The sequence below is a fragment of the Amycolatopsis sp. NPDC005003 genome, assembly GCF_053600695.1.
On the sequence record NZ_JBSGAI010000001.1, the window covers coordinates 113,426 to 226,543 of the forward strand.

Sequence of the window (113,118 nt, forward strand, 5' to 3'; positions counted from 1 at the left end):
ACTTCTGGTGGCCGAAGGCCCGCAAGGTCACCCTCGACCCGAAGACCGGAGCCGTCGTCCACAGCTGAGGCAGTGCGGCGGGCCCGGCACGGTCCGGGCCCGTCCGCACGCTCTCCGGCCTCAGGAAGCCGGCAGTTGGTCCAGCTCGCGCAACGCCGCCCGCACCTTGTCGGCGGTCTTGGCTGCTTCGGGCCCCGCGCCGATCAGGTCGGCCAGGAGCTCCTGGTATTCGGCGGCCGCGGCACCGGGAGCCGGCCCCAGTTTCGCCCGGCACATGATGATGCGCCGCCGCGTCCGCAGGATCTCCAGGTGCTTGGCGTCTTCGAAGGTGGCCCGCTCCGCCGCGTGACACGCCTCCAGTACGACCAGTGCTTCCTCGAAGCGCTCCTGGTCCATCAGGAAGAGCGCCAGGTGCCAGGACATCGACCGGCTCGCGAAGTCCTCGGGCACCCGGCGTTCGCGGCAGATCCCGACCAGTTCACGTAGCTCGTCTTCGGCGCGGTCGACGTCACCGAGCTTGCCGCGCAGCCGGGCGATGCGCCGCCGGAGCTGCAGCACGGCATCCGCGAACGGCCCGAACTCGCCGCGGTACCCCGCCAGCAGGCCTTCGTACCGCCGCAGTCCTTCCTCGTCGGAGATCGCCCCGAGTTCCAGCAGGAGAGTCACCACACGTCGGTCGGCGTACAGTTCGCTGTTCGCCTTGCGCTTCGGGAGAGCCGACAGCAGGTCACGGTACTCACGGCACTTGGCGAGCGCTTCCGCCGGCCGGTCCAGATCTTCCAGAAGCAGCGTCTGGTCCCACAACAACTGGCGCAACGAATTCGCGTCGGCCGTTTCCTCTTCGCGGTAGCGGGCTTCGAGTTCGCCGAGACAGCGGACGGCCGCCTCGGGATCGCCGAAGCGCTTGCGCGCGCCGGCGACCACCAGCCGCCGGTACTCGGTTTCGCGCGACGTGGCCTTGTCTCCCCACGGCAGCGCGGAAAACTCGGCCAACGCCGGTTCGATATCGGTTTGGCCCAGCTGGACCCGTAACCTGATGATCTTCGCCCGGGTTTGGAGCAGGCTGAGGTGGTCTTCGGGAAGCACCTGCACTTCGGCGCGAAGGCAGTTGCGGTAACCGGCGAGAGCCGCCTCGGGACGGTTCACCAGCTCCAGGCAACGCGCGTGCTGCCAGAGATCACTCCGGGTGAGCCGGTGCACCGGCCCGAGCACACGTTCGCTTTTCTCGACGGCGATCCGCGCTTCCCGCTCCGCCTCGACGTCCCGGTCGAGATCCGACAACAGGGAAGCGAGCGTCCGGTGAACCCGAGGCTCCCACTCGGGGTCGGCGACGGTCCCGTCGGCGATCTCCGCCAGCAGCGTGCGGAAGCCGTGCTCGGCTTCGTCCCACCGCTTGGTGTTCCGCTGCAGGACGGCGTGATCGAAGCGCAGGGCGAACCCGAAGTCGTCGACATCGGCACGACCTCCGGACGACGCCACGGCTTCCGCGTGCATCCCGAGGGCTTCTCCCGTCCGGTCCTGTTCGATCAGATTCTTGGCGAGTGATCGCAGCGTTTCGCGGTAGCGGTAGGTGTGCTGCAGTTCCGAGGCCTGGAGCCGGGCGAGGATCTCCCGGTATTCGCGCTCCGCTTCGGGGAGACGCCCCAGCAAACCCAGCACATGGGCGACCTCGACCCGGGCGGCCAGCGGCGTGGCCCGGCGGTCGTACCCCTGGAGCACCTGCTCCAGGGCGACGTCTGTCGCGCCGCGCCGGATCTGCGCCCGTGCCAGCCTGGCCGACCACATGATCGTGTAGTGATCGGTTTCGCCGAGCAGCCGCCGGCAGTCGTCCACCACCGCACGCAGCAGTTCCTCGGCTTCGTCCGCTCGCCCGAGGCCGAAGAGGATCGCGACGACTTCGCCCTGCGACACGAGGGTGTAGGGATCCGCCGGACCCAGCAACACGGATCGCCGGGCCGCCACCCGGCGCATCTCCCGAAGCCCGAGCAACTTGTCCCGGCCATCCGAAAGCACCTGCGCCAGCTGGTGATCCGTGATGAGGGTGTCGGGATCGTCCGGACCGAGCACTTCCACCTGCCGCGCCAGGATGTCCGAGTACTCCCGCAGCTTCAGATCGTTCGAGGCCGATCCGCTGAGCAGGGCGCGATGGCGTGCCGCGAGCCGGACCGGGTGGTTCTCCGGCAGTACGCGTGCCCGCTTCAGAACGAGCTCGCAGTAGGCGGTGTCGCCGTCGAAGGTGCTGGAAAAGGACATGTACGCATACCCGCGGATCCCGGCCCGCAGGACCTCGACGAGCAGGTCCTCCTCCGTGTCGGGCACGGCGGCCACCAGCGCGGCCACGTGCGGCAGGATCAGCCGCCACCAGCTCCAGTTCACCGGTGCCTCGGGAGCGGGCTCGGCCGCCGCGGTGATCAGCCGCGCCGCCGCGCGCCACGTGCTCCGCTGCTCCGCCGACGGCAGTTCACAGAGCCGGCTCCGGGTCGCTTCCAGCACCAGCCGATGCCCGACCACGCAACTGGTGGCGACGAAGTCCGTTTCCGCTCCCTGGCTCCGCGGCACCGTGAGCAGCTCGAGGTCCACGAGGGCCTCCAGCGCCCGGTCGAGGTCGTCCACCGACGGCGCGCCCGGACCGTCCTGGACCAGCAGTTCAGCGGGCAGCGGCGCCGGCGCCAAGCAGGAGATCAACCGCATCAGGGGACGCGCCTGCGCGATTCCCTGGCTCTCGAGAAGGTCGAAACTCATTTCCCAGGTGCGGCCGACCAGTCCCCGGTGCAGGCGTTCGAGCCGGTCGCTTTCGTTCAGCCGCGGCAGGCCTTCGTCGAGCAGGTCCGTGCCGATGTCGCCGAGTGCCTGGCGGTAGGCGGCGAACGTGGCGATCCGCGCGGGCCGGCGCAGCAGGCCCGCCCCGCGGGCGGTGCGGCCGAGGTAGCTCCCCGCCGAGCGCAGCGCGAGCGGCAGGCCGCCGAGCCGCTCGGCGAGGGCCGTCGCCTGCGCCTGGTCGCCGGCGTGACCAGCGAGATCGACGAGGACGTCGGCGGCATCCTTGTCGGCCAGCACACCGATCTGGTGCCGCTCGGCCTGGCTGCCCCAGACGTCGGGGCTGCCCACTCTGGACGTCAGCAGCGTGGTCCCGGACCGGCTCGGCCGGACCCAGCCGGTGCCGTCACCGGGACTCGCCCCGGGAGCGGCCAGGATCTCGGGATCGTCCGCGTTGTCGACCACCAGCAGCCACGGCCGGCTCGCGGCATCGAGGTGGCGCCACAGCAGGTCGATCACGCTGGCCTGTCCGGTCCAGGCCTGCTCGAGCTCGTCGGCCGAGACACCCAGTTCGCGGGCGATCTCCCGCATGCCCGCCGTGAACCCGCCTCGTTCGGCGGCCGACACCCAGTACACCGGGCAGCCGGACTCCTGGGCCAGCCGGGCGGTCTCCAGCGCGATGGTCGTCTTGCCGCAGCCACCCAGGCCGTGCAGGACCTGCAGCATCGGCTTCGGCTCGGCCAGCAGGCCGGTCAGGTGGGAGAGCACCGCTTCCCGGCCCCGTACCCGGGCGGGGAGGTTGCCCGTGGGCGGTCTGATCGAGAACAACCCGGGCTGCCGCGGGATGACGGCGTCGCGCTCCAGGTCGGGTTCGTCACCGGCCGAAGAGCCGTCCAATGCCTGTTCGGCGTCCTTCGCGGCTTCCCACACCTTGCGCCACTGGACATCGGGCGTGACACCGCAGGTCTGCAGCAGGAACTGCGTCGTGCGCCAGGACGGGACGCTCTTTCCGCTCAGTGCGTTGGACACGGTCGACGCGGCCAGCTGGGCGTCTTCGGCAAGCACCCGCAGCACCGTGTAGTCGGCATCGGCCATGGCGCGGCGCAGTCCGTGCGCGAGCTCCCGCATCGCCGGCGGGGCGTTCCCGTCCACCGGATCGAGTCTGTTGCCCTTCACCGATCCCTCCCCCACGTGTTCACCGTCGAACGCCGAACGAACACCGGACACGCTCGTGAGCGCGCCGCGTTCGGCGAACGTTCGGCGACCGCCCCGAACAGTGCCACCCGCCCGTACTCCGGATACATCGCAACCCGGAGGAAGGATGTGACCGGCATGGGAATCCGTGACCACCTCGAGATCGCGGTGCAGGTGCTCACCTGCCTGGACGTCGCCGTGCAGCTCGGCTCGGCGAGCGCCAGGCTGTGGCGGGCGCGCCGCCGGAAACGGGCTCGACGGCGGCGCTGAAGGCGGGACCGGCCGGTGGCCCGCGGGCCACGGGCCGGTCCACGTTCACCGCGCGTCGGGCACCGGGTCGAGGTCCCAGGTCAGGGTGACCACCGTGCCCGCATCGCCGGACGAGATGTCCGCGCGGTCGGCGCTCGCGCGCAGCAGCAGCAAACCCCGGCCCCGCAGCGAAACCGGGCGGGTGTCCGGGACCGGGGTCCGCCACTGGCCGTGGTCGGTGATCACCACCTCGAGCCGGCCGGGGGTCACCGAGGCGTCGACGTCCACGAGCCCGTCGCCCGAAGCGCCGTAGGCGTGGTCGGCGACGTTCGCCAGCGCCTCGTAGCTGGCCAGCACGATGTCGCCGGCCCGGTCTTCGTCGACGCCGGCCGCCAGCACCCACGCCATCAGGTCGTGGCGCAGGCTGCGGAGGGCGCCGGGGGCCGCGGGAACGCCGTGGCAGCGGAACGGTGCCGGCCTCATGCGAGTGCTTCGTCGACGGTCGGGTGGACGCCGATCCACGTGTCGAGCCCGGTCGTCTTCAGCGGGCCCGCTGTCACCGGGGAATCGCTCACCACGCACAACGCGCGCTCGGCCAGCCTGCGGTGGGCCGCCGCGAGCACCTGCAGCCCCGCCGAGCAGAAGAACGTCACCTCGCGCAGATCGACCACCAGCTTCTCCGGCCCGCGGGCCAGCACCACGTCGACGACTTCCCCGAACTCCGGCGCGCTGACCAGGTCGATCTCCCCCGCCACGGCCAGCACCGCGGCCCGGCCCCGCCAATCGAGCGTCACCGCCAGTTCGGTGGCGGGCAGATCCGGCGTCGAAGGGGTCACGGCCACCCATCGTGCCGCACTCCCCGCCAAACGGCTACCGGTGCGGGAGCTTCACCACGGTGACCCAGAAGTCGTCGATCTTCCGGACCACTTCGACGAACTTCTCGAAGTCGACCGGCTTGGTGACGTAGGCGTTGGCGTGCAGCTCGTAGCTGCGCAGGATGTCTTCCTCCGCTTCCGACGTGGTCAGCACGACCACCGGGATCGTCCGCAGCTCCGGGTCCCGCTTGATCTCGCCGAGCAGCTCCCGGCCGTCCTTGCGGGGCAGGTTGAGGTCGAGCAGGATCAGCCCCGGCCGCGGCGCGGTCCCGAACGGCCCTTCGCGCTTGAGGAACCGCAGCGCTTCGACGCCGTCCTCCGCCACGTGCAGCGGGTTGCGGATCTTGTGGTGCGCGAACGCTTCCCGGGTCATCAGCACGTCACCGGGGTCGTCCTCGACGAGCAGGATGTCGATCGGGGTCGGCGCCTGTGTCATGCGGTCCCCTCCTCCTCGCGGGCCGGAGCTTCGAGAGCGGGCTCCTCGCGGGCCGGCAGGGTGAAGCGGAACGTGGTGTCCGCGGCCTCGGTGTCGAGCCAGATCCGGCCGCCGTGATACTCGACGATCCGGCGGCACAGGGCCAGGCCGATCCCGGTGCCCGGGTACGCGGACCGCGTGTGCAGCCGCTGGAAGAGCGCGAACACGCGTTCGGCGTACTCCGCGTCGATACCGATCCCGTTGTCCACCACGGAGAACACCCAGTCGCCGCCGTCGCGTTCGGCGGTGACCCGGACCTCCGGCGGTGTCTCGCCCTTGAACTTCAGCGCGTTGCCGATGAGGTTCTGGAACACCGCCGTCATCAGCGCCGGCTCGACGCGCACCTCGGGCAGGTCGCCGCGGCTGACCTTGCCGCCGCTCAGCGAGAGGGCGACCTCCAGGTTCGCGATCGCGTCGTCCACCAGCGCGCCGGCGTCGGCCACGACGTGCTCGCCCGGCTTCCGGCCGACCCGCGAGAAGGCCAGCAGGTCGTTGATCAGCACCTGCATCCGCTTCGCGCCGTCGACGGCGTACTCGATGTACTGCTCGCCGCGCTCGTCGAGCAGGCCCTGGTACCGCCGCTGGAGGAGCTGGCAGAAGCTGGCCACCTTCCGCAGCGGCTCCTGCAGGTCGTGCGAAGCGACGTAGGCGAACTGCTCCAGGTCGGCGTTGGACCGCTCCAGCTCCCGCGTGCGCCGGTCCAGCAGGGCGTTGGACCGCTCGGCCTCCTGCGTGCGCCGGTCCAGCAGGGCGTGTGCCTGCTCCAGCTCGGCGACCTCGTCGAGGATGCGCTGCCGCATCGCCTCGACGTCGGCGCCGAGCTGGGCGATCTCGCGGGGCCCGGTCCCGTGCACGGGGCTGTGGATGTCGGCGTCGGCGACCCGGCGGACCGCGCCGGCCAGCCGCAGGATCGGCCGGGTGACGACCTGCCGGAGGCCCAGGAAGAGCATCGCGAACAACACCAGGACGAGCACGGCGACGACGACGAACATCGCGTTCAGGAAGCGCGCCGCCGCGTCCAGGTCGGCGCGGCCGGTGTCGCGGATCGCGCCCAGGTGGTCGAGCTGCGCGTCGAGCGCTCTGCGCACGTCGACGAACAGCGTCCGGCCGCGCTCGACCTGGTCCGCGGTGACCGGCGGCGCGTCGGCGGCGATGGTGGGCGCGGCGGCGTCCTGCCAGGCGGTGGCCGCCCGCACCACGGCGTCGAGGTCGTCGCCGATCTGCGTGCCCGGGGCCGCGCCGAGCTGCCGCAGCTGCGCGACCGCGGCGGACTGCGCCTGCATCCCGTCGGTGTAGGGCACCAGGAAGGCGGGCTGACGGCCGAGCTGGTAGCCGCGGACGCCGCTTTCCTGGTTCAGCAAAGCCGTGGACAGCTGGGTCGCGGCCAGGCGCTGCGGGGCGATCACGTCGAGCAGGCGCGTGCGCGCCTCGGTGAGGTTGTGCAGCGCGACGCCGGCGGCGATCAGGGCGGCGACCAGCAGCACGGTCTCGACGGCGGCGAGCAGCGCCAGGCGGCGGCGGATGGGCCAGCCGCGTGCGTCAACGCTCATCGGCGGCGTCTCCCGGGTCGTGGCTGAGCAGGGCGAGGGCGACGTCGTCGTCGAGGGGGCCGGAGTTGAGCCGTTCGGCGCGGGCGATCAGCTCGTCGAGCAGGGCGTGGCCGGTCAGCTCGGTGCCGCGCTCGATGTCCAGTACCAGTGCGGCCATCCGCTCGTGGCCCAGCCGTTCGGGTCCGGCGCCGACCCGGCCCTCGAACACGCCGTCGGTGTAGAGCAGCAGCGACCACCCCGGCTCCAGCGGCACTTCCAGCGCGTCCCACTTGGCGCCCTCGACGACGCCGAGCGGGACGCCCAGGCGCTCGCCGGAGAGCAGGTGACCGTCGCCGGGGGTGAGCAGCAGCGGTGGCAGGTGCCCGGCGAGCGACAGGCGCAGGGATCTTCGGTCCGGCGCGACGACGACCATGCAGACGGTGGCGAACAGCGGCTCGATCCGCTCGTGCACCAGCACCCGCTCGACCATGCTCAGCACGTCGGGCATCGGCAGGCCGGCCATCACCAGCGAGCGCCATGCGATCCGCAACGCGACGCCGAGCGCGGCTTCGTCCGGGCCGTGGCCGCAGACGTCGCCGATCATCATGTGGACCGTGCCGTCGTCGAGCTCGATCGCGTCGTAGAAGTCGCCGCCGAGCAGGGAACCGTTGCGGCCGGGCCGGTAGCGGGCGGCCAGGTCGAGGTGCGGGTCGCGCAGCAGCGGGCTGGGCAGCAGGCCGCGTTCGAGGCGCGCGTTCTCGCGCGCGAGCAGCTGCTGCTGGAGGAACTGCTGCTCGACCTGCTCGGCGCGCTTGCGTTCGCGGGCGAAGCGCAGGGCCTTCACCAGCAGCGGGCCGTCGACCTGGTCCTTGACGAGGTAGTCCTGCGCGCCGGCGGCGACCGCGGCGACGCCGGTGGCCTGGTCGTGCTGCCCGGTCAGGACGACCACCGCGACACCCGGCGCGTGCTGCCCGAGCTTGGTCAGCCCGCTGAGGCCCATCGCGTCGGGCAGCTGGAGGTCGAGCACGACGCAGTCGGCGGTGAGCGGGCCGCTCAGCGCGGCGGCCAGGGTTTCGACACGTTCGAGTGAATACGGCACGTCCGTATCCGCCAGCATTTCCTCGACCAGCAGCGCGTCGCCGTCGTCGTCCTCGATCAGCAGCACCCGCAGGCGCGTGCGGGGATCCCACGATGCGTCGAGCGCGGCGGTCACCGGCGTCTCCCGTTCGGCTGCTCTTGAGCCAGCACATCCAGACGATCAACCCTAGCGGCACCGGCGGCGGCGAAACCGGTCCCATCGGGGTAGCGTTTTATAGCACCCCGATGTGACACCGGGTCGATAACGGTTCGGCCGCCGACCGTGCCGGGGCCGGGCGGATCGCGCCTACGCTGCGCGGATGGCCCAGTCCGCGGCGCTCGCCTGGTGGGGTGCGACGGCGTGCTGGTTCCTCGGGACGCTCGCCGGCCGCCTGACCGGCCGCCACACCGAACTCACCGGAGCCGTCCCGCTGCCGGTCGCCGTGCTGGTGTTCGCCGGCTGCGCCGGGCTCTTCGCGCTGCTCGTCCACGCCGCCCACCGCGGCCGGACGGGCGCCCGGCCGGCGCTCGCGGTCGTCGGTGGGCTCGGCGTGGTGAACCTCGCGGTGCAGCTCGTCGGGGACGTCGCCGCGCGCGACTTCGTGCACGGCGGGTGGTTCCTGGCCGCGCTGGTGCTCTCGGTGGCCGGGCTCCGGCTGATGTTCCGGTCCGGCTGAGCCGTCAGAAGAGCGGCCGTCCGCTGTTCTTCGCGGTGACGTAGGCCTGCCAGTCCCGGGTGACCTGGTCGGCGTAGCTCGTCGCGAAGGCCCGTGTCTCGGCCTGCAACCCGGAGACCGACGTGATCGCGCCGTCGATCGCCGCGTCCGCCGAGTAGGCGAGCCCGGTGCCGGGGATGTCCTGGTCGGCACGGGCGTGCGCGGCGGCCAGCAGGCGTCCGACGTCGCGGACGGTGTCGTCCCAGATGGCCGACGTCGTCAGGTCCCCGATCTTCAGGTCCTCGGCGAACGGCGACTTCTCCTTCACCAGCACCGGGGTGGTCCCGACGCTCGCCCAGCCGGCCAGCGGGTCCGACTGGTTGACCAGCCAGCGCAGGGCCGAGGCCGGACGCTGCCCGCCGGTGAGCGTGGTGGCGGCCGGCGCGAGCGGCTTCGGCGCCGGGTCGACCTCCTGCTTGAGCTCGAGGATCCGGTCGTCCGACGCCGCGGGCGTTTCGCCCTCGACGAGCACGTACCAGCGGAAGCGGCCGAGGCTGCCGGTGCCCGCGCCGGTCCGCCGCCGCACGTCCTTCACGGCGGCTTCGGCGGCCTTCAGCGGCTTGCCCGCGGTGGTGCGGTACGCCGCGATCGCGTCGACGAGCTGGGTGCGGGTCGCCGCGGACACCGTCTGCAGCTGCGGATCGCTCTTGAAGTGGCCGCCGGTGGTCCACTTCGCGAGCAGGTCGGCCCGCTTGTCCCCCGCGGCTTCGTCGATCAGGTCCCCGACGAGGCCGGAGGTGTTGCCCGACGTCAGCCGCCAGCTCGCCTCGTCGTCGGTGCCGTGGAACTTCGCGATCCACTGCGCGTACTCGGCGACGAACGTGTCGACGTCGGCCGCGATCCGGGTCGCGCTGCGGCCGCCGGCCCGGCCGGCGAGAACGATCGACACGGCTTCGCGGCGCAGCTCCCACGTCCACGACCCGCGCCAGGCGTCGTCGGTGTCGGTGAGCGCGAACTGCGCTTCGTCGTCGGCTCCGCGGTCGGCGCCGGTGTTCTCCAGGTGCGCGTCACCGGTCAGCCACACGTCACCGCCCGCGGTGGCGTACTGCGACGGCGGCAGTTCGCCCAGGTCGCGGTAGTAGAGCGGCGAAGTGCCGCGGAAGAACGTCCACGCGCTCGACGCCAGCGCCTGCGTCCGCAGCGTCAGCTCGTCGTCGGTCGCGCCGCCGTTGAGGACGTGCAACGCGTGGTCCCGGTCGTAGATGATCGAAACCGGGTCCCGGCTCAGGCCGGCCGCCTCCCCGGGCGCGGCGGTGGCGAGCAGTGCGGCAACGACCAGGATCCCCACAGCGGTTCGGCGCATTCCCCCACGTATACCCGTGGAAGGTGAGCGGCGGTCAGCGTGCGGTCAACGTCAGGGCGAACGTGTTCCCGGGCCCCTGGACCAGCGAACTCAGGTACCCGGTGAAGGCACCGCAGCCGGTCAGCGGCGGGATCGTGTACGTGCCGGTGACCGGGCCGCCGGTCGCCAGGGCGAAGCCGTCGCCGGTGCGCAGGTCGACCGGGACGGCCGCGCTCGCCCGGCAGCCCGCGTCGGCGACCGGCAGCCCGAAGAGCGTCACCTGTGGCAGGGCCAGCGCGAACGCCGAGTGCGCGACGAAGCCGGCACCGGTGAGCTCGCCGGTCTGCGGGCCGTCCGGGGTGAACTGCAGGTCCGCGCGACCGGGGACGAACCCGAAGGCCTTGAAGTCCGCGCTGGTCCGGTCGAACGCCGTCGCGAACTCCGGGCCGGCCGCGAGTGTGCCGGTGAGCGGCGAGGTCGCGGCCGGTGTCTTCAGTGCCGTCGACCCCGCCACGGCGTAGCGGTGCTGGGTCTGCGCACTGCCGAGGTCGAAGCTCAGCAGCACCGGGTCCTGGCCGGGGTCGAGCGTGCAGTCCGAGGTGAACGAGCCGAGCCCGGTGTACGAGCCGTCCGCCTTCTTCGGCGTCAGCCGGGTGCTGAAGTCCCCGATGGCGACTGTCGTTTTGCCCGCGTTCGGCAGCCGCACCGGCGGCACCGAGCCGGACGCCCGCGTGGTGAACGGCCCCGACGGCGGCACCGCGGTCTTCGCCACCGTGAGAGGCAGGGCGAGCGGCAGCGTCAGCGGGCCGTTGGTCAGCGTCACCCCTGCGGACGCCGTCCCTTCGATGCTCGCCGCGCCGACCAGGGCCAGGCCGCGGGCGGACTTGTCCGGCACGGTCACCGACACCGCGAGGTCGCCCGTCGTGAACGTGCCGCCCGGCGCGGACGGCACCTCGAACGACGCCTTGACCTCGACGTCCAGCTTCTGCAGCCCGATCAACGGGAACGGGCACGTGAAACCCAGCTCCCGGTCGACCGGGGTCGACGCCGAAGCGGGCGCGGCGACGGCCAGCGTGAGCACGCAGGCGGCGAGCAACGACCGGGCGATCCGCACGGGCATCCCTTTCTCGGACGTGGCACCGGCCCCCGCCGCGGCGCGGCGGGGGCCGGCAGTTCGGTTCACTTCTTGGTGAGGTTCAGGTCCAGCGAGTTGCCGTCGCTCTTGGCGAAGGCGCTGATGATGTCGTTGAACGAACCGCAGTTCTGCAACGCGGACAGCGAGTACGTGCCCGCCAGCTTGCCGCCCTTGAGCAGGTCGAAGCCGGGACCGGTGGTCATCTCGCTGGTCGACGGGCTGACCGTGCCGCACTTCGGGTCGGTGCTGATCGGGATGCCGAACAGGTTGACCGTGGTGAGGAACGTGTCGAACTTGATGTGCGCCTTGAAGCCGGTGCCCACCAGCTCACCGGTCTGCGGGCCGTTCTGCACGACCTTGACGTCCGAGCTGCCCTGCAGGAAGCCGAACAGCTTGAAGTCGGTGTGCGTCGGGTTCAGCTGCAGGGTGCCGGTGAACGTCTTGGCCGCCAGGTTGACGTCGGCGTCGAACGAGCCGCTGATCGGCGCGGTGCTGCCGAGCGACTTCAGCGCGGTCTGCCCGGTGATGCCGAAGGAGTACTTGATGCCCCCGCCCGGCGGGGTGGTGGGCGGGGTCGTCACCGGCGGCGTGGTCGTCGGCGGCGTGGTGACCGGCGGGGTCGTGGCAGGCGGGGTCGTGGTCCCGCCACCGCCGTTGATGGTGATCGTGGCGAGGGTGTTGTTCTGCCCGCTGTCCTGCGTGCAGGGCGCGTCGATCGTGCCGTCCGGCGTGATGCCGGTGACCGAGCCGTCGGCCTTGCGCGGGGTGACCTTGAGGTTCAGGTCGCCCACGGTGATCTTCGCCTGGCCGGCCTGGGTGAACGTCAGCGACGGCGTCTTGCCGGCGGCGTTGATGGTCATCTCGCCCGAAGCCGGGATGTTCGTCTTGTCCAGCGTGATCGGCACGCTGACCGGCAGGTTGAGGCTCGGCGCGGCGACGGTCGCGCTCGCGGTCGCGGTGCCTTCCAGGGTGGTGGCGCCGATCAGGCTGAGGCCGCTGACGGTGTCCGCGTTGATGGTGGACACGGCTTTGATGTCGAACGCGCCGGTCGGCTGGCCGGTGTTCACCGTGGTCGGCAGGTCGGTGTTGATCACCACCTTCAGCGACTGCGACCCCACCAGCGGGAAGGTGCAGTGGTAGTTCAGCGTCAGCGAGATCGGGTCGGCGGCGCTGGCCTGCGCCCCGACGACGAGCGCGGTGGCGATGAGCCCGGCCGCACCCGCGGCCGCGGCGGCCGCGACCGTCTTCTTCTTGCCTCTTGGGTGACTCACGATGGTCCTTCCGTGTATCAACAGTGATACGAAACGGCTCGCTATTCGAGAATCGCGACCTGACGTAAGCTAACGAGCACGACTGGCGGCAATCAAGGACTTTCGGCAAAAACCCCACACGGGCACCGCAAATTGTCACACCGGCACGCCACCCGGCTCGGGTTCCTAGCAGGCCGCGGAAGGTTTTCCCAGTACAGAAGCCCCGGCGAAGCGCTGACGCGCGTGACAAAATCGCGCCACGCAATGTTGACGCAGGTGCCAACCGGCCATTCTCTTCTTGCTCGCGCACAACCGCGCCGCGTAGCTTCGAAACCCATGAAAAGAATGCACAGCGGCGTGCTCGCAATGGCGGCGGCCGCCCTTCTGTCGTACGCCGCGTGCACTGCGTGCGCTTCGGACACCCCGCCCGACCCGGGACGGCACGCCGATCCCGCGGCGCTCGCCTGGGTCGACAAGGTGTGCACCGGCGTGGCCGCGGGCTCGGCGAAGCTCTCCCAGCCGCCCGCCGTCGACGACGCCGACCCGGCGAAAACCCGGGACGCCATGGTGGACTTCCTGGGCCGCCTCGGTTCCGCGCTCGAGGACATGGCAGGCGGCCTGCGCACGGCCGGTGTTCCGCCCGTCCCGGATGGACAGTCTGCTGTGGACAAAGCGGCGGGCAACCTGACCGAGACGCGGAACAAGCTGGCGGAGACGAAGACCCGGATGGAACGGGCGAAGGTGACCGATCAGCCCAGCCTGCGCCAGGTCATCTCCGAGGCCGACTCGACCATGGGGCAGCTGGCCGACCCCGAAGGCCCGATCAAGGACCTCAAGGCGAACCCCGAGCTGGACCTGGCCTTCAGCGAGTCCGCGACCTGCAAGCGCGTCTACGGGACCGGCGCGTGACCGCCCGCCGCGTGTTCGCCACGCTGGTGGCACTGGTCCTGACCACGGCTTTCGCGCCCGCGGCCGCCGCCGAACCCGCCCCTCCCGGCGACGCCTTCTACGTGCCACCGTCCCCGCTGCCGGCGGGCAAGCCGGGTGACGTGCTGCGGTGGCGGCCGTCGAAGGCGGGTCCGCGTTCGGCGTCGGTCGACGCGTGGCAGGTCATGTACCTGTCGACGAACGCGCTCGGGCAGCCCGACGCCGTCACCGGCACGGTGCTGGTGCCGAAGAGCGCCGACCGCGCCACGGCGCCGATCGTCGCGTTCGCCCCGGGGACGCACGGGCCCGCGTTCGCCTGCACGCCGTCGGCGATGATCGACATCGGCGCCTTCTACGAGCAGCCGGGCCTCGACGACCTGCTCGACGCGGGGTACGCGGTCGCCGTCCCCGACTACGAGGGGTACCAGCCGGAGCCGAAGACGACGTACGTCGTGGGCCGGTCCGAAGGCCCCGCGGTGATCGACGCGGTCCGCGCGGCGCAGCGGCTTCCCGCGGCCGGGCTGTCGACGTCGGCGAAGGTCGTCTTCCGCGGGTACTCGCAGGGCGGCGGCGCCGCGGCGTGGGCGGGTGAGCTGCAGCCGTCGTACGCGCCGGAACTGAACCTCGTCGGCGTCGCGGCCGGCGGGGTGCCGGCCGACCTGGTGCAGGTGACGCTGCAGCTCGACGGCAAGTTCGGCTTCGGCGTGTTCGCCTACGCGCTGCTGGGCCTCGACCAGGCGTACCCCGAGCTGCAGCTCGACTCGTTCCTCAGCGAAAACGGCCGCGCGAAGCTGGCGGCGATGAAGCAGAGCGCGTGCACGTTCGAGCTGCTCACGACGTACGCGAACCAGAAGATCGCGGACTACACGACCGGCCCGGGCTACATCAAGCCCGCGTGGGTGGCGCGGCTCAACGAGAACAAGCTCGGCGGGACCCCGCCGCGGGTGCCGGTGTTCCTCTACCACGCGACCGGCGACCAGCTGGTGCAGTTCGCGCAGGCCGACGGCCTGCACAAGACGTACTGCGCGGCCGGCGTCCAGGAGACGTGGAAGACCTACGACACCGACCACATCACGCTGGTCTACACCGGCAACGCCGACGTCCTGGCCTTCGTGAAGGACCGGATCGCCGGGAAGCCGGCGACGTCGAGCTGCTGATCAGCGGTTCCGGCCGCCGCGGGGGTGCTGCTGCCACGAGCTGATCATCGAGCTGACGTACTCGCGCCACTGGTCTTCCGGCGACAACGAAGTCGGGGTCGGCGTCGGCTCGGCCTGCGCGGGCTTGCGCCCCGCACCGGCCGGTGCGCTCGTGGTCTCGGCCGTGGTGTGCCGGACCTGCGCGGTGAGCGGCGGCGCGGAGGCGGAGGCGCTCATGGTCTCCACGGCTTCGCTGGAGCTCGGCGGCGGCACGACCGGGGCGGGCGCGCCGGGCGGCGGCACGGCCGTCCCGCCCACCTGGTGCGGCTGGAGCAGCACGACGGCGGCGAGCCCGAGCCCGACGGCCGCGCCCGCGGCGAGGACGTACGGCTTCGCGCGGCGGGTCCGGTCGGCGGGCGGCGCGTCCTGCGGGCGGGCGTCGCCTTCCGGTTCGCCGGCGGCCAGCTCGGCGTCGAGCACGGCCAGCGGATCGTGGACGGGTTCGGGCTCGGTGGCCGCGGCCTCTTCGGCGAGTTTCGCGTCGAGTTCGCCGCGGATCATCAGCGGCTTCGTCTGCGAAAGGTTCACCAGCTCGGCGACCGAGGGGAGTTCGCCCTCACCGCCTGTGCGTGCCATCGAAAACCTCCACCCGTTCGGCGTCACCCGGAGGAACCATGCCCGAGCCGCGAGAGCTGCTCCGCTTTGCCGTCGTCGGCCTGGCCGCGTACGGGGTCACCCTACTGGGCGACTACAGCCTGAAGCTCACCGTGTTCCGTGAGAAGCCGGTGACGGCCCTCGCGATCGCCACGGTCGCCTCGACGGCGTTCGCGTACCTGCTGTCCCGCCGCTGGTCGTTCGCGGGGCGGGGCGGGCTCGGCCGGGTCCGCGAGGCGACGCTGTTCTTCGCGGTCAACGCGGGCGCGGTGGCGGTGAACCTGGTGCCGGCGCTGGTGTCGCGGTACGCGCTGCACCTGTCGGTGCCGCACGTGGCCTACCTGACGCAGGAAATCGCGGACTTCGTCGCCGGGATGCTGCTGGGCACCCTGGCGGGCACGGCGTTCCGCTGGTTCGGGTACCGGCGGTGGGTGTTCCCGTCAGCGCCACCAGTTGGCGTCGCCGAGGGTGGCGAAGCCGAGCTTCTCGTAGAGCGGCCGCCCGGACCGCGAGGCGGTCAGCGTGACGGGCAGGTCGTCGAAGTGCCGTAGGACGGCGTGCATCAGCGCGCGCCCGACGCCCTTCGAGCGGTGCTCGGGCAGGGTGGTCACCCAGTAGACGCCGCCGACGCCGCCGTGGGCCATGGTGAGGCAGGCGCCCTGGGCACCTTTGCGGAAGAACGCGGTGGCCTGGCGGAGGAGTTCTTCCGGGAAGACGCTGCCGGCGCGGTACGGCTGGTACTCCTCGAGCGGAAAGCCGTGCACCACGAGGTCCTCGGCCGCTGCCAGCTCGGCGGCGGTTCCGATCCGCTCGACACCTTCGGCCGCCGGGACGGGACCCGGCTCGCGGGCCATCACGGGCAACTGCCCGGCGGTCATCCCGAGCCGGCTCAGATCGAGCACCCGGAACGGATCCTCGACGACGACCTGCCGCGTTTCCCGGCGCGCCCGGGCGAGCTCGGTCAGCTCGCCCACGGCGTCTTCGCCGGGGGCGGCGGTCCGCAGCATGATCCGGAACCGGCGCCCGTCGATGGCGGTGAAGGCGGGACGCTCGAGGACGTGGTCGCCGCGCGCCCGGGCCAGGGTGGCCCACATGGCGACAGCGTTGTCGGAGGCCTGCCGCAGGCGCTCGGTGAGCAATCCGGTCATGCCGGGCAGCTTAGAGCCGAACCGGCCCCCTGCCCCGGGCCAATCCAGCGCAAGTGGACCAGGCCATTCACCCAGCCCCCGCCAACCGACCGTCCAAGCACGCGAGTCGTCCGCCCAGGTACGCGAACCGACCCTCCAGGCACGCCAACCGCCCCCAGGTACGCGTGTCGTCCGCCCAGGTACGCGAGCCGGCCCTCAGCCGCGGTCCGGCAGCGTTCGCTCCGCCAGCAACGCCAGCTCCAGCCGCAACCGCTCGGCCGGGTCGTCCAGTTTCTCGCCGAACAGCTCGGCCAGCTTCTTGAGCCGGGCCCGGATCGTCTGCGGGTGCAGGTCGAGCAGCCTGCCCAGCTCCGGCGCGCTGCCGCGGGTCCGGACCAGCGCCAGCAGCGTCTCCGCCAGCTGCTCGCGGCGGCGTCCGGTCAACCCGGCCAGCGGCGCCAGCGTCGTCGAGGCCAGCTGGCCGACCAGGAACTCGTCCGCGAGCAGCAGCAACGTCGTCACGTGGTCGCGGCACCAGATCACCGGGCCCGGCGCGTCCAGCAACCCCCGTGCGGCCAGGTCGACCGCGCGGCGGGCGACGCGGAACGATTCCGGCGCCGCCGACGGCGGGACCAGCGGGCCGACCGCCGCCGTCCAGCCCGGGGGCAGGCCCGTCAGGCCGATCAGGTCCACGTCCGGGGCCGGGGTCAGCGCGGCAGGCGGGTCGCCGGCCGGGTCGGCAGGGACGTGCTCCGGCAGCAGGCCCGGCGGGAACTCCGGGGCACCCGGCAACGCGCGGAACGCCACCGCCGCGACCCGCTCGGGCACCGGCAGTCCCGTCGCCGCGATCAGACCGTCCACATCGTTGAACGTCTCGGCAGCCGGTGCGCGGCCGCCGAGCAACGCGCGCAGCAGGCGGCGGTGCCGTTCGCCGGTGCCGGACACGGCCGCCTCCGCGGCGCTGTACCCCTCGGCGACCGCCGCCATCGACGTCTCGACGTCGGCGAACATCCCTTCCGCGGCGCCGTACAGGACATCGGCGGACAGACCCGCTTCCCGTGCGATGTCGGCGATCCACCGCCAGGTGACCCGGCTCGACACACGCACGGCCGCCTGGACGGCTTCGCGGCTGAGGCCACTTTGGAACGCGTCGCGCCCGTGCCCGCGGAACTCGGCCAGCCGGTCGGCTTGCCACAGCGCGGGCGTGCCGACGCGGTCGACGTCCCGCTCGATCCCGCGCCGCGCCAGCTCGATCGCCCGCGCGCGGCCGGGGCCGTCGCCGAATCTCCCGGAATATTCCGGGATCTCGGCGGCGATCGCGTCGACGCAGGCCCGGGCGATCTCCGGGATCCGCGGGCGCACCGCGTCGCCGAGCTCGTGTGGCAGCCTGGACCACACAGAACTGTCCGAGGAAGCGGAACCACGCATGGGGAATTCAGTCCCTCCACTGGAATTGGCTCCTCGGAAATACTGACACGGAGCGTAGAACGCGCACCCGTCCGTGTCAAAAGGACGAGTCTGCGTCACCCTTTCCGGGAACCAGTCGTTGATTTTTCAGTGACACGTGTGTCGGATACGCTCGCCGGACACGCACTCGAAGGGGGATGGGTGGTCGAGTACCGCAGCTTTCGCTTGCTGGCTTCGCTGCCGCGCGCGCTCGGCGCGGGTCTGCGCCCGCACGTCGGGCACGCGGCGGCCTCGATGATCCAGGAGGTGCGGCGCACGGTGCCGGCCTACGGCCAGCCGCTGAAGGGCGTGTTCGGCAAGGTCCTGGTGAAGAGCGTCGAGTACGCGGTGCAGCACTGCGTCGACTCGATGGGCGAGCCCGCGCTGGGCCACGACCACTGGATCGAGTTCTACCGCGGCCGCGGCCGGATCGAGTTCACCGAAGGCCGCAACCTCGACGCGCTGCAGGACAGCGCCACGATCGGGGCCCGGGTGGCCTGGCGCGCGATGCACCCGGCGGTGGTCGCGGCGGGCGTCGACCCGGCCGTGATCTCGGTCGCCGCGGAGGCCATCTTCGCCTACGTCGACGAGCTGTGCGCCACCGCGATCGAGGGCTACCAGCAGGCGCAGGCCGAGGCCGAGGGCGCCGTCCCGGTCCGGCGGAGGCGGCTGCTGGAGCTGATCGCCGGCGCCCCGGAGGGTTCGGCGAGCAGCATCGCGGGCCTGGCGGGCGGGGCGGGCTGGCCGCTGCCGGAGACGGCGGCGATGGTGGCCCTCGAGCGCGGCCCGGACGCGGCGGACTTCCCGGCCGACCTGCTCGGCGACGGCGTCCTGGCCGACCTCGACGGCCCCGAGCCGTACCTGCTGACCCGCGACCCGGACGCCGACCTGGCCCCGCTGGCGGCCAAGCTCGACGGCTGGCGCGCGGCGGTCTCCCCGACGGTCCCGCTGGCCGACGCCCCGGCGGCCCTGCGCACGGCGCGGCGGGCCCTGCTGCTGTCCGGCCCGGACGTCCCCGGCCCGCTCATCTGGTGCCGCGACCACCTGGCGACGCTCTGGTTGCTCGCGGAGGACTTCCTCGCGGCTGAGCTGGCCCGGCAGAGCCTGGACCCGTTCGCGTCGCTGAGCGAGAAGCAGCGGGACAGGCTGAGCGAGACGCTGCTGGCCTGGCTGGAGACGCGCGGGGGCGCACCGGAGATCGCGCAGCGGCTGGGGGTGCACCCGCAGACGGTCCGCAATCGCTTGCGTCAGCTGGAGGAGCTGTTCGGGGATCGGTTGAAGGACGCTGACGACCGCTTGGGGATGCAGCTGGCATTGCGGGCGCAACGGCTGATGCGCGCGCACCGGCCGCCGGAGGGCTGAGACCCGGGCGCCCTAAGGCGGCCTTTGGTGCGCTACACGGAACCCAGGCCGCCTTCGGTGCCCTAGGCGCAACCAAGGCGGCCTTCGGTGCGCTACATGCAACCAAGGCCGCCGTCGATGCGCTCCACACGCAACCCAGGCCACCTTCGGTGCTCCACACGCAACCCAGGCCACCTTCGATGCCCTAACCGCAACCCAGGCCGCCTTTGGTGCGCCACACGCAACCAAGGCGGCCTCGGTGCTTGGAACGCACCCAAGGCCGCCGCGGGGGCGCTTGTGGACAACTCGGGCACGTGGCGGGCTTTGTGGACAACTCGGGGCGCGACCCGGGCGCGGGGCCGGAATTGTCGGTGGCCGCGAGTAACGTTGAAACCGGGGGTCCCCCAAGCGGCGGGGGCTTCAACGCGCCCGGAGAACCCGGGGTGGCGAGGCGGCGCGGCGAGGCCCGTGTCCCGCCGCGCACACCATGCGGTCCAGCGCGCGCACCGGCAGCGGCAGCACCCGGCGCCACGGGCGGCGGCCGGGCCACCTCCGCGGCAGCGCCTGGTGACCGAAATGGAAACTCGCGCGGCAGGACATCAGCGCGTCCGGTGCGTCATTGCGACCATGCCTCGGAGGATTGCCGGACACTTCGGGAATGTCGATACGCATTCCCGGTGACGCCGCGAAAACCCGCACGCGCCGCCGGCTTTCCGCAATCGGTTTTGTCACCCCCGTCCGTGATTCCCCGGCGGTGGCGTTCACCACATCCGCGGCAGCAGTCGGATGCCCTAATTTCCCCTTCGCGAGAAAGGGCACCGATGACCGTCAAGACCCTCACCCTGCACGGCCGCCGCATCCGGCTGCACGAGCACCTGCCTCCCTCGGGCGACGGCGACGAAGCGATCGTGCTGCTGCACGGGATCGCCGGCAGCGCCGAAACCTGGGCGCCCGTCCTGGCCCGGTGCGAAGGCCGCCGCGTGCTGGCGCCCGACCTGCCCGGCCACGGCGGATCCGAGGCACCCCGCGCCGACTACGGCCTCGGTGCCATGGCGAGCACCGTGCGGGACGTCCTCGCCGTGTCCGGCGTGCGGCACGCGACCGTCGTCGGGCACTCGCTCGGCGGGGGCATCGCCCTGCAGTTCGCCTACCAGTTCCCGGAAATGTGCGACCGCCTCGTGCTGGTGAGCAGCGCCGGCCTCGGGCCGGAGGTGAGCCCGGTGCTGCGGGCCGCCTCGCTGCCGGGCGCACCGGCCACAATGGCCCTCGCCGTCAACCGGGTGACGCTCGCGATCGCGCGGGCCGCGGCTCGGGCCGGACGTCGGCTCGGCGGGTCGTTGAAAACTGAAACACGGGAACTGGTCAGGCATTTCGCCTCGCTGGCCGATCCGGCGCGGCGCCGGGCGTTCCTGTTCATCGCCCGCAGCCTCATCGACCTGCGCGGCCAGCGCGCGAGCGCCGTCGACAAGCTCTACCTGGCCGAAGCCGTGCCGGTACTGCTGGTCTGGGGCGAGCGCGACCCGCTGATCCCGGTGGCACACGGACGCCGGACGGCCGCGGTGCTGCCGGATAGCCGCTTGACCGTACTGGAGAACGTGAAACACTTTCCGCACGTGGCCGACCCGGACCGGTTCTGCGCGCTGCTGAACGAGTTCCTCACGGAGACCGCGCCCGCGCGGCTGACCCTCGACGACATCGTCACGCGGCTGACAACCGGCGATCCGGCCCGCTGAAAAGTTGTCACGCGCGCACCATCCGAGCGTGCCGGAAGTGTCACGTCCTCCCGCGGCGCTCCACCCGTTCGGGTGTAGTCCGGACGGGTTACCGCAAAGTCAGCGGAGAACCCGTTGACAGTGCCGTTCGCGCGAAATTATGTTGCCTGAGCCACAAAAACCGGATCGGCGTGCCCGCCGACGAGGCCGATTTTGTTGCCAGCAAGGATAAAACACATGCCCGAGTTGGACACCGTGGACACCGGAGTCACCGTCCCCGCCCTGCGGGCCGGACGGCCGAACCCCGGCGAGCGCATCACCGGACCGGCCTACCGGCAGCAGTCCGTGTCGGCCGACCGGCCCCGGCCCGCCTACCCGCCCGCCCCGCGCACCCCGGTGGATCCCCGGCCCGGCCGCGCTTCCGGCGCGATCGGGCTGTGGGCGTCCCTGCCCCGCGAGCTGGCGATCCGCTTCAAACCGCGGGTCGACCCGCTCGCCCGCGCGATCCTGCAGGAGGTGCAGCGGGCGGTGCCCGAGTACCGCCGGCCGCTGGAAGGCGCGTTCGGGCACATCATCACGCAGGGTGTCCGGCAGTCGATCATCCAGTGCCTCGACAGTGTCGGCACCCCCGGTGCCGTGCCGCTCGAGACGTGGACGACCGTGTTCCGCAACCTCGGCAAGATCGAGTTCAACGAGGGCCGCAGCCTCGACTGCCTGCAGACGGCGTACCGGGTCGGCGGGCGGGTCGCGTGGCGGCACATCAGCGAGTTCGGGCAGGCCACCGGCGTCTCCGCGGACACGCTGTGCACCAGCGCCGAAGCCATCTTCGCCTACGTCGACGAGATCTCGGCGCTCTCGATCGAGGGCTACACGGCAGCGCAGACGCGCGCCGCGGGCACCCGCGCCCGCCGCCGCAGAAGGCTGCTGGAGCTGCTGCTCGCCGACCCGCCGTCCGCGCCGCAGACCATCACCGCGCAGGCCGCCACGGCGCAGTGGCCCCTGCCGGCCGAAGTGACCGTCGTGGCCCTCGAACCACGCGCCGACCAATACAGCCTGGCCGCGCCGGACCTGCACTCCGACGTCCTCGTGGACCTCGAGGGCAGCGAGCCGTGCCTGGTCACCGGCGACCCGGAGAAGCACCTGAAGAACCTCGCCGAGCGGCTGCCGGGCTGGCGCGCGGTGATCGGCCCGACCGTGCGCCTCACCGACGCGCCGCGCTCGCTGCTCTGGGCGCGCCGCACGCTGAAACTGCTCCAGCGCGGCGTGCTGCCGGACGCGCCGGTGACGCGCTGCACCGACCACCTGTCCACGCTGTGGCTGCTCGCCGACGAGTTCCTGGTCCGCGAGCTGTGCGCGCGCAGCCTGCAGCCGTTCAAGGACCTCACGCCGAAGCAGCGGGCGAGGCTCGGCGAGACGCTGCTGATCTGGCTGCAGTCCCGCGGCAGCGCGCCCGAAATCGCGAAGAAGCTCAAGGTGCACCCGCAGACCGTCCGGTACCGCATGCACCAGCTCATCGATCTGTTCGGCGACCGGCTGGACAACGCCGACGACCGGCTCGACATGGAAATCGCGCTGCGCGCGGAGGCACTTCTAGGATCTTGACTCTCTTCCACAATGGGGTGGGCGATGACGGGACCGCCCGTCGGAACGAACTTCGGACCCATGCTGGACGGCGACCGCCGTCCGGGACAGCTGTGGGCGATGCTCCCCCGCGAGCTGGCCGCGGTGTTCCGGCCACGGCTGCTGGACGTCGCCGACGAGGTGCTGCGCGAGATCCAGCGGACCATCCCGGACTACGCGCGGCCCCTCGACGGGGCGTTCGGCAAGGCGCTGCGGACCGGCGTCCAGGCGGCGATCCTGCAGTTCGTCGACCGGATCGCGACGTCGGGGCCGGTGCCGGAGGAGCGGCGCAAGGTGTTCGTCGGGCTCGGCGTGCACGAGCTCGCGCAGGGCCGCAACCTCGACGTCCTGCAGGCCGCGTACCGGGTGGGTGCGCGGGTGACCTGGCGGCGGATGGCGGAGGTGGGGACGCGGGCCGGCGTGCCGTCGGCGACGCTGTGCCTGCTGGCCGAGGCGATCTTCGCCTACATCGACGAGCTGTCCGCGCTGTCGATCGAAGGGCACGCGGCGGCACAGGCGCGGGCGGCGGGCGCGCTGGAACGGCGCCGTCGCCGGCTGCTGGACCTGCTGCTGGCGGACCCGCCGTCGCCGTCCCGGACGGTGCAGGAAGCCGCGGCGGCGGCGGAGTGGCCGTTGCCGCACCGGCTCGTCGCGGTGGCGCTCGACGGGCCCGCCGACGTCACCGGGCTGGACGCGCTGGAGGACTTCGAGGACGGCACCCCGCGGCTGCTGCTGCCCGCCCCGGCGGACCGGTGTGCGCTGACGGCGGCACTGGCCGGGCGCCGGGCGGCGGTGGGGCCGCCGGTCCCGCCGCGCCGGGCGGGCCGCTCGCTGGCGACGGCCCAGGAGGCGTTGCGCCTCATCGGCGACGTCCTCCCGGACGAGCCGCTGACCTGGTGCGAAGACCACCTCGCGACGCTGTGGCTGCGCAAGGAGCCGTTCCTCGTGACGGAGGTGTCCCACCGCCGGCTGGCCCCGCTGACAGCGTTGCCCCCGAAGCAGTACCACCGCCTGGCCCACACGCTGCTCGCGTGGCTGGAGACGTGCGGCAACGTCCGCGAAGTCGCCGACCGCCTCGCGATCCACCCCCAGACGGTCCGCGCCCGCGCCCAGGAGCTGGAGGCCCTGTTCGCCGACCACCTCCGCAACCCGGACGACCGCTTCGAGATGATCCTCGCCCTCCGCGCCACCCTCCCCTGACTCGTGTCGCCCCCTCGATCACGAGTGATGCCCCTTCAATCACGAGTGAAGCCCTTTCCGGCCGGGTAGCCCGGGTGCGGAAGGGGCATCTCGTGTGATCGGAGAGACATCACGCGTGATCAGAGGGCATCACTCGTGATTGGCGAGTCGACACGGGTCAGAGGGTGGAGAAGTAGGGGCGGGGGAAGTCGGGGAGGTGGGGGGTGCCGAGCTGGACGGTGGTCGCCGGGAGGCCGCGGGAACGGCGCCAGGCGGCGAAGGCCTCCAGCCAGGCGTCCGCGGTGGCGCGGGTGGTTCCGCCCGGGGCGCCGAACAGCGCCGTGGGCGACGTGGCCAGCAGCCACCAGTCCGGTGGGCAGTCCGCGGTGGCCTCGTGCAGGCGTCGCGCGCCGAGCACCCCCAGGCGCCAGCCGGCCGACGGGTCGCCGGTGAGGACGCCGGCCGCGTGGACGATGCCCCGCAGCGGGAGGCCGTCCGCCGTGGCGGCCGCGACCAGCCGCTCCGCGACGCCCGGCTCGGCGATGTCGCCGGGGACGACCACGGCATCGGACAGGGCCGCGGAGTCTCCACAGAGGACGACCCGGGTCGCTCCCGTGTCCGCGAGCCACCTCGCGGTCGCGGGCCCGAGGCCGCCCGTGATCACGTATGCGCCGGGGCCGGTCGCCACCTCGGCGGGGAACGGCACGCGGGCCAGCCGCGCCGCGTACCGGACGTCGTGTCGCCAGCGGACTTCGTCGTCCGGCGCGTCCGACCGCAGTTCGCGCACCAGCGCGTCCACATCGGACCGCGCGTCGAAGTCGACCAGGCTCGCCCGCAGCTGCGGTCGCTCGAGGGCGAGCACCCGCACCAGGCCGCGCAGGAACACCAGCCCCGGCTCGCCGGCCGCCTGCGTGACCAGGTGGAACCGGGGGCCGGCGCCGAGCCGCGCGACCACCGACAGCACCGAGAGCAGCAGCTCCTGCGCGGCCTCCGGGTCACGGTAGGCGTACGGCGATCCGGTGAGGTAGACGACGCCGCGCACCGGCCGTTCGGCCAGGAACCCGGGTAGCTCGTCGAGGTCGTCGCGCGGGAGCGACAGCGCGTCGTCCCCCGCCTCGGCCAGCGCGAGTGCCAGCGCGACGGCCCGGCCGAGCGCCGCCGGGTGCTCGTCGGTGAGCAGCAGCCACGCGCCCGGCCCGTACGGCACCACCGGCGGCAACCGCACTTCCGGCCACGTCACCTCGAACGACGGGGTGGCGAACGGGACGCCCGGCGACAGCGCGCGCTCCGCCGGCCCGGTCACCACAGCCCGTCCCCGATGGCCACCCCGAGCGGATCGCTCGGCGGCAGCCCGGTCGCCGCGGTCGTCCGGCCCGGCACCTGAACTGCCTGCCGCGCCGGCGGCTCGGAGAGGGTCATGGAGTCCTCGCGCATGCTCAGGCCGCGGACATCCCGGTGACGCGCCACTTCCCGGCGACGCGTTCGGCCGTGACGCTCAGCTGGGCGGCGCCGGTGCTGCGTTGCCCGTCGCCCCTCGTGCCGGTCTGGTCGAGGAACACCAGCAGGGCCGCGCGGTCGCCGTCCAGGAGCTTCACGCCGGACGCGACGGCGGTCGACGTCACCACGAGCTGCTGCTCGGCGGCCAGCTTGCGGACCTGCCCGAAGAGCTGTTCGTACTGCGCGAGCGCGGGCCCGGTCAGGACCTCCCGAGCTGCCCGCGAGCTCTTGTCCGGATCGTCGTAGCGGTAGGAGAAGACCGTGCCGAGCGCGGCACTGATCTGCTTCGCGGCCTCGGCCGTACCCGCAACATCGGACAGCGCGCTGTTGTGCGCGACCACAGCCTGAGTGTTCCGCGCTTCGAGCGTGAACCAGACCGCCAGCCCGGCCATGAGCACGGCCACCACCGCGAGCACCACCCGCGCCCGCCGCCGTGGCCCGGTGGTCGTGAGTGGTAATTCGGGTTCTAACCCTACGGAACACTCACGACCGTCTGGGTGCTGACGTCCGGCGACCTTCACGGCGCGTTTCCTGGTGACGGTTTTCACGGTGCCTCCACCACGGGAACCTGGCCGAGGCCGGTGACGTGCCAGCCGTCCGGCGCGCGGGTCAGCTCGGCCTGGAACCGGTTGCGCTTGGCCACCGCGTCCCCGCCGTCGGGTGCCACGACCAGCTCGACCGAGGCGATCAGTTTCGCCGTCCCCGCCCCGGTGTCCACTTCGGTGACCGCGGCGTCGGTCACCTTCCCGGTGGTGACGGTCTTCGCCTGGGCGATCCGGTCGAGGCTGCCCTGCCGGCCGGCCGCCAGCTCGTCGCGCAGCGCACCGCCAGAGAGGTCCAGCCAGCGCTGGTACCCGGGGGCGGCCTGCCGGTAGTCCAAAGTGGTCAGTCCGGCGACCGCCGCCCGCCCTGCCTGCAACGCTTCCTCACGGACGACCGCGCGCGCGACACCGTCGTCGTGCGCCGCCTGCCACCAGGTGAACCCCGACCAGCCGGCCGCGACGGTCGCCATGGCCGCGGCCACCCACGCAAGAATCCTCACGGCCGTCCTCCCGGTGCGTTCTGCGAGCCCCGCACGTTCGTCGGGTCTCCCTTCGGCAGCGCACAGCGCGCGGCCGTGTCGAGCGGGCGGACCGACGTGTCGAGGCCGTTGCGGTACGGCGTCGGGTACCCGGTGGTGCACGGCGGCGGGTCGAAGAAGGTCAGCGACAGTCCGATGTGGACGCCGTCCGGCCGCACGACCGCGCCGGCCGCCGCGACCGCCTGCGGAGCGGTGATCAGCAGCTGGCGGATCCCGTCCTGCCGGGCTTCCAGGACGTCCGCGGTGGTCAGCAGATTGGCCAGCAGCACGCCCAGGCCCGGCCCGGCGTCGCGGATCAGCGCGCTGACCTCGTTCGCGGCCGCGGGCACCGCGGGGATCAGCGTGCGCAGGTCGCCGTCGGACGCCTTCAACGTCGAAGCCAGCAGTTTCGCGTTGACGCCGAAGTCGCGGATCGCCCCGGCCTGCTGCACCTGCGTGTCGAGCACCGTGTGCGCGTCGGTGACGAACCGGGTCAGCGGCGCGACGTGCGCGCTCGCCGCCTGCACGAACTCGATGCCGCGGCCGACCAGCTGGTCCAGCGCCGGGCCGGCGTCGGACGTCGCGTTGCACAGCTCGTCGACGACCGTGCGCAGCGCGGGCTTCGGCACCGAGTTGGCGAAAGCGTCCACTGTCGACAAGACGACGTCGACCGGCAGCGGGATCTTCGTGTCGGCCTGGGTGAGCACCGAGCCGTCGTGCAGCTTCGGGCCACCGTCGACCCGCGGCCGCAGGTCGACGTACTGCTCGCCGACGGCGGACCGGTCGGCGACGACGGCTTCGGTGTCGGCCGGGACGGGCGCGGTGCCGGAGTCGATCTCGAGGTCGGCCTCCATCCCGGCCGGGGTGAGCCGCAGCTCGCCGACGCGGCCGATCGGCACCCCGCGGTAGGTCACCTCGGCGCCTCCGAAGATGCCGCCGCCGGTCGGGAACTGCGCGGTCACGGTGTAGCCGCGGTCGAAGAACACCTTGTCGAGACCCGCATAGGTGGCTCCGACGTAGGCGACACCGACGACGGCGATGACGACGAAGACCGTCACCTGCACGCGCACGAACCGGGTCAGCATCAGTGGCCTGCTTTCAGGAACCCGTTGAGGTAGTCGCCGCGGATGGTGTCCAGTGCGGCGTCCGGGAACGGGAAGGTGAAGACCATCTCCATGGCCTTCGGGAGCTTGTCGCCGGAGTCGGCCAGCCGTCGCAGCAGCGGCTCCAGCGCGCGGAGGTCGGCGACCAGATCGTCCTTGCTGCGGTTCACCGTGTCGACGGCGACCGAGGTCAGGCCGTCCAGGGACTTGAGCATCCCGACCAGTGCTTCCCGCTGCTGGTTGAGGACGCCGATGCCGGGCGTGAGGCCGTTCAGCGTGGTGGTGATCCGGTCGGTGTGCGCGTTCAGCGTGGCCGCCAGCTTGTTGACGCTCTCGAGGGCCCGGGTGATCTCGTTCCGGTGCTCGTCGAGCCCTTTGACGAACGTGTCCAGATCGGCCAGCAGGGTGCGGGCGGCTGTTTCGCGACCCCCCAAGGCGTCGTTCAGCTCGTGGCTGATGTTCTGCACCTGCGCGACACCGCCGCCGTTGAGCAGCAGGGACAGCGCCCCGAAGACCTCTTCGATCTCGGGCGTCAGCGTCGATCGGTCCAGGGGGATGGTCGCGCCGTCGAGCAGCCGTCCCGACGGCGTCGCGTCGTCCGGTGGGGCCAGCTCGACGAACTTTTCACCGAGGATGCTCGCCTGCCGCAGCCGGGCGACGGCGTTCCCCGGCAGGTCGACGTCGCCGTTGAGCAGCAGCTCGACGACCGCGCTGTGCCCGTCCGGCGCCAGCTCGACCTTGACGACCTGCCCGGCCGGGACGTCGTTGACCTTGACGCCGGACTGCGGCACCAGGTCGAGCACGTTCGTGAAGCTCGCGGTGACGTGGATCGGGTGGTCGCCGAGCGCGGCGCCGCCCGGCAGCGGGATGTCGTAGACGCTCACCCCGCTGCCGCAGCCGGTGGTGACCACCGCGAGGGTGACCACCGCGGCGAGCTTGACCAGTGACTTCATTTCGGCTCCGCGAATTCGAGGAGGTTGCCGCGGCCGTCGATGGTCCCGTTCGCCTGGTCGTAGGCACCCAGCAGGTTCGTCAGGGCGTTCGGGGCCGCGTTGAGCGCTTCGGCGAGCGAATCCTTCTGGTTCACCAGCACCTTCGTGACGTCGGCCAGCTTGTCCACATCGGACTGCACCTTGCCGCGGTTGTCCTTGATGAACCCCTGCACGACGCTCAGCGCCTGGGTCAGCTCGGTCAGCGCCCCGGAGAACTGGTCACGCTGGTCGGCCAGCACCCTGCTCAGCGAAGCGATCTGCGAAATGGCCTGTTTTACCTGGCCGTCGTTGGCGGCGAGCATCGCGGTGAACCTGCTGATGTTGTCGACCGAGCCGAACAGGTCGTCCTTCGAATCGCTCGCGGCGCGGGCGAATTCGCCCAGGTTCTTGATCGCCGTGCCGATGGTCTGGCCGGTGCCGTTCAGGTAGTCCGCCGATCGGGTCAGGACGTCGCTGACCGCCCCGTCCTTGTTGGCGCCCTGCGGTCCGAGCGCGGACATCAGCTGGTTGAGGCTGTGCAGGAGGTCGTCGACCTCGACCGGGGTGGCGGTGCGCTCCCGCGGGATCGACGCGCCGTCGGGCAGCTGCGGGCCACCCCGGTAGACGGGCGTGAGCTGGACGTACCGGTCGGCGACCAGGCTCGGCGTGATGACGACGGCCCCGGCGTCGGCCGGGAGCGGCACGCCGGGCCGCAGCGTCATGGTGACCTTGACGTCCGTGCCGTTCGGTTCCACTTCGGACACCGAGCCGACGGCGACGCCGAGGACGCGGACGTCCGAGTTCGGGTAGATGCCGACGGCGGCGGTGAAGTACGCGGTCAGCGTCCGCTCCGCCGGCGCGGTCATCACCGGCCAGGCGGCCGAGACCACGAGGGCGAGCACGACGCCGAGCGTCAGGGCCCGCAACCGCGTCCGTCGCCGGGCCGCCGCACCCAGGTCGATGAGCTGGTGGGCCATCAGCGTCCCCCGTTCTTCGGTGGCTGGCAGCTGCCCGGCGTGGTGCCGGTGGGGATCAGCCCGCAGATGTAGGTGTCGATCCACCGGCCGTTGCCGACGGCGTTGCCGAGCAGCCGGTAGAACGGCCCGGCCAGGCGCAGGCTGTCCTCGAGCTTCCCCTGGTTGCGCTGCAGCACGGTCGCCACGCGGTCGAGCTGGTCGAGCGCCGGTCCTAGGGTCTTCTGGTTTTCCGCGACCAGCCCGCGCAGCTGGATCGAGAGGTTCTTGATGCCGGTGAACAGCTTCGCGATCGCGTCCTTGCGCGCGTTGAGCTCGGTGAGCAGGGTGTTGCCGTCGCGGATCAGCGCCTGGATCTGGTCGGATCGCTGCCCGAGCGTCTTCGAGACCTGGTTGGTGTTCTGGAACAGCTTGACCAGCTCGTCATCGCGAGAAGCCAGCGTTTGCGACAAGGCGGCGATGCCGTCGAACGCGGTGCGCACGTCGCTCGGTGCCGACGCACCGAGCGTGTCGGACAACACGCGGAACGCCTGCGCGAGCTGGTCGGTGTCGATCGCGCCGACCGTGCTGGCCAGGTCGTTGAACACCGCGGTGACGTCGTAGGGCGAGCTCGTGCGCTCGGCCGGGATCGGCTGGTCCGGGTTCAGCTCGGCGTTGCCGACCGGGTCGAGCACCAGGTTCTTCTGCCCGAGCAGGGTCTTGATCTTGATGGCCGCCGTGGTCCGGTTGCCGACCCAGGTGTCGCGGACCCGGAACAGCACCTCGACGTGGTCGCCGGCCAGCCGGACGTCGGTGACTTCGCCGACCTTCACCCCGGCGACGCGGACCTCGTCGTTCGGCTTGAGCCCGGCGGCCTCGTGGAACTCGGCCTGGTAGGTCGTGCCGCCGCCGATGAGCGGCAGGTCGTCGGAGAAGAACGTGGCACTCCCGATCAGGACCATGACCAGCGCGGTCACCGCGCCGACGGCGATCGGGTCGCGGCTGCGGAAGGGTTTCACCGGCACCTCGCAGCCGTCACGGGGATGCCGGGTGGCGGGCCGCCCGGCGCCGGTTTCGCATCGGTCCGCACCGAGCAGAGGTAGAAGTTCGCCCACGAGCCGTAGGAGAAGAGCGTGCCGATCCGGTCGAGCTTCTTCGGCAGGTTGTCGAGGAACTGCTGGAACACCGGGGTGTTGTCGGCCAGGTTCTTCGACAGGTCGCCGAGTGCGGTGATGCTGTCCTTCAGCGGCTGCCGGCCCTGTTCGAGCAGCCCGGCGGTCGCCGTGGTCAGCTCGCCGAGGCCGCCGATGGCCTGCCCGATCGGCTTGGCGTCCGCGGCGAGGCCGGTGACCAGCTGGGCGGTGGTGTCGACGAGCGTGTCGAACTGGTCGCCCTGGGCGTTGAGCGTGTCGAGCACGGTATTGAGGTTGCCGATCACCTGGCCGATCAGGGCGTCCTTCCCGGCCAGGGTGGAGGTCAGCGACGCGGTGTGCCGCAGCAGGCTGTCGATCGTGCTGCCTTCCCCTTGCAGGACCTGGATGATTTCGAACGACAGCTGGTTGACCTCGTTCGGCGACAACGCCTGGAAGAGCGGCTTGAAGCCGTTGAAGAGCGTGGTGAGGTCGAGCGCCGGCTTGGTCCGCTCCAGGGGGATCTGCGCGCCCTCGGCGAGCGTCGGTGACGTGTCGGTGGCGCCCGGGTCGATCGAGAGGTACCGCTGGCCGACCAGGTTCCGGTAGCGGATGGTGACCGACGCCGACGCGGTGAGCCGGTGTGTGCGGCCGACCGAGAACCCGACGTCGGCGAGGCGGTGTTCGACGACCCGCACCGAATCGACCTGGCCGATCCGGACGCCGGCCATCCGCACTTCGTCGCCGGAGTTGACCGAGGTCGCGTCGGTGAAGCGGGCCGTGTAGCCGATGGTCGCCCCGACGTCGGAGTTGGCGATCGTGATCGCGAGCACGGCGGTCGCGGCCGCGGTGACCAGGAAGAAGATCAGCCCCTTGACGGCGGGTCCGGCAACGCTCCTCATCGGACGGTCACCTCCGTCCCGCGCAGCGCGGGTCCGATCAGGACACTGCTCCAGTCGGGCACTTCCCCCAGCGCCGGCCGCAGGAGTTCCGCGACCAGCCGGCGCTCACTCGGCGAGTTCGCCGGTCCCAGATCACCATCGGCGGCGGCTGCCGCGCCGCCGCCGTAGCACTTCGGCCCGCCGGTGGCGTCGAACCGCGGGGTGTCGCGGCCGGGAACGTACTTCTCCCGCGGGTCCTGCACGGTGAGCGTCACGTGCAGGCCCGGTTCGTTCGTGCCCTTGCCGAGAGCCTTCTCCATCAGCGGCTTGAGCCGGTTGACCGCGTCGAACAGGCACGGGAACTCCGGCGAGTAGCGCGACAGCAGCTCCAGCGTCGGCCGGCTCGCCGCCGAAACGCCGATGAGGTTGTCCTTGTTCTTGCGCAGGAAGTCGTCGAGGTGCCCGGTGGCACTGGTGACGCTCGCGTAGAGGTTGTCGAGATCCGCGCGAGTGTCCACGATGGTCTTCGCGGTCGTCGACAGGTCGCTCAGCGCCTGCAGGATGTCCGGCGCGGCTTTCGTGTAGACGTCGGCGGCGTCGGCCAGTCCGGTGATGTCGGCCTTGAACTGCGGCATCAGCGGGTTCACCTGACCCAAGAGGTCCTGCAGCTGCACGATGCTGTCGCCGAGCGGTTTCCCGCGGTGGTCGAGGGCCTGCGAGATCGCGCCGAGGGAACTGTTCAGCTTCTGCGGCTGGACCGCCCGCAGCAGCGGCAGCAGGTCGCCGAGGACGCGTTCCAGTTCGATGGCGTTGCTGGAACGGTCCTGGGCGATCACGTCACCGGCCCGGAGTTTCCCTTGTGGACTGTCCGGGAGCACGAGGTTGACGTACCGCTCGCCGAACACCGTCTTCGGCAGCAGCCGCGCGGACACGTTCCCGGGCAGCAGGCCGATCTTCGCGGGGTCGAGCGCGAGGTCGATTTCGGCGCCCACGCGCGTGCTGCGCACCGCCCGGACCTCCCCGAACGGGACGCCCTTGACCTTGACCTCCGCGGTCGGCGCGAGCTGGTTGCCGAGGCGGTCCGCCCGCAGCGTCACGAGCTCGGCGTCGTCGAAGTCCTTGTCGTAGATCGCCACCGCCAGCCAGCCGAGCAGGACGAGCACGCCGAGGAAGGCCACCCCGGCGAGCTGTGTGCGGAACCGGCTCATCCGGACACCTTCACCGTGGTCGTCGCGCCCCAGATGGCCAGGGACAGGAACAGGTCGAGCACGCTGATCAGCACGATCGACGTCCGCACGGCCCGGCCGACCGCGACCCCCACCCCGGCCGGGCCGCCACTGGCGCGGTAGCCGTAGAAGCAGTGCGTCAGGATCACGCCGACGCTGAAGACGAGCACCTTGCCGAACGACCACAGCACGTCGCCGGGTGGCAGGAACAGCGTGAAGTAGTGGTCGTAGGTGCCGCCGGACTGTCCGAAGAAGACGACCGTGGTGAGCCGCGAGCCGAGGTAGGAGATCAGCAGGCCGACGACGTACAGCGGGATGATCGCGATGAACCCGGCGACGATCCGGGTGGTGACCAGGTAGGGCATGCTCCGCACGGCCATCACTTCGAGGGCGTCGATCTCCTCGGAAATCCGCATCGCGCCGAGCTGCGCGGTGAACCCACTGCCCACAGTGGACGAAAGCGCGAGCCCGGCGACCAGCGGCGCGATCTCCCGGGTGTTGAAGTACGCGGTCAGGAAGCCGGTCATCGCGGAGATGTTGATCTGGTTCAGCGCGCTGAAGCCCTGCAAGCCCACCGTGACGCCGGTGAACACGCACAGCCCGACCATCACGCCGATCGTGCCGCCGATCACCGCGAGCGCGCCGCTCCCGAACGTCACTTCGGCCAGCAGCCGCACGACTTCGCGGAAATAGCGCGTGACGGCGAGCGGGACGGCGGCGAGCGCGCGGGCGTAGAAGAGCAGCTGGTCGCCGAGGTCGAACAGCCGGTCGCCGGGTTTGCCGAGGATGGCCACTCAGGTTCCCTTCGCCGGGACGAGCTGCAGGTACAGCGCGGTGAGCACGGTGTTGACGAAGAACAGCAGCAGGAACGTGATGACGACGGACTGGTTGACGACGTCGCCGACGCCCTTGGGGCCGCCCTTCGGGTTCAGGCCGCGGTAGGCCGCGACGACGCCGGCGAGGTAGCCGAAGATGACGGCCTTGATCGAGCTGACGACGAGGTCGGGCAGCTGCGCAAGCGCGTTGAAGCTGGCCAGGTAGGCGCCGGGCGTGCCGCCCTGGACGATCACGTTGAAGAAGTAGCCGCCGAGCACGCCGACCACGCTGACCAGGCCGTTGAGCAGCACGGACACCCCGACGGCGGCCTGCACGCGCGGCACGACCAGCCGGTGGATCGGCGAGACGCCGAGCACCTCCATCGCGGCGATCTCCTCGCGGATGCTGCGCGCGCCGAGATCGGCGCAGATGGCGCTGCCGCCCGCGCCGGCGATGATCAACGTCGTCACGATCGGGCTGGCCTGCTGCACGACGGCCAGGACGCTCGCCGCGCCGTTGAACTGCTGGGCGCCGATCTGGCTGGTGAGCGAGCCGAGCTGCAGCGAAATCACCGCGCCGAACGGGATGGAGACCAGGATCGCCGGGGTGATGGACACGCTGGCGATGAACCAGAACTGCTGGACGAACTCCCGCACCTGGTACGGGCGGCGGAGCATGGCGAGCAGGACGTCGAGGCCCATCGCGCACATCCGGCCGAACTCGCGCAGGCCGTTCGCGGCTCGCTGCTGCACCTGGATCGTCATGCCTTGCACCCGGTGCTGAAGCAGCGCAACTGGAGGTTCGAGACGAACGTGTTGCCCGGCCCGGAAACCAGGCCGGTGAGCAGGCGGCTGACGTCCTCGTGCCCGGCGCACCCGGCGAACCCGGGCGTGGTGAACGTCGACGTCACCTTGACCGGCGGGGCGGGCAAAGAGATCGGCACCAGCGCCTTGATGTTCACCGCGGCGGGCTGGGCGGTCCGGCAGTCCGGCCCGACGTCGAGGGGTTTGCCGTCCACCTGGACGTCCGAGAGCTTGATGAACACCTTCGCGGTCACGTCCGTGTCGGCGCAGATGTTGGTCTGGGTGGCCTTGCAGTCCTTGTCCTTGCCCGTGTGGATGGTGGCCATCCCCGAGGCGTCGCCGTCCGGGACGATTTCGACGCGGCCGGTGGTGGGCATGAACCGGAACGCGACGAAGTAGCCGTCCGTGGGCGGGATGTTCAGCTTGCCGGTGATCGGCACGGTGCTGGTGAGGCCGCCCAGGAAGCCGTCGAAGGTGCCCGGCGGGAAGGCGATGTCGGAGCCGAGCTTGGCCACGTGGCTCGTGGTCGGCTGCTGCGCGTCCCCCAGGGTGAACCCGAAGGGGATCTGCGTGGCCGCTCGGGGTACTGGCGCGTCCTCGCCCGGCGCCGCCTCCGCGGCGCCGAGCGAGAACGCGGCCACTGCCAGCACGAGCGGCAGGGAAAATCGGGTCAGGATCATCGAGTCACTTCTTGGTGAGGGTGACGTCCAGCTTGTTGCCGGGGCCGGAGGTGATGCCGGTGATCAGCCCGGTCAGGAAGCCGCAGCCGGTGAACTGCGGGATGCCGTAGGTCGCGGTCAGCTTGCCGCCCTTGAGCGGGTCGAAGCCGGGCGCCGAGACGAGCGGCACGTCCGCGGGCTCGACGGTGTGGCACGACTTCGACGACAGGATCGGGAAGCCGAACACGCGGACCTTGGTGAGCTGGACGTCGACCTGGGCGTTCGCCTTGACCGCACCGGCGGCGAGCGTGCCGGTGATCGCGCCGACCTGGTTCAGCTTCACCGTCGCGGACGCCGGGATGAAGCCGAGGACGCGGAAGTTGACGTCGGACTTCGGCAGGGCGAGCTGGGCGCCGAACCTGCCGGAAGCCGCGTCGAGCTTGGCGTCCAGAGTGCCTGGGCCGAGCGGCAGCGTGGCGTGCAGCTGCTTGAGGACCGACTTGCCCTGCACGGAGTACTTGACCTCGATGCCGCCCGGCGGGTTCGTCGGGGTCGTCGGCTGGGTGGTCGGGGTGGTCGGCGTCGTGGGCTCGGTGGTCGGCGTGGTCGGTTCCGTCGTCGGGGTGGTCGGTTCCGTGGTGGGCGTGGTCGGTTCGGTCGTGGGCGTCGTCGGCTGAGTGGTCGGAGTCGTCGGTTCCGTGGTCGGCGTGGTGGGCTGCGTGGTGGGCGTGGTCGGCTCGGTGGTCGGAGTCGTGGGTTCCGTCGTCGGCGTGGTCGGTTCCGTGGTCGGCGTCGTGGGCTCGGTGGTGGGGGTCGTCGGTTCCGTCGTGGGAGTCGTCGGCTCCGTGGTCGGGGTCGTCGGCGTGGTCGGCTCTGTCGTCGGAGTTGTGGGCTCCGTCGTCGGGGTGGTCGGCGTCGTGGGCGTGGTCGGGGTGGTCGGTGTCGTCGTGCCGCCCGCCGGCTTGATCTCGAACGTGCCGAGCTGCTGGTTCTGGCCCGGGACCGCGACGCAGTCCGAGGTGAACGTGCCGAGGTCGGTCGGCTGGCCGTCCGCGGTGCGCGGGGTCATCGTGGTGCTGAAGTTCCCGACCGTCACCGACGCGGTGCCGGGGCTGGGGAACGTCACCGCCGGCGCCTTGCCGCTGCTCTTGACGTGGAACGCGCCCGACGGCGGCACCGGCGTCGAGGCGATCGTCAGCGGCAGGTTCAGGTTCAGCGTCTTGTCGACCGGGTACTTGAGCACGGCCGCGGCCTTCGCCGAGCCGTCCAGCGAAGTGGCGCCGACCAGGGCGAGGCCCTCGGTGGCGGTCTCCGGCACGGTGACGTCGACGTCGAAGGTGATCGGGGTCGACGCGGCGCCCGCGACGGCGTTGTCGGGCAGGTTGGTGTCGATCTTCACCGACAGCACCTGGTCGCCGATCAGCGGGAACGGGCAGTTGTAGTTGAGCGTCAGGCTCACCGGCGCGGCCTGGCTCGGGCCGGCCCCGACGAGCGCGACGGTCGCCGCGACCGCCGCGGCGGTCGCGGCGGCCAGGCCGAACGCGGGCTTTCTCGACTTCCACGAAAACTTCACGGGTCGCCACCTCGGGAAATGGGGGAATTTCGGCAAAGCTACCTCCGTGTTTCCGGGTGAACAACCCGCTGCCCATTCTTTGTCACGCGCGGAGGATCGCCCGGCACCGGAAGGGTCACGCAGGTCAGCCCTTGTCACGCGGGTGCTATCCGATTCCGCGGAAATTGTCATGTGCCCGGCGAATGGCGGCAGGCTTCTTGATCGAGAGGCGCCGGTCCCGATACCTTTTGCGAGGCAGGAAAGGAGCGGCCATGCCCCAGCCGGTCATCGCCGTGACGGACCTCGCGAAACACTACGGCGAAGTCACCGCGCTCGCCGGGATCAGCCTCAGCGTCGCCCGCGGCGCGGTGCTGGCGGTCCTCGGCCACAACGGTGCAGGGAAGACCACCCTGATCGACATCCTCAGCACGCGCGTCCGGCCGAGCGCGGGCACCGCCCGCGTCTGCGGGTACGACGTCGTGCAGCGCGGCCGCGCGGTCCGGCGGCGGATCGGCGTGACCGGGCAGTTCGCCGCGGTCGACGACGCCCTGTCCGGCCGCGGGAACCTCGTGCTGATCGCCCGGCTGCTGGGCGCCCGGCCGCGGCAGGCGCTCGCGCGGGCCGCCGAGCTGATCGCGGCCTTCGGCCTCGAAGACGCGGCCGACCGCCCGGCCGGGACGTACTCGGGCGGGATGCGGCGGCGCCTGGACCTGGCCGCGGGCCTGGTCGGCGCCCCGCAGGTGCTCTTCCTCGACGAGCCGACCACCGGCCTCGACCCGGTGAGCCGGGCGGGGCTGTGGACGATCGTCGAGAGCCTCGCGGCGCGCGGCACCACGGTCGTGCTCACCACCCAGTACCTCGAGGAGGCGGACCGGCTGGCCGACCACGTCGTCGTCCTCGGCCTCGGGCACATCACCGTGTCGGGGACGCCGGCGCAGCTCAAAGCCCGGCTCGGCACCCGGTCGGCGACGTGCACGTTCGGCACCGAACTGGCGCTGCGGCGGGCGGTGGACGCGCTGACCCACCTGGGGCTCGCGGCCGGCCGCGCCGGGCTGGTGCTCACCGTGCCGCTGTCCGGCCCGGCCGACGTCCCGGTGGTGGTGCGCGCGCTCGACGCGGCCGGCGCGCCGCTGCGGGACCTGACGGTGACCGAGCCGACGCTCGACGACGTCTACCTTTCCCTCCACCGGACGGCGTCGTGACGCGCTCCCGGCACCACGCGGCGGTCGCCGCGCTCGGCGATCCCGCGGCGTGGCCGGAACCCGGGTTCCGGACCCAGGTCCGCGTGCTGACGGCCCGGTCGCTGCGAACGGCGTTCGGCGACCGGCGGCTGGTCTTCTTCGGCCTGCTGCAGCCGGTGGTGCTGCTGTTGCTGTTCAGCCAGGTCTTCAGCGGTGTCGGCGCGCTGCCGGGCGTCGCGGCGTACCAGGGTTACGTGAACTTCCTGGTGCCGGCCACCCTGGTCAACATCGCCATGACGACGGCGATGAGCTCGGGAGCGGGCCTGCTGGCGGAGATCTACGGCGGCTTCACCGGACGGCTGCGCTGCCTGCCGATCTCGCTGTTCTCGGTCCTGGTGGCCCGCACCTTGGCGGATTCCGCGCGGTTGGGCGTCCAGCTGGTGGTGACGGCCCTGGCGAGCGTGGTCTTCCTGGGTTTCCGCCCGGCGGGCGGGGTGGTCGGCCTCGGGTTGGCGTTGGTGTTGACGCTGGTGGTGGGCTGGTGCTTGAGCTGGGTGTTCGTGGCGATCACGACGTGGCTGCGCAAGGCGGAGACCCTGCAGGCGGCCTCGTTCGTGGTGATGTTCCCGCTGATGTTCTCGTCGAGCGCGTACATGCCACTGGACACGATGCCGGCGTGGGTCCGCGCGGTATCGGCGGTGAACCCGCTGACCTACGCGATCGACGCGACCCGCGCGTTGGCGCTGGGCCGCCCGATCGGCTGGTCGGTCCTGACGGCCTTGGTGATCGCGGCGGTGGCCGCGTCGGCGGGCTCGCTGCTGGCGGCCCGCACCTTCCGCGCCCACCCGTAACTCGCGTGACTCAAGCCGGAACTCGTGTGATTGGAGCCGTAACTCGCGAGTTCCGGCTCCAATCACGCGAGTTACGGGCCCGATCACATGAGTTCCGGGCCTGATCACGCGAGTTACGCGAGTGATTCCAGGTGCGTCGCCGCTTCTTCCGCGCCACCGGCGGCCTCGAACGACTCGCGGATCTTCTCCGCGCCCGGGCGGTACTCCGCCGCCGATTCGATCGCCTTGCGGATGTCCGCCGCCTTCGCGCGGTCGAAGCTCAGGCGCACTCCGGCCGCCGCCGTCACCACCTGCTGGGCCAGCATCGACTGGTCGTCTCGGATCGGGGCCACCACCAGCGGCACCCCGGCCGCCAACGCTTCGCACACCGTGTTGTGGCCGCCGTGGCAAACCACCACTGATGCCCGCGCGAACACCGGAACCTGCGGAATCCGCCCGGCCACGGGCACGCTCGAGCTCATCAGCGAGCCCGTCGGGTCCACCACCAGCCCCTGCACCGAGGGCATCCCGGCCAGCGCATCGACGCTCTCGGCCAGGAACCGGGCACCCACCGCGTCGTTCGACGTCCCCAACGTCACCACGACCAGCGGTCGATCGTCCACAAGGGACCACTCGTCCGCGGCTGCCGGCAGCACCGGCCCGACGTAGGACACCGGCACCGCCGGCCGGGCGTCCCCGGCCAGGGCGCGGGTCGTGAACGCCAGCACCAGGTGCGGCGAAAACCGCAGGTCTCCCGGCAAAACGCCGTGGCGGGCGCGCAACCCGTCCTGGAGGCCGGAAACCCAGGCCGCGATCTTCGGCAAGGAGCCCAGCGGGTCGGCCAGCTCGGTGGACGTCGACGCCGAAGTCGCCCACGGCAGTCCACACCGCGCGGCCACCAGCGCCCCCGCCATCGCCTGCTGGTCCACCACGACCACGTCGGGCGCGAACGCCGCGACCGCCGAAGCCACGCCGGGCACCATCGCGTCGGCCAGCGGCACCAGGTACGACTCCCACAGGTACTTCAGCGCCGCGAACCCGCGCAGCTCCGGCGGCCGCAACGACAACGCGAACGGCCCGGAGTCCCCGGCCGGGAACACCGCGCCGGAGACCAAAGTGGACAACGCGGGCTGCGGACCGCACCACGCCACGGAATGCCCGCGCGAAGAAAGCGCCGCAGCCACCCCGCGCAGCGGCGCCACGTGCCCGGCCAGCGGCGGCACGACCAGCAGGAACCTCACGCCGCGTGCCGCTCGACCCAGCGAAGCACCAGCTCACGCACCTGCCGGTGCTGTTCCACCAGCACCGAATGCCCCTGCCCCTCGAACACGTGCAGCTCGCCGTTCGGCAGCAGTGACGTCAGCGCTTCGAGGTCGTCGGCCTGGTAGCCGTGACTGCCCAAAATGGACAGCACCGGGCAGCCGATCGCCGCCACCTGCTCCCAGGTGAGCAACGGCCCGAGCGGCACCTCTTGAGCCATCGAAGTCGACGTGATCCGCTCGGCCGCCATCCGCGCCAGCCGCCGGTGGTGCGCGCCGAAGTTCGCCTCGATCCAGTCGAAGCTCTCCTCCACCTGCAGGAACCGGACGGTGTGCGCGAGGATCGCGCTCATCTTCTCCGCCCACACCTCGGTCGCGGGCTCCGACTCGATGCACACGATGCTGCGCACGCGTTCCGGGCGAGCGACGGCGTAGCTGTAGGCCAGCGTGCCGCCGAAACTGTTGCCCACCAGGTGCACCGGCCGGTCGACACCGAGCTGACCGAGCAGATCGTCGAGGTCGGCGACGAAGTCCCCGAGGGTGTACCCGCGCTCCGGCCGCTCGGTCTTGCCGTGCCCGCGCAGGTCGTAGCTGATCACGTCGATGCCCGCGGCCGCGACCGGCGGCGCCAGCGTGAGGTAGAAGCTCGCCAGGCTGTCGGTGCCCATGCCGTGCAGGAACACCACGGTCTCGGTGCCGCCGGCGGGCACGAGCTGCACGTTCGTGCGCAGCCCGTTGACGGTCATCGTGGGCACGTGCGCTCCCCCACGAACCGGGCGATGTCGCCGACGGTCAGCCCGATCACGTCGTCGAGGTCCTTCTCCGCCAGGTACCCGGCGAGGTTGACGTCCGCGCCGAAGTGCTCGGCCAGGATGCTCGCGAAGGTCACCAGGTCGATGCTCTCCAGCTGCAGATCCTCGTGGAACGTCGTGTCCGGCGTGATCTCGGTGCCGAGGACTTCGGCGTCGCCGACGAGCTCGGTGAGCAGCTCGGCGACGACGTCGAAAGTGGTGGACGCGATGGTCATTTCGTGCTCCTGAGTTGTGCGGTGGCGGTGTCGCCGGTCAGCTCCACGGTGACGGCGAAGCGCGGCAGGTCCCGGTGGCGGCCGGACACCGTGCCGTCGTCGTGGACGCGGATTTCCGCCGGGTAGACGGGTTCGCCGAGCCGCGCGCGGACGGCGTCCTTGACGGCGATCCGTTCCAGCAGCCAGCCGCGCTGCCGGCGCGGCGGGACGGCCGCGAACTCGGCGCGCTCGGCGGCGCTGAGGTAGATGCCGGCGTAGATGTCCCGCGCGGCGACCGTCGGCCAGCGATCGGTGACGGCGACCGAGCCGTCCTCCCGCCGTTCGGCCAGCAGGTTCTCCGCCGGGAACGCGTAGACGCGGTGGGCGGCGCGGTCGCAGGGGAACCGGACGTCCTGCCAGCCTTCGATGCTCGCCAGCACCCGGCCGTCCCGCACCAGCTCGGCGGCCATTTCGAGGACGTCCGGCCGCGGCAGCCGGACCCGCACCTGGCAGGTGACGCGGGTCCCCGGCGCCGGTTCGCGGCCGTGCCAGGTGAGCCGGCCGATCGAGCGCGGGAAGGCGAGCAGGCCGTCGGACCGGGTCGCCATCAGCCAGCAGCCGAGCAGCTGACCGACGTTGTCGAGCAGCCCGCCGGGCGCGTCCGGGACGACCAGCTCGCCGCGGATGTGCTGCTCGCCGAGCCCGGTCAGCCGGGAAAGGCCCTGGTAGGCCGGGCCGTGGAACATCTCGCGCCGCGCGTAGACTTCGGCGGCGGTCAGCGGCGGCGCGGTCTCCGGCCCCGGCACCGCGGTCCGCGGCGGCGATGGCGCGAACGTGCCCAGCTCCACGGTCAGCAGCGCGTACGGCCCGATTTCGACGGTCACGTGGTCGCCCTCGCGGCTCATCGACAGCGGCACCCGCCGGGCCGGGGCCGCGATCAGCCACCGCGAGAACACCGCGTCCCGCACCGCGACCGCCGTCGTGCCCGGCCAGGTGCGCTCGACGGTCCGGCAGGCGAGGTCGACCAGGGTCGTCGCGGGCACCACCGGCCGGAAGTCGGACTCGTCGGGCCAGTCGTCGCGCTGCCGGAAGAACCGGTGGTCGCGCAGGTACGGCATGGCCGTCAGCGAGACATCCACGGTGGACTCGACCCGGCGCCGGGCGGCCGCGACGACGTCCGCCGCGGCCTGCCGGGTTTCGGTGAGCAACGCGGTGAACTCGGCGACGATCGGGTGCGTGACCCCGGTGGGTTCGTCGAGCAGACCGCGGGCGGATTCCCCCAGCGACAGCAGCGGGTTCCCGCTGGTGAGCCGGATCCGGCGCGGTTCCAGCGCCGCGAAGTCCGGGTCGCCGCCCTCGGTCCACAGCGCGGTGGTGAGCCGCCGCAGCTGCGCGAGCCCGGGCCGGGTGCCGGACGCGGCCGCGACGACCAGGTGCCGCCGCTCGCCCAGCGTGTCGGTGATGAACGAGCCCAGCTGACCGGCTCCGACCTGCACGAACACCCGGAACCCGGCGTCGTGCAGCGCCTCGGTCAGCGCCCGGAACCGGACCGGGCGCACCAGGTGGTCCAGGTAGAGCCGGCGGACGTCGGCCGGGTCCGCGGGGTACGGCCGCGCGGTCGTCGCCGACCACACCGGCAGCCTCGGTGCACGCAGGTCGAGCTCGGCGACGAGCCGGGCGAAGGGCGCGAGGTGCGGCTCCATCAGCGGGGTGTGGAACCCGGAGCGGAACGGCAGGGTCGTGGCCACGATCCCCACGCCGCGGCAGGTGCCCGCGAAGTCCGCGACGGCGGACGGCGGGCCGCACACGATCGTCTGCTTGACCGCGTTCTCGTGGGAGACGACCAGGTCACCGGGCAGCAGGCCGGCCACGCGCGCCGCCGGGGCGCCCAGCACGAGGTAGTCCGCTTCGGGCAGCTCGAAGCCGTCCGGCCAGTAGCGTGCCAAGGAGTCCGGCGCCGCGGTGTACATCCCGGCGGTCTGCATCGCGGTCCACTCCCCGACGCTGTGCCCGGCCAGCGCGTCCGGCCGGATCGCCAGCCGTCGCAGGACGTCGCCGAGCAGCAGCCCGGCCGCCGACACGCTCGCCGCGCGGTCGAGCACACTCGCCGTCGACCACTGTGGACGATCGCGACCGAAGTGCCTTGCCACGTCGTCGAGGCGTGGTTCGCCACCCGCTTCCAGTCCCGGGTGGACGAACGCGGTCTTGCCGCCCGGCAGCAGGGGGTCGACGCTGCACCAGACGTCACCGGCGCCGTGCCACGACCGGCCCTCGGCCGCCACCTTGGCGAGCACCCGGCGGGCGGTGGCCAGCTTGCGCTCGTCCGGGCCGACGATCCCGATCCGGCACGGCCCGTCGCCTTCACCGGGCCGATCGAGCCGCTCCAGGAGTTCCTCGGGCGTGCGTGCGGCCAGGCGCAGCACACGTTCGGGCTCGTCGACGCGCACGCGCCGCTTCGGCGCGGAGTCCCCGGCTTCGACGACGACGTGGGCGTTCACCCCGCCGAAGCCGAACGCGTTGACCGCGGCGACCCGCGGCAGCGCGCCCCACGGCTCGGCCTCGGCGAGCACCCGGAAGCGCGTCTTGCCGAGCAGCGGGTTCGGGTCGGCGCAGTGCAGCGTCGGCGGCAGGACGCCGTGGTGCAGGGCGAGCGCCACCTTGACCAGCCCGGCGACCCCGGCGGTCGGCAGCGTGTGCCCGATCATCGACTTGACCGAGCCGATCACCGCGCGCGGCCCGCCGGCCGGGCCGAAGACGTCGGCGACGGTGGTCAGCTCGGCGGCGTCCCCGGCGGGCGTGGCGGTGCCGTGGGCTTCCAGCAGGCCGATTTCCGCGGGATCGCGCCCTGCCCAGGCCCGGCGCAGGGCGAGGGTCTGCCCGGCGACGGACGGGCTGAGCAGGCCAGCGCCCCGCCCGTCGCTCGACGTGCCGCTGCCGCGGATCACCGCGTACACGCGGTCGCCGTCGCGGCGGGCGTCGGCCAGCCGCTTGAGCACGACGATCGCGGTGCCCTCGCCGATGAGCATGCCGTCCGCTTCGCGGGACAGCGGGCTGATCCGCTGGCTCGGCGAGAGCGCACCGAGCTGGGTGAACAGCGACCACAGCGTGTCGTCCTGCGTCTGGTGCGCGCCACCCGCGAGGACGACGTCGCAGCGGCCGCGGGTCAGCTCGCCGATCGCCTGGTCGACGGCGACCAGCGAAGACGCGCACGCGGCGTCCACCGTGTACGCCGGGCCGCCGAGGTCGAGCCGGTTCGCCACCCGGGCGGCGGCGAGGTTCGGCACCAGCCCGGCGGCGGTCTCGGGCCGGAACTCGCCGAGCGGTTCGAGCAGCGCCGTCCGCAGCCGCTCGAGGACGGCCGGCCCGGCCGACGGCATCAGCTCGCCGACCGTGCGGGTGATCTGCCGGACGGTGCGGACCCGCTGGTCGAAGCCCTGCAGCCCGGGCGAGAGGTACCCGCCGCGGCCGAGCACGACGCCGATGCGCTCGGGGTCGCCGAGCCGGCCGAGACCACCGGCGTCCGCGACGGCGCCGACCGCGACGGCCAGCGCCGTCAGCTGGTCCGGCTCGGTGCCGTCGAGGGACGTCGGCGGAACACCGAGAGCGACCGCGTCGAAGTCCAGGGTGTCGGGCGTGAAGCCGCCGCGGCGGCCGTGGGTGCGGTCCGGCGCGGCGCCGTCGCGCCCGTGGAACTCCGGATCGCGGCGGTGCGGCGGGACTTCGGTGACGGCGTCGGTGCCGTCCACCAGGTTCCGCCAGTACTGGTCCACAGTGGACGCACCGGGCAGGAACACGCCCATGCCGACGATCGCGACCGGGGTCACCACAGCGACGCCGTGTACAGCACCGAACGGTCCGTGCCGTAGGCGAGTTCGCGCAGGAGGGCCGCGGTGGCCCGGCCCGGGTCGAGCAGGGCGACGTCCCGGCGTTCGTACTCGCGGGCCAGCTCCGGCGACACCATGCCGGCGTGGTCGTCGTCCGGCGCCCACGGTCCCCAATGGACGGTCACGGCCCGGCCCGGCCGGCTCTTGGCGAGCGTTTCGAGCGCGTCGTTCGCGGCGGCGTAGTCGGTCTGGCCGCGGTTGCCGAGCACCGCGGCGATGCTGCCGAAGAACGCGACGAAGCCGGGTTCGGCGTCGAGCGCGTCGAGCAGGGTCCGCGCACCGTCCGCTTTGGTCTCGAACACCCTCCGGAACGACGCCTCGTCCTTGTCCGCCATGAGCTTGTCGTCGATGACCCCGGCGGCGAAGACGACCCCGCCGAGCCGGCTGGGGAGGTTCTTGACGAGGCGCCGCACGGCGTCCGGGTCGCGCACGTCGAGCGAGGTGTAGCCCGCGGTCCCGCCCGCGGCGCGGATCTCGCCGAGGGTGCGGCCGATTTCGCGCTGGGCCAGGACGGTGCGCACGTGACGTTCGATGCCGGCGACCGAGCCGCCGCGGCCGGCCAGCACCGCGCGCATGGCCGCGGGGTCCGCGGGCAGGTCGTCCGGCTCGCCCGGCCACGGGGTCCGCCCGGCGAGTTCGAGCCGGCACCCGGAAGCGGCGAACGCGACCGCCGCGCGGGCGGTGATCCCGCGGGCCCCGCCGACCAGCAGCACGACGGAGTCCGGGCCGAGGCCCAACGCGGCGAGTTCGCCACCGCCCGGACCGGCGCCGGAGTAGGCGATCGACGGGAGGTCCGCCGGCCGCGGCTCGATCGTGAAGCGGCCGGCGTCGTCGTGGCCGACCACCGAGGGGCCGTCGCTGAGGGCCTCGTCCACCAGCGTTTTCGCCACGTCGTGCCGCACTTCCACGAGCCGCGTCACGCCCTCGCGCTCCAGCGCGGCCGACCGCACCAGGCCCCGCAGGCCGGGCACCGCGTACGGTTCCGCCGTCACCAGGACGGTCCCCCGCAGCGCTTTGAGCCGGGTGAACACGTCCGTGAGGTCGCGGGCGACCAGCACGGTGATGTCCGCGTCCCCGGCGACGACCTCCGCCCCGGCCGCGGCGAAGGCGGCGCGCACGGCGTCGTCCGGCGCGGCCACGGTCCTTCCGCGCAGCCGCGCGGGATCCGGGTCGAGCGGCACCGGTATCCGGTCGAGCCGGTACCGGGTGGGCGCTTCCGCGGCCGGCGTGGGGTTCAGCCAGCTTTCGAGATGCGTGGTGAGGGCGTTCGCCGTGCGGTCGCGGCTGAGCTGGTCGGTGCGGTCGTCGGCGGGCAGGCCGAGGCGGGCCAGCAGGGTGCCGGCGATCTCCGTGCGCTTGATCGAGTCGATCGACAGGTCCGCTTCGAGGTCGAGGTCGCCGTCGATCATCTCGGCCGGGTAGCCGGTGCGCTCGCTGATGACGCCGATCACCGTGCTCCTGACGTCGGCCGGGGTTTCGGCCACCGGCTCGGGTTCCGGCTGCGGCTCTTCGAGCACCACCGGAACCGGGGCGGGCGCGGGTGCGGGTGCGGGTGCGCTGCCCAGGTAGCCGAGCATGACCTCCCGCTGGGCGGCGACGAGCTCGCGGGTGGTGCGCAGGAAGTCGGCGATCGCCTGGTCGCGGCCGGACGCGGGCTGGGTCATGGCGGTACTCCGGATTCGTCGGGCCGGGGGCAGGGCGGGGACTTCGGAGCCGGGCGCGCGGGCGGACCGCCCGTCGACGGCCCAGGCGGCCGGGGCGGCCGGGGCCGGTTCGGGCGGCTTCGGCCTGGTCAGCCGCTCGGTGCGGACGTCGACACCGGCTTCGGCGAGGGTTCGCAGCGCGGCCAGGAAGCCCTTGAGGTCGGGCCCGCAGGCGACGACGGTGTGCGGCCGGTCGCCGAGGATGTCCTTCACCAGCCGGGTGAGCACGCGTCCGGGCCCGGCCTCGACGAAGATCCGCGCCCCGGCCGCGTACATGGCTTCGATCTGGTCGAGAAACCGCACCGGGGCACCGATTTGCGCGGCCAGTTCGCCGCGGACGTCGTCTTGGTACGGCTGGGCGGTCCGGTTCGCCCACACGGGTTTCCGTGGTGTGTCGATCTTTTCCTCGTCGAGTTCCCGTGCGAACACCTCGCCCGCGCCGGCGACCAGCGGACTGTGGAAGGCACAGGCGACGGGGATCCGCTGGGCGGAGATGCCGGTTTCCTTCAGCCGCCGGACCGCCCGCTCAACGGCGGGACCGGGCCCGGAGAGGACGACCTGCTCGGGACCGTTGTGGTTGGCGACGACGACATCCGGGCCGATCAGGGTGGCGGTGAGGATATCGCGCTTCGCTTTGACGGCGGCCATGGTTCCGGGCCGGGCGACCTGGGCGATGGCGTGCGCGCGGGCCCGGCTGAGCCGAAGGAGGGTCGCGGTGTCGAAGGCCCCGGCGACGGAGAGGGCGACGAGCTCGCCGTAGCTGTGCCCGGCGAGGAAGTCGGGATGGATGTCGAGCTGGGCGAGGAGCTTGACGACGGCGGTCTCGACGAGCCCGAGCGCGGGTTGGGCAACGCGGGTATCGGTGAGGGCGGCTTCTTGCGCATCGGCGGCCTCGGCGGTGAAGGCTTTGGCAGGGAAGGCCGTGGCGGCGATGTCGGGCGCGAGACGGAGGACTTCGGCGAGCTCGGGAAAGTGGACGAAGAGCTCGGTGAGCATGCCGGTGCGCTGGCTGCCCTGGCCGGGGAAGAGAAAGGCGATCTTCCCGGGGTCGGCCACTGTCTGCCTCCCCGCCACAGCGCGTTCAAGCTCGAACAGGGCCTGTTCCGCCTCCGGTGCCCAGTCCCGCAAGCCGTGCCTGCGGTCCGGGGCCACCGGGGCCGCGCCCAGGACCGCGTGGAAGTTCGTCCCGCCGAAGCCGAATGCGCTCACCCCCGCCAGCCGGGCCGGGTCCGCCCAGGGCCGGGCCGTCGTGGTGAACGTGAACGGGCTCGCCGCCGCGTCCCAAGCTGCGTTCGGACTGGTCAGGTGCAGCGTCGGCGGGACCACCTCGTGCCACAGCGCCAGCGCCGCCTTGATCAGCCCGGCCAAGCCCGCCGCGCACTTCGTGTGGCCGATCTGGCTCTTCACCGACCCCAGCACACACGATCCCACCTCGGCGCCTGCCTCCGCGAAGAAGGCCGTCAGCGTCCGCAGCTCCGTCGCGTCGCCCACCACCGTTCCCGTTCCGTGGGCCTCGACCAAGCCCACGTCCGCCGGCGACACTCCCGCGTCGCGGTACGCCCGCTCCAGCGCGCGTCGCTGGCCCTCCGGCCGTGGTGCCGTCAAGCCGAGTGCCTTGCCGTCGCTGGCCGCGCCGACGCCCTTGACCAGCGCGTAGATCCGGTCGCCGTCGCGCTCGGCGTCGGTCCGGCGCTTGAGCACCAGGCACGCCACGCCCTCGCCCAGCGCGATCCCGTCGGCCGCCGCGTCGAAGGGGCGGCAGCGGCCGGTCGGGGACAGCGCCCCGGCCGAGGTGAACATCAGGTAGTCGTGGATGCCGTTGTGCAGGTCGACCGCGCCGCACAGGACCAGCGAACTCGTTCCCGTGCGCAGTTCCTTCGCCGCGAGGTCCAGTGCGGCCAGCGACGAACCGCACGCCGCGTCCACCGTGTAGTTCGCGCCACCGAGGTCGAGCCGGTTCGCGATCCGGCCGGAAATGACGTTGGCCAGCGTGCCCGGGAACGTGTCCTCGGTCGGCTCGGGCAGCTGCGCGAGCAGTTCGGGCGGCACCTCATCGAGGTAGCCGTCGAGCAGGGACCGCAGCGTGCCCGCGTTCGCCAGGTCGCCGCCCGCCTCCGCGCCGAACACGACGCTCGTGTTCTCGCGGTCGAAGTCCCGGTTCGCGTACCCGGCGTCGGCCAGCGCACGGCGCGCGGTTTCCAGGGACACCAGCTGCGCGGGGTCGATGCTGCCCATCGCGGACGGCGGAATGCCGAATTCCAGGGGGTCGACGTCCAGCGCGGGCAGGAACCCGCCCCACTTCGACGTCGACTGTCCGAAGTAGACGTCCGGGTCCCAGCGTCCGCGGGGTACTTCGGTGACGGCGTCTTCGCCGCGGAGGATGTTCGACCAGAACGCCGGCAGGTCGCGCGCGCCGGGGAACGTGCAGGCCATGCCGATGATCGCGAGGTCGCCGGAGTCCCCGGCCGGTTCCTCCGGCCGGACGAAGGTCTTCCCGGCGGTGACCTCGCGATGGAGTTCGGCGATCGTCGTCCGGCGGTTCCGCAGGACGGCCACCTCGCCCGCCATGAACATCCCCTCGGCCAGCTGCGTGGCGGCATCGAGCGCCTCGCCGTCGCGGCGGACGCCCTTGCTGGCGACGCGCAGCCGTCCGGTGTTCAGCTCCTCCAGCCGCTGCCACGCTTCGGGCGTGTCCCCCAGACCGGCTTTGACCTGCGCGAACTCCGCCGTGTACGGGCTGGGCAGGCACCGCGTGCGGTGGCCCGGCGCGGTTTCCAGGGTCACCGTGGTGTCCGCGGCGAGCGCGCGGTCCTGGAACGGGCTGGTGATCGCGCCGTGCGTCACGGCTTCTTCGGTGAACAGGTACGCGGTGCCCATCAGGACGCCGGCGGCGTCGAGCGGCTCGGCCATCGCGGCGACCATGGCGGCCGAGCGGGCGTCGTGGATTCCGCCTGCGAAGAGCACCTCGACGTCCTTCGCGGCGCCGAGGACGGCCAGTTGTTCCTCCCACAGCTCGAAACTCGCCCGCGGGCCGACGTGCCCGCCGCACTCGGCGCCCTCGAAGACGAACCGGCGGACCCCGGCGTCGAGGTACTGGCGGAGCAGCACCGGCGACGGCACGTGCAGGAACGTCGCGATCCCCTCGGCTTCCAGTGCCTTGGCCTGTCCGGGTTTCCCGCCCGCGACCAGCACGCACCGCGGCCGCGCCGCCCGGATCGCGGCGAGCTGGGCGGCGCGCAGGTCGTCGGGTACGAAGCCGAGGATGCCCGCGCCCCACGGCCGGTCGCCGAGGCGCCCGGCGGTCCGGGCGAGCAGCTCGGCGGTGCGCGTGCCGTTCGCCGTGGCCACCGCGACGAACGGGAACCCGCCCGCGTCCGCGACCGCCGCCGCGAAGCCCGGCTGGTCGCTCACCCGCGTCATCGGGCCTTGGACGACCGGCAGCGCGCTGCCCAGCGTCCGGCACAACCGCGTGCCGAGACCGGCCGCGGGCACCTGCGCGCCGACGATCCGGCCAACGTCCACAGTGGATTCGACGACGACACCCGCCGCACCTCCGGCGAGCGCGCCCACGGCTGTCCGCGGCCCGGCCACCCGGCCCCAGACCGGGACGTCGAAGGCGTGCAGAAGCTGTTGCAGCAGAACGAAGTCACTCAGCTCGCCACCGCGGGCGACGAGCCCCGGCGCGCCGCCGCGAACGGCCTCGGCGGCCGTGGCGACGTCCGCGACCTCGGCGAGCGCCCCGGCCCACGGCGCTTCGGTCCGGACGGCGAAGGCGGCGCCTTCGGGCAACGGGCCGTCCGTCCGCACCGCGTACGGCACCCGGACCCGGGCCGCGACCAGCCGCAGGTCCGCCGGATCGGCGCCGTCGAGAACGCCGAGGCCGCCGCCGCGCGCGACCGCGGCGACCACGTCGGGATCGCCGACCCCCAGGCACCGCAGCCGACGAGCGTGCGACGGCGGGACGAGCTCGGCCATCGGCGGACCTCCTGTGCGCGGGGCGTTGCGATCTTCAGGAATAACGCACCAGGCACCGGAAACGCAATACTCGTGCTAACGTGCAAAATCGTAAGACAAGGCCGAACAAGCCACCCGACCAGCACTTTTATCACCTGCATCGCAACCGGGAAAGATATTTCCCGCACCTGTATGACAATTGGATCCTGAAATTCCTGGAGCCCGCGTGGAACTGACTGGACGCGTGGTCGCGCTGACCGGCGCGGCACACGGAATCGGGGCCGCCATGGCCCGCCGCTTCGCCGCGGAAGGCGCGGCCGGGGTGGTCGTGTCCGACGTGGACGCGGCGGGCGCCGCCCGGGTGGCGGCCGAAATCACGGCCGCGGGCGGCCACGCCGTCGCGGTGGCCGCCGACGCGACGTCCAAAAAGGACTTGAAAGCCCTGGTCGCGACGGCCCGCGCCGAGTTCGGCCGCCTCGACGTGTTCTGCGCCAACGCGGGCGCCGCGTTCGGCACCGGCGTGCACGCGGCCGACGAGCAGTGGCAGAAGTCGTGGGAGATCAACGTCATGCAGCACGTCCACGCCGCGCAGGTCGTGCTGCCGTCGATGCTGGCGCGCGGCGAGGGATATCTGCTGATCACGGCGTCGGGCGCCGGTCTGCTCGGCATCCCGGGCGACGCACCCTATTCGGTCACCAAGCACGCGGCCGTCGGCCTCGCCGAGTGGCTGGCGATCACCTACCGGCCGCGCGGGGTGCGGGTCAGCGCGCTGTGCCCGCTCGGCGTCCGGACGGCGCTGCTGGAGCCCGGCATCGCCGCCGGCCACCCGGCCGCGCTGGCCATCGCCGCGGCGGCCCCGCTGATCACCCCGGAAGACGTCGCCGAAGCGGTCGTGCGCGGGCTCGGCGAAGAGGAGTTCCTGATCCTGCCGCACGAATCGGTGCGGGAGTCCTTCGCGCGCAAGGCCGGCGCGGTCGACGCGTGGATCGACGAGATGGCCGTGGGAGGCTGACGTGGAGTACCGCAGGGTCGGCGCGAGCGGGCTCGCCGTCAGCGAGATCGCCTACGGCAACTGGCTGACGCACGGCGCGCCCGGCTGCGTCGCCGCGGCGCTGGACGCCGGCGTCACGACGTTCCACACCGCCGCGGCCTGGGACGGCGGCGCCGCGGAGGCCGCGTTCGGGGCGGCGTTCGCCGGCGTCCGCCGCGACGACCTGGTGCTGTGCACCGGCGTGTTCTGGCCGGAAGGCCCGGGCCCGAACGACGCGGGCTTGAGCCGCAAGCACGTGATCGCGTCCCTGGAGGGCTCGCTGCGGCGGCTGCGCACCGACCACGTCGACGTCTACCAGCTGCTGCGCTTCGACTACCGCACGCCGGTCGCCGAGACGTTCCTCGCGCTGTCGGATCTGGTGCGGCAGGGGAAGATCCGGTACGTCGGCACGTCGGAGTGGACGGCCGAGCAGCTGCTGCAGGCCCACGAGGCCGCCGCGCGGTACGACGTGCCGCTGATCGCCAACCAGCCGCACTACTCGATGCTGTGGCGGGTGCCCGAGGCGCAGGTGATGCCGGTGGGCGCGCGGATCGGCGTCGGGCAGTTCGCTTCGGTGCCGCTCGCCCAGGGCGTGCTCACCGGCAAGTACCGGGCCGGGCGGATCCCGGCCGGTTCGCGCGCGGCCGGGCCGTCGTACGCCCGGCCGTTGCTCATGCCGGAGCTGCTGGAGCGGGTGGAGCTCCTGCGCGGCGTCGCGGACGACGCCGGCCTCACGATGGCCCAGCTCGCGCTGGCGTGGGCGCTGCAGCACGAGACGGTCGCGGCGGTGGTGACCGGCGCGAGCACGCCGGAGCAGGTCACCGAGAACGCCAAGGCCGCCGGCGTCCGGCTCGACCTCGACGTGCTGACCCGGATCGACCAGCTGCTCGGCAGTTTCGTGCAGACCGACCCGCGGCTGGTGTGGTCACCGCCGGCCCACCTTTCCTAGCCCGCACCCAGGCAGACGAACGGGCGCCGGAAGGGGTCGACGGCGATGGCGTCGGCCAGCGCGAGCGCCGGGCTCTCCCGGACGGCCAGCGCGCGGTAGTAGTCGTCCATCGCGGCCGCCGAGGCGAGATCGCCGACGCGCGAAAGTGGCGCGATGACCGTCCGCGAGCCGCTGGCCAGCAGCGCGCTGGCGAAGCCGAGGGCCTCGTCGCCGGGCCGGATCCGGTTCATCGCGAGCTCGCAGGCGGCGAACACGACCTGCCGCGGCGGCTGCCGCAGCCCGGCCATCTCGTGGCCGAACAGCGCGCCGTCGGCGAGTTCGAGCCGGGAGAAGAGCGCGTTCTCCGGCTCGTGGGCGCCGTGCGCGGCGAAGTGCGCGAGCTTGGCGCCGTCCAGCGCGCGCAGCACGGACTTCACGGTGGCCTTGGCGCCGGTCATCGTCGTCGCGGTGCGGTAGTGCGTGGTCAGCTTCTCGAGCTCACCGCGGGCTCCGGCCAGCCCGGGCCCGCGGACCAGCACGATCTTGCGGGCCCGCGAAGACTTCGTCAGCTCGGCGGCGAGCCAGGCGGTCGCCGACGGCGCGACGACGGTGGGGCGCCCCCGCAGGCCGGGCAGCACACCCCACGGCACGGCGTAGAGCGGCCCGGTCGGGACGACGACCAGCTCGCGGTCGCCGATGCTGTCGGCCAGGGGCTGGATCAGCTGGGTGTCGAGCTTGTCGGCCTGCTTGTGCGCCGACGCCATGACGACCTCGGCGAGCCGTTCGGGCAGGTTGTCGGGAGCCAGGGCATCGAGGTCGACGTTGAGCACGCGCGCGGACTCGGCGGCGGCTTCGGCGGACCCCAGCCGCACGAGCCGGCACTCACCCCCGGCGACGACGACGGCGACGAGCTCGTCCCCGGAGGCGGCAAAGCTGACCATGGCCCGCTCGCCGAGCCGCGCAACGACCTCGGCGAGCCCGGCGACCGGCCGGGGACGGCCCCACCGCCCGGTGTGCCAGCCGAGCCGCTGGGCTTCCCGCAGCCGTTCGTTGTACTTGGCCCGCAGGCCGGCGATGGGATGCCCGTCGTGCTGGGCTTCCTGGATGGCCTGCCCGAGCCCCCGAACCTCGGCCACGCGCGCGGCGAGCTCCGGATCGGTCCCGGCGGAGAGCGGTTCGTAGCGGTAGGTCTGGGCGCGGGTCCGTTCGAGCCAGACGAAGAGCCGCCGGGCGTCATTGCGCTCCAGCACGAGCTTGACGGCCAGATCGGCGAGCTCCTGCCCGTGCAGGGCGGTCCCGGAGACGAGATCGAGCCCGCCCATCCGATCGCGGACGGCGTCGAGCTCGGTGAGCCCGGACCGGATCTCGGTGAGCGCCTTGGCCCGATCCCCCTGAGCGACGGCGAGCTCGGCCCGGCAGAGCCGCCGGAGCATCCGGTAGTCGATGGGGGTCAGCTGCCCGGGCCGGGGCACCTTCTGGAGGGTTTCGACGGCCCGTTTGAGGTTCCCGCGCCGGATGTCGAGCCGGACGGCCAGCATGCGCGCGGTGGCGGCCTGCTCGGCGAGCTGGGGAGTGGGCATCTTCGTGGCAAGCCGCAGCGCCCGGGTCGGCAGGGCCGCCGGGATGTCCGCGATGCGCAGGGCATCCCGGACATCCGCCTGGAGGCCGGCCAGCGTGGCGTTGGCGATGCACGTCTGGCAGCCGACGCGCAGCATCTTGCGCCGCGCGGAGTCGGCCATCTCCCGCGCGAGTTCGATCTCGTCGGTCATCAACGCCGCGGCGGCCCGGTACAGCTCGGCCCGCGCCACCTCGCGGCTGATGCTCTGCTCCACCAGCTTCGGCAGCACCTCGTCCAGGTGAGCACCGGCTTCTTCGGCGAGCCCGGCAGCGAGCAGCGCCTCCGCCTGCTCGAACCGGAGCCCTTCGGGAACCCCCAGGTCCAGCGCGCGGTAGGTCCGCTCGGCCTCCTCGTAGAACCGGAGAGCTTCCGGGACGTCCCCGGTGCGCAGGGCGAGCATGCCCATGGTGCGCCGCATGTCGGCGGCGACGGTCCGGAGCTCGTACTTCTCGGCGAGCTCCAGCGAACGGTTGAGGTCCTTCTGAGCGGCACTCACGTTGCCCAGCCGGATCTGCACCCAGGCGCGCGAGGACAAGGTCTGCACGAAGGCGCCCATTCGCGTCTCCGGAGCCGGGCCGTTCGCCAGCCGGTACTCCTGGTGCGCAACCGAGATGTCGAACGAGACCAGGCTTTCCTCGTTGCGGCCGACGCTCATCAACCGGGCGGCGTAGTTGTGGTTGAGCGCGCCGTTGAGTTCGGCCTGCAGGACAGCGTCCGGCACCGCGTTGACGAGCAGCCGGACATCGTCGAGCCCCGCGAGTCCCGCCGCGAGGTCACCGCTGATCTCCGAGGACAAGGCCGCCATGAGGCTCGACAGCCGGATCCGGGTCACCAGCCAGTCGGTGCGGTACTGCGCCGCGACCGGGTGGATCGAGTCCAGCATCGTCATGCCGCGCCGGAGCAGCCGGACGCCCTCCCGGTAGTGCTTCAGGCAAGACCCTTCAGCGGCTTGTCGCTGAAGGCCGCGGACCGTCTCGATGACTTCGGTCGGGTCCAGGTTCGTCACAGGCACACTCCTATGACATCACAGCAAGTCGCAGAAAGAAGCCCGCCTGCCAGGCGAAGATCGGCAGGCGGGCGGTCACGAATCGGTGAAGCTCAGGGCTTGACCACCTGGTAGCACGGGTTACCGCAGTTCGGCACCATGATCGTGCCGTCCTTCGGCTTCTCCGGGACGTGGTCGATGTGCACCCAACCGTGCTCGTCGGGTTCCGGGTGCGGAACCACCGGGCCGGCCTGCTCGACCGGCTCCGGAGTTTCGCCGGGCTTGACATCCGTGGGCGTCGACATGGTCGATCTCCTCTCCCCTGGGGATCTTCACGGGGACGCTGCCGTGACGGTGAGTCCCCCATGTTGCGGGGCCCTCTCCCCGCGAACGGCCCAATAGTTTCACATCGGAGCAATGATCGGGAGAGTTTTCGCTACGGAAAGTCAGTCCGAAGCGCGTGAGCAGCGTCGATGTCTAGATCGGAACGTCCTAAAGAGTGAAGTCTGTAACGACGTCCACTACGGACGTGCATCCGCGCCTCCGGTGACCGCCGGGCGGCCCGTGTCGCTCCGGGTACGGAACGTGACGACCGGCCGGTGGCCCCGGACCGAGGTGTCCTGTGTGGACGACGGTCAGGCCGTCGCCGCCGCGTGGACCGCGCGGACCAGGCGGTCGTTTTCCGGGGCCGCTCCGCCCGGGAAGGCGAACCGGCGGCGGTTGTAGCCGTACGCCAGGCCGCTGCGCGGGTCGGCGAACGCCTGGGAACCGGCCGCGCCGCTGTGGCCGAACGCCCCCTGGCCCAGCACCGGGTAGTCGTCCGAGACGACCGCGAAGCCGAGGCCGAACGCGTTGTGGTTGCGGGTGGCGAGGTCGTCGCCGATCGAGTGGATCTGCGCGAACTCCGCCGCCGTCTCCGGGCGCAGGAGCGGCTCCGGGCCGCTGATCGCCGCCGCGTACATGGCGGCCAGGCCCCGCGCCGACGCGACGCCGCCCACCGAGGCCGGGCTCAGCTGCCGGACGAGCTTGATGTTCGGCAGCTCCCAGAGCTCGGGCGCCTTCAGGTGGTTGCGGTTGAAGGCGATGCCCGTGATGCTGTCCGGCCCGGTCGCGGTCGCTTCCAGCGCCGCCAGCTGTTCCGGCGTCGGGAGCATCGGCTGCGTGGTCAGGAAGCGCGGCTCCAGTTCCTCCGGCAACCCCAGGTAGAAGTCCAGGCCGAACGGCTTCCGCACGCGCTCCTCGAAGTGCTCCTGGATGCTGCGGCCGGTGACGCGCCGGACGACCTCGCCGGTCAGCGCGCCGATCACCAGCGCGTGGTAGCCGAACGCGGTGCCGGGCCGCCAGTACGGCCGCTGCCGGGCGAGCCGCTCGGCGACGACGCGGTCGTCCGCGAGCTCTTCGCCGGTGAACCCGGCGTCGGCGCCCACGACGCCGGCGCGGTGCGCCAGCAGGTCCCGCAGCGTGATGCCGCTCTTGCCGGCCGCGCCGAACTCCGGCCAGTAGTGGGCGACCCGCTGGTCGAGGTCCAGCACGCCGTCCTGGACGAGCAGCGCGACCACCAGGTGCGCGGCCCCCTTGGTCGAGGAGAACACGCCGGTCAGCGAGTCGCCGCTGATGGCGGGCCCGGTCCACAGGTCGACGACCCGCTCACCGTCGACGTGCGCAACGAGCTGGGCGGCGTAGTCACCGCCTTCTTCGACCGCGACGGCGGCGAACTCCGCCCGGACGGACTCGAACCCGTCGGCGACGGTCCCCTGGATGTGGTCGGACGACATGAGAGCTCCCTCGGTGCTTTCGAACGCCTGCGCCAGGAACCAACCCACCCGATGCCGAGGTATTCCGGTAAGCGCGACCGGCCCGGCGAGATGTTTCCGGCGTGGGGAAACAGAACAGACCACCCACCCGGCCAGGCCGCGGTCTGGTGATCGCGTCGCTCGCGATCGGCGTGTCCGGCCTCGGCCGGGTGTGGGAACGGATGGCCACGGTGAGAGTGAGTGGTTCGGCGTCGGGCAGCCGTGGTGGTCGTCGGATCCGGGTGGGTTGTCGGGACGTTTGCGGTGACGTCGTGGCCGCACGTCGGCCCGCCGGTCGCCTGCTTCGGCGACGGGGCCTCCGGACCGCGGTAGAGAACCCGCCGGGCGGGTATCAGTCCGATCATGAAGCTGACCTCCACCGTGCTCGGTACGCCGGACCCCCGCGCGCTCGCCGAGTTCTACTCGAAGCTCCTTGGCTGGCCTATCCGCACCGACGAACCTGAGTGGGTGACTCTGCGCCCGGACGACGGCAGCGCGGGGCTGTCGTTCCAGCTGGAGACCGGGCACGTCCCGCCGGTGTGGCCGCCCGCCGACGGCGCGCAGCAGATGCAGCTGCACCTCGACATCGAGGTCGACGACCTCCAGCAGGCGACGGCGGCGGCGACCGCGGCGGGCGCGGTGGTCGCCGGGTTCCAGCCGCAGGACGATGTCCGCGTCTGCTTCGATCCGGCCGGGCACCCGTTCTGCCTCTGGACCCGCACGGGGTGACGTCGGTCCGGGCAGCGGCGATCGCCGAGGTTCACGAGCCGCCGCCGGCCGAAACCCAGAACCGACCCCGCGATGAGGCGACGCCGAACGCGCGGCGGGCGGCGAGGCGAGGGCGAGGGCGAGGCTCCTGGCGGCGCAGGCCGAAACTCCAAGCCGACCCCGCGATGGGGCGATGGCGAGCGCGCGGCGGGGGTCGACGGCTGCGAGGGCTGCGAGGGCTGCGAGGCTGCGCTCCCAGCGGCGCACTGACGCTGGCCGAAGACCTCGACCTGCCGCAGCTCCCGCTGTTCCACGCGATCCGGGCGAAATTTCTCGCGCCGATGGACCAGCCGAAGGAGGCGGCCGCAGCGTGCAGGGCGGTGATCGGTCTGTGCGCAACGCCGTGGAGCGGGGCGCCGGCGGCGCGGAAGGCCACGCGTGCTGTAAGCGGGGCTGCTGCTGGGACGGACACGGGGGGCTTGCCGCCTGGGAGTGGGCAGGTGGCGGCACGGAAGCGCCGTGCGTGCCGTCGGTGGGTGGATGGGTGGCTGGCGGGTGGGGTGACGCCCCGCGTTCGAACGGTCACAGGATCCGCTATGTTCGGCTGAGGTCCTGTTTCCGGCGAACGGAGTTGAGTCCTGTGGGGGTGCACCGGATCTGGCACCACGGACTGGTCCCCACCGAGGGGAAACGCCCCCTGGACGCGTTGCGCAGCAGGCTGATCAGCCGCGAGCGGCAACACGACGACTACACGGTGATCGATCTCGGCTCGTCCGACGACGGTGGTTCGCGCCGGTGCGACCTCAAGTTCGCGTACGAGGGCAGCGAAGGCCGCTACTCCGTTCAGGTACTGCTTTCGCTCTGCTACCGCGCCGGCGAGGACCGGGTGACGTGGTTGCTGACCGCGGCCTGCACGCGGCCGTGGCGCAGCTGCCACGACGCACCGGCCCAGCGGATCGGGCTGGAGGAGCTGGGCGCCAGCGGCAGCGACGAAATCCCGATCGAAACGCCGGTGCTGGCGATGCGCGGCTGGTCGCGCAAGGAATGCGACCACCTCGCCGACCTGCTGGGTGAGGCGCTGGTGGCGCCGTGGCGATCTTCGGCCGTGCTGGTGCTCACCGAGCCGCCGACGGTGCCGGTGGAGGGCTGGCCCGGGCTGGTCAACGTCTTCGACGTCGACGACCGCTTCCGCCACACCCTCAACCGGCACCTGCCGCTCGGCTGCGCGGTGCCGCAGGGCGCGCGGCTGTACGTGCCGCCGTGCGACCAGCTCCCCGATTTCGTCGTCAGCGAAAGCCCGGTGTCCGGTGAGGCGCTGGAGGGTGCGATCACCCGGCTCATCCAGACCCGCGGCCGGACGCCCCTGCCCGAGGAGTGGGCCGACGTGCCGAGTGTGCGGGCCTGGTACGAGACCGATCCCTTCGCTTCGCCGGAGCGCGAGCCGGACGCCGAGCTGGTGGAGAAGCTCGGCCGCGCCGAGCGGGAGCTGGCCGAAGCGCGTGGCGTGATCACCATCCTGCGGAAGAAGGCCAAGGCCCACGCCGAGGAACGGGACCGGCACGCCTGCGAGGTGAAGGCGCTGCGCCGCCGCCTCGAGGACGCGTGCGCGACCGACGTGGCTTGCCTGCGCGACCAGCTCGCGCAGCTGCAGGCGGAGGTGGACGACTACGCCCGGGCGTTCGAGGAGACCGAGGCCGAGCGCGACGAGCTGAGACGGATCAACGGGCTGCTGGCGGGCCGGCTCGCCCGCCACCACGACGCCGACGAGGAGGTCGCCGCCGCCGAGCGCCCGCCGGAAGACTTCCCCAGCTTCGCCGAACTGATCGGCGCCGCGTCGGCCTCGCTCAAGCACCTCGCGATCACGGCCGAGCCGGCGCCGGCCGCGATCCTCGACCACCACCCCAAGGCCGCCGCTTGGCGCCGCAAGGCATGGGACGCGCTCCGCACCCTCGACGCCTACGCGAGCGCCCGGACGTCCCTGCTCGACGCGGGCCAGGACCCGGGCCCGGAGCTGTCGGACGTGCTCGCCTTCGCCCGCACCGGGCAGCCGGGTTCGCTGATCAGCGCGAACATCATCGCGCTGGCCGAGTCGGACACCGTGACCACGAACGAGCGGCTCCGCCAGGCCCGCACCTTCCGCGTCGACCCGCGGACGAACCCCGCCGGGCGCGACTACTTCGGCGCCCACATCGCCCTGGAGCGCTTCAAGTCGCCGGCACCGCGCCTGCACTTCCTCGACGACACCGACCGCACCGGCACGGTGTACGTCGGCTACCTGGGCGCCCACCTGCCGACGTCGAAGACCAACTGAGCGAGAATCGCGCGCATGACGGAGCTCGCGCACAAGCACCTGGCCTACTGCTGGATCGCCCGCGGTGACCGGGTGCTGTTCCTCCGCCGCGGGCCCGGCGTGTTCCTCGCGGGCCGGTGGGAGCTGCCCGGTGGCACGGCCGAGCCAGGCGAGCGCTTCGAGGAGACCGCGACGCGCGAAGCGGCGGAGGAGACCGGGTTGACGGTCCGGGTCACCGGCGAGCTCGCGCGCGATGCGTGGCCGGATGTGGCGGGACGGGCGTTGCGCATCCACGCTTTCGTTTACACAGTGGACGAAGAGGGCTCCGGCGAGGTTGTGCTCAACCCCGAGGAGCACGACGGCTTCGCGTGGCTGACGCGGGCGGAGGCCCGGGAACTTCCGCTGCCGGACCACTTCCGGCGGCTGCTCGATCGGTAGGAGTTTTCCGTTGCGCAGCACCGGATCGCGGTGGCGCCGAGGTCTTCGGGTCGTGGTCATGCCTTCGACGGTACCCGAACAGATGTGCGATCGGCATCGCTGGAAAGGGTGAACCACGGCCGGGCTTGGAGCGGCGTTTTCCCTTGTGCCACAACGTAAACCGGCCTAGGGAGCCCCCGATTTCCACACTACCGGAAGGGACCGACAAAAACCGGGGCTCACCGCTTCGTCTCGTACCTCGTCAGCACCACGCCGCCGGGGAACGTGCGCGTTTCCACCAGGTTCAGGTTCACCCAGCCGTCCACCGCGGCGAAGAACGGTGTGCCGCCGCCCAGCAGCACCGGGTGGGTCACGATCTCGTACTCGTCGACCAGCCCGGCCCGCATCGCCGCGCCCGCGAGCGCCGCGCCACCGACCCGCATCGGCGCGCCGTCCGCGGCCTTGAGCCGGGTGATCTCCTCGACCGCGTCGCCGGTGAAGACCCGGGTGTTCCAGCCCGCCTCGCCGACCGTCGAGGAGAAGACCACCTTCGGCGTGTCCCGCCAGTTCCGCGCGAACTCGGCCTGCGCCGGGGTGGCGCCCGGCTGCCGGTCGCCGGTCGGCCAGTAGGAACTCATGGTCTCCCACAGCTTGCGCCCGTAGAGGAACAGGCCGATCGCCCGCTCCTGGTCGAGCCACCACCGGAACAGCTCGTCGCTCGGCTCGCTCCAGCCGAGGTCGTCGCCCGGCGCCGCGATGAAGCCGTCCAGGGACAGGTTCATGCCGTAGACCAGCTTCCGCATGACGTCCCGCCTTTCCGTCGGCCGGTCCCGGAGGCACGCTCAATCGCGAGGCGCCAGGTACCTCAACAGCACACTGGCCCCGTCGGTGAGCACCGAAGCCAGTTCCAGCTCCGCCGGATCGACCGGCGCGCCGAGCGATGCCCGGCCGGCCGTTCCCGCCACCAGGAACGGCGCCACCGTCAACCGGAACTCGTCGACCAGCCCCGCCTCGATCAACGACCCGAACAACCGGGGACCGCCCTCGCAGTCGATGCGGCCCAGCCCCTCCGCCACCAGCGTCGACACCACCCGCTCGGCCGACACCTCCAGCTCGCCCGCCACGAACACCCGGGCGCCGTTCGCCGCCCAGGCGTCGCGCAACGACGAAGGCGCCGCCGAGGAGGTGAACACCAGCGTGGGGACCCGCGCCTTGGTGATCACCGGGGCGTCCGCAGGCAACGACCGGCCCGTCGTCACCACCGCCACCGGCGCGATCGGGGCCAAGCCGAACCGGCTGCGGCGAGCGGCCGTCGCGGCGTCCGGGCGCATCCCTTCGAAGCCCTCCGCCATGGCCGTTCCCGCGCCCACGAGCACGACGTCCGCGAGGTCGTTGCCGAGGCGGTAGACGACCCTGTCCGCCGGGGTCGACAAGCCACCCGAACGGCCTTCGACCGCGATCGCGCCGTCCGTGCTGGACACGAAGTTCACCGCCAGCCAGCGTGGGTCCGCCGGATAGCGGTAGAGCTGCTCGAGGTCGCCGTTGGCGAGCTCGCGCGCGGACGGCCAGACCTGGCGGATCACTCCCATCGGACCGCCTTCGCCGGCGGGCGCGTGCCCGCGATGCTCGCCGCCATCTCCGCCGCGTGCCGCACCCCGCGGACGTGCTTCGTGCGGATGATCGCCACCCCGGCCGAGGCCGCGAGGGCCGCCAGCGCGAGCCCGCCGGGCGTTCCGTCGCCGGCCACCGACGCCAGCACCGGCACGTCTCCGGCAGGCATCGACCGGAACTCCCCGATGTCCCTGACCACGGACAGACCGGTCACGGAGGGGACTTCCGGAGCCACGTAACCCGCGCCGTACCGGGCCGCGACCTCGGCCAGGTCCGCGCGCGTCAGGATCAGGTCGGCGCCCGCTTCGCAGCAGACCGCGGCGACCGACGGGTCCGTGGTGTCCACCCCGACGACGAGGTCGGGAAAAGTCTCCCGCGCCGCCTCGACGAGGGATCCGGGCACACTCACGAGATCGGCGCCGTCGGCGACCGCGGAGCGCGCCGCGGGGAGCGACTCGACCGCGGCCAGCACCAGCGCGCGGTCACCGCTCAACCGGCGGCCCCGGAAGACGAGGTCGGGGGTCTTCATCGCACTCTCCCTGCTGGACGACCTTCGCGATCATAAGCGAGGTCCGGCAGGTGGGCGTTCTTCGCCGTCAGGTGGCGGGGCTTCGTCGCCGGGCCACCCGACTCGGCAGTGTGACATCCGGGGCTTCGCCCCGGGGCCGGGGGCTCCGCCACCCGGACCCCCGAAAAAGGGTTGGTCAGGAGGCGATAGCCTCGTTGATGGCCAGCAGCTCCTGAGCGGTGCGCGTGGCGGTGAACTCGATGACGTCGTACCGGGCGAGCCGCTGGACCACGAACGGGTCGCTGGCGAGCACGGCGTCGAGCTTGCCGCGCAGCACCGAGCGGACCAGTATCACGTGGTCGGCCGATCCGTTACCCTTTCCGCAAACGAGGAAGAGTCCTTTCGTGAATTGTTTGCGCACCCAGTCCGAATGGTCCGGAAGCGCGTAGTCGACTTCTGTTTCGGGCGCCGTATAGGTCAGCAGTGCGATGTACATGTCTGCAGGATAGGACGGTTTTGCCGGCACCGCATCCGCCTGGCGAGTGGCCCCCGGCACGCCTTTCGTTAATATTCCGTCAAGAACCCCGGAATTCCTTTACCCGACCTTTTTCGACATACTCGCCGATTCTCGTACGCCCGTCGTCGTACGTCGCGGTGTCGCCGCCGGGCCGACGCGGGCGGCACGCGCGCCGCGCGAAACTGCTCGGCATGAACGCACTGACCCGGATCTGGACCGGCGGACGGCGAGCCGAGCGCGTCGCCTACGCCGTCGGCGCGGCCCTGTTCCTCAGCGGCGTCGCGCACGCTCTCGTGCTCATCGCCGGCGGCGGCTCGTGGCTGGGCCCGCTGTCGATGCGCAAGGCCGTCACGTTCGGCCTGTCGTTCGGGCTGACGCTCGCGTCGGTCGCCTGGGCGACGTCGTTCCTCACCATGCGCCCGCGGCTGCGCAGCGTCCTGCTCGGCGCGTTCACCGTGGCGAGCGTCGCCGAGGTCGCCCTGGTCAGCATGCAGGCGTGGCGCGGGGTGCCGTCGCACTTCAACTTCGAGACGTCGTTCGACACCTTCGTCTCGATGACGCTGGCCGCGGGCGGTGGCGTGCTCGTCGTGACCGTCATCGGCTTCACGGCCACCGCGCTCGTCGAACCGGGCCCGGCCGCGCCGAGCCTGCGCTTGGCGGTGCGCGCCGGCCTGGCCGTGCTGCTGGTCGCGCTGGCCACCGGCGCCGTGATGATCGGGCGCGGGGTCGTCGCGGCCCGCGGCGGCGACCCGGAGCTGGCCTACACCACCGCCGGCTCCCTCAAGCCGCTGCACGCGGTCGCCATGCACGCGATCCTGGTGCTGCCCGCGCTGGCCTGGCTCCTGCGGTTCACCGGCCATTCCGAAGCGCACCGGCTGCGCGTCGTCCAGACGGCCGTCGCCGCCGACGCCGTGCTCACCGCCGTGATCGGCGTCGAGTCCTTCGCCGGCATCGACCCGCTGGCCGCCCCGCTGCCGCTGCTGCTCCTGTCCGCGCTGGCCGCCGCGGTATTGGCGGGCACCGGAATCCACGCGGTGTCCGGCATTGAACCGGCCGTCCGATTCGCACGTGTCCTCAACGGGAAGGCAAGGGGCCGGTAAAGCGGCGGACGGAGAACACGCGTGCGGCACGGTATGACCCCCCACGGCCTTTTCCAGCAGGACAAGGCCCACAGCCCGTCGTTCTTCTCCGTGGCCAGGGCGATGGGGCAGTACGCGGACGACCTCGCGGACTTCTGCATCCCCTGCAACCCGTACTTCCCGACCGACGAGATGTTCGGCCAGCTCGAACGCAACCTGCGCACGATCCTCAAGTTCTACCCGAGCGATTCCGCCGCGATCACCGCGCAGCTGGCGAGCGTGCTGCGGCTCAACCCGTCGACGATCTCGCTGGCCAACGGCTCCACCGAGCTGATCACCTGGATCGACCAGCTGCTGGTCGGCTCCAGCGTCGCCGTGCCGATCCCGACGTTCGGCCGCTGGACCGACCAGCCGATGGAGACCGGCAAGCGCGTCGACATGTTCCTGCTCAAGGAGGCGGACGGCTTCGAGCTGCGCGTGGACGAGTACATCGACTTCATCAAGCGCCGCGGCTCCCGGGTCGCGGTGCTGTGCAACCCGAACAACCCCGACGGCGGGTACCTGCCGCGGCGCGAGGTGATCCGCTTCATGGACGCCCTCGAGGACCTCGACCTGGTCGTGATCGACGAATCGTTCGTCGACTTCGTCGAGGTCGAGCGCAACCCGTCGGTGGCCGCCGAAGCCGTCGTCCGGCCGAACGTGATCGTGCTGAAGAGCCTCGGCAAGAACTTCGGGCTGCACGGGATCCGGTTCGGCTACCAGGTCTCGAACCCGGCGCTGACGCGCAAGCTGTCGGCCGCGCTGCCGAAGTGGAACCTGAACTCGCTCGCCGAGACCGTGATCTTCATGCTCGCCGAGCACCGCGCGGAGTACGAAGACAGCCTCAAAAGGCTGGCGCTCGACCGGTTCATGATGCATTCGCAGCTCGGGCAGTTCCCGGAGCTGACGGTGTACCCGTCGCAGGCGAACTTCCTGCTCGTCAAGCTGCCCGCGTCGGTCGACGGCGCCGAGCTGTGCGACTACCTGCTCGCCGAGCACCACCTGCTGGTGCGCCAGTGCGGCAACAAGATCGGCATGACCAGCCAGTTCATGCGCTTCGGGGTGCGGCCGGACACCGAGGTCGAGCGGCTGGCCGAGGGACTGCGTGGCGTGGACCGGCTCGGCGGCGGGCGGCACACGACGCCGGCCATCGAGCTGGTCTCGCACTCCCGCGAGCCGGAACGGTCGATCAGCTGAGCACCTGGGCGATGGCCGACTTCCAGGCGAACACCCGGCCGTTCGCCGAGCTCGACCGCGCCGGCCGGACCCGGCGCCTGCGGCGGCTCGCCGAAGCGGCGTTGACGGCCTACGCCGTGCCGGTGGCTCGCCTGACCCCGCTGGCCCACGGGCAGAACACGGCGTTCCGCGTCGACGGCGCCGACGGCCACCGGTACGTGCTGCGGGTGCAACGGCCGGACGGCCCCGGCGTCGCGCAGGTGCGGGCCGAGATGACCTGGCTCGCCACCCTGCGCCGCGAAACCGGCCTCGTCGTCCCGCAGCCGGTGCCGACACGCGCCCGGGACCTGGTCACCGTGGTCGCCGACCCGGCCGTGCCCGAACCGCGCACCTGCGTGCTCGCCCACTGGGTCGAGGGCCGGTTCCTCGACGAGCGGCTCAGCGCGCCGCAGCTCTACGCGGTGGGCGAGGTCACCGCGCGGCTGCACCTGCACGGCACGCGGATGAACGGCCTCGACCGGCGCCGCGTCGACGACCTGACCGAGTTCGGCCGCACCCAGGTGGACGGCTTCTCCGCCGCGGTCGTCGAACGGGCCGTCGCGGCGGCCGGCGGTGACGAGCGGATCCGCAAGGCGGTGGCCCGCGCCCGCGCGGTGCGGGCCGAGCTGGGCTACGGCTCGGACGTCTTCGGCCTGGTGCACGGCGACCTGCACCAGGACAACTACCTGCTGCACCGCGGCCGGGTGGGCATGATCGACTTCGACGACTGCGGGTACGGGCACTACGCCTACGACCTCGCCGTGGCGCTCGACGCCCTCCGGCACCTGCCCCAGCGCGAAGAGCTGCGGGAGGCGCTCCTGGACGGCTACCGGTCGGTCCGCCCGGCCGGGGCCACGACGGACCCGGGGGTGCTGGCCGCCTTCGCCGGGCTCCGGCGGGTCCAGCTGCGGCTGCGCTGACCCGCCGAGGCCGCACTGTCACGCGAAAGTGTGCGTTACAGGTGGTCGTTACAATTGCTACATGGCCGGACGATCGAGCAACGCCACCAGCACCCGCGACCGCCTGCTCATGGCCGCCGGTCAGCTCCTGCACGAAGCGGGCGACGGGCCGGTGTCGACGCGGGCGATCTGCGAACGCGCCGGCGTCCAGGCCCCCACGCTGTACCACCACTTCGGCAGCAAACAGGGCCTGCTCGACGCGGTCGTCAACTACGGCTTCACGCAGTACGTCCAGGCGCCGGAACCGGGCGGCGACCCGGTGGACCGGATCCGCGCGGGCTGGGACAGGCACGTCGAGTACGGGCTGGCGCACCCCGCGTTCTACGTGTTGCTCTACGGCCAGATCGAGCCGGGCGTCCCGTGCAACCTCACCTCGAGCGCCGAAGCGATGCTGCTGGAGCTCTTCACGCCGTTGGCCCGCGACGGCCGTCTGCGCGTCGAGGCGGCGGAGGCCGCGCGGCAGTTCGCGGCGGCCAACAGCGGCGTGACGCTCAGCCTGATCGCCCAGCCCGAGGAAAGCCGGGACCTGACGATGTCCGCCCAGGTCAGGGAGTCGGTCCTGGCCGGGCTGCTCGCCGGCCGCCCCGCCGAAGGCACGTCCGTGAGCGCGCTCGCTGTCGCTTTGTCGACCGCACTCGAGGACGACGACCGCGCCTTGACCCCGACCGAGCGCCTGATGCTGCGCGAGTGGCTGCACCGGCTGGCGACCTGAACGCTACATTTGCTACATTGCTCGATATGACAAATGTATCGAGCAGGTTCGGCGTGTTCCTGGCCCCGCACCGCGACGACGTGGCCCGCAAGGAACAGGCGGTCGCGGCGGACGAACTAGGCTACGGCGCGGTCTGGCTGGGCACCGGCCGCAACTCCGTGGGCGACCTGGCGTTCGTCGAGGACATCCTCGCCTCGACCGAGCGGATCACGGTGGCGACGGCGATCGTCAACATGTGGGTCGACGAGCCGGAAACCCTGGCCGCGTCCTACCACCGGCTCGCGGGCCGGTACGGAAAGCGCTTGCTGCTCGGCATCGGCGTCGGCCATCCGGAGTCGGTCACCGAATACCGGAGCCCGTACGCCAAGATCGTCGACTACCTCGACCGGCTCGACGCGGCCGGCGTCCCGGCCGAGGCCCGGGTGCTCGCCGCGCTCGGCGACCGCGTGCTCAAGCTGGCCGCCGAACGCACCGCGGGCGCGCACCCGTACCTCGTGCCGGCCGCGCACACCCGGCACGCGCGGGCGATCCTGGGCGCGGGCAAGCTGCTGGCCCCGGAGCAGAAGGTGGTCGTGGACGAAGACAGCGTGGCCGCGCGCGCCATCGGAAGGCCGTACGTCCAGACCCCCTACCTGGGCTTGCGCAACTACGTGAACAACCTGCTGCGCCACGGGTACACCGAGGCCGACGTCGCCGGCGGCGGCAGTGACCGCCTGATCGACGACCTCGTCCTGCACGGCACGCCGGAGACGATCGCCAAGGGCCTGCTGTCCCACGTGGACGCCGGCGCCGACCACGTGGCGGTGCAGGTGCTCGGCCCGTCCCCCGCGGTGGAACTGGCGAGCCAGCGGCGGCTGGCCGAGGTGCTGCTCTGATCAGCCGGGCGCGGGCAGCAGGGCGTTCAGCGCCGCCACGAGCGTGCGTTCCTCGTAGGCGAAGTGATCGTCCAATGCGGACCTGAGCCGGTCGAACTCCGCGCGGAGCCGCACCGGGTCGGCTTCCTCCTCGACGAGCTGCCGGACCTCTTCCTGCAGCCGCGCGACGACGATGTGCTCTTCGTCGAGCTTCGCCAACGTGGGGGCGAGGGCCGGGAACCTTCCGGCCAGCAAGGGGAAGATGTTGCCGGCCTCCCCGGTGTGGTGCCGGGTGAGGGCCGTGCAGAACCGCATCGCCGAGGCGACGACGACCAGCCGGCCGCCGATGTCCAAGGCGCCCAAGGGAACCTGGTGTTTCCGGCCCGTCCGGGCGCCGGTCGTGGTGAGCCTGATCAAGCTGGGTTGTCCTTTCCGATGACGGGATCACCGGAGGCCGAGACGGCGACAGCTCGCTTTTCGGCGGTCCGGGTGGCGAAGCCCCCGGCCCGGGGCGAAGCCCCGGCTGTCGCGGAGGGCACAGCTCCGCCAGGGAAAGGCGGAACGTGTCGATCTCAAGGGGGCTGGGTAGCCACTACCTCCGTGTGTCGGCCCATCCGGGGCGCAACTCGCACGTTACCAACCCAAGCCGGGTACCGGCCATCCCTTGACCGCGTAGCTCAGCGGGCGGCGTCAGCGGCTTTCCGGGCGGCGGTGGCGGCCGCGTCGGCTTCGTCGAAGGCCGCTTTCGCCGTCTCGAACTCCGCCGTCGCCCGCTCGGCGCGTTCCTCGGCTTCCGCCAGGCGCTCGCGCAGGTCGTCGACGCGGGCGGTGGCCTGCTCGGCCGCGCGCTCGGTGCGGACCAGGTCGCGCTCGGCCACCGCGCGTTCCTTGTCCCGCTCGGCGGCTTCCTTGCGCAGGCGCTCGCGTTCGGCGCGGGCGCGCGCCCGTTCCTCTTCTTCGCGCCGGTGGTCGCGCTTCGGCTTGGCCGGTTCGGCCTTGTCCACCAGCTTCGCCGGGCGCTTGCCGGTGGCGGGCGGGACGCTCGCGGCCAGGCTGAACCACTGGTCGGTGTCCTGGTGCGCGACCGACGTCAGCCGGCCGGCGAGGGCCAGCGCGGCGGTGTCCGGCTCGGCCGCGACGGCCTCCAAGGTCGCCTCCACCTCGCGGGTCACCGTGTCGCTCATCGACGGCAGCTCGTGGAGGATCCGCCGCACCAGCTCGCCGCGCCGCCGGGTCAGCGCGCGCAGCTCGTCGCCGGCCAGCCGCGTGTGCGCGTCCCGCAGTTCGGCGCCGAGCTCGGCCAGTTCGCGCAGCTGGTCGGAGTCGTCCCTGGCCAGGCCGTTGACGATCGCCGCGGCCGTGGTCGGCTTGCGCAGCTGCTGGATCCGCTTCGCGAGCTCGGCGTCTCCTCCGGCCTTCGCCGCCTTCGCCGCCGCGTTGCGCGCGCTGACGAACTCCGCGAGGTCACCCCCGTAGAGCTCGCCGGCCACCGTGTCGAAGTCCATCGTGGTCCAGCGAACCACATCGGGCTGGTGCGGGCATCCAGGAAGAGTCATCATCGGGGGATGTTCTTCGATCTGGGTGTCCGGGACTTCCTGGACCGCGCCGAAACGGTGTACCCGGACCGCGTCGCGGTGGTCGACGAACCGGACCAGCCGGCGCCGAGCTGGGGTTCGCTCACCTACCGCGAGGTGGCGCGCCGGGCCCGCGCGCAGGCCGCCAACCTCGACAGGCTGGGCGTGCCGGCCGGCGGGCGCGTCGCGATGGTGTCGCACAACGCCGCGCGGCTGCTCGTGTCGTTCTTCGGCGTGTCCGCCTGGGGCCGGATCCTGGTGCCGGTGAACTTCCGGCTGACCCCCACCGAGGTCGAGTACATAGTGGAGCACTCCGGGGCGGAGGTGCTGATCGTCGACCCGGAGCTCGAGCACCTGCTGGGCACGGTGACGGCGAAGCACGTCTTCGTGCTCGGCCGCGACGACGACGCCATCTGGGGCGGCGACGGGACGCCCCGGCCGTGGGACGGCGACGAGTCGGCCACCGCCACCGTCAACTACACCTCGGGGACGACCGCCCGGCCGAAGGGCGTGCAGCTCACCCACCGCAACATCTGGCTGAACGCCGCGGTCTTCGGCCTGCACACGACGTTGAGCGACGACGACGTCCTGCTGCACACCCTGCCGATGTTCCACTGCAACGGCTGGGGCATGCCGTACGCGGTGACCGGCCTCGGCGGGCGGCACATCGTGCTGCGGAAGGTCGACGGCACCGAGATCCTGCGGCGCATCGACGAACACGGCGTGACGATCCTGTGCGCGGCCCCCGCCGTGGTCACCGCGGCACTGGACGGCGCCGCGAAGTGGGAGGGCGAGATCCCGGGCCGCGACCGGGTCCGGATCGTCGTGGCCGGCGCGCCGCCGCCGACGCGCACGATCGAGCGGGTCCGGGAGGAGCTGGGCTGGGAGTTCATCCAGATCTACGGGCTCACCGAGACCGCGCCGCTGCTCACGGTCAACCGGATGCGCAGCGAGTGGGCGGACCTCGATCCGCACGAGCAGGCCCGGCTGCTGGGCCGCGCGGGCGCACCGGCGCTCGGCGTCCGGATCTCCGTGGACAGCGACGGCGAGGTGCTCGCCCAGTCGAACCACAACCTCGACGGCTACTGGGAGAACCCTGCGGAGACCGCGCGGGTCACCGACGGCAACTGGTTCCACACGGGCGACGGCGGGTCGTTCGAAGACGGCTACCTGACGATCGCGGACCGCAAGAAGGACGTGATCATCTCCGGCGGCGAGAACGTGTCGTCGATCGAGGTGGAGGACGCGCTGAACTCGCACCCGGCGATCCGCGAGGCCGCGGTGATCGGCATCCCGGACGAGAAGTGGGGCGAGCTGGTGACGGCGCTGGTCGTGGTCGAGGGCGAGGTCACGGCGGAGGAGCTGATCCGGCACTGCCGGGGCCACCTGGCCGGGTACAAGTGCCCGAAGCGGATCGAGTTCCTGGACGCGCTGCCCCGGACGGCCACCGGGAAGATCCAGAAGTTCAAGCTCCGGGAGCCGTTCTGGCAGGGGCGGTCCCGTCAGGTCAACTGACCTTCGCCGGGATGGCGAGGCAGGGGACGAGCGCCACCAGCGTCAGGCCGATGCTCCAGAGGAACGCGCCGTGGAAGCCGGCCGTGGCCGCGACGGTCGCCAGCAGCGCGGTGCCCGCGGCGCCGCCGAGCTGCTGGACCAGCCGGACGATCGCGGAGCCGGCCGGAACCTGGTCGCGCGGCAGACCGCTGAACGCCCCGGCCGTGATGGCGATGTTGACCGCGCTGAGCGCGCCGCCCCGGACGACCAGCGCGCCACCCAGCAGCACCCAGCCGGTGCGGGCGCCGGCCAGCGCGAACGGGACGGTCGCCGCGGCGCACAGCACGACACCGGCGGTCGCGATGGGCCGGGCGCCGACGCGGTCCACGACGCCGCCGGCCCAGCGGGTCAGCAGTGAGCCGATGCCCTGCAGGGCCAGCACCGCCCCGGCGGTCAGCGCGGTGAGGCCGCGCTGCTGCTGGAAGAACAGCGGCAGCAGGAAAAGGGCGCCGTAGAGGGCGGCTCCGGTGAGGAAGAGGGTGGCGGTCGCCGTCCCGAACGTCCGGTCGGCGAGCAGCCGGACGGGGATCGCCGAGCGCGTCCCGCGGACGAGGCTCCAGGCGACGAACCCGGCGGTCAGCGCCACCCCGGCGACCAGCGGCGGCCAGAAGACGCCGGTGTGGCCGAGCGCGTAGAGCAGGGCCGCGGTCCCGAAGCCGAGCAGGAGCACGCCGGGGACGTCGAGCCGCTTGCCGGCTTGCGCGGACGTCGGCGGCACGAACCGCCCGGCCAGCAGGATCGCGGCCACGCAGAGCGGCAGGTTGATCGCGAACACCCACCGCCAGCTGACCGCGTCGACGACCAGGCCCCCGACGAGCGGGCCGGCGATCGGCGCCACCGTGGCGGCCAGCATCACGATCGTCAGCACGCGGCCGGTCTGCGCGGGGCCGGCCGCCCGGACCAGGATCGTCTGCAGGACAGGCAGCATGATCCCGGCCCCGACGCCCTGCAGGGCCCGGAAGGCGACGAGCGAGCCGAAGTCGAAGGCGAGCGCGCACAAGCCGGAGCCGACCAGGAACAGCGCGAGCCCGGCGATCCACAGCCGCTTCGCCCCGAACCGGTCGGAGGCCCAGGCGGTGACCGGCACCGTCACCGCCAAGGTGAGCAGGTAGGCGGTGGTGACCCACTGGATCGCCGCTGTGCTTGCGTGGACGTCGGCGCTCATGGCCGGCAGCGCGACGGTGACCACCGTGGTGTCGACCAACGGGGCGAGCGCGCCGGCCACCATGACCAGAGCCAGCCGGAGCAACGGCCATTCCATGATCCACTCCTTAAGATACACGTGTCTCTTATTGCCGTTAAGATACACGTGTATCCTTGATGTGTGGAGCCGAAGACCCGCCGTCGCGGACCGGAGCTGGACGACGCCCTCCTCGACGCCGCCTGGGAGCACCTGCAGAGCGAGGGCTACGCGGCGTTCACCATCGACGCGGTGGCGCGGGCCGCGGGCACCAGCCGGGCGGTGATCTACCGCCGCTGGCCCGGCCGCGCCGCGCTGGTGCACGCCGCCGTCCGCGCCCGCACCGGGACGGTCGTCGAGCACGTTCCCGACACCGGAAGCCTCGCCGGCGACGTGCTCGCCCTCGTGCGCGAGCTCGCCGGCCGCGTCGAGCGGATCGGCATCGACGTCGCCACCGGCCTGCTGAGCGAGCTCGACGAAGTACCCGACGACGTCAAGCTGATCGTCCCCGGCGTCTTCGAGCAGGTGATCGAGCAGGCCAGGGCCCGTGGCGAACTCGGCGGCTCACCGATCCCGGACGCGGTGCTCGCGATGCCGGGCGCGCTCATCCGGTACCACATGATCGCCGAGCGGGCGGCGCCCTCGGATCAAGCGCTCGAAGAGATCGCGACCCAGCTCTTCCTGCCACTGGTCCGGCACCACGCCTCGGCCTAGCGGACCAGCCGGAAGAACGTCCGCACCTCGTCGGCGAACAGCTCGGGCTGCTCATAAGCCGCGAAGTGACCACCCCGGTCCAGCTCGTTCCAGTGCCGGATGTCGGCGTACCGCTTCTCGGCCCAGCGCCGCGACGGCCGAGGCATCTCCGCGGGGAAGATCGAACAGCCGGCCGGCACGTCCACCGTGTCGTCCGTCGCCTCCGAGAACCACTTCTGGACCTTGCGGATGCTCTCCCAGTACAGCCGGGCCGAGGACGCCGCCGTGCCGGTGAGCCAGTACAGCGTGACGTCGTCGAGCAGCTCGTCGCGGGTGAACGGGAAGCCGTCGGACCAGGCGTGGAACTTCTCCACCAGCCAGCCGCACAGCCCCGCCGGGGAGTCGAGCAGGCTGTAGCCGATCGTCTGCGGGCGCGTCGACTGCAGCACCGAATACCCGTCTTCCCAGCGCTGCGCGTGCTCCAGCGCGGCCAGTGCGGCGCGCTCGGACGGCGTCAGGTCGTCGAACGTCGCCGGGTCCGGCGCCGCGATCGGCGGGTTCAGGTGGATGCCCGCCAGGTGCGCCGCGTCCTGCTGGGCCAGCGACGTCGTGACCGAAGTCCCCCAGTCGCCGCCCTGCGCGCCGTACCGTGCGTAGCCCAAGCCGGCCATCAGGGCGGCCCAGGCGGAAGCGATCCGCTCGATGCCCCAGCCCGGCGCCGACGGCTTGTCGCTGAAGCCGTAGCCCGGCAGCGACGGGATCACCAGGTGGAACTCCTCGGAAAGCGGCTCGATCACCTTGCCGAACTCCAGGAACGAGCCGGGCCAGCCGTGGGTGAGGATCAGCGGCAAGGCGTCCGGATCCGGCGAGCGCACGTGCAGGAAGTGGATGCCCAGCCCGTCGATTTCGGTGCGGTACTGCGGAAACCGGTTGAACCGGGCCTCCGTGCGGCGCCAGTCGTACGAAGCCGCCCAGTATTCGCACAGCGGACGCAGGTACCCCAGCGGCGTGCCCTGGCTCCAGTCGGCCACCGGCGCGGCCTCGGGCCAGCGCGTCCGCCGCAGCCGTGCGCGCAGGTCGTCGAGGTCGGCTTCGGGGACCTCGATCCGGAACGGCGTGCTCACGCCGGCACGTAGGTCAGCTGCACGACACCGTTGCCGAACGCCGCGGATTTCTTCAGCTCCAGCGGGAACGACGGCCCGTCTTCGGGGAACAGGCGTTTTCCGCGGCCCACGACCACCGGGTACAGCAGCAGTCTCAGCTCGTCGACCAGGCCCTCGGCCAGCAGCCACCGCACCGCCGTCGGGCTGCCGCTGGTCATGATGTCCCCGCCCGGCCCGGCCTTCAGCGTCCGGACCGCCTCGGCCGGGTCGCCGGTGAGCAGCGTCGAGTTGTTCCAGCCGACTTCGGACAACGTCGACGAAAGCACGTATTTGCGCACGTTGTTCATGAACTCGGCACCTTCGTCGTCTTCGACGCTCCGGCCGGGCCACGCCTCGGCGAACCCTTCGTAGGTGACGCGCCCGAGCAGCATCGCGTCGGCGGCGGCCATCCCGCTGCCGACCGCCTGGCCGATTTCGTCGGTCCAGTACCGCAGCGACCACTTGTCCGGCGCTTCGACCACGCCGTCCAGCGAAATGAACAGGTTCGCGACGATCTTCCGCATGGGCCCCCTTCGGTCAGGGGTCCCACTATAAACCGGCGAAACGCCCGGACCGTCCACTCGCGACGGTCTCGCTGTCCGCCTCCGCCCGGGCCCGCTCCTCCTCCGTCGCCGGTTCCAGCCGCGCCGGGACGTCCTTGTGGTGCGGCGTCCCCGCGATCGGGTCGCGGTCCAGCGCGTCGGTCAGGAGGTTGATCCGCGGGCCGCTGACCACCCGCCGTCCGCCGGCGACCGGGTGCGCCATGCCGTAGCCGTGCGGCAGCGCGAGCTGGCCCGGCCGCAGCGCGGGATCGGCCTCGGCGCGGACGACCACCCGCCCCGCCGACGTCACGACCGCCACCCAATCGCCGGGAGAAGCTCCGATCGACGCCAGTTCTTCGGGACGCGCGCGCAGGGCGCCGTCCGGATCCGTGCGGCGCCAGCGCGGGTCGCGCAGGATCTGGTTCGCGTTGTGCGCCCGCCGTTGCCCGTTGAGCAGCGAAAACGGATACGCCGGATCGGGCCGTTCGGCAGCCGGGTCCAACGCGGCCAGCCAGTCGAGCAGTTCCGGCACGGCCAGCCGGACGCGCTCGCGGCGGAGCAGGCTCCACACCTCGTCCTGCTCGTGCACCGAAAACGGGGTCGGACCGGCCATAACGCGCTCGAAAAGCGCTTCCCCGAGTGCCGGGCCGGTGGCCGAGCTGCCCAGCGCGCGCTGCACCGGCACGGTCATCGTCTTGGCCGCGCGGTGGCAGCCCGCCCACAGCGGCGCGATCGACGCCGCGCCGTCGGGCAGCGACGCGCCGAGGGTGCGGTAGAGCAGCACCGGCAGGATCGCCGCGCGCTCCGGCATCGCCTGGACCAAGGCGCCGAGGCCCGCCTGCAGCTCGGAGCGCGGGCCCGCGGCCAGCTCGCCGAGGACGTCGGACGGCGGCAGCACGCCGAGCGCGTCGAAGAGCCGCGCGTAGATCTCGGCTTCGACGAGCGTGCCCGGCAGCGGGTCCAGCAACGGCCGCCGCAGCTGGAAGTAGTTCGTCGGCCACTCGAAATTGAAGAGCGTGAACTCCCACTTCTCGTGCTGCGACGCCGCGGGCAGCACGTAGTCCGCCAGCGCAGCCGTTTCGGTGTAGGCGATGTCGACGACCACGGACAGCTCGGCGGTCTCCAGGGCGCGCTCGACGTCCCGGGTGCCGGCGTAGGTGTTGGCCGGGTTCGACGACTCCACCCACACCGCGCGGACGTGGTTCGGGTGGTCGGCGAGGATCTCCTCGGCGAGGGTGTTCGCCGGCAGCAGGCCGCCGATGTACTCGAAGCCGGTGATCTCCGAACGCTGCCCGGTCGTCGCGCCCCACAGCGGCAGCAGCCAGGAGTGCAGGTTGTTCGTGCCGCGCCGGCCGAAGTGCCCGGTGAGCAGGTACAGCAGCTTCTCGAGGTAGCTGTTGAGCGTCGAGTGCCGGCCCTGCTGGATGCCCAGCTCGACGCGCACGGTCATCGCCTCGGCCGCCAGGATCAGCTCGACCGCGCACTCGACGTCCACACGGGACACTTCCGCGTGCGCGATCCACGCGTCCACCGGCACTTTCGCCAGCACGGCGGCCACCTCGTCGAAGCCTTCGGTGCGTTCCGCCAGGAATCGCTCGTCCGCGCCACCCCGTTCGAGCAGCAGCGCCAGGATCGCGCCGAGGAGGTAGGCGTCGGTGCCCGGGCGCAGCGGGAGGTGCAGATCGGCCAGCTCCGCGGTCTCGGTGCGCCGCGGGTCGATCACGATCATCCGGCGGTCCGGGTCGTTCTTGAGCGTGTTGAGCGCGTGCCGGGCGTTGCTGAAGCCGTGCGCCTGCCAGGGGTTGCAGCCGAGCACGACCAGCAGGTCGCAGTGCTCGACGTCCTCGGCGGTGTGCACGATCGTCGAGCCGAACAGGTGCCCGTTGACCCAGAAGTCGCCGGTTTTCTCCTGCGACAGCGCGTTGAAGTGCCGCGTCGAGTTCATCCACTTCAGCAGCGACGCGCCGTACGCCCCGCCGGAGTGGTTGCCCTGGCCACCGCCGCCGACGTAGGCGAACGAGCCCGGACGCCCGGCTTCGGTGTCGGCATCCCGGATTTCGTGCAGCTTCGCGGCGATCTCGGTGAGCGCGGTGTCCCAGTCGATCGGCTCGTGGGTGCCGTCGGGACGCCGGCGCAGCGGCGTCGTCAGGCGGTCTTCGTGGTCGCCGTAGAAGGTCAGGCGCTGGGCCTTCTGGCACAGGTAGCCTGCCGAGCGCGGGTGGGCCTTGTCGCCGCGGACGCGGGTGATCTTCCGGCCGTCGAGCTGCACCTCCAGCCCGCAGTTGAGGTAGCAGAGGCTGCACGCGGTGCGCTGCCACTCGCCGCTCATATCAGCTCCAATGCACGGCCGAGCGTCGTGAGACGCGCTTCGAGTGTTTCGCCTGCCGGGTAGAGCCGGACCGTGTCGATCCCGGCGTCGCGCCAGACGCGCAGGCGTTCACGCACCATTTCTTCAGTGCCGATCAACGTCGTGCCCAGCACCATTTCGTCGGTGACGAGCGCGGCGGCGCCGTCGCGGTCACCGGCCTGCCAGCGCTCGCGGACCTCGGCCGCGACGTCCGCCCAGCCCTGGCGGCTGTAGGCGTTGTTGTAGAAGTTCGTGGTGGCCGAGCCCATCCCGCCGAGGCTGAAGGCCAGCTCCTTCTTGCGGCTGCCGACCAAGGTGCGCAGCTCGGCTTCGTTGTCCGCGAAGGCGACTTCGGCGCCCTGGCAGACGTCGATGTCCTTACGTTCCCGGCCCGCCTTCGCGAGTCCGGCGTCGAGGTGCGCGAAGTACGCGTCGGCGCCTTCGGGGACGAAGCTGGTGCCGAGCCAGCCGTCGGCGACCTCGCCGGTGAGCTCCAGGAGCTTCGGCGACAGCGTCGCGAGGTAGATCGGGATGTCCGGGTTCGGCGCGGTGGACAGCCGCATCGGGCGGGCTTCACCGGGCAGCGGGATCTCGAAAGCCTTGCCGGAGAACGAAATCTTCTCCCCCGCGAAGGCCTGGCGGATGATCTCGACGGTCTCGCGCATGCGCGTCAGCGGCTTCGCGAACGGGACGCCGTGCAGGCCCTCGATGACCTGCGGGCCGGACGGGCCGAGGCCGAGCGCGAACCGGCCGCCGGACAGGTCGGCGAGGGTGAGCGCGGCCTGCGCGATCGCGACCGGCGTGCGCGTGCCCAGCTGGATGATCCCGGAGCCGAGCCGGATCCGGTCGGTGCGCGCGGCGAGGTAGCCGAGCGCGGACGGCGCGTCCGAGCCCCAGGCTTCGGCCACCCAGCAGACGTCGAGGCCGAGTTTCTCCGCCTCCAGCAAGAAGTCCAGCGTCGTGCGGGTGTCCGTGGAGAACTCGACGGTCGTCGCGGTCTTCATCGGCCTTCGATCCGGGCTTTGATCGCCGCGAGGTTGCCCTGCATCGCCGTCTCGAACTCCCGCATGCGGACGAACACGATCTTCTGTTCCTTCTCCGGCATCCGGTCGATGGCGAACGACAGCCCGGACCGGCCGGGGCCCATCCGCATCCACTGGCTCAGGCGCGTGCCGCCGCTGTCCGGCTCGAGGGTGAACTTCCAGACGGCGCTGGGCTCTTCGAGGTCTTGCACGGCCCACGCGAACACCCGCGGCGCTTCGCATTCGACGACGTAGGACGTGGTTTCCCACTCGCCGAACGCGTCGTGCTTGCTGCGGCCGAGGAACTTGCGGCCGACTTCGCACCACTCGACGGACTGGAGTTCCGGGCTCAGCTCGGGCATCAGCGAGATGTCGGAGACGAGCGGCCAGACGTCTTCGGGTGCGGCGTCGATCCAGATCGAGACCTCGGCCGTCGGCAGGTCGGCGTACCGCGCACCCGTCCACTCCATCGTGGTCGCCCCTTCTCCTCACCTGACCACGATAGTTGCGTAGATAGACCTACCCTGTCAACGGCTACTCCTGCCGGGCGAAGCGCTCCTCGACGTCCGGGCGCTGCGCCAGCCGGGGCGGGAAGCCCGGGCCGCGGCGCATCCGGGTGTCGTCCGGCGTCATCGGCTCCCGGCACTCGGCGCAGACGGTTTCGGCGTGCGTGTCGTGCCCGCAGGCGAGGTGGTGCACGGTGATCGGCGGGCCGGCTTCGGTCGCGAGCCACTTGTCGCCCCAGCGGGTCATGGCGAGCAGCACGGGGTAGAAGTCGCGGCCCTTCTCGGTGAGGACGTAGTCGTAGCGCACCGGCTCGGTCTGGTAGGGCACCTTCTCCAGCAGCCCCTCGTCGACCAGCCGCTTGAGCCGGTCGGCGAGGGTGTTGCGCGCGATGCCGAGCGCCTGCTGGAACTCGTCGAAGCGGCGCACCCCGTAGAAGGCGTCCCGCAGCACGAGCGGCGTCCACCAGTCGCCGAGCAGGTCCATGGTGCGCGCGATCGAGCACGGCCACTGCGCGAACGATGTCCGTTTCATGCGGCCGAGAGTACGCCGTTCCGGGAAAAGACTCAGCAGGTCAGGGTCGCCGACTGCCGGTTGTGCACAGTCCGGCGGGGGTGTGGACAACTCGGCCGTCTTCGGCTGATGCCGCGATTTCCGTCGGGCCGCCTCGATACGCTGGAAGCGGGGGCAGCCCCCAGGGAGGGCGGGCTCCGCCAAAGTCCGCGGGTCCTTTCCAGGTGGCTCGTCGGCGTGGGCGGCAGGCTGCCGGCCGTAGTCACAATCCCGGCTTCGGGGTGGTGGGCACTGACCCGCTCGCCAGTCGAAAGAGACCCGGGGCAGCTGCACCTTCGACCGCCCGGTGGCCTCCGAACCCCCACACGACCAGCACAACGACTTCGCCGGAACCCGGCCCGGGGAGGACGGGCCGCACCGAGCCGCTTTCCCGCTGCCAAGCGGCCTTCGGTCACCTTGCCCGGCGCGACCGCGGACCAGCCGGCGGGCTCGCCGTCGAGCCTTGGCCGACGTCACACGAGGTGCCCGGTGGTCACGTCGACGTGACCGGGCACCTCGTCGTGCACGTCGCCGACCGAGAGCGTCCCCGCCGGCTCGACCAGCAGCACGCTCGCGCCCGCCTTCGACGACGGCTTGTGGAACGTGCCCTTCGGGACCACGAAGACCTGCCCTCGGCCGAGCGTGACGACCCGTTCGTCCGGATCGCGCAGGCCGATCTCGATCTCGCCGTCCAGGACGAGGAAGAACTCGTCGGTGTGCTCGTGGACGTGCCAGACGTGCTCGCCGTCGAACCGGGCGAGGCGGATGTCGTAGTCGTTGACGCGGGTGACGATGCGCGGGCTCCAGGCGGCGTCGAAGCTCGCCAGGACTTCGTTCAGGTCGATCGGGTTCATGCGGCTCATGCTCGTCCTGGCGTTTTGCCGGCGCGAGTGCTAGGAATCGCACATGCCGCAAGAATTCTCGCACCGGGTCGTCGCCATCGTCACCGAGGAGTCGAACCCGTTCGAGATGGGCGTGGCGACCGAGCTGTTCGGCCTCCGCCGCCCCGAACTCGACCGGCCCTGGTACGACTTCACGCTCTGCGCGGCGACGCCGGACGTGCGGATGAACCTCGGCATGTTCACGCTCTCCGGCGTCGCCGGTCTCGAGGCGGCCGACACGGCGGACACCTTGATCGTCCCGGCCCGCCCGAACACCGGCGTCCCGACGGACCCGGCGATCATCGCGGCGATCCGCCGGGCGGCCGACCGCGGCGCCCGCCTGGTGAGCTTCTGCACGGGAGCGTTCGCCCTCGCGGAAGCGGGCGTGCTGGACGGCCGCCGCGCGACGACGCACTGGCAGTGGGCGGCTTCGCTGGCCGCGAAGTTCCCGCGCGTGCAGTGGGAGCCGGACGTCCTGTTCATCGACGAGGGCAACGTCCTCACGGCGGCGGGCAGCGCAGCGTCACTGGACCTGGGCTTGCACATCATCCACCGCGACCACGGCGCCGAAGTCGTCAACGCGGTCAGCCGCCGCCTGGTGTTCACGGGCCACCGCGACGGCGGCCAGCGGCAGTTCATCGCGCGCCCGGTGCCGTCGGTGCCGGAGACGTCCCTGGCGCCGGTCCTGGCATGGGCGTTGGAGCGCCTGGACCAGCCCCTGACGGTGCCGGACCTGGCCGCCCGCGCGGCGACCAGCCCGGCGACGCTGCACCGCAAGTTCCGCGCGGAACTGGGCACGACCCCGCTGGCCTGGCTGACCACGGAACGGGTGACGTTGGCGTGCCGCCTGATCGAGCGAGGCGAGCTGCGGCTCGATCGGGTGGCATCGGCCAGCGGCTTCGGAACGGCGGCGAACCTGCGGGCGCAGTTACGGCGTCACACGGGCCTCAGCCCGAGCGCTTACCGCCGCCGCTTCGGCCCGGCGGCGTGAGGCGCGTGAGCAGCTCGCGCGCTTCCGGGCGGCAGAGGTCGCTGGTCAGGGCCAGCAGCCGGGCGGCGGAGACACGGATGTGGTCCGGGACCCGGTCGTCGTGGGCGATCTCCCGGGCGACGACCGCGGCTGCTTCCCGGTGGTCGCGGTGCAGCCGCGCGGCCGCCCAGGCGCTCCGGCAGCGGACGACCGGGCCGAGGGTTGGGTCTCGCGCCAGCTCGAGGAGGCCGAGTGCGCCTTCTTCGGGCTGGAAGTAGCCGATCGTCGTCCAGACCTGCACGTCCCGTTCGTCCCGGAAGCCGCGCAGGACGTGGAGGGCCTCGCCGCGCAGGTCGGGCCGGTGCGCCGCCAGCCGCGCGGTGGCGTCCCTGCGGGCGGCCATCGGGAGTGTTTCGTCGTTCATCAGCGACTCCAGCGCCGCCGTCCCGAGTTCGTGTCCCCGGGTGCCCAGCTCGGCGAGGTCGTCGGCGGCCCACCAGCGCAGTCTCGGATGACAGTCCGGGGCAGCGGCGATCGCTTGGAAAAGCTCCGCGGCGGCAACGCGATCTTCGCGGCAGAAGCCGGTCAACATCTTTCCCGCGTCCCGCCGCAGCGGGAGCGGTCGGCGCTGGTTGTCGCGGATCGTCCGGACGTCGTCGAGACGCCGCAAACCGAACAGGACACCAAGCCGGAGCCGAGCGGCGATGCGCCCGTCGGCCAGGAGGTCTTCCAGCTGCTGCCGGCACGGCGCGGGGAGTTCGGAGGTGAGGTCGATCAGGACGAGCCCGGCTTCGGCCCGCTCCCGCCCGGGCCGTTCGGCGTCCGCCAACACGGCTCGCGCGTCGGTGATGACGCGCTCACGCCAGCGGTTGTCCAGCAACGCCAGTTCCCGCCGCGCGCGACGGACGGCGATGTCGCCCCTGCTCACCTTCTCGAGTTCTTCGACGGCCGCCGGTTCGAGCGCGGGGGCGATCTTGCTCAGCCCCAAGGCTGCGTTGATCCGATCGGCCGGCGCGGATTCGGGGCCGGCCAGCCGATCGAGGAGTTCTCGCTCGGCCTCCCGCGCGAAAGAACCGTCGTTCCATCGGGTCACGCAACCCGACCAGGTCTCCGGTGAGACGAGCCGGTCCGACACCAGCGCCCGTCCGACGGACCGGCGTGCTCTGCCGGTGAGATCACACAGGACGGCCGCGCGGATCTTGCCGGAAGTGACCGCCGGGTCTTGGGCCAGTGCCAGCCGGCACCGGATCACCGGGACATCGGGCCGGAAGTAGCCGAGCACCCGCAGCGCCTCACCACGTTCTTCCTGAGTCAGTTCCGGATCGCCGGCGAACCGCAGCAGGATCCGGCGAGTGTGCTCCCCCAGCCGGCCGATGCGCGCGAGCTCGTAAGCGGCGTCGCAGCGGTGGTAGATCGGCCTTCGCCCGTCCTCCATCGTCGCCTCGAGCGCGGTCACGGACGCGGTGCCGGGGTGCAGGCTGACCAGCGCCGTCATCGCCCCGCTTCGGCAGTCGGCATCGATGAACCGGTCCTCGGCTTGTGCCGCCAGCTCGTCGGCTCCGGCCGACGCCCGGCCCGGCTCCAGCTCCGTGAGGAGAACAGCCGCCTCCTGCCGCCGATAGCGGTCCGCATCGCGGTCCAGCACCACCCGGCGCACGTCCGCCACCACGTGGGCACCGAGTTCGACGGCGTCGCGAACGGAACGGATCCACGAATAGCCCGTTGTTTTCGAGCAAAGCCCGAAGACAATTTCGAAGGCGGCACGAGGTCGCAGGAAACCGTTCCTCGCCAGGAGGATCGCGGCTTGGCACCGCGCTTCGGCTTCGGCCGAAAAATCTGCGGCGACTCCGGCGAGCGTGGAAAGCACAGTGCCGCTCTCCAACGAAGCAAGCGCATCCATCGCGGCCGCAGCGTCACATATCCTGTCGGGGCGGGTGGTCGGCGCAAGCACCCTGTCGAGCAACGCGTCGGCCACGAGGCTTCGCGCCGCCGCACCGATCAGGCTGGACAGGCGGCCCAGGACGATGATTTCGCTGTCGTCAACGATATCTTCCCTCAGCAGCTTCACGATTCCACGCGCGGCCGCGGCGTGGAACCGGTGGTGCATCCGGGTCAGGATGATCGCCGCGTCATAGCGCTGACGACCACTGCGTTCCCGGTCGTCGATCACCCGTTCCATGACCCGGCTCAGCTCGTCGACGCGGGATAAGTCCCAGCGGTTGTGCGGGAGACCCTCACCCCACGTCTCACTGCCGTCCTGCGCAAGCTGCCGCGCAATCATCTCGGTGGAGACCCGCTGGTCCCGGTCGGGTGCGAGCCGCTTGAGCTGCCACCCGACCTCCAGCCGAACCTTGAGCGGAAGCGACGTGGCCGCGAGGCGAACCAGGCAGGCGATCGCTTCGGGGTGGAACTCCGGACCGAGGCGGGAAAGCTCCGCTGCCGCCCGAAACCGCGTTTCGGCGGTCGATTCCGGCTGGTTCATCGCCGAACGCAGCCCGGCCAGTGCGTGTGCGCGGTGAGGTTCCCCCAGTCCCGCGAGGAACCCGAGAGCGTTCATGGCGAGCGGGGCGGATTGCAGCGGATGCTCGGCGGCACGCACCAGCGCCCCGGCGGCATCCGGCCAATGGTCCGGCCCGAGTTCGGCCAGCCTGCTTCCGGCCGAAAGCAGATGTCCCCGGCCCGCGGCGGGATCCTCGAGCACCGAATGCAGAAGGGCGACCGCCGCCTCGCGGAACTCGGGCCCGCAGTCGGCGAGCACGTACGCGATGTAGGTCTGATCGAGAGACCGTGCGGGTGAAGCGGTGGCCAGCGAGCGAATCAGCTCGCCCGCCCTGATGCGGTACTGAGGGCCCAGCCGCGACAGCACACGAGCGTCGTTCAGCCGGTCGAAGTGGTGCAACCAGAGATCCGAGGCCCGGCGTTCGAGCGCACCGGCCGCTTCCGCCAGGTATTCCGGCGCCAGCGAAGCCAGGCCGATCGCCGCGTCCTCGACAGCGTCGGTCGCCCAGGAACGGCGGTTCAGCACCGCGCGGAAGACCGCCGCACAGCGGTCGTGGAACTCGATGTCGATTTCCAGCAAGCTCACCGCCGCGGCCACGAGGTCCTGGTCCGTCGCGCTGGAGCTGTCCAACACCGCGGTCAGGGCACCGATCGCCCGGGCCCGCGGCTCGGGTCCCAGTCCCGCGAGCACCACCGCGGCGTCGCCGTGCTGGGCCGCCGTGACGGCCGGACTTTCGAGGACCGCCTCCAAGCCGAGCACCGCTGCCGCGTGTTCGGCTTCGCCGCACTGCGAGAGCGCTTCGGCCGCGTCGAGACGGGCCTGCACGTCGATTTCCACGCGCTCCACGGCCGCCCGGAGCGTCTCCACCGCCTCCGCGCGGGCGTCGTTCTCGAGCCGCGTCCCCAACGCCACGGCAGCCTTGACCCGGGATGGCCACGGCAGGCCGCCGGCACGCATCAAGCCCTGCAGCCAGCCCACCAGATCCGGATGGGCTGCCCGGCTGACCTCGGCGAGGATCTTCCCACCCGAATACTGCGTGGTGGCGGCCCAGGCGCGGGCCGTCTCCAGGAACGCGTTCATGACGTCCGCGCCGGCCGGCACGTGCCACGCGAGCAGCCGCGCGGCGAGCAGGTGCTGCTGCGGCCCGTTGCCGTGCAGATGCCGGATCAAGTGATCCCCCTCCGCCGGGCGCAACCGCGTGTAGTGCAGCAGGACGCGCCGGGCGTACCGGCCGCGTTCTTCGGGCTCGGCCGCGTGCAGCAACTCGGCGAAGTCCTGGTGCGCCGGATCGAACGCCTCGGGCAGCAACCGCGCCTTGGCGGTGGCCGCGAGGTGCTCGGCGAAGCTGTGGTGCAGGAAGCCGAGCTCATCGGCGCGGAGCAGGAACGGCCCCACCGAGGCCAGGTACCCGATGAGCCGTTCGCGCCAGCCGGTCTCGGCGCCCAGCTCCGGCAGCCTCTCGCCCACCCAGCGGCACGCCGCCGTGCTCAGGGACGTGTCCCCTTCGAGCCGGACCCGGCCGAGGTATTCCAGAAGGCGTTCGCAGCACGAGTCGAACGGCCCCGGCGGCACGAGGTGCGCCGACCGCAGGTACCCCAGGTACGTCTCGTACAGCTCGTACTGGTTGTCCGGCAGTGGCCGGTCGGCGTACTTCTCGAAGATGATCGCGGCGATCGTGGCCAGCAGCGGGACCCGGACCAGTTCGTCCAGGTGGGCGTCCCGGATCTGGCGGACGAACCGCTCGGCGGCACCGGCGCTTCCCGCGAACCAGTGGCCGGCGAACAGGCGGAACGCCTCCTTGTCGAACGGCAGCAGTTCGTAGCGCGCGGCGCCGATGCGCTGGAACGGCGCCAGCGTCGCCCCCTCGATCGGCCGGGTGGTGAGGACGACGCGGTGGACCGCGTCCGACGCCCATGCGGCGAGCACCGTGACCAGCTGGTCCCGGAGAGCGGTGTCGGCGACTTCGTCGAGCCCGTCCACCAGCAGCAACCACCGGCAGCCCGCGACCCGGCCGGTCAGGTCTTCCGCCCGCACCGGCTGGGCGAGCATCGCGCCGTACTCACCGCGGACAGTTTCGGCCAGTGCCTCGTAAAAGGGCAGTTCGAGCCGGGTCGCGAGCTCGCGCGCGGTCAGCCGCAGCGGGAGAACCGGTTCACTCGACGGCGGAGAGCCGGCGGCGCCCAGCCAGCAGTGGGCGGCTTCGGCCGCCAGCCGCAGCGACAGGGTCGATTTGCCCTGGCCCGGCCCACCGGTCACCAGCAGGTGCTCACCGCCGTCGAGCGCTTCCCGGATGCTCCGCGAGGGCGGCCGCACCGTGAGCCGGGCCGGCGGCGGCCCGGGGACGTCGATGAGCCTGCCCTTGCTGTCGAGCACCGGGAGCGGCCGCACCTGGTCGGACGGCTGGAGCTCGGTCCCGGTCGTCACGTCCTGGCGGACGTAGACGGTCGCCAGTGATGGCCGGCGCGCCCCGGGGAGCCGGTACGGCATCTTCTCGGCGTTGCGGACCTGCGCGCGCAGCAAGGAAACGATCTTCGGCGGCAACTCGGGGAGGTCCGACCAGTCCGTGGGCGGATCCGCGGCAACCGGCTCGGGCGCCGCCTCGGTCGCGAAGCCGACGTACACGTCGCCGTGGACCGTGCCGACCTGCAGGGCCGGTCCGGTGATGTCCCCGGCGATGTGGTTGGCCGGCCCCGGCGGCGGTTGCTCCGTCACGAACTCTCCTCCCGCCGGACCGACATCCTAGCGGTTCACCGCGCGACCGAACACATTCAGTGATGACGGACAGCGTCACTTCAGCGCGGCGAGCGCCTCCGCCAGCGCGGCCTGCTGCAGCCGCGCCGGGTAGGTCTTCGGGTCGGCCGCCGCCAGGACGTTCAGCCCCTCCACCAAGGCCACCAGGCTCTTCGTCGTCAGCTCCAGCCACTCCTCCGTCCACTTCGGACGGCAGGCGGCCACCAACCGGTTCACCCGAGCCAAGAACGATCGGTTGGCCGCCCGGTGACGCTCGGCCAGGTCGTCGTCGGCCAGGGCCGCGGCCAGGAAACCCACCCAGATGCGGGATTCGTCGTGGTGGCCGTGCGGGAGGTCCACCGCCTGGCCGAGGACCGCCGAGAGCGCCTCGAACGGCTGAGCGCACGCCGCCTCCGCAGCGTCCGCGCGGACCGCCGTGCGTTCGTACAGCAGGTCGCGTGCGTGCAGCAGCAACGCCTTCTTCGTCGGGAACGCGTGCATCACCAGGCCGGTCGTGCAGCCGGCGCGCTCGGCGACCGCGCGCAGCGTCAACCCCGGCAGGCCCGCTTCCGCGAGCACCTGCCAGGTCGCGTTCGACAGCAGCTCCCGCTGCGCCCGGACATCACGCTGCTTCGGCATGGCCCGGAAGCGTAACAGATGCTACGGTAACACCTGTTACGAAAAAGGGAGTGTGCCCTGATGATCGACTGCACGCTGACGATCACCCCGGTGAACTGGGACGATCCGGACGCCGTCCGGCTGCGCGAGGCCCAGCGGACCGAGCTCGACGCCCGCTACGGCACCGACAACCACGAACCCGGAGCGGTCCCCACCGCCGAAACCGTCGCCGTGTTCCTGCTCGCGCGTGACGCCGGCGGCACCGCCGTCGGCTGCGGCGGGCTGCGGCCGCTCGGGCCCGGCTCGGGCGAGATCAAGCGCATGTACGTCGAACCGGCGGCCCGGGGCACCGGCGTCGCGGCCGCCCTGCTGCGCGCCCTCGAAAACCACGCGCGGGAACTCGGGATCACCCGGCTGCTGCTGGAGACCGGCACCGGTCAGCCGGACGCGATCCGCTTCTACCGCCGCGAAGGCTACGCCCCGATCGAGGCGTACGGGCCGTACCGCGGCGAGCCGCTCTCGCGCTGCTTCGCCCGGGATCTGTGACCGGTTTTCCGAAGGCCCACGACGGCGCGGTCCGGTGTCCAACCCGGACCGGGGCACCCTGGTCCGGTTGCCGCCCAACGGAGCACCCGGCGGAAATGAACGTGCATCCGCACGCCGATTGTGCACGCGCTTTCCGTGATCTCCGGGAAACGGTTGCTGGGAAACAGATCCACCGGTAAATTGGCGGACCCCGGTGCCCGGCCATCGGTCACCGGGGTTCGCGCTGCTCGGCGGAGCGGGGAGGCTCCCGTCGAGAATGCGCTTTCCGGTGGTAGGGGTCACCGCCGGATGCAGGAGGGAACAGTGCCTTGGTGTTGCGGGGAACGGTCATGGCCGAGCACGTGACCGAGCCGTACGTGGTCGGCCTGGAAGCCATCGCGGGTGAGCTGCTGCGCGGCAAGTGGTGCGTCTACCTGCACGAATGGCTCGGCGACGACCTCGACCTGCCCACCTGGCAGGCGGAAGTGGCCGCGCACGCCGAGCACGCCGGGGTCGAGGTCTGCTTCATCGAAATCCCGCGCAAGGACATGACGCTGGTGGCGAACGTGCGCGCGCTGCCGAGCTTCGAGCAGGTCACCGAGTCCGTGGCGGCCCTCGAGCACTACCGGGGTCTCGACGCGGGCAGCCGCAGCGTCGTCAGCCGCCGCTCGGCCCGGTGACCTGAGGAGCGAGCGACGAGGTTGACTTCAACCTTCCTCGAGCTTTTACCGTCGGAGCCATGACCGATCTCCGCACCGCACCGCCGCCGATCCCGCGCACCGTCTGGATCGCGTCCGGCGTGATGGCGCTCGGCGGCTTCCTGGGCAACATGGACGCTTCGATCGTCGCCGTCGGGCTCGAATAGCCTCGGCGTCGCGCTCGTCGCGATCCAGTGGGTCGCGACGGCGTACCTGCTCGGCCTTTCGGCCGCGCTCCCGCTCACGCCGTGGCTCGGGCGCAAGTTCGGCGCCGGACGGCTGTGGCTCGGCGCGCTGGCCGCGTTCCTGGTGACGTCGGCGGCCTGCGCGCTCGCCCCGGACGCGGGCACGCTGATCGGCGTCCGGGCCGTGCAGGGCATGGCCGCCGGCGTCATGGTCGCCGCCGGGCAGACCGTGATCGGGCTGGCCGTCGGCCCGGAACGGCTGGGCCGCACCATGGGCACGCTGGCCCTCGTCGTCGGGCTCGCCCCGGTCGTCGGGCCGAGCGTCGGCGGCTTCCTGCTCGCGCACTTCTCGTGGCCGGCGCTGTTCTGGCTCAACCTCCCGATCGGACTGCTCGCGTTCGGACTGGCGCTGCGGTACGTGCCGCGCGGCGACCGGCAGCAGCCGCCGCCGATGGACTGGCGCGGACTGGCGATGGTGTCGCTCGGCCTGCCGCTGCTGGTGTACGCGCTGACCGAACTCGGCGCGCCCGGCACGCTCAACATCGTCCTCGCGGCCATCGGCGCCGCCACGATGGGCCTGTTCACCTGGTGGTCGCTGCGCACCCCGCACCCGGTGCTGCAGCTGCGGCTCGCCGCGCGGCCGGTGATGGGCTCGGCGCTCGCTTCCGTGCTGCTCGGCGGCGCCGGGATGTTCGGCGCCGTCCTGCTGCTGCCGCTGTGGTTCCAGCTCCGGCTCGGCGCCGGGACCGCCGAGTCCGGTGTGCTGCTCGCGCCGATGGGACTGGCCACGACGGTGTTCGTGTTCGTGGCCGGCCGGCTGACCGACCGCTACGGCGGCGGGACCGTCGCGCTCACCGGCTCACTGGTGGTGCTGGCGAGCACCGTGCCGCTCCCGTGGTTCGGCCCCGGAACACCGATGTGGCTGATCCAGGCCCTGCTCCTGGTCCGCGGCGCCGGGCTCGGGCTGTCGATCATGCCCGCGTCGACGGCGGCGTACGCGTCGGTCGGCGCCGTCGAACTCGGCCACGCCACCGCGCTGGTGAACATCGTGATGCGCGTGGGTGGGGCACTCGGCGGCGCGCTGTGCGTGATCGTGCTGTCCCGGGGGCTGAGCGACGGCCCGGCCACCGGGTTCGGCTGGGCCTTCGGCGTCCTGGCGGTGCTGTGCGTGCTGGGTTCGGTGGCCACGGCCTGGCTCCGGCGCGCCGAGCGTTCGTCCACAGTGGACGTCAAGGGTTGATTCACCAGGGAAACTGGCGCGATCACCGGATCGGTGATTTGCTGGATTCGGTCATGCACTGTCGGTAGGGGAGGACTGACGATGGCGGGGGCGGGCAAGCGACTGTGGACAGCCGTAGCGGTTGCGCTCTTCGGCAGCGTGCTGGCGGCGGCGCCCGCTTCGGCCGCGCAACCGGTCGACTGGCAACCGTGCGCCGATGCGCCCGGCGTCGACTGCGGCACGGTGACCGTGCCGGTGGACTGGGCACACCCGGACCGCGGCACGACGACCGTGGCGCTCGCCCGGCGCAAGGCCACCGACCCGCGGGCCCGGATCGGCTCGGTCCTGATGGACCCGGGCGGGCCCGGCGGCTCGGGCACCGAGGAGGTCAAGGCCGGCTGGTCGCTCTCGCCCGAAATCACCCGGCGCTTCGACACCGTGGGGTTCGACCCGCGCGGCGTCGGCGCCAGTGGCCAGATCAAGTGCGGGCTCGAGGAGCTGATCGCCGATTACCCGCAGGTACCGCGCAACCAGGCCGAATTCGAGCAGCTCGCGGCGCGCAACCGGAAGCTCGGCGAGAGCTGCAACCGGCTCACCGGGCCGCTGGCGGAGTTCGGCGACACGAAGAGCGTCGCGCGGGACATGGACGTCATCCGCGCCGCGCTCGGCGAGGCCAAGCTGACCTACTACGGCGTTTCCTACGGCACGCTGATGGGCCAGCAGTACGCGGAACTGTTCCCGGACAAGGTCCGCGCGCTCGTCCTGGACAGCAACATGGACCACTCGCAGTTCACCGCGTGGGACTTCCTCAAGAGCGAAACCCAGTCGGTACAGGCGGAGTTCGGCGAGTTCGCGGCCTGGTGCGCCCGGACGCCGAGCTGCGCGCTGCACGACCGGGACCTCTCCAAGCTGACTCGTGACCTCCAGGACAAGGCCGCGCGCGGCGAGCTGACGGACCCGCGGAGCGGTGAGCCGATCACACCGCTGACGCTCGCCTCGATCATCCACAGCAATTTCTACGGCCCGAGCTGGGATCGGCTCGCGTCGACGCTCAAGTCCTTCGCGGACGGCACCGGGGCTTCGGCACGGCTGCGCGAGGACATCCCGGTCAACTACGTCTTCCCCGCCGTGTTCTGCGACGACTGGCGCCTGCCCGTGCACAACTTCGCCGAACTCGAGACCTACCGCCGAGCGGCGGCGGTGTTCGCGCCGGACGTCAAGATCAGCGCACTGGGCTGGACCGCGGTCACGAGCTGCATCGGCTGGCCGAACCGCACGAGCAACCCGCAGCGCCCGCCGCAGACCCACGGCGCACCGCTGTTGCTGCTGAGCAGCCGGCACGACCCCGCGACACCGTACGCGTGGTCGCAGGCGGTGGCCCGCCAAACGGGCAGCACGCTCCTCACCTACGACGGCTGGGGCCACGGCGCGTACTTCAAGAACAGCCCGTGCGTCACCAAGGCGACCGACGACTACCTGATCTCCGGCAAGCTCCCGGCCCGGGGCACGCACTGCGCCGCGGTCGAGCCGGGGACGACGACGGCACTGATCGCCCGTCCGCCTTCGACGATCGGTTTCTGAGGCCTACCTCGGCTTGCGCCGCCAAAGACCGGTCACGGCGGCCAACGCGCGAGCTCGCGGCGACGGAACCGGCGCCGCGGCCTCAGGACCGACCCGGCGGCGCATGCGGTACGCGAGCTCGAGCACTTCCAGGTCCTCGGGGCGACGGCGGCCACGGACATCCGGCCGCAGCATCAGCTCCCCCACCGAGACGCGTCTGCCACTGGCACGGTGCGCCGTGCGCGCCATCAGGAACCTCCGCTGCTTTCGCCGACCCGGGCTCCGCGATTCTATGAATTCGTTTCGGGTTCGTCACCTTACTGGCGAGTTGTGTCCGGTGCGTGTCTCCCGCGCGTCAGCGGCGGTGACGACCGCCGCCGCATTCACGGTGTCCCCCGAAGGGGAAGTCCGCGGGGCGGCGGCCACCCCACATCGCCGGCCAGTCCGGCGTTTTCGGGAGGCCGCGCGACCAGAGCGGGATGTCCGGGATTTCGTGGCGCACCGGCGCCACCTGCTGCTTGGGCGGCTCCGGGTTCTCCTTCACCACCGGCGCCTTCACCTTGTCGACGACTTTCACCGCGCGCGCCAACTTGCCGCGGCGGATCGCCGGGTTCACGGATTTCGGTTCCGGGTTGACGGATTCCGATACGGATTCGACGGCCGCCGGAGAAACCGTCGCTTGTTCGGCGGGCGGCGCTACGGATTCCGGAGCCGGCGGCGGAGCCGGTGCCGCGTGCTTTGCCGGGGGCACGACGACGTCCGCCGGCAAGGGCACCAGCGCCACCGCCGGGGGTTCCAAGCCGGCCGGCGGCCAGGCCGCGGCCGTGTCGCGTGAGGACGGCATCGACACCGCCGCACTGACCCCGCCGGTCAGCGCCAGCGCTCCGGCGACCACGGACAGCACGCGCAACCGCGCCAGCGAGCGCAACACCTGCGGCTTCTCCCGGTGACGCGCCCGCGGGAACACGAGGGTGTCCTCGGCGCGGTGACGATCGAACGGTGCGTCGGACCGGACCAGCAGCTCGGCGACGGTCACCTGCTCTCGGCGCGGAGCCCTACGTGCCATGAAACCCTCCACCTGGGCCACCCGGACGGGCGGCAGCAGTCCGGGTGGCCGATCATAGGAACGCTTCAACTCCGTGTAAAGACTCGCTCACCCGAGCCGGCCGCCACCGTCCACATGCAGCACCGAACCCGTGACGAACGGGTTGGCCAGCAACTGGAGCGTGGCCGCCGAGACGTCCTCGGGCCGGCCCACCCGGCGAGCCGGGTTCGCTTCCGCGGTCCGGCGGAAGAACGCCGCCTTCGCCTCGCCGAGCCGGTCCCACGCACCCGAGTCGACGATGCCAGGGGAGATCGCGTTGACCCGGATCGGCGCCAGCTCCACCGCGAGCGCTTCGGCGAGGAACGCGACCGCGCCGTTCGTGGTCGCCATGACCGTCCGTTCCGGCATCGGCCGCCACGCGGCGACGCCGGAGAACAACACCATGGCCCCACCTTCGCGGAATCGCGAAGCGAAGTGCTTGGCCAGCATCAGCGGACCGGCCACTTTGGCGTCGAACGCCCTGGTGACCGCGTCCCGCTCCAGCGTCGCGACCGGACCGTTCGCCGGCGCCGCGGCGAGCGAAACCACGAAGTCGACTTCGCCCGCTTCTTCGGCAAGCGCTTTCAACGACGATTCTTCGCCGAGGTCCGCGAACGCGGCCCGGACCCCGCGCTCCACCAGAGCCGCCGGGTCGCGTCCGGCCCAGATCACTTCCGCGCCCGCCGTGTACGCGTCCGAAGCGATCCGCCGGGCGATCCCCGAACCGCCACCCACGACGACCAGCCGCTTTCCCTCGAACGACATTTCCGTGCTCCTTTCGTCTCGCACACGGCGTTCAGCGACGGCGGGCGCCGGAACCATCCCGTCGCGATCCGAAAGTTTTCGATCGCCGCGATAGAATTCGCGAATGCCTACGCTGCGCGCGCTCGAGTGCCTGGTCGCGGTCCTGGACGCGGGATCGATCACCGAGGCGGCCACGCGGCTGCACCTGTCGCAGCCCGCGCTGTCCCACCAGATCGGCGCGCTCGAACGGGAGCTGGGCACGCCGGTGCTCGAGCGGCTGCCGCGCGGGGTCCGCCCGACCGCCGCCGGGCGGGCGGTGCTCGCGGACGCGCGCGCGGCCTTGGCCGCCGCCGAACGGGTGGTCCGGACCGGCCGCGCGGTGGCCGGCGGCGGCGAAGGCACCCTGCGCATCGCGTGCGCGGAGAGCATGACCGCCGGGCTGCTCGCCCCCGTGCTGCGGGCCTGGCACCGGCACCGGCCGGAAGTGCTGATCACGCTGACCGAGACCACGAGCGCGGATGCGCTGGTCGAGGCCCTGGAAACGGGCGAAGCGGACGTCGCGGTCGGACCGCGGCCGAGCCGCTGGACCGGGCCCGTCGAGGTGGTGGGGCGCGAGGAGATCGTCGTCGCGCTGACCGCGGACCACCCGCTCGCCACCCGCGCGAGTGTCCCCATGACCGCCCTCGCGGGCATTCCGGTGGTGCACTACCACCGGGACAATGGTCTCGGCGGATGGCTCGACCGGGAGGCCGCACGGCGCGGCGCGGTACTGGAGGCGGTGATGCGGACGAAGCAGACGGCGACGGCGGCCCAGCTCGCCGCGGCGGGGCTCGGCGTGGCACTGGTCCCGACCACCGCGCTGACGCGGACCTTCCCGGGCGCGCTGCGGCGCCTGAAGCCCGCGCTGCACCGGGACGTGGTGACGTTCACCGCGACGCCGTCGGATTCGCTCGTCCGGCGGTTTTCTTCGGACGTGGTACAACGCGGGCTCACCGTGCCCGGTGTCCTGTCGGACAAACTGTCCGCAGCACCCGGTTAAGTCCTGGTGAATCTGACAGATTTCCTACGAAGGTTTTGTGCCATCCAGACGAACTTCTCGCTCAGGGGCAGATTTGGCTGTGGCATTCGCCAAAGTTCGGTTCCATCGGCTAGCTTGCTCCTACCGGTCAGTACCGGTGGGTGAGGCCGATCGGGTGAGGCGATCAGCGACAGATCGAGGGAAGCGGGGACGACCATGCCCAAGCACCGGCCACGTCGCAAAGGTGCGCGTTCGGTCCGCCGGACCGCGGCCGCGCTCGCGGGTGGGGCGCTCGTCGTACTGCCGACGCTGACCACGGGCCTGCCCGCGCCGGTCGTCGTGGCCAACGCCGGGGACGCTCAGCCGGACCGGGCCGTCGCCGCTCCGCAGCCGCAGCAGCCGGACATCGTCATGCCGCCGATCGCCGTCGACGGCAGCCTGCCCCAGCCGCCGCTGCCCGAGCCGCTGGTCGTGCCGGGCGGGCGCGCCGGCTCCGCGGGCATCTCCGGGTCGCTCGGCATCCCGGGGAGCATGCTGAAGGCGTACAAGAACGCCGCGGACATCCTGGCCAAGGAGCAGCCGAACTGCCACCTCGACTGGGCACTGATCGCCAGCATCGGCCGGATCGAGTCCAACCACGCCCGCGGCGGGTACGTCAACGCCAACGGCGACACGCTGGAGCCGATCCTCGGCCCGGTGCTCAACGGCGCGGGCGCGTTCGCCGCGATCCCGGACACCGACGGCGGCAAGTACGACGGCGACACCGTGTGGGACCGCGCGGTCGGCCCGACCCAGTTCATCCCGGGCACCTGGAAGGGCTACGCCTCCGACGGCAACGGCGACGGCGTGTCGAACCCGAACAACATCTACGACGAGACGCTGGCCACCGCGCGTTACCTGTGCTCGGGCGGCCTGGACCTCTCGACGGACGCGGGGCAGCGCATCGCCGTGCGCCGCTACAACAACTCCCAGTCCTATGTGGACACCGTGCTGGCGTGGGCCGCGGCCTACCGCAGCGGCGTGGCCCAGCTGCCCGACAGCCAGGTGCCGATCGGCACGCCCAACGCCCCGGACGCCGCCGCGGCCGGGGCCCCGGTCGGCACCGTCCCGGCCCCGCCCGAAACGCCGGTCGAAACCCCGCCGGCACCCGGCACGCCGACGACGCCGACGGACACCCCGACCAGCGGCACCCCGACGGACACGCCGACGACGCCGCCGCCGACCACCCCGTCGTCCAGCGACCCGACCACGCCGCCGACGACGACCAGCACCACCAGCACGACCACCCCGCCGCCGTCGTCGACGGCCGCGGCCGACACGGAAAAGACCCCGACCGAAACCACCTCGACCAGCCCGGCCGGGTGAGCCCGGTGGAGCCGTTCCTGGTGCACATCCGCTGCGACACCGACGGCTACACCCACGCCGTCACCGAGGAGGAGTTCGCGGCGGGGCGGCACGGCGGGCGGTTCCGGGCGGTGTGCGGGCACGTGGTGCTGGCGGCGCCGATGATCGAGGAACCCGGCCGGTTCGACCCGGTCTGCCGGGATCTCCTCCGCGCGGAGCCGGCCGCCGAGGTGCCCCGGCAGGAGCGCCGCCGGCTGCGGTGGCGCAGCCGGCGCTAGCCCACCATGGCCTGGATGCCGTCGAGCATCCGGTTCAGGCCGAACTCGTACGCCGTGTCGCCCTGTGCCTTGGCGCCCTGGTCGAAGCCGCCGCCGAGCCAGACGCGGTTCATCGCCGGGTGCGCGTCGACGACGAAGTAGTTCTCCCAGAACGACGACCGCTGGTGCCACCACGCCTCGGTCGACTGGCCGGTGCTGCGCTCCAGCCGGGTGTTCTCCGCGTCGAGCGCCGCGTTCGCGTCGACGTACGTGCCGATCCCGTTGGCCGCCGCGACGGCCTGCCGCGGCGGCAGCCCCAGCGCGTCCATGATCGACAGCAGGTACTCCTGACCGGCCAGCTGGCCCGGGCCCAGCGGCGGCCGGACGCGCGAGACCTCGCACAGCCAGGGGTGCTCGCGGTAGGCCTGCCGGGTCCGCTCGGCGTAGAGCGCCACCTGCGCGCGCCAGTCCCCCTGGCGCGGCTCGCCCGGCCCGGGCAGCCGCCGCCCGACGAGGACGTCGTCGACCATCAGGTCCACCAGCTCGGCCTTGCCGGGCACGTAGGTGTAGAGCGTCATCGTGCCCGCGCCGAGCTCCTTGGCGACGCGGTGCATCGACGCGGCGGCGAGCCCGTCGGCGTCCGCGACGGTGATCGCGGCCGCGACGATCCGCTCGATCGTCAGCGTCGGGCGGCGGCCCCTGGTCGGTTCGGCGGCGCCACCGCGGGCGCGCCAGAGCAGCGCCAGCGTCCGGTCGACGTCCTCGGCGCCAGTGCGTTCGGCGGTCATGCGGTCCCCTCGCTCGTCGCCCGGAGATTACCCTGGAAGGGGACGGAGGGGGTGGGAGGAGATGACCGCACGCAAACCGCCCAAGGTGTCTTTCCGCTGGTGGGTCGACCGGAAGATCGAGGAAGCCCGCGCCCGCGGCGACTTCGACGACCTGCCGGGCACCGGCAAGCCGCTGCCGAAGCCCACTGGCAACGACGCGGCGACCGACTGGGTGCTCCGCGAGGTCAAGCGGGGCGGGCACGACACGAAGGCGTTGCTGCCGCCGGCGCTCGCCCTCAAGCGCGAAGTCCAGGACCTGCCGGAGCGGCTCGCCGGGGAGCGGACCGAACGGCAGGTCCGGGACGTCGTCGAGGACCTCAACACCCGCATCCGCCAGGCCTACCTCAACCACCACACCGGGCCGCCCCTCACGGTGGCGCTGGTGGACGTCGAAGAGGCGGTCGAGGACTGGCGGCGCTCACGAGCCGCGTCGTAACACCGCTCGTTCGGCAACGGTCCACGCGGTCGTGGTGAGCAGGTAGATCCCGGCGGCCTGGGGCACGACGAGTGTCGCGAGCACGGTGCCGTAGGGCAGTAGGCGCAGCAGCTTCCCGCCGGGCACCGGGTGCTCCGGGACGGGCTGCGTGCGCACCGAGAACCACGCGACGACGGCGAGCCCGGCCGCGATCACGAACACGAGCGGGCCGCCGGCCAGGCCGTGCGCGCCCAACGGCGTCCCGAGCAGCGTCGCCCCGAGCAGCGAGTTGGGTTCGCCGCCGATCGTGGCCGTGGTGAACAGCCGGTACATGACCATGAAGAACGGCAGCTGCAGCAGCATCGGCAGGCAGCCGACGAACAGCGAAGTCCCGGACTCCTGCTGCAGCTTCGTCATCTCCGCGGCCAGCCGCTCGCGGTCGCGGCCGTGCTTCTCCTGCAGCGCGCGGATCTCCGGCAGCAGGGCGGCCCGGGCTCGTTCGCCGCGGACGGCCGACCGGGCGAGCGGGTGCAGCAGCAGCCGCACGCCGAGGGTGAAGACGACGATGGCCAAGCCCGTGGAAAGCGGGCCGGTGAGGGCGTGGATCAGGTGGTACGCGCCTTCGACGGGCACGTCGAGAAAGCCGAACATGGGCAGCACTCCGCATGAGTGGAAGGGGTTGGGGTGAGCGGAAGGGCTGCGTCGAAGCGGTTCCTACGCAGCCGTGCTGCGGGAACCGGGTGCTCGTGGGCGGCTCCGGCCCGGTCTGCCCGGGTCGCGGAGGCGGATCGACTCGGCCCGCCGGGCCCGGCGGCGCAACGCCGTGGCACGGCTGCGGACCGGCGCCGACCACAGCGCGAGCCCGGCGCGGTGCGTGCTGCCGATTAGCAGGACGACCAAGAGGCTCGCGGCGGCGAGGGAGGCGAAGGCGACCAGCGCGGCCGGACTGGTCAGCACGGGGAACGCCAGTTCCGGCAACGTGTGCACGGCGCCCCCTTTCCTCTCCACCAGCGTAGCGAAAACGTTAACAGCCCGATGGGCTGTAACCTGGTTCGATGAGAGGGCAACTCGTCGTCGTGCCGATCCTGGCCATGCTCCTGCTGTACGGCGTGCCGTGGTGGACGCTCGTGCTGGCACCCGAATGGGGCCTGGCCGGCACGATCGCCGGCACCGTCGTGCTGGTGTCGGGCCTGGTCACGATGCCGGTCGCGATGTTCCGCGGCCACTCCCGGCACCAGAGCGACGCCGCCGCCCGCCTCGGCGACTCGCTGCTCGCCGTGATCTGGGTGCTGTTCAGCTGGTCGATCCTCAGCCTGGTGCTGCGGGTCGCGCTCCTCGGCGTCGAAGACCCGCTTCGCTCGCGGATCGTCGCCGGCGCGACCGTGCTGATCGCCGCCGGGCTGCTCGTGCACGGCAACCGCGTCGCCATGCGCGTGCCGCCGGTGAAGGCGGTCGACGTCGTCATCCCGCGGCTCGGGCCGGGGCTCGACGGCCTGCGCGTCGCCGTCATCACCGACACCCACTTCGGGCCGATCGACCGGACGAAGTGGTCGGAAGAGGTCGTCGCGGCGGTCAACGCGCTCGAGGCGGACGTCGTCTGCCACGCCGGCGACCTCGCCGACGGCGCGGTGGCCAAGCGCCGCAAGCAGGTCGACCCGCTCGGTGGCGTCCAGGCCGGGCTCGGCCGGTTCTACATCACCGGCAACCACGAGTACTTCGGCGAGGCCCAGGCGTGGCTCGACCACATGGAGGCACTCGGCTGGGACACCCTGCACAACCGTTCGACACTGCTCGAGCGCAACGGCGACCGGATCCTCTTCGCCGGCATCGACGACCCGACCGGCACGGCGTCCGGCCTGCCCGGGCACGGCCCCGACCTGGCCGCGGCACTGGCCGGCCGGCCCGACGGCGTCCCGGTGGTGCTGCTCGCGCACCAGCCGAAGCAGGTCCGCCAGGCCCGCGAGGCGGACGTCGACCTGCAGATCTCCGGGCACACGCACGGCGGGCAGATCTGGCCGTTCCACCTCCTGGTGCGGTTCGACCAGCCGACGCTGTCCGGCCTGACCCGGCACGGCGGGACGCAGCTGTACAACAGCCGCGGCACGGGGTTCTGGGGCCCGCCGTTCCGGATCTTCGCGCCCAGCGAGATCACGCTCCTGACCTTGCGTTCCGCCTGACGAACGCCCGTGCTCGCCGGGCACGGTCGCTACCGACAAATTTTTTTGTCTTGACAGATCCATGCGTCGGCGGTCAGGCTGTTCCCATGACCACCACAGCGCTTCGCACCAGCACCTTTTCCTCGACCCGAGCCCTGCTGACCTGCGGAATCCTCGCCGGGCCAGTCTTCGTGGCCACCGGCGTCCTCCAGGGCCTGACCCGCGCCGGCTTCGACTTCACCCGGCACCCCGCGAGCGTCCTGTCCAACGGATCGCTCGGCTTCATCCAGGTCACCAACTTCCTGGTCACCGGCCTGCTGACGATCGCCGCCGCGGCCGGCACCCGGCGCGTCCTGCCCGGCCGATGGGGGCCGAGACTGCTGGCGGTCTACGGGATCGGCCTGCTGTGCGCGGGCGTGTTCCGCGCCGACCCCCAGGACGGCTTCCCGGCCGGCACGCCCGCCGGCCCGCCGTCGTCGGTCAGCTGGCACGGCACGCTGCACTTCGCCGCCGGCGGCATCGGGTTCCTCGCCCTGGTCGCGGCCTGCTTCGCGATCGGCTCGCACCTCCCGCCCGCGTGGGCGTGGTACTCGCGGCTCAGCGGCTTGCTGTTCCTCGCGGGTTTCGCGGGCGTAGCGTCCGGGTCGACGAGCCCGGTGGTCACCCTCGGCTTCTGGGCGGCGGTGGTCATCGCCTTCGCCTGGCTCGCCGCCACGTCCCGCCACCTGCTGTCGCGAGGAGAGTCCCGATGAGCACGACGGTTTCCGCCGACGGCACGAAGATCGCCTACACCCGCGCCGGGTCCGGCCCCGCGCTCGTCCTCGTGGACGGCGCGATGTGCTACCGCGGCTCGTCCCCCAACGACGCGCTGGCGAAGGAACTGGCCGCGCACTTCACCGTGTACACCTACGACCGCCGCGGCCGGGGCGAGAGCGGCGACACCGGGCCGTACGCGGTCGAGCGCGAGGTCGAGGACCTCGCGGCGGTCGTCGAGGAGGCCGGCGGCGAGGCGTTCCTGTTCGGCATTTCCTCGGGCGTCGCCCTGGTCCTCGAAGCGGCCCCTCGGCTCGCGGTCCCGAAACTGGCGCTGTACGAGCCACCGTTCATCGTCGACGGCACCCGCCCCCGCGTCCCGGCGGACTACGTGGCCCGGCTCGACCAGGCGCTGCGGGAGGGCAAGCGCGGCAAGGCGGTCAAGATGTTCATGACCGAAGGCGTCGGCCTGAGCGGGGTCATGGTGGCGGCGATGCGGATCATGCCGTTCTGGCCCAAGCTCAAGCGGGTCGCGCACACCCTCCCCTACGACACGGCGATGGTGATCGAGCACCAGGCGGGCGAGCCCCTGCCGGCGGCCTGGCCGGAGGTGAAGGTCCCGGCTCTGGTGATCGACGGCGGCCGCAGCCCGGACTGGATGCGCCACGGCGTGGCGTCGCTGGCGAAGGTGCTGCCGTCGGCGGAGTACCGGACGCTGCCGGGCCAGACGCACATCGTGAAGGCGGCGGCGCTGGCGCCGGTGCTGAAGGAGTACTTCCTGAGCTGACCGGGCCCTCGTCACAACTCGCTTGCCTGAACGATCAGGGAGCGGGCAGGGTGCAGGCGTGCCCACCCGCGCCCTGGTCTTCGACTTCGACGGCACCCTCGCCGACACCGAATCCGCCGTCCTGCAGGCTTGGCAGGCCGTGTTCCGCGAACACGGCACCGAACTCCCCCTGGACGCCTGGTACGCCGTCATCGGTACCCAGCACACCACGCCCGCCATGTTCGCCCTGCTCGCCGAGCACGCCCCGGGCATCGACCCCGAGGCGCTGCGGCCGATCACGAAAGCGCACGTCCTCCGGCTCCTCGAGGACCTCGGCCCGCGCGAAGGGGTCCGGGCCTACCTCGACACCGCGCGGGAGAAGGGCATCAAGCTGGCCGTCGCCTCCAGCTCGTCCGGGGCCTGGGTGAACCCGCACCTCGAACGGCTCGGCATCGACCACTACTTCGACGCCGTCCTCACCGGGGACCTGCACAACGCCAAGCCCGACCCCGACCTCTACCTGGCCGCCCTCGACGCACTCGGCACCGCGGCGCCGGACGCCATCGCCTTCGAGGACACCCCGCACGGCGTCACCTCCGCCAAGGCCGCCGGCCTGACCTGCGTCGCCGTGCCGAACGCGATCACCCGGAGCCTCGACTTCGGGCAGGCGGACGTCGTGCTGCCGTCCTTCACCGCCAAGCCACTGGAAGCCCTGCTCAGCCGGTGACCAGGGCCAGCAGCCGCTCCAAGAACGGCAGCTGGCCCTTCACCAGCTTCTCCCGGGCGTCCGGCAGCGAGAACCAGGCAACCCGGTCGACCTCGGGGAACTCCTGCTGACGGCCCGAGCGCGGCGGCCACTCCATGGTGAACGTCCCGGGCACCACCGCCGCCGGGTCGAGGTCGGCCTCGACCGCCCACGCCGTGACGACCTTGCCGCCCGACTGCTTCACCACGCCCAGCTCGACGTACTCGCCGTCGGGCGCGGGCAACCCGAGCTCTTCCTCGAACTCCCGCCGGGCCGCCTTCTCCGGGGATTCGTCCGGGTCGAGCTCGCCCTTGGGCAGCGACCACGCGGCCGCGTCCTTCTTCGCCCAGAACGGCCCGCCCATGTGCCCGAGCAGCACCTCGACGTCGTCGCCCCGGCCTCGGTAGAGCAGGAGCCCGGCACTCTGTTTGCCCGCCATGGAGAAAGTCTCCCAAGATTTTTCCGCGGAGGTGTCGAAACCCGCCGGGGCCCGATCGACGCGTAGGCAGAAGGCAAGCGGAACCCAGGGAAGGAACCCACCATGACCGCCACCATCGCCCGCGAAACCAAGACCGTCGCCGCCCCGGCCAAGGCCAAGGTCACCGGCATCGTGGTCGGCGCGAGCAGGATCGTGATCTCGTTCCTGTTCGGCTGCCACGGCCTGCAGGGGTTCGGCCTCTTCGGCGGGATCGACGGCCAGGGCGGCGGCGTCCCGTTCGGCTCGTTCCCCGGGTGGTGGGGCAGCATTCTCGAACTCGTGGGCGCCGCGCTGCTGCTCGCCGGGCTCGCCAGCCGGCCCGCCGCGATCCTGCTGTCGGGCGTGATGGCCTACGCCTACTTCACCGTGCACGCGCCGATGGGCCTGCTGCCGCTGCAGAACATGGGCGAGCCCGCCGCGGTCTACTCGTGGGTCTTCCTGCTGTTCGCCGCGATCGGCCCGGGCCGCTTCGCGCTCGACAACCTGATCAAGCGCTGAAGCCGGCCGGACGCGGTCCGATCTAGTAGCCGCCCTGGGCGGCCGCGAGGTCGGACCGCGCCATCACGTGTTCCATCAGGCTGGTCAGCACCTGCTTCGTCGACTCCCGCTCCCGGGCGTCGCACAGCAGCAGCGGGACGTCCATGCCGACGTCGAGCGCTTGCCGGACCTCCTCCGTGCCGTAGCGGTACGCGCCGTCGAAGCAGTTCACGCCGACGACGAACGGCAGGTTGCGGCGCTCGAAGAAGTCCACCGCGGCGAAGCAGCTGTCGAGCCGGCGCGTGTCGGCCAGCACGACGGCGCCGAGCGCGCCTTCGGCCAGCTCGTCCCACATGAACCAGAACCGGTCCTGACCCGGCGTACCGAACAGGTACAGGATCAGGTCCGGGTTGATCGTGATGCGGCCGAAGTCGAGCGCGACCGTCGTGGTGGTCTTCTGCTCGACGCCGGACAGGTCGTCGACACCTTCGGACGCGGTGGTGATGACCTCTTCGGTCCGCAGTGGCGGCACTTCGCTCACCGAACCGACCATCGTGGTCTTGCCGACCCCGAACCCGCCGGCGATGAGTACCTTGACCGCGGTCGCGGTCAGGTTCCGCCGGGGGTCAGAGTTTCCGGATGCCATCAAGAACCGCCTGCAATACGTGTCGGTTGGGAGTTTCCTGGACCGGTGCCGCGGTACGGAACAGCACCAGGTTCTGCTCGATGAGGTCGCTGAGCATCACCTTCACCACGGGCAGCGGGAGATCGACCCTGGCGGCCACCTCGGCCACCGAGACCGGCCGCTGGCACAGGGCGATGATGCGGGCGTACTCCGGTTCGAGCATGCCCGCCTCGTGCGCGGTGCGCAGCGCGACCACCAGCGTGATCAGGTCGAGCCCGAGCGTATCCGACCGCGTGCGCCCACCCGTGACGGCGTAGGACCGGACCAGCGGGCCGGCCTCGTCGTCGAACCAGGCTTCGTGCCGTGGGCTCATGGCGCAGTGGGCTGCGCGCCGGCGGTCCGCGGGGCGGAGGTCAGCACCTGGCCGACCCGCTTCACCATCAGGTTCATCTCGTACGCGACCAGCCCCATGTCCGCGTCTTCACGGGCCAGCAGGGCGAGGCAGGCGCCTCGCCCGGCCGCCGTCACGAACAGGAACGCGTGGTCCATCTCGACCATCGTCTGGCGGACGTTGCCGCCGCCGAAGTGCCGCCCGGTGCCGCGGGCCAGGCTCTGGAACGCCGAAGCCACCGCGGACAGGTGTTCGGCGTCCTCCTCGGAAAGGTTGCCGGACCTCCCGATGAGCAGGCCGTCCGAGGACAGCACCACCGCCCGGTCCGCCCCGGCGACCCGCTTGACGAGGTCGTCCAGCAGCCAGTCGAGCTCGTGGGCGCCTGAGTTGACCATTACTCGCGCTCTCCGTACCTGTCGTCGTTCTCGGAAAAGTCTTCGTCACGGGCCCGGCGGGTGCCCTGCTGGAAGGCGGACAGCCTGCTGCGGGCCACCTCCGGGGAATCCAGCCGGACCTCTTCGCGCTCCGCGGTCGCGGGCTTGTCTTCCCGCAGCTGAGGAACGAGGCTCTGCTGGCGTCGCCGTTGCGGCAGCGGCGGCCGGCCGGGGGCCTCCGGGCGGCGCGGCTGCTGCGGCCGGCTCTCCGGCGTCGCCGCGGCCCGCGGCTCCTGCGGCGGCCACACCGGCTGCTGCGCGGCCGGCCGCGCCGGGCGCGAGGTCCGGACGGGCGGGGCGGGCGGCCGGACCGCGGCCACCGGCTGGGCCTGGGTCGGCTGGCTCACCGGCTCCGACACGGACCCGACCGGGACCGGCGTCGGCGCGGACGGCGGCTGCGAGACCGGCAACCGGTCCGAGTTGGGCGGCGCAACGGTGACCGGCGGGACGGAGATCGGCGGCACGGGCGTGGCCGGCTGGGTCACGACCGGGGCGGGAGCCGTCGGCGGTGCCGGCGGCACGGCCACCGGCGGCTCGGTGCGGTGCCGGGCCTGGCGGCGCACCGGCCGGCTGAGCGGCGTGACCTCGTCGTTCGCCGTGGTCTCCGGCTCGGCCGGGTTCGGCACGAGTTCCGGCTTCGGCGGGGTGATCGGCTGCTCCGGCTCGTTCTCGGCGAGCGGGGCCAGCAGGTCGGTGCGCACCAGGACGATGGCCCGGGTGCCGCCGTAGGCCGACTCACGCAGGTGCACCTGGATGCCGTGGCGGGCGGCCAGCCGCGCGACCACGAACAGGCCGAGGCGCGGCTCGTCCGACAGCGCCATGATCCCGAAGTCCGGCGGGTCGGCCAGCATCGCGTTGATCTCTTCGGTCTGGTCCGGCTCGAGCCCGAGGCCCTGGTCCTCGACCTCGATCACGACGCCCTTGCCGACCACGTTGCCGCGGATCTCGACCCGCGACTGCGGCGGCGAGAACGACGTCGCGTTGTCGATCAGCTCGGCCAGCAGGTGCACGAGGTCGCCGACGACCGGGCCGCGGATGGCGATCTGCGGCAGCACCGCCGTCTTGACCCGCGCGAAGTCCTCGGTCTCGGCGGACGCGCCGCGGACCAGCTCGGCCAGCCCGACCGGGTTGCGCCACTGCCGGCCCGGCTGCCCGCCGCCGAGGATGATCAGGTTTTCGGCGTTGCGGCGGGCGCGGGTGGAGAGGTGGTCGAGCTGGAACAGGGTGTCCAGCTGCTCCGGGTCCTCCTGCTTGCGCTCGGCCTGGTCGAGCACCTTGAGCTGGCGGTGCACGATGACCTGGCTGCGGTGGGCGATGTTGAGGAACACCGTCTTGGTGCCCTCCTTGGTCTTCGCCTCGTCGATCGCGGCCGCGATGGCGGTCTGCTGCGCCTTGTTGAACGCGTCGGCGACCTGGCCGATCTCGTCGGTGCCGTGGTCGAGGAAGTGCCCGCCCTCTTCGAGGTCGACGGGCTCGCCGGCCTGGACCCGGGCGACCAGCTCGGGCAGCCGGACTTCGGCCGCGTCGAGGGTGTCCTCGCGCAGCCGGTGCAGGCGGCCGATGAGCCGGTTCGACAGCCGGACGGCGACGAAGACCACGAAGACCGCGAACAGGACCGCGGCCACACCGGCGATCAACGACTGGGTGAAGGTCGAGTCGGCGTCGTTGATGGCCTGCTGGCTGAAGTTCGTGTGCTGCGCCACGAAGATGCCCATCAGGGCGCCGCCGACCTGGCCGGCAGCGGTCCGCCACTGGTCCTGAGGCACCGGCAGCTTCTTCAGGTCACCACGCGCGAACGCGCTCTCGACCTGGTTCACCGTTTGCCAGGCCTGGCTGGCCATCAGCTCGTCGAACTTCGCCTTCACCGAGGGGATGAGCTTCGGCGCCGACGCTGCCAGCTGCACGTGGTAGGCACCGACCTGAGCGGTGTAGGCGCGGAAGTCGTCGTCGCTCAGCCCACCCGCGGCCAGACCGGCCGTCGCGAGGGCGTCGCTGCGCTGCATCGCGTCCGCGGCGGTGAACAACGGGATGGAGTTGAGCCGGTCGAAGGCGTTCTGCGCACCGTTCGTGTTCTGGGTCAGCCCGGCCACGCCGTCGGTGAACTGATCCAGCATCTGGTTGTAGTACTTGAACGCCTGGCCGATCTGGATCTGGCCACTGTCCACCGCTTGGCGGGTCTGCGGCAGCTGCTGGAAAAGCCCGAAGAACGTGGCGATGTTCCGCTGCACGCTCGCCGGGGTGTCCGAACGGTCGGCGAAGTCGTTCTTGAGGAACTCGAGCACCTTGGCCGCTGTGGCGTCGGTCTTGGGCCTGGCCTGAGCGAGCACCGCCCGCGCGGAACTCTGCCCCGCCACCAGCGCCAGGCTGGCCTGCCGCTCGACTTGCAGTGCGGCGAAGAAGGGGATCGCCGGGGCTTCCGCGTTCCGGAGCCGGGTCGTGTAGTCGCGGTCCGTGACCGCGTTGTAGATGAGGTAGCCCGCGAGAGTCACGCCGACCAGCAGCAGGGCCACGCTGGGGATCAGCGCGATCGTGAGCACGCGCTTCCGAATCGAGGATCCCCGGTTGCGTCGAAGAGAAATCTGCTTCACCTGGGTCCGTTTTCCTTCCGGCAGTACATGGTTTCGGGTCGCCCGAGGCGGTCAACACCCGGATTCCGACCAGCCGGATCAACATCACCGTGGTCTGCTTCGCCCGCGACGACGTTAGGCAGCCCTCCAGGGCGCGTCAAGTCCGTGGCGAGAACGTGATCTTGGAACGGTGATCCGTCCACACTCGCTGCCTGCGCTTCGAAAGTCCACCACCGTAAGTCGTGACGTTCGTCGCAGGGCAACTTTCGTTCCCTGTACGTATGTGAGCACTGGGAGCGCTTCCGGAGGCCTCGCGGATCCCGGCCGGCGCCCTCTACGTACGACAGCGCCGGATCGTTCGGTGACAAACATCACGGAGCCGCGCCGGCGACCCGGGACTCCCTCTTCGTCCGGGATGGACGGTCGTGAAAAAGCGGAATGGGCAGGATTTCCGCGCACAGCCGCGGATTCCCCGGAGAGGGAGCCGGAATTCCCGGCATTCCGCATCCGCAACCGGTTGATCACGCTGCGCTCGCCGCTGGAACCGGTTCCGCGGCGGCGCGGGGTCCGTCAGCCCGGGAACTCGTCGGCCAACGTGTTCCAGAACAGCAGCTCGTAGCTTTGGAACAGCCGCGCGCAGCGGTGCGCCTCGCGTTCGTCGAGCCGGTGCGCGTCGAGGCCCGCCTGGATCGCGGCGAGCGCTTGTTCTTCAATTTCCGGAACGTCCGCGGCGAAGAAGTCGAAAAACGCGCACTGCTCGTCGGTGAAGCCGTAGTGCTCGCGCATGCCCGCGGCGACGTCCCGGCAGTACCGGCCGAAGGCCGCGAAATTGGCGAAGATCCCCGCCGCGGTCGCCGACGACTCGCCGTTCAGCGCGAGCCAGGCGACGTAGGCCGGGTAGACCTGGCAGCCCGCGCGCGGCAGTTCCTTTCCGTGGTCCGGACCAGTCGCCGCGAGCAACCCGTCCAGCATCGCGTTCGCCTGCTGCTCACCCGGCGCGAGCCCGCCGAAGAAGGTGCGCGCGTTCGGCTCGTCGGCCCGGGCGGCCAGCGCGTGGAAGCTCCGCCAGTCGCTGAGCGTGATCAGCTTCTCCTCCGCGGCGAGCGCGGCGAACACCGCGCGCGGCGCCCGGCCCGCGGCGATCGGCGGCACGAGCCGGTTGTCGCCGTCGCGCGGGGCGAGTTCGGCCTGGATCTCTTCGAGCAGCTTGCGGGCGGAGTGCGTCATCGGTACCCCCAGGTGTCCGTGGCCACTCCATTGAAGCGCGATTCCCCCGCGGACGCCCGCGTACACAGTGGACAGTCGTGGAAACCTGACCGCTTTGTCCGGTTCGACGGCGACGCTTGACGTGGCCGCGATTCTCTATCCACCTGCGCCGGGAGCGCTTACAGTCTGGCCATCCGGAGCCCCCCATCCGGAGCACCGAGGAGGCCAGCGTTGACCACCCCGCCCGTCGCCGAGCAGACCGAAGGCCAGACGATCCCGCGGCTGCTGCACCGCAACGCGGTCGAGTACCCGGACCTGCCGGCGATCACCTCGCTCGACATCGAAGGACAGCCGACGCTGACCTGGCTGGAGTTCCGCACCGCGATCGCCGAGGTCTCCCGCGGGCTGGCCGGCCTCGGGCTCGCCGCGGGTGACCGGATGCTGATCATGGCACCCGGCTGCCCGGACCACATCGTCGCCGACCTCGCCGCGACGCACCTGTCCGCGATCCCCTGCACCGCCTACGCCACCCTCAGCCCGGACCAGATCCGGTTCGTCGCGCGGCACAGCGCGGCGCCGGTCGTGGTGCTCGGCGGGGCGGACGAGCTGGCGCGCTGGCGACCGGTGCTCGACGACCTGCCGGCGCTGCGCCACCTCGTCGTCATGGACGAGACCGCGATCCCCGAAGGCGACGACCGCTTCCTTTCCCTCGCCGCGCTCCGGGCCCAGGGCCGGGAGGCGCTTGCCGCCGACCCGGACGCGTTCGAACGGTCGTGGCAGGACATCAAGCCGGACGACCCGCTGTCGATGATCTACACCTCCGGCACCACCGGCGACCCGAAGGGGGTCGTGCTTTCGCACCGCAACGCGCTCCACCAGGGGTACGCCGTCACCGAGCTGCACCACCCGCCGATGCACGCGACGAACATCGCGTACCTGCCGCTGGCGCACATCGCCGAGCGGCAGCTGTCGATCTACCTGCCGATCATCTGGGCGGGGCACGTGCACACGCTCGCCGACCCGACCGCGGTCGCCGGCGCGCTCGCCAGGGTGCACCCGCAGAGCTTCTTCGGCGTCCCGCGCGTGTGGGAGAAGATGGTCGCCGGGCTCAAGAACATGCTCGGCGCCGTGCCGGAGGACCGGCGCACCGCGTTGCTGCAGGCGAACGAGCTGCTGCAGCAGGGCTACAAGCTGCGCAGCACCGGGCAGCCGGTGCCCGCGGAGCTGGCCGAGAGGATCCGGCAGGCCGACGAGGCCGTGCTGGCGCCGGTGCGTGCCCTGCTCGGGTTCGACAAGGTGCTCGTCGCCTCCAGCGGCGCGGCCGCCATCCCGGTGGAGATCATCTACTTCCTGGCCGGGCTCGGCATCGAGATCTGCGAGGTCTGGGGACTGTCCGAGACGACGGGCGCGGCGACGTCCAACTCCGGCTCGAACTTCCGCGCGGGCACCGTCGGCAAGCCGCTCGAAGGCGTCGAGGTGAAGGTCGCCGAGGACGGCGAGCTGCTGGTGCGCGGCCCGATCGTCTTCCTCGGCTACCTCCAGGACGACGGCACGATCGCCGACGCCACCGACGCCGACGGCTGGTACGCCACCGGCGACATCGGCACGATCGACGAAGACGGCTTCGTGACGATCACCGACCGCAAGAAGGAACTGATCATCACCTCGAGCGGCAAGAACATCGCGCCGACCCGCGTCGAGAGCCTGCTCAAGGAGCACCCGCTGATCGGCCAGGCGGTCGCGATCGGCGACGACCGGCCGTACGTGACGGCGCTGATCGTGCTCGACGACGAAATCGCCCCCGGCTGGGCGGCGGCGAACGGCGTCGAGGCGTCCCCGGACGAGCTCGCCGCGCACCCCGCGGTGCGGGCCGAGCTGGAACGCGCGGTCGAGTCGGCCAACAGCAGGCTCGCGCGGATCGAGCAGATCAAGCGCTACCACGTGCTGCCGAAGGCGTGGACGCCCGAGTCCGGCGAGCTGACCCCGACGCTCAAGCTCAAGCGCCGGGTGATCAACGACCGGTATTCGGCCGACATCGAGGCCCTCTACGCGGCCACCCGCGACCCGGAGCCGGCCGCCGGCGCCTAGGCGGTGCGCGGCGAGGTCGTCTCCGTCCACTTGCGCAGCCGCGGCGGGACGCGCTTCTCCAGGCCGTAGTTCTCCAGGTGGGCGGAGAAGACCTCGTCGAACGCCTTCTGCACGGTCTCGGTGTCCCACACCGGGCGCTCGAGGATCGGCTGCTTGAGGAACGGCTGGCCCATGATGTGCAGCTGCGGGCCGTTGCACCGGATCATCTGGCCGGTGATGCCCTGCGAGCCCTCGCCGAGCAGGAACAGCACGACCGGCGCGATCCGCGACGGCGTGCGGTCCGGCGGGCAGGCGCGCAGCGAGCGTTCGGACTTCCACACCATCCGGGTGTGCGCGAGCGGGCAGACGGCGTTCACGCGGATCCCGACGTCTTCGAGGTCGAGCGCCCAGGAATAGGTGAGGGAGGCGACCGCGCCCTTGCTCGCCGCGTACACGCCGAGCTTGCGCTGCCCGAGCGATGCGCCGGAGGAGATGTTGACGATCGAGCCGCCCGTGCCGGCGTCGACCATCGCCTTGATCGCGGCCAGGCCGGTGTTCACCACGCCGAGGACGTTGACCGCGACGAGCTCCCGCGCCTGCTCGGCGTCGTCCTCCCAGGGCAGCGCCTCGTAGTTCAGCCCCGCGTTGTTGACCAGCCCGTCGATCCCGCCGAACTCCTTGACGCAGAGGTCGACGATCTCCTGCGCCTCGCCCGCCTCGGCCACGCTGTGCCCGCTCGCGACGGCGCGGCCGCCGTGCGCGCGGATGTTCTCCGCGGTCCGCTCCGCCAGCTCGGCGTCGACGTCGTTGACCACCACCGCCCCGCCCTCGCGCGCGACGTGCACCGCGAACGCCTCGCCAAGGCCCCGGCCCGCACCGGTGACCACGACCGCCTTGCCCTGCATCAACCCGTCCATTGCTCTCCCCGATCTGCAGCGCCGGCGGCGCGCGGTCCGTCCACCCCGGCCGGCTCACTCTCCAGTCTTGGCCCATTCGGTCCAACGCGGCATCGGCGCGACGACGAGCGGCCGCCGCCTTGCGCCGAGCGAGTCCGGATCGATCAGTCGGGACGTACCCGCGGGCCGGTCACGAGGGGGTGACCGGAGGCGGTTTCCGGCGACACCGGGGCGTAACCGGCGGCATACTGTGGGTGCTTCCCGGTGGCCGACCGTGACTCCCCCGGATGGGGTCGTCACCGGAGAGGCACAATGCGGACGGTTCATGTTCACTCGATCGGGGGACGGTGGTGACGAGGTGACAACACGCGCGAAACCCCGGCTCCGGGCCGTCCTGGCCAACCGCGAGTTCCGCGCGCTGTGGTTCGCCGAAACGCAGTCGATGCTGGGTGACCAGCTGACCATCGTCGCGCTGGCCATCCTCACGTTCGAGCGCACCGGCTCGCCGCTGCTCTCGGCCGTCGTCTACTCGCTGACGTTCCTGCCCGCGCTCGCCGGCGGGCTCGGGCTGTCCCAGCTCGCCGACCGGTTCCCCCGCCGCGCGGTGCTGGTGGCCGGCTCGCTCGCGCAGGCCGTGCTGATCGGGCTGATGGCCCTGCCCGGGATGCCGATGGGCTGGGTGTTCGCGCTCTTCGTCCTCGCCAGGCTGGCGAACGCGCCCGGCAACGCGGCGCAGAACGCGCTCGGCCGCGAGATCTTCGCCGGCGACGACGTCTACCTGCAGAGCCAGGACCTGCGCGGGATCACGAACAACACCGCGATGCTGGCCGGCCTGGCCGCCGGCGGGCTGCTGGTGACCACGATCGGGACGTCGTGGGCGCTGGCGATCGACGCGCTGACGTTCCTGGTGGCCGCCGTCGCCGTGCGGCTGCTGGTGCTGCGCCGGCCGGCCGCGGGCAATGGCGGCGCCCCGTGGTTCGGCGCCGTCCGGCAGGTTTTCGGCGACGAACGGCTGCGGGTGCTGCTCTACCTGTCCTGGCTCGTCGGCCTGGCGGTGATCCCGGAAGGCCTCGCGGCGCCGCTCGCCGCGCAGCTCGACGCGGGTGACCAGGCGGTCGGCTGGCTGCTGGCCGCCGACCCGCTGGGCTTCGTCGCCGGGACGTTCCTGCTCTCGCGGTTCGTCACGACCGAGCACCGCCGCAAGCTGCTGGGTGTGCTGGCCGCGCTGCCGCTGGCCGCGCTGGCGGCGTTCGCGCTGCGGCCGAACCTGGCGGGCGCGCTGCTCCTGCTCGCGCTGGCGGGCGCGACGGGCGCGTACGTCATCACCGTGTCGGCCACGTTCATCACGTGGGTGCCGAACGACATCCGGGGCAGCGCGGGCGGCCTGTACCGGACCGGGCTGCGGGTCGCCCAGGGCGTGGGCGTCGGCCTGGGCGGGCTGGTCGCGCAGGCAGTGGGTTCCGCGCACACGACCATCGCGCTGGCCGGCGCGGTGGGGCTGCTGCTGGCCGTGCCGGTGGCGTTCGCCTGGCGCCGGGTGGGCGGGACGGAACCGCAACCGTGGCCGTCATGAGCGCCAGGTCCCACCTCCGGGTACGGCCAAGATCATGAATGGCATTCGCGGACGTCGCGGGTGACAATTCGAGGGTGGTTCAGAAGTCGCGGTTGCTCATGGGGGCCACCTCCATGCGGGGAGTCTCGCAGAACCTTTTGCGCCGCGTTCGCCGGCAGTTACTCCGGGACCTTGGCCGGTCCGTTGCTGTGGGATGGTACCCGGCCACGGAATGCGTGAACACTCTGCCAGGTACCGATGAGATTACTCAAGGGCGAGACTAGGCTGGAAAGGAGGTGACCAATTGCATCCAGGACCGGACGGTGACCCGGCCGCACCAGGCGAACCGGGCGGCGGGCAGGCGGCGCGGCCGGAAAGCGCTGCCGAGCCGGGCGTGACCACCGGTACGCCCGCGACCACGACCGGTGGTCCCCGGGGCCGCCACGCGTACTGGCCGGGCAACTGGGCGCTCTGGCGCCGCCGGCCGGTGCAGGTCGCGTTCATGCTGACGGCCGAAGCCGTCGCGGTCGCGGTTCTCGCCGTCTCGTTCGCGCGCTCGCCGATTCCGTCCGGAAACGACTGGATCAATTTCGCAATACTGGCCGCCGGCGCCACCGTCCACATTCAACTGACCCAGCGCCAGGAAGAACGGCGGCGCAACCGGACCAAAACGGTGCTGATCGACCTCACCGCCGTGTGGACGTTTTCCGCGGCGATGATACTGCCGGTACCGCTCATCCTTTTCGTCATCGCCGTGATCCGGTTGCAACACTGGTTCATCGCGCGACGGCCGGCCCACAACTTCATTTTTTCGTCCATCACGCACGGCCTGGCCGGCGCGCTCGCCCACCTCACCTACACGGCGCTCGGGCCGCACCTGCTCGGCCGTCCGGGGTGGGGCGACTTCCTCCGCGAGTTCGGCACCATCGTCGTCACCGGGGCCATCTACGAAGCGATCCAGATCGCGTACGTGGGCGGGGTCCTGCTGCTCGGATCCCCCGCCGGGCGCACGGTTCGTAACGTGCTGGGGAGCCCGGCCGACAACATGCTCGAAGCGATCACCATCGGCCTCGGCGCGGTGACCGCGATCCTGCTCGCCGCCGTCCCGCCGATGGTGGCGGTGATGGCCGTGGTCACCGTCGTCTTCAATCGCCTCGCCGAACTCGATCAGCTCCAGAACGACGTCCGGACCGACCCGAAAACGGGCATTCTCAACATGCGCGGCTGGTCGGAGGCGGCCGAGCGGGCACTTGAGCGGACCGCTCGATCGGGTGATCAACTGGCGCTGCTGATGGTCGATCTGGACCACTTCAAGTGGATTAACGACACCTATGGACATCCGGCGGGCGACGACGTGCTGCGCACCGTTGCGCAAACGCTCGACGAAGTGACCAGACCGAGCGACTTGGTCGGCCGTTTCGGCGGTGAGGAATTCCTCGTTCTGCTGCCGGACATCGACGAAGAGGCGACCTGGGACGCCGCCGAGCGCATCCGCATCGCGGTCGCCAAGCTGCACATGGTGACGACGGACAAGCGCGGCGACCCGGCGACCATCGCCGACCGGACGACGTCGATCGGCGTGGCCCGCCACCCCCGCCACGGCGACACCCTCGAGCGCCTCCTCCAGTCCGCCGACGCGGCGGTCTACCTGGCGAAGGAGAACGGCCGCGACCAGGTCTGCTTCGCCCCGGACCCGGTCACGCCCCCAGCCGAACGGTGAGTTCGAGCTTGACGAGCACCTCGGTCGAGCTCCCGGCGGCGGTGGGTTCCAGCCGGAGCCGTTCGCCCCGGTAGCCGGCGGACTCCAGCCGCAGGACGCTCGCGCCGGGAGCGGGCCGGGGGTGGCACCAGTGCCGGACGGTCCCGGTGCCGGCGTCGTCCACGGCCAGGAGGAGGTACTCGTGGCCG

General features: G+C 71.9%; 104 protein-coding genes (2 of these 104 only partly in view). 42 read left to right on the forward strand and 62 right to left on the reverse strand.

From position 1 onward, the window contains the following. Positions 1-68: the end of a phospholipase C gene (locus ACWED2_RS00525; protein WP_449688288.1), read on the forward strand. 1,555 nt of this gene lie to the left of the window's left edge; 68 of the gene's 1,623 nt are visible here — the last part of the coding sequence; its start codon lies beyond the left edge, outside the window; the stop codon is at positions 66-68. 52 nt (positions 69-120) lie between these two features. Here the strand turns inward: ACWED2_RS00525 and ACWED2_RS00530 are convergent, their stop codons facing one another. Further along, the gene (locus ACWED2_RS00530) at positions 121-3,933 is read right to left on the reverse strand and encodes a tetratricopeptide repeat protein (protein ID WP_449688289.1); all 3,813 of its coding nucleotides are present in this window, start codon (positions 3,931-3,933) and stop codon (positions 121-123) included. 156 nt (positions 3,934-4,089) lie between these two features. Here ACWED2_RS00530 and ACWED2_RS00535 point away from each other — a divergent pair, with 156 nt between their 5' ends. Beyond that, positions 4,090-4,221: a hypothetical protein gene (locus tag ACWED2_RS00535; protein WP_449688290.1), complete on the forward strand. Its 132-nt coding sequence runs from the start codon at positions 4,090-4,092 to the stop codon at positions 4,219-4,221. A gap of 45 nt (positions 4,222-4,266) precedes the next feature. On the opposite strand, the gene ACWED2_RS00540 is transcribed toward ACWED2_RS00535, so the two are convergent. Genes ACWED2_RS00540 through ACWED2_RS00560 form a run of 5 tightly spaced genes read right to left on the reverse strand, consistent with a single transcriptional unit; the run spans position 4,267 to position 8,292 of the window. After that, on the reverse strand, positions 4,267-4,683 hold the full coding sequence (locus ACWED2_RS00540; RefSeq protein WP_449688291.1) for an ATP-binding protein: 417 nt from the start codon (positions 4,681-4,683) through the stop codon (positions 4,267-4,269). Next, positions 4,680-5,036 carry an STAS domain-containing protein gene (locus ACWED2_RS00545; protein ID WP_449688292.1) on the reverse strand — a complete coding sequence of 119 codons (357 nt, stop codon included), beginning with the start codon at positions 5,034-5,036 and terminating at the stop codon, positions 4,680-4,682. Before ACWED2_RS00545 ends, ACWED2_RS00540 begins: the two co-directional genes overlap by 4 nt. 34 nt (positions 5,037-5,070) lie before the next feature. Continuing rightward, entirely contained in the window at positions 5,071-5,511 is a 441-nt protein-coding gene (locus ACWED2_RS00550; RefSeq protein ID WP_449688293.1) for a response regulator, read from the reverse strand. Beyond that, a complete protein-coding gene (locus ACWED2_RS00555) occupies positions 5,508-7,100 on the reverse strand; it encodes a sensor histidine kinase (protein WP_449688294.1) in 1,593 nt (530 codons plus the stop codon). The genes ACWED2_RS00550 and ACWED2_RS00555 overlap by 4 nt, the downstream gene beginning before the upstream one ends. Continuing rightward, the gene (locus ACWED2_RS00560; RefSeq protein ID WP_449688295.1) at positions 7,090-8,292 is read right to left on the reverse strand and encodes a PP2C family protein-serine/threonine phosphatase; all 1,203 of its coding nucleotides are present in this window, start codon (positions 8,290-8,292) and stop codon (positions 7,090-7,092) included. The genes ACWED2_RS00555 and ACWED2_RS00560 overlap by 11 nt, the downstream gene beginning before the upstream one ends. A 184-nt stretch (positions 8,293-8,476) precedes the next feature. On the opposite strand from ACWED2_RS00560, the gene ACWED2_RS00565 reads away from it, so the two are divergent. Next, positions 8,477-8,833 (forward strand): hypothetical protein, encoded by a 357-nt coding sequence (locus ACWED2_RS00565; RefSeq protein ID WP_449688296.1) that lies wholly within the window; start codon positions 8,477-8,479, stop codon positions 8,831-8,833. 4 nt (positions 8,834-8,837) lie between these two features. Here ACWED2_RS00565 and ACWED2_RS00570 read toward each other — a convergent pair whose 3' ends face one another. The 3 genes from ACWED2_RS00570 to ACWED2_RS00580 are packed head-to-tail and all read right to left on the reverse strand — an operon-like array spanning position 8,838 to position 12,560. Then, on the reverse strand, positions 8,838-10,175 hold the full coding sequence (locus ACWED2_RS00570; RefSeq protein WP_449688297.1) for a DUF2252 family protein: 1,338 nt from the start codon (positions 10,173-10,175) through the stop codon (positions 8,838-8,840). Between the two features lie 34 nt (positions 10,176-10,209). Beyond that, positions 10,210-11,274, reverse strand: coding sequence for a DUF6801 domain-containing protein (locus ACWED2_RS00575; protein ID WP_449688298.1), 1,065 nt, complete (start codon positions 11,272-11,274; stop codon positions 10,210-10,212). Positions 11,275-11,333: 59 nt separating this feature from the next. After that, positions 11,334-12,560, reverse strand: a complete 1,227-nt coding sequence (locus ACWED2_RS00580) for a DUF6801 domain-containing protein (protein WP_449688299.1) — start codon at positions 12,558-12,560, stop codon at positions 11,334-11,336. Between the two features lie 315 nt (positions 12,561-12,875). Between ACWED2_RS00580 and ACWED2_RS00585 the strand changes: the two genes are divergently transcribed. Together ACWED2_RS00585 and ACWED2_RS00590 are read left to right on the forward strand one after the other, a co-directional pair. Then, entirely contained in the window at positions 12,876-13,448 is a 573-nt protein-coding gene (locus tag ACWED2_RS00585; RefSeq protein WP_449688300.1) for a hypothetical protein, read from the forward strand. Beyond that, a complete protein-coding gene (locus ACWED2_RS00590; RefSeq protein ID WP_449688301.1) occupies positions 13,445-14,623 on the forward strand; it encodes a lipase family protein in 1,179 nt (392 codons plus the stop codon). Before ACWED2_RS00585 ends, ACWED2_RS00590 begins: the two co-directional genes overlap by 4 nt. Here ACWED2_RS00590 and ACWED2_RS00595 read toward each other — a convergent pair whose 3' ends face one another. Continuing rightward, positions 14,624-15,238: a hypothetical protein gene (locus ACWED2_RS00595; RefSeq protein ID WP_449688302.1), complete on the reverse strand. Its 615-nt coding sequence runs from the start codon at positions 15,236-15,238 to the stop codon at positions 14,624-14,626. 38 nt (positions 15,239-15,276) lie between these two features. On the opposite strand from ACWED2_RS00595, the gene ACWED2_RS00600 reads away from it, so the two are divergent. Beyond that, on the forward strand, positions 15,277-15,807 hold the full coding sequence (locus tag ACWED2_RS00600; protein WP_449688303.1) for a GtrA family protein: 531 nt from the start codon (positions 15,277-15,279) through the stop codon (positions 15,805-15,807). Here ACWED2_RS00600 and ACWED2_RS00605 read toward each other — a convergent pair. Next, positions 15,697-16,404 (reverse strand): GNAT family N-acetyltransferase, encoded by a 708-nt coding sequence (locus ACWED2_RS00605; protein ID WP_449688304.1) that lies wholly within the window; start codon positions 16,402-16,404, stop codon positions 15,697-15,699. The genes ACWED2_RS00600 and ACWED2_RS00605 overlap by 111 nt on opposite strands. A 195-nt stretch (positions 16,405-16,599) precedes the next feature. Continuing rightward, positions 16,600-17,781: a PucR family transcriptional regulator gene (locus ACWED2_RS00610; RefSeq protein WP_449688305.1), complete on the reverse strand. Its 1,182-nt coding sequence runs from the start codon at positions 17,779-17,781 to the stop codon at positions 16,600-16,602. Between the two features lie 210 nt (positions 17,782-17,991). Here ACWED2_RS00610 and ACWED2_RS00615 point away from each other — a divergent pair, with 210 nt between their 5' ends. The 4 genes from ACWED2_RS00615 (at position 17,992) to ACWED2_RS00630 (ending at position 23,702) form a co-directional block, all read left to right on the forward strand. Then, positions 17,992-19,191 carry a PucR family transcriptional regulator gene (locus tag ACWED2_RS00615; RefSeq protein ID WP_449688306.1) on the forward strand — a complete coding sequence of 400 codons (1,200 nt, stop codon included), beginning with the start codon at positions 17,992-17,994 and terminating at the stop codon, positions 19,189-19,191. 800 nt (positions 19,192-19,991) lie between these two features. Then, complete coding sequence (locus ACWED2_RS00620) at positions 19,992-20,903, forward strand: alpha/beta fold hydrolase (RefSeq protein WP_449688307.1); 912 nt, start codon at positions 19,992-19,994, stop codon at positions 20,901-20,903. Positions 20,904-21,119: 216 nt separating this feature from the next. Further along, positions 21,120-22,484 carry a helix-turn-helix domain-containing protein gene (locus ACWED2_RS00625; protein WP_449688308.1) on the forward strand — a complete coding sequence of 455 codons (1,365 nt, stop codon included), beginning with the start codon at positions 21,120-21,122 and terminating at the stop codon, positions 22,482-22,484. 24 nt (positions 22,485-22,508) lie between these two features. Next, positions 22,509-23,702 carry a PucR family transcriptional regulator gene (locus tag ACWED2_RS00630; RefSeq protein WP_449688309.1) on the forward strand — a complete coding sequence of 398 codons (1,194 nt, stop codon included), beginning with the start codon at positions 22,509-22,511 and terminating at the stop codon, positions 23,700-23,702. A 157-nt stretch (positions 23,703-23,859) separates the two neighbouring features. Here the strand turns inward: ACWED2_RS00630 and ACWED2_RS00635 are convergent, their stop codons facing one another. From ACWED2_RS00635 to ACWED2_RS00695, 13 genes are all read right to left on the reverse strand, one after another. After that, positions 23,860-24,984 carry a KR domain-containing protein gene (locus ACWED2_RS00635; RefSeq protein ID WP_449688310.1) on the reverse strand — a complete coding sequence of 375 codons (1,125 nt, stop codon included), beginning with the start codon at positions 24,982-24,984 and terminating at the stop codon, positions 23,860-23,862. A gap of 133 nt (positions 24,985-25,117) precedes the next feature. Continuing rightward, complete coding sequence (locus ACWED2_RS00640) at positions 25,118-25,585, reverse strand: hypothetical protein (protein WP_449688311.1); 468 nt, start codon at positions 25,583-25,585, stop codon at positions 25,118-25,120. Between the two features lie 137 nt (positions 25,586-25,722). Beyond that, positions 25,723-26,220, reverse strand: coding sequence for a hypothetical protein (locus ACWED2_RS00645; protein ID WP_449688312.1), 498 nt, complete (start codon positions 26,218-26,220; stop codon positions 25,723-25,725). Beyond that, positions 26,217-27,323, reverse strand: a complete 1,107-nt coding sequence (locus ACWED2_RS00650) for an MCE family protein (RefSeq protein ID WP_449688313.1) — start codon at positions 27,321-27,323, stop codon at positions 26,217-26,219. Before ACWED2_RS00650 ends, ACWED2_RS00645 begins: the two co-directional genes overlap by 4 nt. Continuing rightward, positions 27,323-28,294 carry an MCE family protein gene (locus tag ACWED2_RS00655; RefSeq protein ID WP_449688314.1) on the reverse strand — a complete coding sequence of 324 codons (972 nt, stop codon included), beginning with the start codon at positions 28,292-28,294 and terminating at the stop codon, positions 27,323-27,325. The genes ACWED2_RS00650 and ACWED2_RS00655 overlap by 1 nt, the downstream gene beginning before the upstream one ends. Further along, positions 28,291-29,289 carry an MCE family protein gene (locus ACWED2_RS00660; protein ID WP_449688315.1) on the reverse strand — a complete coding sequence of 333 codons (999 nt, stop codon included), beginning with the start codon at positions 29,287-29,289 and terminating at the stop codon, positions 28,291-28,293. Before ACWED2_RS00660 ends, ACWED2_RS00655 begins: the two co-directional genes overlap by 4 nt. After that, the gene (locus ACWED2_RS00665; RefSeq protein WP_449688316.1) at positions 29,289-30,284 is read right to left on the reverse strand and encodes an MCE family protein; all 996 of its coding nucleotides are present in this window, start codon (positions 30,282-30,284) and stop codon (positions 29,289-29,291) included. The genes ACWED2_RS00660 and ACWED2_RS00665 overlap by 1 nt, the downstream gene beginning before the upstream one ends. Further along, a complete protein-coding gene (locus tag ACWED2_RS00670; RefSeq protein ID WP_449688317.1) occupies positions 30,281-31,297 on the reverse strand; it encodes an MCE family protein in 1,017 nt (338 codons plus the stop codon). The genes ACWED2_RS00665 and ACWED2_RS00670 overlap by 4 nt, the downstream gene beginning before the upstream one ends. After that, positions 31,294-32,484: an MCE family protein gene (locus ACWED2_RS00675; RefSeq protein ID WP_449688318.1), complete on the reverse strand. Its 1,191-nt coding sequence runs from the start codon at positions 32,482-32,484 to the stop codon at positions 31,294-31,296. The genes ACWED2_RS00670 and ACWED2_RS00675 overlap by 4 nt, the downstream gene beginning before the upstream one ends. Beyond that, complete coding sequence (locus ACWED2_RS00680; RefSeq protein ID WP_449688319.1) at positions 32,481-33,296, reverse strand: MlaE family ABC transporter permease; 816 nt, start codon at positions 33,294-33,296, stop codon at positions 32,481-32,483. Before ACWED2_RS00680 ends, ACWED2_RS00675 begins: the two co-directional genes overlap by 4 nt. After that, positions 33,297-34,082 (reverse strand): MlaE family ABC transporter permease, encoded by a 786-nt coding sequence (locus tag ACWED2_RS00685; RefSeq protein WP_410588000.1) that lies wholly within the window; start codon positions 34,080-34,082, stop codon positions 33,297-33,299. Continuing rightward, positions 34,079-34,801 (reverse strand): hypothetical protein, encoded by a 723-nt coding sequence (locus ACWED2_RS00690; protein ID WP_449688320.1) that lies wholly within the window; start codon positions 34,799-34,801, stop codon positions 34,079-34,081. Before ACWED2_RS00690 ends, ACWED2_RS00685 begins: the two co-directional genes overlap by 4 nt. 4 nt (positions 34,802-34,805) lie before the next feature. Then, positions 34,806-36,353, reverse strand: a complete 1,548-nt coding sequence (locus ACWED2_RS00695; protein WP_449688321.1) for a DUF6801 domain-containing protein — start codon at positions 36,351-36,353, stop codon at positions 34,806-34,808. A gap of 251 nt (positions 36,354-36,604) precedes the next feature. Between ACWED2_RS00695 and ACWED2_RS00700 the strand changes: the two genes are divergently transcribed. Beyond that, positions 36,605-37,534 carry an ATP-binding cassette domain-containing protein gene (locus tag ACWED2_RS00700; protein WP_449688322.1) on the forward strand — a complete coding sequence of 310 codons (930 nt, stop codon included), beginning with the start codon at positions 36,605-36,607 and terminating at the stop codon, positions 37,532-37,534. Continuing rightward, positions 37,531-38,364 (forward strand): ABC transporter permease, encoded by an 834-nt coding sequence (locus ACWED2_RS00705; protein ID WP_449688323.1) that lies wholly within the window; start codon positions 37,531-37,533, stop codon positions 38,362-38,364. Before ACWED2_RS00700 ends, ACWED2_RS00705 begins: the two co-directional genes overlap by 4 nt. A 113-nt stretch (positions 38,365-38,477) precedes the next feature. Here ACWED2_RS00705 and ACWED2_RS00710 read toward each other — a convergent pair whose 3' ends face one another. The 5 genes from ACWED2_RS00710 to ACWED2_RS00730 are packed head-to-tail and all read right to left on the reverse strand — an operon-like array spanning position 38,478 to position 50,170. After that, positions 38,478-39,584, reverse strand: a complete 1,107-nt coding sequence (locus tag ACWED2_RS00710) for a glycosyltransferase (RefSeq protein WP_449688324.1) — start codon at positions 39,582-39,584, stop codon at positions 38,478-38,480. Further along, on the reverse strand, positions 39,581-40,357 hold the full coding sequence (locus tag ACWED2_RS00715; RefSeq protein WP_449688325.1) for an alpha/beta fold hydrolase: 777 nt from the start codon (positions 40,355-40,357) through the stop codon (positions 39,581-39,583). Before ACWED2_RS00715 ends, ACWED2_RS00710 begins: the two co-directional genes overlap by 4 nt. Next, positions 40,345-40,629 carry a phosphopantetheine-binding protein gene (locus ACWED2_RS00720; RefSeq protein ID WP_449688326.1) on the reverse strand — a complete coding sequence of 95 codons (285 nt, stop codon included), beginning with the start codon at positions 40,627-40,629 and terminating at the stop codon, positions 40,345-40,347. The genes ACWED2_RS00715 and ACWED2_RS00720 overlap by 13 nt, the downstream gene beginning before the upstream one ends. Next, positions 40,626-44,435, reverse strand: a complete 3,810-nt coding sequence (locus ACWED2_RS00725) for a beta-ketoacyl synthase N-terminal-like domain-containing protein (protein WP_449688327.1) — start codon at positions 44,433-44,435, stop codon at positions 40,626-40,628. Before ACWED2_RS00725 ends, ACWED2_RS00720 begins: the two co-directional genes overlap by 4 nt. After that, entirely contained in the window at positions 44,429-50,170 is a 5,742-nt protein-coding gene (locus tag ACWED2_RS00730; protein WP_449688328.1) for an SDR family NAD(P)-dependent oxidoreductase, read from the reverse strand. The genes ACWED2_RS00725 and ACWED2_RS00730 overlap by 7 nt, the downstream gene beginning before the upstream one ends. A gap of 205 nt (positions 50,171-50,375) precedes the next feature. On the opposite strand from ACWED2_RS00730, the gene ACWED2_RS00735 reads away from it, so the two are divergent. Continuing rightward, entirely contained in the window at positions 50,376-51,161 is a 786-nt protein-coding gene (locus ACWED2_RS00735; RefSeq protein WP_449688329.1) for an SDR family oxidoreductase, read from the forward strand. 1 nt (position 51,162) lies between these two features. Next, a complete protein-coding gene (locus ACWED2_RS00740; RefSeq protein WP_449688330.1) occupies positions 51,163-52,128 on the forward strand; it encodes an aldo/keto reductase in 966 nt (321 codons plus the stop codon). Here the strand turns inward: ACWED2_RS00740 and ACWED2_RS00745 are convergent. The 3 genes from ACWED2_RS00745 to ACWED2_RS00755 all read right to left on the reverse strand — a co-directional run bounded on the left by ACWED2_RS00745 (position 52,125) and on the right by ACWED2_RS00755 (position 56,485). Continuing rightward, a complete protein-coding gene (locus ACWED2_RS00745) occupies positions 52,125-54,731 on the reverse strand; it encodes a CHAT domain-containing protein (protein WP_449688331.1) in 2,607 nt (868 codons plus the stop codon). The two genes, ACWED2_RS00740 and ACWED2_RS00745, sit on opposite strands and share 4 nt — an antisense overlap. A gap of 92 nt (positions 54,732-54,823) precedes the next feature. Continuing rightward, entirely contained in the window at positions 54,824-55,015 is a 192-nt protein-coding gene (locus tag ACWED2_RS00750; protein WP_449688332.1) for a hypothetical protein, read from the reverse strand. A 330-nt stretch (positions 55,016-55,345) separates the two neighbouring features. Then, positions 55,346-56,485, reverse strand: a complete 1,140-nt coding sequence (locus tag ACWED2_RS00755) for a serine hydrolase domain-containing protein (RefSeq protein ID WP_449688333.1) — start codon at positions 56,483-56,485, stop codon at positions 55,346-55,348. Positions 56,486-56,866: 381 nt separating this feature from the next. Between ACWED2_RS00755 and ACWED2_RS00760 the strand changes: the two genes are divergently transcribed. The 3 genes from ACWED2_RS00760 (at position 56,867) to ACWED2_RS00770 (ending at position 59,939) form a co-directional block, all read left to right on the forward strand. Beyond that, positions 56,867-57,232, forward strand: coding sequence for a VOC family protein (locus ACWED2_RS00760; protein ID WP_449688334.1), 366 nt, complete (start codon positions 56,867-56,869; stop codon positions 57,230-57,232). A 619-nt stretch (positions 57,233-57,851) separates the two neighbouring features. Next, positions 57,852-59,522 (forward strand): hypothetical protein, encoded by a 1,671-nt coding sequence (locus ACWED2_RS00765; protein ID WP_449688335.1) that lies wholly within the window; start codon positions 57,852-57,854, stop codon positions 59,520-59,522. 15 nt (positions 59,523-59,537) lie between these two features. Beyond that, positions 59,538-59,939 carry an NUDIX hydrolase gene (locus ACWED2_RS00770; RefSeq protein WP_449688336.1) on the forward strand — a complete coding sequence of 134 codons (402 nt, stop codon included), beginning with the start codon at positions 59,538-59,540 and terminating at the stop codon, positions 59,937-59,939. Positions 59,940-60,157: 218 nt separating this feature from the next. Here ACWED2_RS00770 and ACWED2_RS00775 read toward each other — a convergent pair whose 3' ends face one another. The 4 genes from ACWED2_RS00775 to ACWED2_RS00790 all read right to left on the reverse strand — a co-directional run bounded on the left by ACWED2_RS00775 (position 60,158) and on the right by ACWED2_RS00790 (position 62,533). Then, positions 60,158-60,721: a dihydrofolate reductase family protein gene (locus tag ACWED2_RS00775; RefSeq protein WP_449688337.1), complete on the reverse strand. Its 564-nt coding sequence runs from the start codon at positions 60,719-60,721 to the stop codon at positions 60,158-60,160. Positions 60,722-60,760: 39 nt separating this feature from the next. After that, complete coding sequence (locus tag ACWED2_RS00780) at positions 60,761-61,501, reverse strand: dihydrofolate reductase family protein (protein WP_449688632.1); 741 nt, start codon at positions 61,499-61,501, stop codon at positions 60,761-60,763. Further along, on the reverse strand, positions 61,498-62,058 hold the full coding sequence (locus ACWED2_RS00785; protein WP_449688338.1) for a dihydropteroate synthase: 561 nt from the start codon (positions 62,056-62,058) through the stop codon (positions 61,498-61,500). The genes ACWED2_RS00780 and ACWED2_RS00785 overlap by 4 nt, the downstream gene beginning before the upstream one ends. 175 nt (positions 62,059-62,233) lie before the next feature. Beyond that, positions 62,234-62,533, reverse strand: a complete 300-nt coding sequence (locus ACWED2_RS00790; RefSeq protein ID WP_310967195.1) for a YciI family protein — start codon at positions 62,531-62,533, stop codon at positions 62,234-62,236. A 212-nt stretch (positions 62,534-62,745) separates the two neighbouring features. Between ACWED2_RS00790 and ACWED2_RS00795 the strand changes: the two genes are divergently transcribed. The 5 genes from ACWED2_RS00795 (at position 62,746) to ACWED2_RS00815 (ending at position 67,433) form a co-directional block, all read left to right on the forward strand. Continuing rightward, positions 62,746-63,654, forward strand: coding sequence for a hypothetical protein (locus ACWED2_RS00795; RefSeq protein WP_449688339.1), 909 nt, complete (start codon positions 62,746-62,748; stop codon positions 63,652-63,654). A 33-nt stretch (positions 63,655-63,687) separates the two neighbouring features. Then, positions 63,688-64,869 (forward strand): pyridoxal phosphate-dependent aminotransferase, encoded by a 1,182-nt coding sequence (locus tag ACWED2_RS00800; RefSeq protein WP_449688340.1) that lies wholly within the window; start codon positions 63,688-63,690, stop codon positions 64,867-64,869. A gap of 11 nt (positions 64,870-64,880) precedes the next feature. Continuing rightward, positions 64,881-65,807, forward strand: a complete 927-nt coding sequence (locus ACWED2_RS00805; protein ID WP_449688341.1) for a phosphotransferase enzyme family protein — start codon at positions 64,881-64,883, stop codon at positions 65,805-65,807. A gap of 61 nt (positions 65,808-65,868) precedes the next feature. Next, entirely contained in the window at positions 65,869-66,558 is a 690-nt protein-coding gene (locus ACWED2_RS00810; protein WP_449688342.1) for a TetR/AcrR family transcriptional regulator, read from the forward strand. Between the two features lie 26 nt (positions 66,559-66,584). Beyond that, complete coding sequence (locus ACWED2_RS00815) at positions 66,585-67,433, forward strand: LLM class F420-dependent oxidoreductase (protein WP_449688343.1); 849 nt, start codon at positions 66,585-66,587, stop codon at positions 67,431-67,433. Here the strand turns inward: ACWED2_RS00815 and ACWED2_RS00820 are convergent, their stop codons facing one another. Both ACWED2_RS00820 and ACWED2_RS00825 read right to left on the reverse strand, forming a co-directional pair. Continuing rightward, entirely contained in the window at positions 67,434-67,829 is a 396-nt protein-coding gene (locus ACWED2_RS00820) for a hemerythrin domain-containing protein (protein WP_449688344.1), read from the reverse strand. Positions 67,830-68,089: 260 nt separating this feature from the next. Beyond that, entirely contained in the window at positions 68,090-68,917 is an 828-nt protein-coding gene (locus ACWED2_RS00825; protein ID WP_449688633.1) for a hypothetical protein, read from the reverse strand. 60 nt (positions 68,918-68,977) lie between these two features. On the opposite strand from ACWED2_RS00825, the gene ACWED2_RS00830 reads away from it, so the two are divergent. Then, complete coding sequence (locus ACWED2_RS00830) at positions 68,978-70,501, forward strand: AMP-binding protein (protein WP_449688345.1); 1,524 nt, start codon at positions 68,978-68,980, stop codon at positions 70,499-70,501. Here the strand turns inward: ACWED2_RS00830 and ACWED2_RS00835 are convergent. Further along, positions 70,494-71,801: a DHA2 family efflux MFS transporter permease subunit gene (locus ACWED2_RS00835; RefSeq protein WP_449688346.1), complete on the reverse strand. Its 1,308-nt coding sequence runs from the start codon at positions 71,799-71,801 to the stop codon at positions 70,494-70,496. The two genes, ACWED2_RS00830 and ACWED2_RS00835, sit on opposite strands and share 8 nt — an antisense overlap. A gap of 63 nt (positions 71,802-71,864) precedes the next feature. On the opposite strand from ACWED2_RS00835, the gene ACWED2_RS00840 reads away from it, so the two are divergent. Then, positions 71,865-72,434: a TetR/AcrR family transcriptional regulator gene (locus ACWED2_RS00840; protein ID WP_449688347.1), complete on the forward strand. Its 570-nt coding sequence runs from the start codon at positions 71,865-71,867 to the stop codon at positions 72,432-72,434. Here ACWED2_RS00840 and ACWED2_RS00845 read toward each other — a convergent pair. The 7 genes from ACWED2_RS00845 to ACWED2_RS00875 all read right to left on the reverse strand — a co-directional run bounded on the left by ACWED2_RS00845 (position 72,431) and on the right by ACWED2_RS00875 (position 79,385). Continuing rightward, positions 72,431-73,537, reverse strand: coding sequence for an epoxide hydrolase family protein (locus ACWED2_RS00845; protein ID WP_449688348.1), 1,107 nt, complete (start codon positions 73,535-73,537; stop codon positions 72,431-72,433). The genes ACWED2_RS00840 and ACWED2_RS00845 overlap by 4 nt on opposite strands. Beyond that, a complete protein-coding gene (locus tag ACWED2_RS00850) occupies positions 73,534-74,079 on the reverse strand; it encodes a dihydrofolate reductase family protein (RefSeq protein WP_449688349.1) in 546 nt (181 codons plus the stop codon). Before ACWED2_RS00850 ends, ACWED2_RS00845 begins: the two co-directional genes overlap by 4 nt. 25 nt (positions 74,080-74,104) lie before the next feature. After that, positions 74,105-76,426 (reverse strand): molybdopterin-dependent oxidoreductase, encoded by a 2,322-nt coding sequence (locus tag ACWED2_RS00855; protein WP_449688350.1) that lies wholly within the window; start codon positions 76,424-76,426, stop codon positions 74,105-74,107. Next, entirely contained in the window at positions 76,423-77,448 is a 1,026-nt protein-coding gene (locus ACWED2_RS00860; protein WP_449688351.1) for an LLM class flavin-dependent oxidoreductase, read from the reverse strand. The genes ACWED2_RS00855 and ACWED2_RS00860 overlap by 4 nt, the downstream gene beginning before the upstream one ends. Then, positions 77,445-77,936 carry an SRPBCC family protein gene (locus ACWED2_RS00865; RefSeq protein ID WP_449688352.1) on the reverse strand — a complete coding sequence of 164 codons (492 nt, stop codon included), beginning with the start codon at positions 77,934-77,936 and terminating at the stop codon, positions 77,445-77,447. The genes ACWED2_RS00860 and ACWED2_RS00865 overlap by 4 nt, the downstream gene beginning before the upstream one ends. Before the next feature lie 64 nt (positions 77,937-78,000). Next, positions 78,001-78,504, reverse strand: coding sequence for a winged helix-turn-helix transcriptional regulator (locus ACWED2_RS00870; protein ID WP_449688353.1), 504 nt, complete (start codon positions 78,502-78,504; stop codon positions 78,001-78,003). Positions 78,505-78,995: 491 nt separating this feature from the next. Beyond that, a complete protein-coding gene (locus ACWED2_RS00875; protein ID WP_449688354.1) occupies positions 78,996-79,385 on the reverse strand; it encodes a cupin domain-containing protein in 390 nt (129 codons plus the stop codon). 43 nt (positions 79,386-79,428) lie between these two features. On the opposite strand from ACWED2_RS00875, the gene ACWED2_RS00880 reads away from it, so the two are divergent. Further along, the gene (locus tag ACWED2_RS00880) at positions 79,429-80,394 is read left to right on the forward strand and encodes a GlxA family transcriptional regulator (RefSeq protein WP_449688355.1); all 966 of its coding nucleotides are present in this window, start codon (positions 79,429-79,431) and stop codon (positions 80,392-80,394) included. Here ACWED2_RS00880 and ACWED2_RS00885 read toward each other — a convergent pair. Continuing rightward, positions 80,351-85,585: a hypothetical protein gene (locus ACWED2_RS00885; RefSeq protein WP_449688356.1), complete on the reverse strand. Its 5,235-nt coding sequence runs from the start codon at positions 85,583-85,585 to the stop codon at positions 80,351-80,353. The two genes, ACWED2_RS00880 and ACWED2_RS00885, sit on opposite strands and share 44 nt — an antisense overlap. Positions 85,586-85,660: 75 nt before the next feature. Next, the gene (locus tag ACWED2_RS00890) at positions 85,661-86,242 is read right to left on the reverse strand and encodes a TetR/AcrR family transcriptional regulator (RefSeq protein ID WP_449688357.1); all 582 of its coding nucleotides are present in this window, start codon (positions 86,240-86,242) and stop codon (positions 85,661-85,663) included. Between the two features lie 60 nt (positions 86,243-86,302). On the opposite strand from ACWED2_RS00890, the gene ACWED2_RS00895 reads away from it, so the two are divergent. From ACWED2_RS00895 to ACWED2_RS00915, 5 genes are all read left to right on the forward strand, one after another. Further along, positions 86,303-86,767: a GNAT family N-acetyltransferase gene (locus tag ACWED2_RS00895; protein ID WP_449688358.1), complete on the forward strand. Its 465-nt coding sequence runs from the start codon at positions 86,303-86,305 to the stop codon at positions 86,765-86,767. Positions 86,768-87,096: 329 nt separating this feature from the next. Next, complete coding sequence (locus ACWED2_RS00900) at positions 87,097-87,426, forward strand: hypothetical protein (RefSeq protein WP_449688359.1); 330 nt, start codon at positions 87,097-87,099, stop codon at positions 87,424-87,426. Positions 87,427-87,485: 59 nt separating this feature from the next. After that, positions 87,486-87,611, forward strand: coding sequence for a hypothetical protein (locus tag ACWED2_RS00905; protein ID WP_449688360.1), 126 nt, complete (start codon positions 87,486-87,488; stop codon positions 87,609-87,611). A 46-nt stretch (positions 87,612-87,657) separates the two neighbouring features. Continuing rightward, the gene (locus tag ACWED2_RS00910; RefSeq protein ID WP_449688634.1) at positions 87,658-88,869 is read left to right on the forward strand and encodes an MFS transporter; all 1,212 of its coding nucleotides are present in this window, start codon (positions 87,658-87,660) and stop codon (positions 88,867-88,869) included. Positions 88,870-88,950: 81 nt separating this feature from the next. Then, on the forward strand, positions 88,951-90,429 hold the full coding sequence (locus ACWED2_RS00915; protein ID WP_449688361.1) for an alpha/beta hydrolase: 1,479 nt from the start codon (positions 88,951-88,953) through the stop codon (positions 90,427-90,429). A 334-nt stretch (positions 90,430-90,763) separates the two neighbouring features. On the opposite strand, the gene ACWED2_RS00920 is transcribed toward ACWED2_RS00915, so the two are convergent. Together ACWED2_RS00920 and ACWED2_RS00925 are read right to left on the reverse strand one after the other, a co-directional pair. Further along, positions 90,764-91,474 carry a hypothetical protein gene (locus tag ACWED2_RS00920; protein WP_449688362.1) on the reverse strand — a complete coding sequence of 237 codons (711 nt, stop codon included), beginning with the start codon at positions 91,472-91,474 and terminating at the stop codon, positions 90,764-90,766. An 87-nt stretch (positions 91,475-91,561) separates the two neighbouring features. Next, positions 91,562-92,257 (reverse strand): SDR family oxidoreductase, encoded by a 696-nt coding sequence (locus ACWED2_RS00925; protein WP_449688363.1) that lies wholly within the window; start codon positions 92,255-92,257, stop codon positions 91,562-91,564. Between the two features lie 103 nt (positions 92,258-92,360). Here ACWED2_RS00925 and ACWED2_RS00930 point away from each other — a divergent pair, with 103 nt between their 5' ends. The 3 genes from ACWED2_RS00930 to ACWED2_RS00940 all read left to right on the forward strand — a co-directional run bounded on the left by ACWED2_RS00930 (position 92,361) and on the right by ACWED2_RS00940 (position 94,876). Continuing rightward, complete coding sequence (locus ACWED2_RS00930) at positions 92,361-93,275, forward strand: LysR family transcriptional regulator (RefSeq protein WP_449688364.1); 915 nt, start codon at positions 92,361-92,363, stop codon at positions 93,273-93,275. A gap of 195 nt (positions 93,276-93,470) precedes the next feature. After that, complete coding sequence (locus ACWED2_RS00935; RefSeq protein WP_449688365.1) at positions 93,471-94,619, forward strand: lytic transglycosylase domain-containing protein; 1,149 nt, start codon at positions 93,471-93,473, stop codon at positions 94,617-94,619. Continuing rightward, positions 94,616-94,876, forward strand: coding sequence for a hypothetical protein (locus tag ACWED2_RS00940; protein ID WP_449688366.1), 261 nt, complete (start codon positions 94,616-94,618; stop codon positions 94,874-94,876). Before ACWED2_RS00935 ends, ACWED2_RS00940 begins: the two co-directional genes overlap by 4 nt. Here ACWED2_RS00940 and ACWED2_RS00945 read toward each other — a convergent pair. Continuing rightward, positions 94,873-95,643 (reverse strand): TetR/AcrR family transcriptional regulator, encoded by a 771-nt coding sequence (locus tag ACWED2_RS00945; RefSeq protein ID WP_449688367.1) that lies wholly within the window; start codon positions 95,641-95,643, stop codon positions 94,873-94,875. The genes ACWED2_RS00940 and ACWED2_RS00945 overlap by 4 nt on opposite strands. Before the next feature lie 61 nt (positions 95,644-95,704). On the opposite strand from ACWED2_RS00945, the gene ACWED2_RS00950 reads away from it, so the two are divergent. Then, complete coding sequence (locus ACWED2_RS00950) at positions 95,705-96,118, forward strand: DnaJ family domain-containing protein (RefSeq protein WP_449688368.1); 414 nt, start codon at positions 95,705-95,707, stop codon at positions 96,116-96,118. On the opposite strand, the gene ACWED2_RS00955 is transcribed toward ACWED2_RS00950, so the two are convergent. Then, the gene (locus ACWED2_RS00955; protein WP_449688369.1) at positions 96,101-96,748 is read right to left on the reverse strand and encodes a YidC/Oxa1 family membrane protein insertase; all 648 of its coding nucleotides are present in this window, start codon (positions 96,746-96,748) and stop codon (positions 96,101-96,103) included. The genes ACWED2_RS00950 and ACWED2_RS00955 overlap by 18 nt on opposite strands. A 63-nt stretch (positions 96,749-96,811) precedes the next feature. Then, a complete protein-coding gene (locus ACWED2_RS00960) occupies positions 96,812-97,084 on the reverse strand; it encodes a DUF6412 domain-containing protein (RefSeq protein WP_449688370.1) in 273 nt (90 codons plus the stop codon). Between the two features lie 68 nt (positions 97,085-97,152). Here ACWED2_RS00960 and ACWED2_RS00965 point away from each other — a divergent pair, with 68 nt between their 5' ends. The 4 genes from ACWED2_RS00965 (at position 97,153) to ACWED2_RS00980 (ending at position 100,499) form a co-directional block, all read left to right on the forward strand. Continuing rightward, positions 97,153-98,274 carry a metallophosphoesterase gene (locus tag ACWED2_RS00965; protein WP_449688371.1) on the forward strand — a complete coding sequence of 374 codons (1,122 nt, stop codon included), beginning with the start codon at positions 97,153-97,155 and terminating at the stop codon, positions 98,272-98,274. A gap of 86 nt (positions 98,275-98,360) precedes the next feature. Then, on the forward strand, positions 98,361-99,005 hold the full coding sequence (locus ACWED2_RS00970; RefSeq protein WP_449688372.1) for a DUF998 domain-containing protein: 645 nt from the start codon (positions 98,361-98,363) through the stop codon (positions 99,003-99,005). Then, on the forward strand, positions 99,002-99,793 hold the full coding sequence (locus tag ACWED2_RS00975) for an alpha/beta fold hydrolase (protein WP_449688373.1): 792 nt from the start codon (positions 99,002-99,004) through the stop codon (positions 99,791-99,793). The genes ACWED2_RS00970 and ACWED2_RS00975 overlap by 4 nt, the downstream gene beginning before the upstream one ends. A gap of 58 nt (positions 99,794-99,851) precedes the next feature. After that, positions 99,852-100,499, forward strand: a complete 648-nt coding sequence (locus ACWED2_RS00980) for an HAD family hydrolase (RefSeq protein WP_449688374.1) — start codon at positions 99,852-99,854, stop codon at positions 100,497-100,499. Here the strand turns inward: ACWED2_RS00980 and ACWED2_RS00985 are convergent. Then, positions 100,489-100,956 (reverse strand): NUDIX domain-containing protein, encoded by a 468-nt coding sequence (locus ACWED2_RS00985; protein WP_449688375.1) that lies wholly within the window; start codon positions 100,954-100,956, stop codon positions 100,489-100,491. The two genes, ACWED2_RS00980 and ACWED2_RS00985, sit on opposite strands and share 11 nt — an antisense overlap. A gap of 102 nt (positions 100,957-101,058) precedes the next feature. On the opposite strand from ACWED2_RS00985, the gene ACWED2_RS00990 reads away from it, so the two are divergent. Next, a complete protein-coding gene (locus tag ACWED2_RS00990; protein WP_449688376.1) occupies positions 101,059-101,493 on the forward strand; it encodes a DoxX family protein in 435 nt (144 codons plus the stop codon). A gap of 22 nt (positions 101,494-101,515) precedes the next feature. Here ACWED2_RS00990 and ACWED2_RS00995 read toward each other — a convergent pair whose 3' ends face one another. From ACWED2_RS00995 to ACWED2_RS01015, 5 genes are all read right to left on the reverse strand, one after another. Further along, positions 101,516-102,118, reverse strand: a complete 603-nt coding sequence (locus ACWED2_RS00995; RefSeq protein ID WP_004561734.1) for a GTP-binding protein — start codon at positions 102,116-102,118, stop codon at positions 101,516-101,518. After that, entirely contained in the window at positions 102,099-102,470 is a 372-nt protein-coding gene (locus tag ACWED2_RS01000; RefSeq protein WP_310967127.1) for a DUF742 domain-containing protein, read from the reverse strand. The genes ACWED2_RS00995 and ACWED2_RS01000 overlap by 20 nt, the downstream gene beginning before the upstream one ends. Continuing rightward, on the reverse strand, positions 102,467-102,883 hold the full coding sequence (locus ACWED2_RS01005; RefSeq protein ID WP_043776694.1) for a roadblock/LC7 domain-containing protein: 417 nt from the start codon (positions 102,881-102,883) through the stop codon (positions 102,467-102,469). Before ACWED2_RS01005 ends, ACWED2_RS01000 begins: the two co-directional genes overlap by 4 nt. Further along, on the reverse strand, positions 102,883-105,459 hold the full coding sequence (locus ACWED2_RS01010; protein WP_449688377.1) for a sensor histidine kinase: 2,577 nt from the start codon (positions 105,457-105,459) through the stop codon (positions 102,883-102,885). The genes ACWED2_RS01005 and ACWED2_RS01010 overlap by 1 nt, the downstream gene beginning before the upstream one ends. Positions 105,460-106,059: 600 nt before the next feature. Next, a complete protein-coding gene (locus ACWED2_RS01015; RefSeq protein WP_449688378.1) occupies positions 106,060-106,716 on the reverse strand; it encodes a transcriptional regulator in 657 nt (218 codons plus the stop codon). A 210-nt stretch (positions 106,717-106,926) separates the two neighbouring features. Here ACWED2_RS01015 and ACWED2_RS01020 point away from each other — a divergent pair, with 210 nt between their 5' ends. After that, entirely contained in the window at positions 106,927-108,783 is a 1,857-nt protein-coding gene (locus ACWED2_RS01020; protein WP_449688379.1) for an AMP-dependent synthetase/ligase, read from the forward strand. Here the strand turns inward: ACWED2_RS01020 and ACWED2_RS01025 are convergent. Further along, positions 108,780-109,679 (reverse strand): SDR family NAD(P)-dependent oxidoreductase, encoded by a 900-nt coding sequence (locus ACWED2_RS01025; RefSeq protein ID WP_449688380.1) that lies wholly within the window; start codon positions 109,677-109,679, stop codon positions 108,780-108,782. The genes ACWED2_RS01020 and ACWED2_RS01025 overlap by 4 nt on opposite strands. 304 nt (positions 109,680-109,983) lie before the next feature. Here ACWED2_RS01025 and ACWED2_RS01030 point away from each other — a divergent pair, with 304 nt between their 5' ends. Continuing rightward, positions 109,984-111,231, forward strand: a complete 1,248-nt coding sequence (locus ACWED2_RS01030) for an MFS transporter (RefSeq protein ID WP_449688381.1) — start codon at positions 109,984-109,986, stop codon at positions 111,229-111,231. Positions 111,232-111,514: 283 nt separating this feature from the next. Next, positions 111,515-112,930, forward strand: coding sequence for a GGDEF domain-containing protein (locus ACWED2_RS01035; RefSeq protein WP_449688382.1), 1,416 nt, complete (start codon positions 111,515-111,517; stop codon positions 112,928-112,930). Here ACWED2_RS01035 and ACWED2_RS01040 read toward each other — a convergent pair. After that, positions 112,908-113,118, reverse strand: partial view of a hypothetical protein gene (locus ACWED2_RS01040; RefSeq protein ID WP_449688383.1) — the 3' end only. The gene runs 866 nt beyond the window's last position; only the last 211 of its 1,077 coding nucleotides appear in the window; its start codon lies beyond the right edge, outside the window; its stop codon occupies positions 112,908-112,910. The two genes, ACWED2_RS01035 and ACWED2_RS01040, sit on opposite strands and share 23 nt — an antisense overlap.

Coding starts and splice junctions, on each gene's coding strand:
- ACWED2_RS00535 (WP_449688290.1), top strand. CDS start 4,090: ATGGGAATCCGTGACCACCTCGAGATCGCGGTGCAGGTGCTCACCTGC.
- ACWED2_RS00540 (WP_449688291.1), bottom strand. CDS start 4,683: ATGAGGCCGGCACCGTTCCGCTGCCACGGCGTTCCCGCGGCCCCCGGC.
- ACWED2_RS00550 (WP_449688293.1), bottom strand. CDS start 5,511: ATGACACAGGCGCCGACCCCGATCGACATCCTGCTCGTCGAGGACGAC.
- ACWED2_RS00555 (WP_449688294.1), bottom strand. CDS start 7,100: ATGAGCGTTGACGCACGCGGCTGGCCCATCCGCCGCCGCCTGGCGCTG.
- ACWED2_RS00565 (WP_449688296.1), top strand. CDS start 8,477: ATGGCCCAGTCCGCGGCGCTCGCCTGGTGGGGTGCGACGGCGTGCTGG.
- ACWED2_RS00570 (WP_449688297.1), bottom strand. CDS start 10,175: ATGCGCCGAACCGCTGTGGGGATCCTGGTCGTTGCCGCACTGCTCGCC.
- ACWED2_RS00575 (WP_449688298.1), bottom strand. CDS start 11,274: ATGCCCGTGCGGATCGCCCGGTCGTTGCTCGCCGCCTGCGTGCTCACG.
- ACWED2_RS00585 (WP_449688300.1), top strand. CDS start 12,876: ATGAAAAGAATGCACAGCGGCGTGCTCGCAATGGCGGCGGCCGCCCTT.
- ACWED2_RS00595 (WP_449688302.1), bottom strand. CDS start 15,238: ATGGCACGCACAGGCGGTGAGGGCGAACTCCCCTCGGTCGCCGAGCTG.
- ACWED2_RS00600 (WP_449688303.1), top strand. CDS start 15,277: ATGCCCGAGCCGCGAGAGCTGCTCCGCTTTGCCGTCGTCGGCCTGGCC.
- ACWED2_RS00605 (WP_449688304.1), bottom strand. CDS start 16,404: ATGACCGGATTGCTCACCGAGCGCCTGCGGCAGGCCTCCGACAACGCT.
- ACWED2_RS00620 (WP_449688307.1), top strand. CDS start 19,992: ATGACCGTCAAGACCCTCACCCTGCACGGCCGCCGCATCCGGCTGCAC.
- ACWED2_RS00625 (WP_449688308.1), top strand. CDS start 21,120: ATGCCCGAGTTGGACACCGTGGACACCGGAGTCACCGTCCCCGCCCTG.
- ACWED2_RS00630 (WP_449688309.1), top strand. CDS start 22,509: ATGACGGGACCGCCCGTCGGAACGAACTTCGGACCCATGCTGGACGGC.
- ACWED2_RS00650 (WP_449688313.1), bottom strand. CDS start 27,323: ATGCTGACCCGGTTCGTGCGCGTGCAGGTGACGGTCTTCGTCGTCATC.
- ACWED2_RS00655 (WP_449688314.1), bottom strand. CDS start 28,294: ATGAAGTCACTGGTCAAGCTCGCCGCGGTGGTCACCCTCGCGGTGGTC.
- ACWED2_RS00660 (WP_449688315.1), bottom strand. CDS start 29,289: ATGGCCCACCAGCTCATCGACCTGGGTGCGGCGGCCCGGCGACGGACG.
- ACWED2_RS00670 (WP_449688317.1), bottom strand. CDS start 31,297: ATGAGGAGCGTTGCCGGACCCGCCGTCAAGGGGCTGATCTTCTTCCTG.
- ACWED2_RS00675 (WP_449688318.1), bottom strand. CDS start 32,484: ATGAGCCGGTTCCGCACACAGCTCGCCGGGGTGGCCTTCCTCGGCGTG.
- ACWED2_RS00685 (WP_410588000.1), bottom strand. CDS start 34,082: ATGACGATCCAGGTGCAGCAGCGAGCCGCGAACGGCCTGCGCGAGTTC.
- ACWED2_RS00690 (WP_449688320.1), bottom strand. CDS start 34,801: ATGATCCTGACCCGATTTTCCCTGCCGCTCGTGCTGGCAGTGGCCGCG.
- ACWED2_RS00700 (WP_449688322.1), top strand. CDS start 36,605: ATGCCCCAGCCGGTCATCGCCGTGACGGACCTCGCGAAACACTACGGC.
- ACWED2_RS00720 (WP_449688326.1), bottom strand. CDS start 40,629: ATGACCATCGCGTCCACCACTTTCGACGTCGTCGCCGAGCTGCTCACC.
- ACWED2_RS00730 (WP_449688328.1), bottom strand. CDS start 50,170: ATGGCCGAGCTCGTCCCGCCGTCGCACGCTCGTCGGCTGCGGTGCCTG.
- ACWED2_RS00750 (WP_449688332.1), bottom strand. CDS start 55,015: ATGTCGACGCCCACGGATGTCAAGCCCGGCGAAACTCCGGAGCCGGTC.
- ACWED2_RS00755 (WP_449688333.1), bottom strand. CDS start 56,485: ATGTCGTCCGACCACATCCAGGGGACCGTCGCCGACGGGTTCGAGTCC.
- ACWED2_RS00760 (WP_449688334.1), top strand. CDS start 56,867: ATGAAGCTGACCTCCACCGTGCTCGGTACGCCGGACCCCCGCGCGCTC.
- ACWED2_RS00770 (WP_449688336.1), top strand. CDS start 59,538: ATGACGGAGCTCGCGCACAAGCACCTGGCCTACTGCTGGATCGCCCGC.
- ACWED2_RS00775 (WP_449688337.1), bottom strand. CDS start 60,721: ATGCGGAAGCTGGTCTACGGCATGAACCTGTCCCTGGACGGCTTCATC.
- ACWED2_RS00785 (WP_449688338.1), bottom strand. CDS start 62,058: ATGAAGACCCCCGACCTCGTCTTCCGGGGCCGCCGGTTGAGCGGTGAC.
- ACWED2_RS00790 (WP_310967195.1), bottom strand. CDS start 62,533: ATGTACATCGCACTGCTGACCTATACGGCGCCCGAAACAGAAGTCGAC.
- ACWED2_RS00795 (WP_449688339.1), top strand. CDS start 62,746: ATGAACGCACTGACCCGGATCTGGACCGGCGGACGGCGAGCCGAGCGC.
- ACWED2_RS00800 (WP_449688340.1), top strand. CDS start 63,688: ATGACCCCCCACGGCCTTTTCCAGCAGGACAAGGCCCACAGCCCGTCG.
- ACWED2_RS00805 (WP_449688341.1), top strand. CDS start 64,881: ATGGCCGACTTCCAGGCGAACACCCGGCCGTTCGCCGAGCTCGACCGC.
- ACWED2_RS00810 (WP_449688342.1), top strand. CDS start 65,869: ATGGCCGGACGATCGAGCAACGCCACCAGCACCCGCGACCGCCTGCTC.
- ACWED2_RS00815 (WP_449688343.1), top strand. CDS start 66,585: ATGACAAATGTATCGAGCAGGTTCGGCGTGTTCCTGGCCCCGCACCGC.
- ACWED2_RS00825 (WP_449688633.1), bottom strand. CDS start 68,917: ATGGACTTCGACACGGTGGCCGGCGAGCTCTACGGGGGTGACCTCGCG.
- ACWED2_RS00830 (WP_449688345.1), top strand. CDS start 68,978: ATGTTCTTCGATCTGGGTGTCCGGGACTTCCTGGACCGCGCCGAAACG.
- ACWED2_RS00835 (WP_449688346.1), bottom strand. CDS start 71,801: ATGGAATGGCCGTTGCTCCGGCTGGCTCTGGTCATGGTGGCCGGCGCG.
- ACWED2_RS00850 (WP_449688349.1), bottom strand. CDS start 74,079: ATGCGGAAGATCGTCGCGAACCTGTTCATTTCGCTGGACGGCGTGGTC.
- ACWED2_RS00855 (WP_449688350.1), bottom strand. CDS start 76,426: ATGAGCGGCGAGTGGCAGCGCACCGCGTGCAGCCTCTGCTACCTCAAC.
- ACWED2_RS00860 (WP_449688351.1), bottom strand. CDS start 77,448: ATGAAGACCGCGACGACCGTCGAGTTCTCCACGGACACCCGCACGACG.
- ACWED2_RS00865 (WP_449688352.1), bottom strand. CDS start 77,936: ATGGAGTGGACGGGTGCGCGGTACGCCGACCTGCCGACGGCCGAGGTC.
- ACWED2_RS00870 (WP_449688353.1), bottom strand. CDS start 78,504: ATGAAACGGACATCGTTCGCGCAGTGGCCGTGCTCGATCGCGCGCACC.
- ACWED2_RS00875 (WP_449688354.1), bottom strand. CDS start 79,385: ATGAGCCGCATGAACCCGATCGACCTGAACGAAGTCCTGGCGAGCTTC.
- ACWED2_RS00880 (WP_449688355.1), top strand. CDS start 79,429: ATGCCGCAAGAATTCTCGCACCGGGTCGTCGCCATCGTCACCGAGGAG.
- ACWED2_RS00890 (WP_449688357.1), bottom strand. CDS start 86,242: ATGCCGAAGCAGCGTGATGTCCGGGCGCAGCGGGAGCTGCTGTCGAAC.
- ACWED2_RS00895 (WP_449688358.1), top strand. CDS start 86,303: ATGATCGACTGCACGCTGACGATCACCCCGGTGAACTGGGACGATCCG.
- ACWED2_RS00900 (WP_449688359.1), top strand. CDS start 87,097: ATGGCCGAGCACGTGACCGAGCCGTACGTGGTCGGCCTGGAAGCCATC.
- ACWED2_RS00905 (WP_449688360.1), top strand. CDS start 87,486: ATGACCGATCTCCGCACCGCACCGCCGCCGATCCCGCGCACCGTCTGG.
- ACWED2_RS00915 (WP_449688361.1), top strand. CDS start 88,951: ATGGCGGGGGCGGGCAAGCGACTGTGGACAGCCGTAGCGGTTGCGCTC.
- ACWED2_RS00920 (WP_449688362.1), bottom strand. CDS start 91,474: ATGGCACGTAGGGCTCCGCGCCGAGAGCAGGTGACCGTCGCCGAGCTG.
- ACWED2_RS00925 (WP_449688363.1), bottom strand. CDS start 92,257: ATGTCGTTCGAGGGAAAGCGGCTGGTCGTCGTGGGTGGCGGTTCGGGG.
- ACWED2_RS00930 (WP_449688364.1), top strand. CDS start 92,361: ATGCCTACGCTGCGCGCGCTCGAGTGCCTGGTCGCGGTCCTGGACGCG.
- ACWED2_RS00935 (WP_449688365.1), top strand. CDS start 93,471: ATGCCCAAGCACCGGCCACGTCGCAAAGGTGCGCGTTCGGTCCGCCGG.
- ACWED2_RS00945 (WP_449688367.1), bottom strand. CDS start 95,643: ATGACCGCCGAACGCACTGGCGCCGAGGACGTCGACCGGACGCTGGCG.
- ACWED2_RS00950 (WP_449688368.1), top strand. CDS start 95,705: ATGACCGCACGCAAACCGCCCAAGGTGTCTTTCCGCTGGTGGGTCGAC.
- ACWED2_RS00955 (WP_449688369.1), bottom strand. CDS start 96,748: ATGTTCGGCTTTCTCGACGTGCCCGTCGAAGGCGCGTACCACCTGATC.
- ACWED2_RS00965 (WP_449688371.1), top strand. CDS start 97,153: ATGAGAGGGCAACTCGTCGTCGTGCCGATCCTGGCCATGCTCCTGCTG.
- ACWED2_RS00970 (WP_449688372.1), top strand. CDS start 98,361: ATGACCACCACAGCGCTTCGCACCAGCACCTTTTCCTCGACCCGAGCC.
- ACWED2_RS00975 (WP_449688373.1), top strand. CDS start 99,002: ATGAGCACGACGGTTTCCGCCGACGGCACGAAGATCGCCTACACCCGC.
- ACWED2_RS00985 (WP_449688375.1), bottom strand. CDS start 100,956: ATGGCGGGCAAACAGAGTGCCGGGCTCCTGCTCTACCGAGGCCGGGGC.
- ACWED2_RS00990 (WP_449688376.1), top strand. CDS start 101,059: ATGACCGCCACCATCGCCCGCGAAACCAAGACCGTCGCCGCCCCGGCC.
- ACWED2_RS00995 (WP_004561734.1), bottom strand. CDS start 102,118: ATGGCATCCGGAAACTCTGACCCCCGGCGGAACCTGACCGCGACCGCG.
- ACWED2_RS01000 (WP_310967127.1), bottom strand. CDS start 102,470: ATGAGCCCACGGCACGAAGCCTGGTTCGACGACGAGGCCGGCCCGCTG.
- ACWED2_RS01005 (WP_043776694.1), bottom strand. CDS start 102,883: ATGGTCAACTCAGGCGCCCACGAGCTCGACTGGCTGCTGGACGACCTC.
- ACWED2_RS01015 (WP_449688378.1), bottom strand. CDS start 106,716: ATGACGCACTCCGCCCGCAAGCTGCTCGAAGAGATCCAGGCCGAACTC.
- ACWED2_RS01025 (WP_449688380.1), bottom strand. CDS start 109,679: ATGGACGGGTTGATGCAGGGCAAGGCGGTCGTGGTCACCGGTGCGGGC.
- ACWED2_RS01030 (WP_449688381.1), top strand. CDS start 109,984: ATGTTCACTCGATCGGGGGACGGTGGTGACGAGGTGACAACACGCGCG.